This is a genomic window from Micromonospora sp. NPDC048868 (assembly GCF_043198195.1).
Lineage (GTDB): Bacteria > Actinomycetota > Actinomycetes > Mycobacteriales > Micromonosporaceae > Micromonospora > Micromonospora reichwaldensis.
The window spans coordinates 1-114689 of record NZ_JBICUN010000013.1 but is presented as its reverse complement, the minus strand read 5'-3'; the positions used below and the strand labels follow the sequence as shown (position 1 = coordinate 114689).

At 72.7% G+C, this 114689-nt stretch carries 96 protein-coding genes and 1 pseudogene (1 of these 97 running past the window's edge); 53 read left to right on the top strand and 44 right to left on the bottom strand.

Features of this window, described 5'->3' with window-relative positions:
• The 3 genes in view from ACGFNF_RS20845 to ACGFNF_RS20835 are tightly spaced (each overlapping or abutting the next) and all read right to left on the bottom strand, a layout consistent with a single transcriptional unit that may run on beyond the window.
• Positions 1-37, bottom strand: partial view of a pyridoxal-dependent decarboxylase, exosortase A system-associated gene (locus ACGFNF_RS20845; protein WP_151452350.1) — the start only. 1181 nt of this gene lie to the left of the window's left edge; only the first 37 of its 1218 coding nucleotides appear in the window; its start codon is at positions 35-37; its stop codon lies off the left edge, out of view.
• Positions 34-1623: an acyl-CoA ligase (AMP-forming), exosortase A system-associated gene (locus tag ACGFNF_RS20840; RefSeq protein WP_393169943.1), complete on the bottom strand. Its 1590-nt coding sequence runs from the start codon at positions 1621-1623 to the stop codon at positions 34-36. Before ACGFNF_RS20840 ends, ACGFNF_RS20845 begins: the two co-directional genes overlap by 4 nt.
• Complete coding sequence (locus ACGFNF_RS20835; RefSeq protein WP_132234315.1) at positions 1616-1870, bottom strand: phosphopantetheine-binding protein; 255 nt, start codon at positions 1868-1870, stop codon at positions 1616-1618. The genes ACGFNF_RS20840 and ACGFNF_RS20835 overlap by 8 nt, the downstream gene beginning before the upstream one ends.
• A gap of 340 nt (positions 1871-2210) precedes the next feature.
• On the opposite strand from ACGFNF_RS20835, the gene ACGFNF_RS20830 reads away from it, so the two are divergent.
• Positions 2211-3290, top strand: a complete 1080-nt coding sequence (locus tag ACGFNF_RS20830; protein ID WP_393169941.1) for a hypothetical protein — start codon at positions 2211-2213, stop codon at positions 3288-3290.
• A 28-nt stretch (positions 3291-3318) separates the two neighbouring features.
• Here ACGFNF_RS20830 and ACGFNF_RS20825 read toward each other — a convergent pair whose 3' ends face one another.
• Positions 3319-5184: a condensation domain-containing protein gene (locus tag ACGFNF_RS20825; RefSeq protein ID WP_393169939.1), complete on the bottom strand. Its 1866-nt coding sequence runs from the start codon at positions 5182-5184 to the stop codon at positions 3319-3321.
• A gap of 432 nt (positions 5185-5616) precedes the next feature.
• Between ACGFNF_RS20825 and ACGFNF_RS20820 the strand changes: the two genes are divergently transcribed.
• The 9 genes from ACGFNF_RS20820 to ACGFNF_RS20780 are packed head-to-tail and all read left to right on the top strand — an operon-like array spanning position 5617 to position 13675.
• Complete coding sequence (locus ACGFNF_RS20820) at positions 5617-5883, top strand: acyl carrier protein (protein WP_132234309.1); 267 nt, start codon at positions 5617-5619, stop codon at positions 5881-5883.
• A 28-nt stretch (positions 5884-5911) separates the two neighbouring features.
• The gene (locus ACGFNF_RS20815) at positions 5912-6520 is read left to right on the top strand and encodes an acyl-CoA dehydrogenase family protein (RefSeq protein WP_393169937.1); all 609 of its coding nucleotides are present in this window, start codon (positions 5912-5914) and stop codon (positions 6518-6520) included.
• Positions 6517-7647: an acyl-CoA dehydrogenase family protein gene (locus ACGFNF_RS20810; protein WP_393169935.1), complete on the top strand. Its 1131-nt coding sequence runs from the start codon at positions 6517-6519 to the stop codon at positions 7645-7647. The genes ACGFNF_RS20815 and ACGFNF_RS20810 overlap by 4 nt, the downstream gene beginning before the upstream one ends.
• Positions 7644-8162, top strand: coding sequence for a hypothetical protein (locus tag ACGFNF_RS20805; RefSeq protein WP_393169933.1), 519 nt, complete (start codon positions 7644-7646; stop codon positions 8160-8162). Before ACGFNF_RS20810 ends, ACGFNF_RS20805 begins: the two co-directional genes overlap by 4 nt.
• Positions 8159-8620: a hypothetical protein gene (locus ACGFNF_RS20800; RefSeq protein WP_393169931.1), complete on the top strand. Its 462-nt coding sequence runs from the start codon at positions 8159-8161 to the stop codon at positions 8618-8620. Before ACGFNF_RS20805 ends, ACGFNF_RS20800 begins: the two co-directional genes overlap by 4 nt.
• Positions 8613-9062, top strand: a complete 450-nt coding sequence (locus ACGFNF_RS20795) for a GNAT family N-acetyltransferase (protein WP_151452342.1) — start codon at positions 8613-8615, stop codon at positions 9060-9062. The genes ACGFNF_RS20800 and ACGFNF_RS20795 overlap by 8 nt, the downstream gene beginning before the upstream one ends.
• Positions 9050-9634 carry a hypothetical protein gene (locus tag ACGFNF_RS20790; RefSeq protein ID WP_132234288.1) on the top strand — a complete coding sequence of 195 codons (585 nt, stop codon included), beginning with the start codon at positions 9050-9052 and terminating at the stop codon, positions 9632-9634. The genes ACGFNF_RS20795 and ACGFNF_RS20790 overlap by 13 nt, the downstream gene beginning before the upstream one ends.
• Positions 9631-12867 carry a S41 family peptidase gene (locus ACGFNF_RS20785; RefSeq protein WP_393169929.1) on the top strand — a complete coding sequence of 1079 codons (3237 nt, stop codon included), beginning with the start codon at positions 9631-9633 and terminating at the stop codon, positions 12865-12867. The genes ACGFNF_RS20790 and ACGFNF_RS20785 overlap by 4 nt, the downstream gene beginning before the upstream one ends.
• 4 nt (positions 12868-12871) lie before the next feature.
• Positions 12872-13675 (top strand): 4'-phosphopantetheinyl transferase family protein, encoded by an 804-nt coding sequence (locus ACGFNF_RS20780; RefSeq protein ID WP_393169927.1) that lies wholly within the window; start codon positions 12872-12874, stop codon positions 13673-13675.
• Positions 13676-13688: 13 nt separating this feature from the next.
• Here the strand turns inward: ACGFNF_RS20780 and ACGFNF_RS20775 are convergent, their stop codons facing one another.
• Positions 13689-14957 carry a hypothetical protein gene (locus ACGFNF_RS20775; protein WP_393169925.1) on the bottom strand — a complete coding sequence of 423 codons (1269 nt, stop codon included), beginning with the start codon at positions 14955-14957 and terminating at the stop codon, positions 13689-13691.
• Positions 14958-14967: 10 nt separating this feature from the next.
• On the opposite strand from ACGFNF_RS20775, the gene ACGFNF_RS20770 reads away from it, so the two are divergent.
• From ACGFNF_RS20770 to ACGFNF_RS20750, 5 genes are read left to right on the top strand one after another with little or no spacing between them, the layout of a single operon-like run.
• Positions 14968-15183: a hypothetical protein gene (locus ACGFNF_RS20770; protein WP_393169923.1), complete on the top strand. Its 216-nt coding sequence runs from the start codon at positions 14968-14970 to the stop codon at positions 15181-15183.
• Positions 15177-16193, top strand: coding sequence for an NAD-dependent epimerase/dehydratase family protein (locus tag ACGFNF_RS20765; RefSeq protein WP_393169921.1), 1017 nt, complete (start codon positions 15177-15179; stop codon positions 16191-16193). Before ACGFNF_RS20770 ends, ACGFNF_RS20765 begins: the two co-directional genes overlap by 7 nt.
• Positions 16194-16204: 11 nt before the next feature.
• Positions 16205-17173 (top strand): UbiA prenyltransferase family protein, encoded by a 969-nt coding sequence (locus tag ACGFNF_RS20760; RefSeq protein ID WP_393169919.1) that lies wholly within the window; start codon positions 16205-16207, stop codon positions 17171-17173.
• Positions 17170-18174, top strand: a complete 1005-nt coding sequence (locus ACGFNF_RS20755; protein WP_393169917.1) for a glycosyltransferase family 2 protein — start codon at positions 17170-17172, stop codon at positions 18172-18174. Before ACGFNF_RS20760 ends, ACGFNF_RS20755 begins: the two co-directional genes overlap by 4 nt.
• Positions 18171-19286, top strand: coding sequence for an endonuclease/exonuclease/phosphatase family protein (locus ACGFNF_RS20750; RefSeq protein WP_393169915.1), 1116 nt, complete (start codon positions 18171-18173; stop codon positions 19284-19286). Before ACGFNF_RS20755 ends, ACGFNF_RS20750 begins: the two co-directional genes overlap by 4 nt.
• Positions 19287-19381: 95 nt before the next feature.
• On the opposite strand, the gene ACGFNF_RS20745 is transcribed toward ACGFNF_RS20750, so the two are convergent.
• The 3 genes from ACGFNF_RS20745 to ACGFNF_RS20735 all read right to left on the bottom strand — a co-directional run bounded on the left by ACGFNF_RS20745 (position 19382) and on the right by ACGFNF_RS20735 (position 22622).
• Complete coding sequence (locus ACGFNF_RS20745) at positions 19382-19963, bottom strand: hypothetical protein (protein WP_393169913.1); 582 nt, start codon at positions 19961-19963, stop codon at positions 19382-19384.
• A 363-nt stretch (positions 19964-20326) separates the two neighbouring features.
• A complete protein-coding gene (locus ACGFNF_RS20740) occupies positions 20327-21451 on the bottom strand; it encodes a hypothetical protein (protein ID WP_393169911.1) in 1125 nt (374 codons plus the stop codon).
• 34 nt (positions 21452-21485) lie between these two features.
• Positions 21486-22622: a hypothetical protein gene (locus ACGFNF_RS20735; RefSeq protein ID WP_393169909.1), complete on the bottom strand. Its 1137-nt coding sequence runs from the start codon at positions 22620-22622 to the stop codon at positions 21486-21488.
• Positions 22623-22914: 292 nt separating this feature from the next.
• On the opposite strand from ACGFNF_RS20735, the gene ACGFNF_RS20730 reads away from it, so the two are divergent.
• Both ACGFNF_RS20730 and ACGFNF_RS20725 read left to right on the top strand, forming a co-directional pair.
• Entirely contained in the window at positions 22915-24138 is a 1224-nt protein-coding gene (locus ACGFNF_RS20730) for a cytochrome P450 (protein WP_393169907.1), read from the top strand.
• A complete protein-coding gene (locus tag ACGFNF_RS20725; protein WP_357579853.1) occupies positions 24135-24365 on the top strand; it encodes a ferredoxin in 231 nt (76 codons plus the stop codon). Before ACGFNF_RS20730 ends, ACGFNF_RS20725 begins: the two co-directional genes overlap by 4 nt.
• 110 nt (positions 24366-24475) lie before the next feature.
• Here ACGFNF_RS20725 and ACGFNF_RS20720 read toward each other — a convergent pair whose 3' ends face one another.
• Entirely contained in the window at positions 24476-27004 is a 2529-nt protein-coding gene (locus tag ACGFNF_RS20720; protein ID WP_393169905.1) for a LuxR C-terminal-related transcriptional regulator, read from the bottom strand.
• Between the two features lie 695 nt (positions 27005-27699).
• On the opposite strand from ACGFNF_RS20720, the gene ACGFNF_RS20715 reads away from it, so the two are divergent.
• Positions 27700-30330: a lantibiotic dehydratase gene (locus tag ACGFNF_RS20715; protein ID WP_393169903.1), complete on the top strand. Its 2631-nt coding sequence runs from the start codon at positions 27700-27702 to the stop codon at positions 30328-30330.
• Positions 30331-30399: 69 nt separating this feature from the next.
• Positions 30400-32100 carry a thiopeptide-type bacteriocin biosynthesis protein gene (locus ACGFNF_RS20710; RefSeq protein WP_393169901.1) on the top strand — a complete coding sequence of 567 codons (1701 nt, stop codon included), beginning with the start codon at positions 30400-30402 and terminating at the stop codon, positions 32098-32100.
• Positions 32101-32161: 61 nt separating this feature from the next.
• Here the strand turns inward: ACGFNF_RS20710 and ACGFNF_RS20705 are convergent, their stop codons facing one another.
• The 4 genes from ACGFNF_RS20705 to ACGFNF_RS20690 all read right to left on the bottom strand — a co-directional run bounded on the left by ACGFNF_RS20705 (position 32162) and on the right by ACGFNF_RS20690 (position 36758).
• A complete protein-coding gene (locus ACGFNF_RS20705) occupies positions 32162-34108 on the bottom strand; it encodes a TOMM precursor leader peptide-binding protein (RefSeq protein WP_393169899.1) in 1947 nt (648 codons plus the stop codon).
• Complete coding sequence (locus tag ACGFNF_RS20700) at positions 34098-35786, bottom strand: hypothetical protein (RefSeq protein WP_393169897.1); 1689 nt, start codon at positions 35784-35786, stop codon at positions 34098-34100. The genes ACGFNF_RS20705 and ACGFNF_RS20700 overlap by 11 nt, the downstream gene beginning before the upstream one ends.
• Before the next feature lie 127 nt (positions 35787-35913).
• On the bottom strand, positions 35914-36087 hold the full coding sequence (locus ACGFNF_RS20695; RefSeq protein WP_132234202.1) for a thiazolylpeptide-type bacteriocin: 174 nt from the start codon (positions 36085-36087) through the stop codon (positions 35914-35916).
• Between the two features lie 356 nt (positions 36088-36443).
• Complete coding sequence (locus tag ACGFNF_RS20690) at positions 36444-36758, bottom strand: hypothetical protein (protein WP_357580554.1); 315 nt, start codon at positions 36756-36758, stop codon at positions 36444-36446.
• Positions 36759-37194: 436 nt separating this feature from the next.
• On the opposite strand from ACGFNF_RS20690, the gene ACGFNF_RS20685 reads away from it, so the two are divergent.
• A complete protein-coding gene (locus ACGFNF_RS20685; RefSeq protein ID WP_393170013.1) occupies positions 37195-38280 on the top strand; it encodes a serine hydrolase domain-containing protein in 1086 nt (361 codons plus the stop codon).
• 103 nt (positions 38281-38383) lie between these two features.
• On the opposite strand, the gene ACGFNF_RS20680 is transcribed toward ACGFNF_RS20685, so the two are convergent.
• Positions 38384-39508 (bottom strand): hypothetical protein, encoded by a 1125-nt coding sequence (locus ACGFNF_RS20680; RefSeq protein WP_393169894.1) that lies wholly within the window; start codon positions 39506-39508, stop codon positions 38384-38386.
• Positions 39509-39656: 148 nt separating this feature from the next.
• Between ACGFNF_RS20680 and ACGFNF_RS20675 the strand changes: the two genes are divergently transcribed.
• Positions 39657-40205 carry a hypothetical protein gene (locus ACGFNF_RS20675; RefSeq protein ID WP_393169892.1) on the top strand — a complete coding sequence of 183 codons (549 nt, stop codon included), beginning with the start codon at positions 39657-39659 and terminating at the stop codon, positions 40203-40205.
• Between the two features lie 268 nt (positions 40206-40473).
• On the opposite strand, the gene ACGFNF_RS20670 is transcribed toward ACGFNF_RS20675, so the two are convergent.
• The 5 genes from ACGFNF_RS20670 to ACGFNF_RS20650 form a co-directional block, all read right to left on the bottom strand.
• Positions 40474-40869 carry a hypothetical protein gene (locus tag ACGFNF_RS20670; RefSeq protein WP_393169890.1) on the bottom strand — a complete coding sequence of 132 codons (396 nt, stop codon included), beginning with the start codon at positions 40867-40869 and terminating at the stop codon, positions 40474-40476.
• 31 nt (positions 40870-40900) lie between these two features.
• Positions 40901-42910, bottom strand: a complete 2010-nt coding sequence (locus ACGFNF_RS20665; protein WP_393169888.1) for a hypothetical protein — start codon at positions 42908-42910, stop codon at positions 40901-40903.
• 311 nt (positions 42911-43221) lie between these two features.
• Entirely contained in the window at positions 43222-44088 is an 867-nt protein-coding gene (locus ACGFNF_RS20660) for an alpha/beta fold hydrolase (RefSeq protein WP_393169886.1), read from the bottom strand.
• 139 nt (positions 44089-44227) lie between these two features.
• Complete coding sequence (locus ACGFNF_RS20655) at positions 44228-45490, bottom strand: DUF6357 family protein (RefSeq protein ID WP_393169884.1); 1263 nt, start codon at positions 45488-45490, stop codon at positions 44228-44230.
• 26 nt (positions 45491-45516) lie between these two features.
• The gene (locus tag ACGFNF_RS20650; RefSeq protein ID WP_393169882.1) at positions 45517-46170 is read right to left on the bottom strand and encodes a hypothetical protein; all 654 of its coding nucleotides are present in this window, start codon (positions 46168-46170) and stop codon (positions 45517-45519) included.
• Positions 46171-46603: 433 nt separating this feature from the next.
• On the opposite strand from ACGFNF_RS20650, the gene ACGFNF_RS20645 reads away from it, so the two are divergent.
• Complete coding sequence (locus tag ACGFNF_RS20645; protein WP_393169880.1) at positions 46604-49789, top strand: penicillin acylase family protein; 3186 nt, start codon at positions 46604-46606, stop codon at positions 49787-49789.
• Here the strand turns inward: ACGFNF_RS20645 and ACGFNF_RS20640 are convergent.
• Entirely contained in the window at positions 49731-52892 is a 3162-nt protein-coding gene (locus ACGFNF_RS20640) for a hypothetical protein (RefSeq protein ID WP_393169878.1), read from the bottom strand. The genes ACGFNF_RS20645 and ACGFNF_RS20640 overlap by 59 nt on opposite strands.
• Before the next feature lie 164 nt (positions 52893-53056).
• Between ACGFNF_RS20640 and ACGFNF_RS20635 the strand changes: the two genes are divergently transcribed.
• Positions 53057-53455 carry an MmcQ/YjbR family DNA-binding protein gene (locus ACGFNF_RS20635; protein WP_393169876.1) on the top strand — a complete coding sequence of 133 codons (399 nt, stop codon included), beginning with the start codon at positions 53057-53059 and terminating at the stop codon, positions 53453-53455.
• A gap of 15 nt (positions 53456-53470) precedes the next feature.
• On the opposite strand, the gene ACGFNF_RS20630 is transcribed toward ACGFNF_RS20635, so the two are convergent.
• The 4 genes and pseudogenes from ACGFNF_RS20630 to ACGFNF_RS20615 form a co-directional block, all read right to left on the bottom strand.
• Positions 53471-53818, bottom strand: a complete 348-nt coding sequence (locus ACGFNF_RS20630) for a transcriptional regulator (protein ID WP_151453008.1) — start codon at positions 53816-53818, stop codon at positions 53471-53473.
• Positions 53815-54540, bottom strand: a complete 726-nt coding sequence (locus ACGFNF_RS20625; protein WP_393169873.1) for a hypothetical protein — start codon at positions 54538-54540, stop codon at positions 53815-53817. Before ACGFNF_RS20625 ends, ACGFNF_RS20630 begins: the two co-directional genes overlap by 4 nt.
• Before the next feature lie 181 nt (positions 54541-54721).
• Positions 54722-54880: pseudogene (locus tag ACGFNF_RS20620) on the bottom strand (IS701 family transposase); the annotation flags it as partial.
• 64 nt (positions 54881-54944) lie between these two features.
• The gene (locus ACGFNF_RS20615) at positions 54945-56369 is read right to left on the bottom strand and encodes a cellulase family glycosylhydrolase (RefSeq protein WP_393170011.1); all 1425 of its coding nucleotides are present in this window, start codon (positions 56367-56369) and stop codon (positions 54945-54947) included.
• Between the two features lie 788 nt (positions 56370-57157).
• Between ACGFNF_RS20615 and ACGFNF_RS20610 the strand changes: the two genes are divergently transcribed.
• Positions 57158-57763, top strand: coding sequence for an ArsC/Spx/MgsR family protein (locus ACGFNF_RS20610; RefSeq protein ID WP_393169871.1), 606 nt, complete (start codon positions 57158-57160; stop codon positions 57761-57763).
• A 74-nt stretch (positions 57764-57837) separates the two neighbouring features.
• Complete coding sequence (locus ACGFNF_RS20605; protein ID WP_357579752.1) at positions 57838-59508, top strand: right-handed parallel beta-helix repeat-containing protein; 1671 nt, start codon at positions 57838-57840, stop codon at positions 59506-59508.
• Positions 59509-59518: 10 nt separating this feature from the next.
• Here ACGFNF_RS20605 and ACGFNF_RS20600 read toward each other — a convergent pair whose 3' ends face one another.
• The gene (locus tag ACGFNF_RS20600; RefSeq protein WP_091630004.1) at positions 59519-59701 is read right to left on the bottom strand and encodes a hypothetical protein; all 183 of its coding nucleotides are present in this window, start codon (positions 59699-59701) and stop codon (positions 59519-59521) included.
• Positions 59702-59720: 19 nt separating this feature from the next.
• On the opposite strand from ACGFNF_RS20600, the gene ACGFNF_RS20595 reads away from it, so the two are divergent.
• From ACGFNF_RS20595 to pulA, 5 genes are all read left to right on the top strand, one after another.
• Positions 59721-60509: a hypothetical protein gene (locus ACGFNF_RS20595; protein WP_357579750.1), complete on the top strand. Its 789-nt coding sequence runs from the start codon at positions 59721-59723 to the stop codon at positions 60507-60509.
• Between the two features lie 37 nt (positions 60510-60546).
• Positions 60547-60936 carry a hypothetical protein gene (locus ACGFNF_RS20590; protein WP_327029026.1) on the top strand — a complete coding sequence of 130 codons (390 nt, stop codon included), beginning with the start codon at positions 60547-60549 and terminating at the stop codon, positions 60934-60936.
• 134 nt (positions 60937-61070) lie between these two features.
• A complete protein-coding gene (locus tag ACGFNF_RS20585) occupies positions 61071-61763 on the top strand; it encodes a cellulose binding domain-containing protein (RefSeq protein WP_357579749.1) in 693 nt (230 codons plus the stop codon).
• A gap of 35 nt (positions 61764-61798) precedes the next feature.
• On the top strand, positions 61799-62287 hold the full coding sequence (locus tag ACGFNF_RS20580) for a GNAT family protein (protein WP_357579748.1): 489 nt from the start codon (positions 61799-61801) through the stop codon (positions 62285-62287).
• 136 nt (positions 62288-62423) lie between these two features.
• A complete protein-coding gene (gene pulA, locus ACGFNF_RS20575; protein WP_393169868.1) occupies positions 62424-67916 on the top strand; it encodes a pullulanase-type alpha-1,6-glucosidase in 5493 nt (1830 codons plus the stop codon).
• A gap of 99 nt (positions 67917-68015) precedes the next feature.
• On the opposite strand, the gene ACGFNF_RS20570 is transcribed toward pulA, so the two are convergent.
• The 4 genes from ACGFNF_RS20570 to ACGFNF_RS20555 form a co-directional block, all read right to left on the bottom strand.
• Positions 68016-69662 (bottom strand): hypothetical protein, encoded by a 1647-nt coding sequence (locus tag ACGFNF_RS20570; protein WP_357579746.1) that lies wholly within the window; start codon positions 69660-69662, stop codon positions 68016-68018.
• A 363-nt stretch (positions 69663-70025) separates the two neighbouring features.
• Complete coding sequence (locus ACGFNF_RS20565; RefSeq protein WP_357579745.1) at positions 70026-71714, bottom strand: right-handed parallel beta-helix repeat-containing protein; 1689 nt, start codon at positions 71712-71714, stop codon at positions 70026-70028.
• Positions 71715-72169: 455 nt separating this feature from the next.
• Positions 72170-74170: a hypothetical protein gene (locus ACGFNF_RS20560; protein WP_357579744.1), complete on the bottom strand. Its 2001-nt coding sequence runs from the start codon at positions 74168-74170 to the stop codon at positions 72170-72172.
• 272 nt (positions 74171-74442) lie between these two features.
• Entirely contained in the window at positions 74443-75924 is a 1482-nt protein-coding gene (locus ACGFNF_RS20555) for an aminopeptidase P family protein (RefSeq protein WP_357579743.1), read from the bottom strand.
• A 204-nt stretch (positions 75925-76128) separates the two neighbouring features.
• Here ACGFNF_RS20555 and asnB point away from each other — a divergent pair, with 204 nt between their 5' ends.
• Positions 76129-78090 carry an asparagine synthase (glutamine-hydrolyzing) gene (gene asnB, locus ACGFNF_RS20550; protein ID WP_132238715.1) on the top strand — a complete coding sequence of 654 codons (1962 nt, stop codon included), beginning with the start codon at positions 76129-76131 and terminating at the stop codon, positions 78088-78090.
• A gap of 161 nt (positions 78091-78251) precedes the next feature.
• Here asnB and ACGFNF_RS20545 read toward each other — a convergent pair whose 3' ends face one another.
• Together ACGFNF_RS20545 and ACGFNF_RS20540 are read right to left on the bottom strand one after the other, a co-directional pair.
• Entirely contained in the window at positions 78252-79370 is a 1119-nt protein-coding gene (locus ACGFNF_RS20545; RefSeq protein WP_393169865.1) for a lytic polysaccharide monooxygenase, read from the bottom strand.
• A gap of 276 nt (positions 79371-79646) precedes the next feature.
• A complete protein-coding gene (locus tag ACGFNF_RS20540) occupies positions 79647-80021 on the bottom strand; it encodes a nuclear transport factor 2 family protein (protein WP_357579740.1) in 375 nt (124 codons plus the stop codon).
• 65 nt (positions 80022-80086) lie between these two features.
• Between ACGFNF_RS20540 and ACGFNF_RS20535 the strand changes: the two genes are divergently transcribed.
• Entirely contained in the window at positions 80087-81022 is a 936-nt protein-coding gene (locus ACGFNF_RS20535; RefSeq protein WP_393169863.1) for a PfkB family carbohydrate kinase, read from the top strand.
• Between the two features lie 117 nt (positions 81023-81139).
• Here ACGFNF_RS20535 and ACGFNF_RS20530 read toward each other — a convergent pair whose 3' ends face one another.
• The gene (locus ACGFNF_RS20530; protein ID WP_393169861.1) at positions 81140-81967 is read right to left on the bottom strand and encodes an MBL fold metallo-hydrolase; all 828 of its coding nucleotides are present in this window, start codon (positions 81965-81967) and stop codon (positions 81140-81142) included.
• Positions 81964-82368 (bottom strand): thioesterase family protein, encoded by a 405-nt coding sequence (locus ACGFNF_RS20525; protein ID WP_151457646.1) that lies wholly within the window; start codon positions 82366-82368, stop codon positions 81964-81966. Before ACGFNF_RS20525 ends, ACGFNF_RS20530 begins: the two co-directional genes overlap by 4 nt.
• 188 nt (positions 82369-82556) lie before the next feature.
• Between ACGFNF_RS20525 and ACGFNF_RS20520 the strand changes: the two genes are divergently transcribed.
• Positions 82557-83591, top strand: a complete 1035-nt coding sequence (locus ACGFNF_RS20520) for a phosphatase PAP2 family protein (RefSeq protein ID WP_393169859.1) — start codon at positions 82557-82559, stop codon at positions 83589-83591.
• Positions 83592-83606: 15 nt separating this feature from the next.
• On the opposite strand, the gene ACGFNF_RS20515 is transcribed toward ACGFNF_RS20520, so the two are convergent.
• From ACGFNF_RS20515 to ACGFNF_RS20505, 3 genes are read right to left on the bottom strand one after another with little or no spacing between them, the layout of a single operon-like run.
• Positions 83607-85112 carry a PH domain-containing protein gene (locus ACGFNF_RS20515; protein ID WP_393169857.1) on the bottom strand — a complete coding sequence of 502 codons (1506 nt, stop codon included), beginning with the start codon at positions 85110-85112 and terminating at the stop codon, positions 83607-83609.
• Entirely contained in the window at positions 85109-85657 is a 549-nt protein-coding gene (locus ACGFNF_RS20510; RefSeq protein WP_393169855.1) for a PH domain-containing protein, read from the bottom strand. Before ACGFNF_RS20510 ends, ACGFNF_RS20515 begins: the two co-directional genes overlap by 4 nt.
• Positions 85658-85670: 13 nt before the next feature.
• Complete coding sequence (locus ACGFNF_RS20505; protein WP_357579735.1) at positions 85671-85901, bottom strand: hypothetical protein; 231 nt, start codon at positions 85899-85901, stop codon at positions 85671-85673.
• Positions 85902-86179: 278 nt separating this feature from the next.
• Between ACGFNF_RS20505 and ACGFNF_RS20500 the strand changes: the two genes are divergently transcribed.
• The 7 genes from ACGFNF_RS20500 to ACGFNF_RS20470 all read left to right on the top strand — a co-directional run bounded on the left by ACGFNF_RS20500 (position 86180) and on the right by ACGFNF_RS20470 (position 94238).
• Positions 86180-87292, top strand: a complete 1113-nt coding sequence (locus ACGFNF_RS20500) for a MoxR family ATPase (RefSeq protein ID WP_132238733.1) — start codon at positions 86180-86182, stop codon at positions 87290-87292.
• Entirely contained in the window at positions 87271-88275 is a 1005-nt protein-coding gene (locus ACGFNF_RS20495; RefSeq protein ID WP_357579734.1) for a DUF58 domain-containing protein, read from the top strand. Before ACGFNF_RS20500 ends, ACGFNF_RS20495 begins: the two co-directional genes overlap by 22 nt.
• On the top strand, positions 88272-89222 hold the full coding sequence (locus ACGFNF_RS20490) for a VWA domain-containing protein (RefSeq protein WP_132238736.1): 951 nt from the start codon (positions 88272-88274) through the stop codon (positions 89220-89222). Before ACGFNF_RS20495 ends, ACGFNF_RS20490 begins: the two co-directional genes overlap by 4 nt.
• A 654-nt stretch (positions 89223-89876) precedes the next feature.
• The gene (gene fabG / locus ACGFNF_RS20485; protein WP_151457585.1) at positions 89877-90581 is read left to right on the top strand and encodes a 3-oxoacyl-ACP reductase FabG; all 705 of its coding nucleotides are present in this window, start codon (positions 89877-89879) and stop codon (positions 90579-90581) included.
• Between the two features lie 35 nt (positions 90582-90616).
• Positions 90617-91384, top strand: a complete 768-nt coding sequence (fabI, locus tag ACGFNF_RS20480; protein WP_151457584.1) for an enoyl-ACP reductase FabI — start codon at positions 90617-90619, stop codon at positions 91382-91384.
• A 113-nt stretch (positions 91385-91497) separates the two neighbouring features.
• Complete coding sequence (locus ACGFNF_RS20475) at positions 91498-92547, top strand: ferrochelatase (protein WP_393169851.1); 1050 nt, start codon at positions 91498-91500, stop codon at positions 92545-92547.
• 134 nt (positions 92548-92681) lie between these two features.
• On the top strand, positions 92682-94238 hold the full coding sequence (locus tag ACGFNF_RS20470) for a serine/threonine-protein kinase (protein ID WP_393169849.1): 1557 nt from the start codon (positions 92682-92684) through the stop codon (positions 94236-94238).
• Between the two features lie 67 nt (positions 94239-94305).
• Here the strand turns inward: ACGFNF_RS20470 and ACGFNF_RS20465 are convergent, their stop codons facing one another.
• Positions 94306-95100 carry a hypothetical protein gene (locus tag ACGFNF_RS20465; RefSeq protein WP_132238744.1) on the bottom strand — a complete coding sequence of 265 codons (795 nt, stop codon included), beginning with the start codon at positions 95098-95100 and terminating at the stop codon, positions 94306-94308.
• A 222-nt stretch (positions 95101-95322) separates the two neighbouring features.
• On the opposite strand from ACGFNF_RS20465, the gene ACGFNF_RS20460 reads away from it, so the two are divergent.
• Positions 95323-96132, top strand: a complete 810-nt coding sequence (locus tag ACGFNF_RS20460) for a DUF3097 domain-containing protein (RefSeq protein ID WP_132238746.1) — start codon at positions 95323-95325, stop codon at positions 96130-96132.
• Between the two features lie 43 nt (positions 96133-96175).
• Here ACGFNF_RS20460 and ACGFNF_RS20455 read toward each other — a convergent pair whose 3' ends face one another.
• On the bottom strand, positions 96176-97492 hold the full coding sequence (locus ACGFNF_RS20455) for a serine hydrolase domain-containing protein (RefSeq protein ID WP_393169847.1): 1317 nt from the start codon (positions 97490-97492) through the stop codon (positions 96176-96178).
• Between the two features lie 111 nt (positions 97493-97603).
• On the opposite strand from ACGFNF_RS20455, the gene ACGFNF_RS20450 reads away from it, so the two are divergent.
• The 4 genes from ACGFNF_RS20450 (at position 97604) to ACGFNF_RS20435 (ending at position 102536) form a co-directional block, all read left to right on the top strand.
• Positions 97604-98077 (top strand): NfeD family protein, encoded by a 474-nt coding sequence (locus ACGFNF_RS20450; protein WP_393169845.1) that lies wholly within the window; start codon positions 97604-97606, stop codon positions 98075-98077.
• A gap of 4 nt (positions 98078-98081) precedes the next feature.
• A complete protein-coding gene (locus tag ACGFNF_RS20445; protein WP_357580091.1) occupies positions 98082-99188 on the top strand; it encodes an SPFH domain-containing protein in 1107 nt (368 codons plus the stop codon).
• A 148-nt stretch (positions 99189-99336) separates the two neighbouring features.
• The gene (locus ACGFNF_RS20440; protein WP_393169843.1) at positions 99337-100137 is read left to right on the top strand and encodes a hypothetical protein; all 801 of its coding nucleotides are present in this window, start codon (positions 99337-99339) and stop codon (positions 100135-100137) included.
• A 182-nt stretch (positions 100138-100319) separates the two neighbouring features.
• Entirely contained in the window at positions 100320-102536 is a 2217-nt protein-coding gene (locus ACGFNF_RS20435) for a transglycosylase domain-containing protein (RefSeq protein WP_393169841.1), read from the top strand.
• A gap of 555 nt (positions 102537-103091) precedes the next feature.
• Here ACGFNF_RS20435 and ACGFNF_RS20430 read toward each other — a convergent pair.
• A complete protein-coding gene (locus ACGFNF_RS20430) occupies positions 103092-103700 on the bottom strand; it encodes a dTMP kinase (RefSeq protein ID WP_393169839.1) in 609 nt (202 codons plus the stop codon).
• A gap of 142 nt (positions 103701-103842) precedes the next feature.
• Here ACGFNF_RS20430 and ACGFNF_RS20425 point away from each other — a divergent pair, with 142 nt between their 5' ends.
• Positions 103843-104406, top strand: a complete 564-nt coding sequence (locus ACGFNF_RS20425; RefSeq protein WP_393169837.1) for a dihydrofolate reductase family protein — start codon at positions 103843-103845, stop codon at positions 104404-104406.
• A gap of 98 nt (positions 104407-104504) precedes the next feature.
• On the opposite strand, the gene ACGFNF_RS20420 is transcribed toward ACGFNF_RS20425, so the two are convergent.
• Positions 104505-106376: a thiamine pyrophosphate-requiring protein gene (locus ACGFNF_RS20420; protein ID WP_393170009.1), complete on the bottom strand. Its 1872-nt coding sequence runs from the start codon at positions 106374-106376 to the stop codon at positions 104505-104507.
• Positions 106377-106458: 82 nt separating this feature from the next.
• On the opposite strand from ACGFNF_RS20420, the gene ACGFNF_RS20415 reads away from it, so the two are divergent.
• The 4 genes from ACGFNF_RS20415 to argG all read left to right on the top strand — a co-directional run bounded on the left by ACGFNF_RS20415 (position 106459) and on the right by argG (position 110302).
• Positions 106459-107328 (top strand): TrmH family RNA methyltransferase, encoded by an 870-nt coding sequence (locus ACGFNF_RS20415; protein ID WP_393170007.1) that lies wholly within the window; start codon positions 106459-106461, stop codon positions 107326-107328.
• Between the two features lie 192 nt (positions 107329-107520).
• Positions 107521-108321 (top strand): LLM class flavin-dependent oxidoreductase, encoded by an 801-nt coding sequence (locus tag ACGFNF_RS20410; protein ID WP_393169835.1) that lies wholly within the window; start codon positions 107521-107523, stop codon positions 108319-108321.
• Positions 108318-108743: a nucleoside deaminase gene (locus tag ACGFNF_RS20405; RefSeq protein WP_393169833.1), complete on the top strand. Its 426-nt coding sequence runs from the start codon at positions 108318-108320 to the stop codon at positions 108741-108743. Before ACGFNF_RS20410 ends, ACGFNF_RS20405 begins: the two co-directional genes overlap by 4 nt.
• 107 nt (positions 108744-108850) lie before the next feature.
• Entirely contained in the window at positions 108851-110302 is a 1452-nt protein-coding gene (argG, locus tag ACGFNF_RS20400; RefSeq protein ID WP_132238770.1) for an argininosuccinate synthase, read from the top strand.
• 101 nt (positions 110303-110403) lie between these two features.
• Here argG and ACGFNF_RS20395 read toward each other — a convergent pair whose 3' ends face one another.
• The gene (locus ACGFNF_RS20395) at positions 110404-111402 is read right to left on the bottom strand and encodes a zinc-binding alcohol dehydrogenase family protein (protein ID WP_393169831.1); all 999 of its coding nucleotides are present in this window, start codon (positions 111400-111402) and stop codon (positions 110404-110406) included.
• A gap of 86 nt (positions 111403-111488) precedes the next feature.
• Here ACGFNF_RS20395 and ACGFNF_RS20390 point away from each other — a divergent pair, with 86 nt between their 5' ends.
• Positions 111489-111911: a MarR family transcriptional regulator gene (locus ACGFNF_RS20390; RefSeq protein WP_357580099.1), complete on the top strand. Its 423-nt coding sequence runs from the start codon at positions 111489-111491 to the stop codon at positions 111909-111911.
• 114 nt (positions 111912-112025) lie between these two features.
• Here ACGFNF_RS20390 and ACGFNF_RS20385 read toward each other — a convergent pair whose 3' ends face one another.
• The 3 genes from ACGFNF_RS20385 to ACGFNF_RS20375 form a co-directional block, all read right to left on the bottom strand.
• Entirely contained in the window at positions 112026-112598 is a 573-nt protein-coding gene (locus tag ACGFNF_RS20385; protein ID WP_393169829.1) for a DUF6892 domain-containing protein, read from the bottom strand.
• A 292-nt stretch (positions 112599-112890) separates the two neighbouring features.
• Positions 112891-113079: a DUF397 domain-containing protein gene (locus tag ACGFNF_RS20380; protein WP_393169827.1), complete on the bottom strand. Its 189-nt coding sequence runs from the start codon at positions 113077-113079 to the stop codon at positions 112891-112893.
• Positions 113066-113872, bottom strand: coding sequence for a helix-turn-helix transcriptional regulator (locus tag ACGFNF_RS20375; protein ID WP_393169825.1), 807 nt, complete (start codon positions 113870-113872; stop codon positions 113066-113068). The genes ACGFNF_RS20380 and ACGFNF_RS20375 overlap by 14 nt, the downstream gene beginning before the upstream one ends.
• A gap of 333 nt (positions 113873-114205) precedes the next feature.
• On the opposite strand from ACGFNF_RS20375, the gene ACGFNF_RS20370 reads away from it, so the two are divergent.
• Together ACGFNF_RS20370 and ACGFNF_RS20365 are read left to right on the top strand one after the other, a co-directional pair.
• Complete coding sequence (locus ACGFNF_RS20370) at positions 114206-114385, top strand: hypothetical protein (RefSeq protein WP_121400767.1); 180 nt, start codon at positions 114206-114208, stop codon at positions 114383-114385.
• The gene (locus ACGFNF_RS20365; RefSeq protein ID WP_393169823.1) at positions 114385-114645 is read left to right on the top strand and encodes a flavin reductase; all 261 of its coding nucleotides are present in this window, start codon (positions 114385-114387) and stop codon (positions 114643-114645) included. Before ACGFNF_RS20370 ends, ACGFNF_RS20365 begins: the two co-directional genes overlap by 1 nt.
• Positions 114646-114689 lie beyond the last annotated feature (44 nt).

Genomic DNA, 114689 nt, shown 5'->3' with positions numbered 1-114689 from the left:
GGCCGCCGGTGGCGGTGAACCCGACCGGCGCGCTCACGAGCCGGCCTCCACCAGTCGGCGCAGCTCGACCCGGTCGAACTTCCCGTTGACCGAGCGGGGCAGCTGCGGCAGTACGACGGTCCGTTGCGGCAACATGTACGTCGGCAGGTCGTGCGCCAGCGACTTGCGCAGCACCTCGGTGTCGCAGTCGCCGCCGACGACCAGCACCACCTCGTGCCCGAGCCGTTCGTCGCCGACGCCCAGCGCCACCGCCTCGCGCACCAGCCCGGTCGCGTAGGCGGCCTCTTCGATCTCGGTGGGGCTGACCCGGTAGCCGGAGGTCTTGATCATGTCGTCGGTACGTCCGACGAAGTACAGGAAGCCCTCGGCGTCGCGGTAGACGGTGTCACCGGACCAGACCGCGATCTCCGGACGGATCGCCGGATCGGCGCCGGGGGCCGGCCGGAAGCGCAGCGTGGTGCGTGCCGGGTCGTTCCAGTAACCCTGGGCCACCAGGGCGCCCCGGTGCACCAGCTCACCGTGTTCGCCCGGCGCGCAGTTCGTGCCGTCCGGCCGCACCACCAGGATCTCGGCGTTGCCGATCGCCTTGCCGATCGAGTCCGGTCGACGGTCCACCTCGTCGGGGTCGAGGTATGTGGAGCGGAAGGCCTCGGTCAGCCCGTACATCAGGTAGGGCCGCGCGTTCGGCAGCAGCGCGCGCAGCCGGGTCAGGGTGGCCAGCGGCATCCGGCCACCGGTGTTGGCGAAGTAGCGCAGCCCGGCACCGGCCTCCGCCGGCCAGTCCAGCGCCGCCAGCTGCATCCACAGCGGAGGTACGCAGGTCAGCGCGGTCACCCGGTGCCGGGCGCAGAGCCGCACCACGTCCCGCGGTACCAGGTAGTTGGTCAGCACCACGTGCGCGCCGACGATGAACGAGGTGGTCAGCTGGCTGAAGCCGGCGTCGAAGCTGAGCGGCAGTACCGCCAGCACCGTGTCGTCGGCGGTGTGCCCGAGGTAGCCGGCGACGCTCGCCGCGCCGGCCAGCACGTTACGGTGCGACAGCACCACCCCCTTCGGGCCGCCGGTGCTGCCCGAGGTGTAGAAGATGGCCGCGATGTCGGTGTCGATCACCACCGCGCCGTCCGGTACCCGGTCGGCGGCGGTCGCGGCCAGCCGCTGCCAGTCGGTGATCCGCCAGCGCCCGGCTGGCCCGGGGACGGCGTCGGCGCCGACGAGCACGATGTCGGTGACCGAGGTGCTCTCGCTCAGCGCGGCGCGTACGGTCTCGAACCGCTCGGCCGTCGTGATCACCATGCGGGCCGTGCAATCGGCCGTGACGTGCGCCAGGTGCCGCGCCTTGAACAGCGGGTTGACCGGGACGAACACCGCGCCGGCCGCCGAGATCGCCAGCATCGCGACGACGGTCTCGATCCGCTTCTCGGCGTACACGGCGATCCGGTCACCGCGGCGTACTCCCAGCTCGTGCAGTCCGCGGGCGACCCGGGCGACCCGGTCGGTCAGCTCGCGGTAGTCGATCGTCTCCGACCTGAAGGTGACTGCGGGCCGGTCCGCCGCGCCGTATCGGGTCAGCTGGTCGACGCGGACCAGTGGAGTGCCGGGAGCGGCGGGGACCAGCTCACTCACCGGTGACCGTCTCGACGGTGACGAACTCGGCGACCGTCGTCCACAGCGACCCGACCGTCGCGAACGTCTCCTCGGTCAGCCGCTCGTCGGGCATTTCCAGGCCGTACCGGTCTTCCAGGTCGGCCAGCAGCTGCACCACGCCCATCGAGTCGAGGCCGAGGGCCGTGAGGTCGTCGGTCGGGGCCAGCTCGCCGCCCTCGGCGTACGGAAGGTGGGGGAGCAGCGTCTCCTGGAATGAGCGAGGCATGTCCGCGTTCGTCACCGTGGTCCCTCTCGATCGCTAAGCGTCGTCGCGACGCGTCGGCCGGCCACCTGCCTGGACCGGATGGCGGGCCCGGCCCGCCGACGGAGGAACCTCATCACGGCGCTCTCTCAACCTGCCATCGTCCGGCTCTTGGTCCGGCTGTCGTCGTGGGTCGTCCGGTCGCCCCGGTGGTGCCGGTGATAGCGGGATGAGAGCGACGGTGCCGCACGGCCGGGTCGCGCGGTGCGCGAGTGAGGTTGGCGTGATTGTCGCTGCTGTCACCGTGGAGCCCGCGGCGGTGAACCGTCGGCGGAACTCGGGAAACATGACCGGGAGGCAGCGGATGTCGACAGAGGCTCTGTCGCGGATCAGTTGGACGCCCCGCTTCGGCGGACGCCTTGTCGAGGACGACGGCATCGACGCCCAGGATCGCGTGAACGCGCAATGCATCGAAGTGTATCACTATATAGTGCGACACGGCGCGATCGTGCCGTCCGGGTTCGACCGGGTGGCGGTGGAACTCGGCTGGACCGGACCCGAAGTGGTCTCGACGATCATGCAGCTCGTCGAGCTGCGCCTGTTGCGTACCGACGGCGCGGTCGGCGGCCGGTTGGTCCCGGTCGACCCGCAGTATGCCGCCACCCTGCTGGTCTCACCGATCGAACGCGCGATCTACCAGCAGCGGGAGCTGGCCGACCAGCTGCGCGAGCGGATCGACTCGATCGCCGGCGCAAGGGACTCCGCCGTGGTGCCCGGCGGCTCGATCGACCGGCTCGAAGGCGTGGCGGAGCTGCGCGGCCTGCTCAAGCAGGCCGCTGACGTGTGCCGCGACGAACTCGTCGTGCTGCGGCCGAGCCACGACGACGACGAGGTGCTCGACCGGCTCCTCGAGGCCTGTCACGGCGTGCTCGACCGGGGCGTCTCCGTCCGGATCATCTCGCCGCACCGAAGCCGGGCCGGTTTCGCCTCCCGGGCCAAGTCCCGGCGGCTGATCGACGGCGGCGCGGCGATCCGGACCATCAGCCAGGTCCCGCAGGCCTCGGTGGTCTTCGACCGCTCGCTCGCGGTGGTGTTCGGGACGTCCGCCGACGGACTGCTGCCCACGGGGCACCGGGTCCGCGACGAGAACGTGGTGCGGTACCTCATCGAGATGTTCGACCAGCTCTGGGAGGGCGCGGCACCGCTGGCCGCGGACGAGGCCGGCTACGCCGACGAGGTCGCCGACGACCTGCAACGCTCGATCGCGCTGCTGATGGCCCAGGGCCTCACCGACGAGGCGGTGGCCCGCCGGCTCGGGATGTCGGTGCGCACCTGCCGCCGACACATCGCCGCGCTGCTGCGCAGTCTCGGCTCGGTCAGCCGCTTCCAGGCCGGCGTGCAGGTGGCCACCCGCTTCGCCACCGGGTCCCCGCTCGGCACCTGATGCCCGCCGGGCCGGCGCGGGGACCGGCTCAGCCCACCCGGGTCAGCCGGGCTGCCAGCGTCCGCAACGGCCGGGCGCTGGCCAGCTGATCCGGCGAGATCCCGACCCAGCCCCGTTCGCGCAGCGCGGACAGGGTGCGGGGCACCCGCAGAGCCCGGCCGCCGGCGGCCGTGTAGCTGTCCGAGCCGTCCACGGCGGCCAGCTCGTTGACCAGGGCGACCACCTCGGTGAGCAGCTCCTCGGCGGGCCCGGGCGACCGGCCGCCGACCGTCGTCGCCGGGCGATCGAGGTCGACGTGCGCGTCGGTGTCGACGTCCCCGGCGTCGACGAGCTCCAACCGGTCCGGGCAACGCACCGCCGGCCGGTCGTACATCGTGCCGAGGACATGCGTGCGCAGCTCGGCCGGGGTGAGCGGAGCCCGGGTCCGTACCCGGGCGACCAGCTCGCCCGTGCGCACCTGCACCCGCGCGTCGACCACCGCGGGATGCGAGCGCAGCGCGGCCCGGGTCGCCTCGACGCACACCGCGTCCGACCCGACCCGGACCAGTTCGCGGTGGGCCGGCGGGGCGAACCCCAGCTCCCGGGCCGCCTCGCTGACCCGCAGGTCCACCGAGGGGTCGCGGTGCGCCTCGATCAGCCGGACATGACCGCGCAGGAACCGCTCCACCGCCTCGGCGGGCAGCACCGCCGACTGGGCGTGCAGGGCCACCGTCACCCCGTCGCGCCACTCGTAGATTCCGAGGTAGCTGTCCGAACCGGCCTGCGCCCAGGCCGCCGGCGGGGTGTTCCAGGCGAACCGGTCCCGGCGAGCCCCGCAGGAGCGCGGGGCGTAACTCAGGAAGTTCACCTCCGAGGCGATCCGCACCGGCTGGCCGCGCCGGAAGCTCTCGGCCGCGATCAGCTCGGCGATCTCGTCGTACGGCACGTAGGCGTGCCGCTGCGCCTGCTCCACCCGGTCCGCCGTGCGGCGCAGCAACTCGCTGAACGGCGGATCGTCGGCCAGCTGCACGGAAACCACCGTCGGGGAGAACATGCACGTCATCACAGACATGTGCTGGCTGGCCTCACGGTGGCTGGTGAGCCAGCTGAACGGGACCGACGCCTCGCCGGTGTAGCCGGCGGTGAGCATCGCGTAGCAGGCCAGGTGGACGGCCGACGGCCAGCAGCCGTGCCGCGCCGCGATGTCCCGGCACGCCGCCAGCAGCCCCGGTGAGGTGATCGACGCGCTGAACGCGGTGCCCGGCCCGGGCGCGGTGGACCGCCGGGAGGCGAAGACGTCCGCCGGCAGCCGCTCGATCTCCCGGCGCCAGTGCGCCAGCTCGGCGGCGTTCGCCGCGGCGTCGCGGTTCGACTCCTGCCGGGCGAGGTCCACCGGCTGGTGCGCCACCGGCGGCAACACCGCCCGGCGGCGGGCGGTGATCGCGGCGAGCATCGCCTCGAACTCGCGACGGAAGGTGTTCAGACTCCAGTCGTCGAAGGCGATGTGGTTGAGCACCACCACGAGGCGCCGGGGCCGGCCACCGGTGGTGACCACGCAGGCCCGGATCGGCCAGTCCCGGGTCAGGTCGAAGTCGGCGACGGTCAGTTCCGCGACCACCGCGGCCGGGGCCGGGGTGCCGTCCGACTCGGTCGACACCAGCCGTACCGGCAGTGGCGCGGGCGGTTGGACCCGCTGCTGCGGCCAACCGGCCGGATCGGCCAGGATGACGGTGCGCAGCGCCTCGTGCCGGCGGACCAGGTGGTTGATCGCGGCGCGCAAGTCGGCGACCGAGATGCCCTCCGGCAGCGGGCAGTTGGCGACGATGTGTGCGTCGTGCCGGGCCCCGGCGGGTACGTGCTGGTACCGGAGCCAGTGGTAGCGCTGGCCCCAGCAGAGATTCGCGCTCTTCTCCACAGAATCTGACTCCTCTTCCCGCGTTCGTCCGCCCATATGATCGGGTCGCCGGAAATGTTTCGGCTAGTCAGTGCCGGTGACAATAATTGACGGCAAAGAGCTGCCATCGGGCGGCGGCGGGCAGTTTCTCCGGCGCTATTGACACCGGGTGGCCTGGTCGGCAAATCTCTGCGTACCGATCCAACAGGCTCGGGAGACTGGTTCAGCAAAACCCGGATAAGGAGTGATTACCATGGCGAAGACCGCTGCCAAGGCCGCTGCCAAGGCTGCCGCGAAGGCCGCTGCGAAGGCCGCTGCGAAGGCTGCCGCGAAGGCCGCTGCGAAGAACTCCCTCTAAGTCTCAGAGGGTTCGGTGGCATGGCCGGTGAGCTGCTTGAAGGTGGCTTCGCCGGCCATGCACCATCAATCCGAACAAGGGAAGGATCAGGGTCAATGGAACGTTCGGAGATCATCGAGCACCTGCGGATCTCGCTGTCGGTAGTGCTCAACCGGGAACTGCCCGAGCTCTCCGCCGAGACGCAGATCCTTGAGGACCTGGAAATCGACTCGATTCGCTTCATTGAGCTGATAATGAGCCTTGAGGACACCCTCCAGCTCGACGTCGATCCCGAATCGCTGGAGCCGGAGGTGTTCCAGTCGGTCGGTTCCTTCGCCGACTACATCCAGACCCGCCTGCAACAGGTGGACGTCGCCCGTTAGCCGTTCGCGGCAGGCACAGGAGGACCGCATGCGGGACATGATCGACGAGTGCGAGCAGACGGCGTACTCCGCCGGGCTGGCCGCCGGGCTGGCCGTGGCGCTCGCCGCGGCGCCGGGCATCACGCCGCCGGGCCGGGTCGCCGCCGTTCCCACCGCCGCCCTGCCCGCCGGTTGGGCGACCACGCCCGCCTCGACGGTCGGGCATCGGATGGCCGGTCAGGAGGGCATCAGCTTCGCCACCACCGACGACCACCCCGGCCTCGCCGACGGGCAGCTCACCCAGTTCTGCGCGCACCTGGGCGCGGTCCGGTTGGGCGTCACCCGACGGTTGCTGGAATGGGCCGTGGAGTACCTCTCCGGCCGGACGGTCGGCGGGGAGCCCACCATTCGCAAACAGCTGGTGCTGGGCGTACTGGCGGACGTGCAGACCGCCGTCGAGGCGGCCCGCCGGTCCTTGCGGGTCTCCGGCACGGTCCCGGCCGCGGTGCTCGACGTGCACGACCGGGTGACCACCCTGGACTGGGAGGCCGCCAAGCTGCTGGGCGCCAGCGGATACGTCGCCGGCACCCCCACCCGCGGCGCGTACGTGGCCCAACTGACCGCGAACTGCTGGCTCCCCCGGGAAGGTGTCTCATGATCGAGCTGGATCCGCCACTGCGCGCCCTACGGGACCAGTGCCGGGACGCGGCGACGGACCTGCGCTCGCGGGCCCTGTCGGTCGACGTCGACCCGGAGGACATGACCGGGCACCTGGACTCGCCGGCGTTGGCGATGGTCCGGGCGGCCAGCACCCCCAAACGCTTCCAGGACCCGTCCGGCTGGCAGGGCGAGTACACCGACAGCTGCCTGTCCCGCGCGGTGGCCAGCCTCGAGCTGGCCTGCGGTGACGCCGGCCTGCTGACCGCCAACACCGGCCCGGCGCTCGCCGGCATCGCCGTGGACGCGCTCGGCAGCGAGGCCCAGCAGCAGTTCTTCTACGAGTCCATCGCCGACGGCCGGACCTGGACCTTCTTCGCGATGACCGAGGACGCCCGCGGCAGCGACGCGACCGCGATGGAGACCCGCCTCGACGCGGACCCCGACGGCGACTACCGCCTCTTCGGCGCCAAGCGGTACGTCGGCAACGGCTCCCGGGGTGCGACCGGGGTGGTGTTCGCCCGGACCGGCCGCTCCCCGCTGTCGATCAGGGCGGCCATCCTGAGCTGCCCGACCCCCGGCTTCGCCGGCCACGCGCTGGAGATGACCGGGCTGCGCGGCGCGCGGATCAGCGAGCTTTCCTTCGACGGGGTGCACGTGCCGCGCGAGATGCTGCTCGGCGCCCACCTGCCGGCGTCCCGCCGTGGGATCTGGGGCGCGAGCCGGACCTTCAACGTGATGCGGATCCAGATCGCCGCGATGGCGCTCGGGGTGGCCTTCGCCGCCCGCGACTACGTCTGCGAACAGCGGCCGGGCTGGTCCGGGCACGAGCTGACCACCGCCCGGCTTGCGGCGGCGCGGGCCCTGCTCTACGACGCCGCGAACGAGGTCGACCTTTCGCCGGACGACCGTCGGACGCCGTCGATCGCCAAGCTGCACGCCACCGACCTGGCCGTCCACGTCACCGGCTGGGCGGCGAACGCGCTCGGCCCGGGCTCCCTGCTGCTGCACCCGCTGCTCGAGAAGTGGTGCCGTGACGTGCGCGCCTTCGAGTTCATGGACGGCACCAGCAACATCCTGCGCCTGCACATCACGCACGGCATCGCCACCCGGAGGCCGACGTCATGACGTTGACCGCGACCCCGCTGGACGGGGTACGCACACCGCGCTGGTCCACCCGGGCCTTCGCCGAGGCGGACCGCGACCAGGTGCTGGGGATGTTCACCGAGCCGGACTTCTACTTCCGCACGGCCCAACCGGACACCCGCGGTGAGTGGGAACTGCTCGATCTGCTCGGCACCGAGACCGAGGTGCTGCTCGCCGACGGTGAGCCGGTGGGCCTGTCCGCCACCGAAGCGGTCGGCGCCGAGCACGGCTGCCACTACCAACTGCACCTGCGGCTGCGTTCCGGCGCCCCGCTGAGCTGGTGGTGCCAGGCGTACGACGAGGCGGTGCGGGCGCTGCGCTGGCGGCGCGAGGTAATCCGGATCTCCGTCCTGGTGGGCGAGTACGACCAGGCCGGGCTCGAGGCGGCCCGGGCGGCCGGGCTGACCGAGGAGGGCACCCTCGCCGACGTGGTCGTGCACGAGGGACGCCGGTACGGGTACGTCTTCTTCTCGCAGATCTGGGTGCCGACATCATGACACTGCGCGGGTACCGCAGTACCGACCTACCGCTGCTGACCGGGCCGTGGCTCGCCGGCGAACTGCTCGGCATGCCGCTGGAGCAGGCACCGACGATGGTGGTGCCGGCGGCGGTCGAGGCGCCGAAGGACAACACCGTGGAGCTGTGCGTGCTGCCGGGAGCGGCCTTCGTCCGCTTCGCCGAGCTGGACTGGGTGCACCGCCGTGCCCGGTTGGAGATCGGCGTGCAGCCGGGCGCAGAGGACCTGGTCCCGGCGCTGCTCAAGACCGCCGTCTCGCACGGCTTCCGGGTGCTCAACCTGCACCGGCTGTACGGCTGGGTGACCCCGGCGGCAGCCGCGCCGGTGGACCTGTTGCAGGACGCCGGGTTCATCGGCGAGGCGACGGTCCCGGCCGGCCGGTGGTTCGCCGGCAGCCACGTCGACCGGCAGATCTGGGGAGCGGTACGCCATGACTGAGATCCAGCGACTCGACACCGCAGCCGCCGCCTCGGCGCTGGCGGCGGTACCCGGGGCGGCCCGGGGTTTCCTCGGCGTCGACCCGGTCACGCAGAACCACGCCCTGCTGGTCCGCGAGCTGACCCGGCTGGGCGCGCAGGTCTTCCGGACCGGTGACACGCTGCTGGGCTACCTGCCCAACGAGGAACAGCCACGCCAGGCGTACGTGGCGAGCACCTCGCCCGATCCCGAGCCGCTACGCGGTTTCCTCGACTTCCTCGGCAACTACCAGCGGTGCACCTCGTTCGTTGCCCTGGTGCCGGCGGACAGCCCGCCGGTGCTGGCGTTGCACGACTGTGGATTCACCCGGGTCGGCACCTTGCGCGAGCACCGCTACCAGTCCGGCGCCTACCAGGATGTGTCGGTGTACTTCGTCCGTGGGGAGGACACGTGCCGTTCGTGACGGTCAGGCATCTCACCGAGGCCGACATCCCCATCCGGACCGCGCTGATGCGTGAGTCGCGGTTCCAGGCGAACCTCACCGACTACGCGGTCGTCACCGGCGACGACGCGCTGGAGCACCGCCAGCGGGTGGGTATCACCGAGGAACACGACATCAAGCGGCACTTCACCCTCTGCGGCCCGCGCGAGCAGGTGGTGGGGTTCGCCTGGATCACCACCATCGACTGGCGCAGCCAGTGCTGCGAGCTGTCGTTCGGGATCCTGCCCCGGTTCCGGGGGGCCTTCGGCGCCGCGGCGGTGGCCGCCGCGCACACCTTCCTGCGGACCGAGCTGAACATGCGGGTCGTGGTGAACCAGGTGCTCGAACACAACACCATGCTGCTGTCCTCGGAGAACCTGGCCGCGCAGCGCCGGGTGCGCTGCGCCTACGACTCGTACACGGTGGGGCAGTGGCGCACCGCCTGCTACTGGTCGGAGAACCAGCAGGACGCGCAGGCGCAGCGGTCCCAGGTCGAGGACCGCCGCGCCGCGGTCGCCGAGCGGATCCGCGCGATGACCCAGCGCGCCCGGTGAACACCGATGGCGCGACCGGAGGCTACCTGCGGTTCCCCACCGTCGCCGACGACACCGTGGTGTTCACCGCCGAGGACGACCTGTGGCGAGTGCCGGTCGCGGGTGGACCGGCGAGCCGGCTGACCGCCGGCGGCGCCGAGTACGCCCACCCCCGGTTGTCCCCGGACGGCAAGCTGGTGGCGTTCGTCGGCTCGGACGACGGACCGAGCGAGGTCTACCTGCTGCCGCTGGCCGGCGGCCCGGCCCGCCGGCTCACCTTCCAGGCGGCCCGGTGCGTGGTGGTCGGCTGGCACCCGCACCACGACGAGATCATTTACGCCAGCACCGCCGAGCAGCCGACCGGCTTCGGCTACCGGCTCTTCGCCGTCGGGGTCGACGGCGGGCCGACCCGGCTGCTCGACCACGGCGGGGCCAGCACCCTCTCGTACGGCCCCGGCGGCGCGCTGGTGATCGGGCGCAACCTCGCCGACCCGGCCCGCCGCAAGCGGTACACCGGGGGCGCCGCCGGTGAACTCTGGGTCGATCACGACGGCAGCGGCTCCTTCACCCGGCTGGCGCTGCCCGGCAACGTGGCCAACCCGTGCTGGGTCGGTGACCGGATCTTTCTGATCAGCGACCACGAGGGCACCGGCAACGTCTACTCGTGCCGGCCGGACGGCAGCGCGCTGACCCGGCACACCGGACACCGCGACTTCTACGCCCGTGGTCTGAGCACCGACGGACAGCGGCTCGTCTACCACGCCGGTGCCCGGCTGTACGCGTTGGACGCCCCTGGTGACGCGCCCCGGCAGCTCGACGTCTCACTTGCGAGCTCGCGCCGCCAGCAGGCCCGGCGGATCGTCTCGGCCGCCGAGTTCCTCGACAGCGCCCGCCTCAGCCCGGACGGCACCAACCTGGCCCTCGTCGCGCGGGGCAAGGCGTTCACCATGGCGCACTGGTCCGGCCCGGTGCGCCGACACGGCACCGCCGAGGGGACGCGGCACCGGTTGCTGAGCTGGTTGGCCGACGGCCGCCGGCTGGTCGCGGTCGCCGCCGACGACCGACCGGACGAGCGGCTGGTGCTCTTCCCGGCCGAGGGCGGGACAGCCTCGGTGGAGATCCCGCTCACCGACATCGGCTGCGTCACCGAGCTGGTCGCCTCGTCGGCGTCCGGCCAGGTGGCCTTCGCCACCAACCGCCAGCAGCTGTGGCTGCTGGACACCGACAGCGTGCTGCCGACACCGCGGTTGCTGGACAGCAGTGCGTTCGAGCGGATCGAGGACCTGGCCTGGTCGCCGGATGGCCGGTGGCTCGCCTACACGTTCCCGGACACGCCGCGCACCTCGGCGATCAAGCTGGCGGAGGTGGCGCTGCGGCGCTCGTTCCAGGTCACCCGACCGGTGCTGCGCGACAGCCGGCCGGCGTTCGACCCGGCCGGGCGCTACCTCTACTTCCTTGGCCAGCGCGACCTCACCCCTGAGCACGACCAGGTGCGCTTCGACGTCGGCTTCCCCTTCGGCAACCGGCCGTACCTGGTGACGTTGCGGGCCACCGAGGCGTCGCCGTTCGTGCCGCGGCCCGTCGACGGTGCGCAGCGGGGCACCGAGGCCGGAGCCGGACCGCCGTTCGTCGAGATAGACCTCACCGACATCGATCGCCGGGTCGTCGGGTTCCCGGTGCCGGAGGGGCGGTACGCCGGCATCGTCGGACTGCCCGACCGGGTGCTCCTGCACACCGTGCCGGTCACCGCGCCGGATCCGGTCAAGCCGGACGCTGCCCCGGTCGGCATGGTCACCGTGGTCGACCTGCAGACCGCGGAGGTCACCGAGGAGCAGTTGCTCGGGGTCGACGACATCAGCGCCAGCCCGGACGGCGGCACGCTGCTCTGCCAGGTGCGTGACCGGCTGCGGGTGCTCGCCGCCGAGGAGGCGGAGGACGCCGACGACGACCCGTACGCCCGGTGCGCCCCGCCGACCTGGAAGAACGGCTGGATCGACCTGACCCGGCTGCGGGTGTCGATCCGGCCGGCCGCGGAGTGGCGGCAGATGTACCGCGAGACCTGGCGGCTGCAGCGGGAGAGCTTCTGGCACGCCGAGATGTCCGGGCTGGACTGGGACGGGCTGTACCAGCGCTACCTGCCCCTGGTGGATCTGGTCGGGTGCCGCTCGGAGCTCTCCGACCTGCTCTGGGAACTGCAGGGCGAGCTGGCCACCTCGCACGCCTACGAACACGGTGGTGACTACCGCCGGCCTGTCGAGCAGGCGCAGGGGTTTCTCGGCGTGGACTGGAGCGCCACCGCCAGCGGGGTCGGCGACCCGCCGGCACAGTGGCGCATTGAGCGCATCCTGCGCGGTGACCCGTGGAACCCCGATGCCACCTCGCCGTGCAACCGGCCCGGTGTCGACCTGCGCCCGGGTGACGCGGTGGTGGCCATCGACGGGCAACCCGTCGGCCCGGCCGGGCCGGGGGAACTGCTGGTCGGCCAGGCCGACCGAGAGGTCGAGCTGACGGTGCTGCGCGACGGCGCCGCCCCGCGCCGGGTGTGCGTGCGGGCGATCCGGGCCGAGGGCCGGGCCCGCTACCGTGACTGGGTGGAGGGCAACCGCGCCCTGGTCGCATCCACCTCGCGGGGCCGGCTCGGCTACCTGCACGTGCCGGACATGTTCCGGACCGGCTACGCCGACTTCATCCGGGGCTTCCTCTCCGAGCTCGACCGGGACGGGCTGGTGGTGGACGTGCGCTTCAACGGCGGCGGACAGGTCTCGCCGTTGCTGCTCGACCGGCTCGCCCGGCGCCGTGGTGGCGCCGAACACGGGCGCTGGAGCGGCGCCACCCCGTACCCGGTCGAGTCGCCGCGCGGCCCGATGGCGGTGCTCATCAACGAGCACACCGGATCGGACGGGGAGATCTTCAGCCACATGTTCCGGCAGCTCGGCCTGGGGACGCTGATCGGGAACCGGACCTGGGGCGGCACCATCGCCACCTGGCCACGCCACGAGTTGGTCGACGGCACGGTCACCACGCAACCGGAGTTCTGTTACGTCTTCGACGGCATCGGTGCCGGCCTGGAGAACCACGGCGTCGAGCCGGACGTCGTCGTGCCGGACCCGCCGCAGGGCGTGCTGGCCGGGGCCGACCCCCAGCTCGCCGCCGCCGTCGCGCATCTGCTGGCCGGCCTCGGGCAGCCGGCGCCGGCCCGGCCGACCGCGCGACCGCTGGTGGCGCTGTCGACCCGCTCCAGGTCGGTCGGGTGACCCAGTGACGGTTGGAGACCTCGGCGCACCGCCGGCGACCGCCGTGCTGCCCGCCGCGCCGGACGGCCCGCCGCCCGCTACCGTCCCGGGCCCGCCGAACGTGCCCGCAGCCGGACAGCCGCACACCTGGTGGGTGCCGGTCCGGCCGGGTGGCGGCCGCGTCGACCTGCTCGACCCGGCCGAGCGCCTCCGGGCCGAGGGCCTGCTCGGCTCGCCGGCGCGGGACGTCTTCGTGACCTCCCGCGCGGCCCAGCGTCGGTTGGGCACCCGCTATCTCGGCGTACCGCCGGCCCAGGTGCGCATCGACCGCGACTGCCAGTACTGCGCGGGGACGCACGGCCGGCCCAGGTTCGCTGATTCCCAGGTCGACTACTCCGTCTCGCACACCGAGGAGTGGGTGCTGCTGGCGGTGGCCGGAGTCGGCCTGATCGGGGTGGACGTCGAGCGGTCGAGCACGGACCGGGACACCGACGGTCTCGCCGCGGTCGCGCTGACCGCCAATGAACGGGCGCTGTTCGCCCGGGTGCCCCCCGTCGATCGGCCCGGCTGGTTCCTGACCGCCTGGACGCGCAAGGAAGCGGCGATGAAGTTGACGGGATTCGGGCTGCGGGCACCGCCCGGCCAGCTGGACGTGAGCGGGCCGACGGTCATCGTGGGCAGCATTCCCGGCTGGCCGCGCATCCCTGTCCACCTGCACGACCTGCCTGCCCCGGCCGGTCACGCGGCGGCGCTTGCCAGCACCGTTCCGGTCCGCGCGGTGCGGTCCTTCCCGGTGGCCGGCGAGCGTGCTTTCCGGGCCACGGCATGACGACGCGTGCCGGTCAGCCCCACCAGGTGAGCATGAGTCGCATTGGCTGCTGCCGGGACCAGTAGAAGACGTAGGGGTACCGGGTGCCGGTAAACCTGTTCGGCAGGGCGACGGCATCTCCGCAGCTGGGGTCGAGTCCGGCGGCGTCGGTGCCGGCTTGCAGCGACCACACCCGTTGCGTCCCGGTCCACCAGTTGGTGCGCAGCGGGCCGCCCTCCAGGTCGCACAAGACGTAGGGTCGCTGCTGGGTGTCCCAGCCGTCCTGCACGGCGATTGTGCCGGCGTGCCGGACGTAGGTGGTGCCCGAGCTGGAATGGGTGGACCACGTCCACGCGTCGTTGTACCAGGTGAGCTCCAGCACCTGACCGTTGACGCCGATGAACGCCTCGGGCCGGGATGCGGCGTTGGGGCCGTTCTGGACAGCGACCAGACCCACATCGTGGGCGTTGTAGCTGGGCTGCGGTGAACCGTGGCCATACCAGCGCCAGGTCAGGCCGTCGAAGCCGTGGCGCCAGAGGTTACCCTGCACGTCCAGCACGAACACCTGGGGCAGGTCGGGTTGGGTAGGCGACAGCCGCAGGTTGACCGCACCGACCGGGTCGGCGAAGCGGTGCAGGGTCACCCCCGCCGGGACACCCTGATCCGTCCAGGTCCATTGCCCGGTGTTGTTCTTCCGGCTCCACCAGAGATGCCCGTCGGCGCCGATCACGTAGATGTACGGGACCGCCTGACTGCCGGGAGCGGTCTGTACGGCGACCGCACCGACCGGCGCGCTGACCGTGGTGCCGCCGGGCGTGCCGATGTCGGTCCAGGCCCAGCGGCTGCCGTCCCACCAGTTACCCCACAGGTGACCATCGTCGGTGTAGACGAAGACGTAGGCACGCTCGATAGACGTGGCCTGGTCCAGGAATTTGATGACACCGACCGCGAGCCGGCCGAGCCGGCCGTCGTAGCGGTCCTGGCGGGCCAGGTCGAAGGCGACCGGCAGGCCGTCAGGCACCAGCGCCGGCCCGAGCTCCGACAGGTGGTACGGGTACGACATGGGCTGGCCCGGGATGGGGGCGGCGGCGCACTGCGCGCCCCAGCCGCAGAAGATCGGCTCGGTCCACCAGCCGGCCCGGGGCATGGCCGCGGCGGCGGGCGCGAAGCCGCGCTCCACCAGGTCCGTCCGGTACGTCGCCAGGCCCTGCCACGGGTCGGCCGCCGGCCGGAGCACGACGGTGGGGCTCTCGAACGACCCGTCGACGCACGTGTGCCCGTCGTAGTCAGACCCCAGGTTCAAGGCCAAGCTGGTGACCTGCGCCGTCGTCAACGCGCTCTACCGGGACCACGACATCTTCACCTACTACACGCTCAACGGACTGAACCCGCTGGTCATCGGCCCGTCGCTGGTCACCGACCCGGCCGACGCGCAGCGCGCCGTCGACGCCCTCGGCGAGGTGCTGGCCCAGGGACTGAACCGGCTGGTCACCCGGTTCGTCGCGCAGAAGGTGGGATCGCTGTGGTGATCGCGATCACCGGCGCGGCGGGCATGCTGGGCTCCCGGCTGGTCGACCGCCTCGGCGCCGAAGGCCACCACGTACGCGGTGTCGACCTGCGGCCGGAGAACGGGGTCACCCACGTCGGGGACGTCCGCGACTCCCGCCTGCTGGACCGCGCCTTCGCCGACGCCACCGTCGTCATCCACTGCGCGGCGGCGCTGCCCAGCTACCCGGCCGACCAGATCCGCTCCGTCACCGTCGAGGGCACGCGCGCCGTGTTCGCCGCTGCGGAGCGGGCCGCGGTGGCCCGGGTCGTGCACATCTCGTCGACCGCCGTCTACGGGCTGCCGACGCGGGTGCCCACCCCGGAGGAACACCCGCACGCGCCGGTGGACACCTACAGCGCGGCCAAGGCGGCGGCCGAGGAGATCGCCGTCCGGCACCGCGCCGGCCTGCCGGTGGCGGTGCTGCGACCCAAGACCTTCCTCGGCCCCGGCCGGATGGGACTCTTCTCGATGCTCTTCGAGTGGGCCGAGGAGGGCCGCAACTTTCCGGTCCTCGGCCGCGGCGACGTGCGGATCCAGATGTTCGCCGTCGACGACCTCGTCGACGCGGTGGTGACCGTCCTGCACGCCCCCGACGAGGTCGCCAACGACACGTACAACCTGGCCGCCGAGCGCTTCGGCACCCTCCGGGAGGACTTCCAGGCGGTCCTGGACGCCGCCGGCCACGGCCGGCGGGTGGTCTCGCTGCCGGCCCGGCCGGCGCTCGCCGCGCTCAGCCTGCTGGAACGCAGCCGGCTCTCGCCGGTCTACGGCCGACTGCTGCACAAGCTGATGGCCGACTCGTACGTCAGCATCGACAAGGCCCGACAGCGGCTGGGCTTCCAGCCGAAGCTGTCCAACCAGGACGCCATCCTGCGCACCTTCGAGTGGTGGCGGACCGAGCGGCACCGTGAGCGCCCGGCGCGGGACGGGCGGACCAGCCGTGATCCCTGGCGGCAGGGCGCCCTCGCCGCCGCGAAGATCTTCTTCTGACAGGGGCCATGATGACCGCCGTCGAAAGCGTGGTGGAGCCGGTCGCCCCGGTCGCCACCGGACCTGTCGCGCGCGTGCCCACGCTGCTGCGACACCTCGTGGCGCTGGCCCGGCCGGGCCACGCCGTCAAGAACCTGCTCGCCGTCCCGCTGGCTCTGACCGACACGCCGGTCTGGACGGCGACCGCGCTGTGGCGGTGCGTCTGGGCGGTGGCCGCGTTCACGCTCGCCTCATCGGTGATCTACGTCGTCAACGACATCGCCGACCACCGCCTGGACCGGGCGCACCCCGCAAAGCGGCGTCGGCCGATCGCCGCCGGCCACGTCTCCGTACCGGTGGCCGGTGCGTACGCGGTCGTCCTCGCCGTGCTGCTGGCCACGCTGACCGTCAACGGGCCGGCGATGACGTGGTGGCCGCTGGTCGCGTACCTCGCGCTGAGCACCGCGTACAGCAGGTGGCTCAAGCACGTGCCGCTGCTGGACGTCTGCGTGGTCTCGGCCGGCTTCGTGCTGCGCGTCATGCAGGGCTACGCCGCGACCGGCGCGACCGCCTCCAGTCTCCTGCTCACCGCGGTGTTCAGCGGCTGCCTGGTGCTCGTCCTCGGCAAGCGCCGGCACGAGCTGGCCGCCCTCGGCACGCCGCACCGGCCCGCGCTTGTCGGCTACAACCTGCTGCTCGCCGACCACCTGCTCGGTCTCACCGCCTCCCTGGCCGGCACCGCCTTCCTGCTCTACCTGCACGTCGACGCGCCGATCGACGCCTACCCGCCCGTCGCGCTGGCGGTCGTCGTACCGCTGGGACTGCTCGCCGCGTTCCGCTACCTGCAGGCGGTGCTCGTGCTGCGCGGCGGCGGCGACCCGATCCGGATGCTGCTGCGCGACCGGATGATCGTCGGTTGCGCCGTACTCGCTGGCGCCACGCTGGCCCTGGCACAGATCACCGCCCGCTATCCCCACCTGCTGACCTGGACGGACAGATGAGCCATCCCCTGGTGTCGGTCATCGTGCCGAACTACAACTACGCCCGCGCGCTGCATCTCTGCCTCGACTCCCTGCGGGCACAGACGTATCCGCATCTGGAGATCATCGTGGTCGACGACTGCAGCACCGACGACTCGGTCGCGGTCGCCGAGGCCCACGGCGCGCGGGTCGTGCGTACGCCACGCAACGGCGGGCCGGCCGCGGCCCGCAACCTCGGCGCGGCGACCGCGGCGGGCGAGATCCTGTTCTTCATCGACTCCGACGTGGCGGCCAATCCCGACGCGGTGGCCAACGCGGTCGAGCTGCTGGCCGCCGACTTGACGATCGGGGCGGTCTGCGGCAACTACGACCCGGTGCCGCTGATCCGTGACAGCCTCCTGGAGGAGTACCGCTGCCTCCAACAGTCCTACTGGCTCATCGCGGACGAGGGACCGATCATGACGCTCTACACCGCGCTGCTGGCCGTGCCGGCGCGGGTGTTCACCGAGATCGGGCCGTTCAACCCCCGGCTGCGGGAGACTGAGAACGCCGACTACGGGATGCGGCTCGCGCAGCGCTACCGGATCCTGCTCTCCCCGCGGGTGCGCGGCGTGCACGACCACGACCACGAGCTGGGGGTGCTGGTGCGCAAGGTGTTCACCCGCACGGCGCTGCACATCCCGATGTACGCCCGCAAACCGGAGTTCCCCGGCGGGCTGAGCAGCGGCCCCCGGGCCTGGGTCAGCATCGCTGCCCCGCTGGCACTGCTCACCGCCGCCCTGCCCCTGCTGCTCGGCCCGGCCTACCTGCTGGTGCCGCTGGCCGGGATGTACGGCTTCGTGCTGCGCCGGCGTGGCCTGCCGTCCCTGCTCGGCTTCGCCGGCCTGCACTTCCTGGTCAACGTCACGATCACCGCCGGGGTGGCGACCGGCGCGGCGCAATGGCTGCTGTCGCGCACGTTCCGGCAGCTCTACGACGCCTCGTTCCCGGTCGAGGGCACCCCCCGGTGGGAATCGGCGTGACGACGGCCGCGCCGGTGACCGCCGTTGGCACCGAGCCGACGCCGCCCGCCACCGCGCGGCCGCGGCGCTGGCCGGCGGCGGTCCTGGCCACCGCCGGCGCGCTCTGGCTCGCGTTCACCGTCGCGCACCTGGCGCTCAGCGGGCGCTGGTGGCTCTGGCTCGCGGTGGACGCCGTGCCGCCGCTCTTCTTTCTCCTGGCGCCCCTGGTGCTGGGGGCCGGCGCGGCGGCGGTCCGGCGGCGGCGCCGCACGGTGGCGCTGCTCGCCGCCGCCGCGTTGCTGCTCGGCGCGGGGCAGAGCGGCGTCAACGTCCGCCGATGGCAGGGCGGGGACGGTCCGGCCCCGCCCGACGCCCTGCGCGTGTTCGTCTGGAACACCGGCTACTGGGACGAGGGGGGCGAGACCGAGGCGCTGTACCGGTCGCTGCGCGACGCGGACGCCGACCTCTACCTGTTGCAGGAATACTGGTACGAGAAGAGCGCCGGACCGACGCCGGCCACGCTCGACCGGCTGCGCACCGAGTTCCCCGGCTTCCAGGTCGTGGTCGTCGGCGAGCTGGTCACCGTCTCCCGGCTGCCGGTGCTGCGGCAGGTGCCGCTGGAGCCGGTCGGCCTGCCGCCGGCGGTGGCGGGAGCCGGCGACCAGTGGCGCTACAAGACCCTCCGCACCGACCTGGACCTCGGCGGTGGCCGCGTGCTGTCGGCGTACAACCTGCATCTGCCCGTGCAGCTCTCGCCTGAGCACGGCCCGTTCGACGGCGACTTCTACCGGGTGCTGCGTGAGCAGCACGCCCAGCGGGAACCGCAGTGGCGGGCGCTGGCCCGTGACGTGGGGTCCAACCCCCATCCGGTGCTGCTCGCCGGGGACCTGAACACCAGCCCGGCGATGGGTGACCTGCGCAAGCTGCCCGACGGCCTGCGCGACGCCGGTCACGCGATGCCGTCGCTCTACCCGGCGAGCTGGGCGGAATCCGCCGGCTGGCCGCGGTGGTGGCGGCTCGACTGGGCGCTCGCCTCGCCGGCGGTGCGGGTGCACTCCTACCGCTTCGGCGACGCGGGCGGCGTCTCCGACCACCGTCCGCAGGAGCTGCTGGTGTCGCTGGGCGACGGCTGACGCGTCGCGTCCGGTCGTACCGGCCCGTGCGCAGGCACCCGCCGGCCGGGATCGCTCGTCGGGCCCGGCCGCCGGTTCCGGTCCTCCTGGCGCGGTCAGAGCCCGGCCGCGGCGTCGTACCGGCGACGCAGGTCTGCCATTTCCGGCCCGGTCAGCGCCTCCTCGCGCGCCTGCTCGACGTACTTCTGCGGGAACATCTCGCGCAGCCGGTCGACGAACGCGACGTCGGCGCTCGGCTCGACCGCCCGAATGCCGGGGGGCTCGACGGACATGTCCATGATCACTGGACCGACGAGCTTGACGGCCCAGTCCCACGGACGCTTCTGCTCGGCGATCCCGCAGAGGCGGAAGCCGTAGACCGTTCGCACGTCGGCGAGGGCGGTGGCTTCCGCCGGCTCGTGACCGTAGACGCGGACTCCGCAGATCACCGCCGGTTTCGCCCTGCCCTCGGTGGCGGCGTGCGGTGCGTCATGTCCAGCGTGGTGGTGTTGCCCCGGGTCCACCTGTTCGAGCGTGCTCCGCATTCGGGCCATGATCCGTGTCCGCAGATCCGTCGGCTCGGCTTCCGATCCGGCCGAGTTGGTCAGTACGACCGCGCCGGCCGTCAAGGTCAGGATCGCCGCCACCCACACGAATCGATTTCGGTACCATCCCGCGAAGCTCTGCCGGGAGAACATGCTCACCTCTTGTCTGATCGCCGTTTCCGGTGCGTTGACAGACGGCCCGGATGCCTCCGGCGGGTCGGATCTCGGGCGTCGGCTGTCGTGGGACACGTACGGCGGGCGATTGCCCAGGGGGGTGCCCGTCGTACGTGGAGACGGCCCGGCGAGGCGGCGCGCGCGGGCCGGTGAGACCGGCGCGCTACCGGCGTTGCTGCTCCCGTGCTGCCGTTCCCAGCGCGGTTGCCCCCGCGCTGCGGCGATGTGAGCCATTGCAACACGACCCGGACCGCTCCGGCAACATCGACGATGCTCATCGTCGTGGCGGGTACCGCAGGTGAGCAGACACGTTGTCCCGGCTCGGGCTGGCGAGGGGTCCGGTCAGGGTGGGTCGAACCGGCCCTGACACGCCGCAGCCGTGGGCATCCGGTGGCACGGGACCAAGTTAGGAGGATTCAACACCGGAAAGGTGGCGGAACTCCGGATCCAGTACTGCTCCGGGTGCCGGGGCCGGGCCTCCACGACGAACGGCTTCTCCCCGTCGCGGAGAATCAGCTTCCCGCCACCCTGCGGCGTGGAGTCGTGGTAAGTCGCCTCGATCTCCCAACTACAGGACTTTTCCCCGGTGACCGCCTCCACACGCAGCCCGCCGGGGGACATGCCACCACCCAGGTCGATCTTTCGGCGACTGAAGTACGGCCGTCCCTGCTCCTCGACGTCATCGGCGATGTACGGGATCGGATCCTCTTCGGTCAGATCGAAGAGCATCCCTTCGTAAGCGGCACCGCCCTCCGGGGCGACGTCGATCACCGCCTTGGCCGTCGAGGGCTGGCAGGAGACGTTGACCGCGTGCATGTCGATGATCGAGAGCTGGGTCGTCCGGTCACTGATGATGTTCATGGTGAAGACCGCCGCGTCACTGGTGGACGGGTCTGTGAAGCCACCCGGCAAGCCCCCGATCATCGACGGAAAGGGAAGCAGACGTCCACCCAATGAACGGAGGAAGCGCCAGATCTCCACGTCGGACCCGAGCGACTCCAGCTTCACCTGCTCCGGCTGGGTCAACGGCCGGTCGAGGACGATCCGCCAGAACTCGGGGATGGTGCGGTCGTACTTCACCGAAGCGACGAAGGGTGTCTTGGCCTGGTCGTGCCGCTGGCCGGCGTCCAGGTCCGTCCCGACCCGTGAATCCGCGGTCTCCCGGTTGAAGAAGTGGGTGACGACCAGAGTCGCCAGTAGGGACACGATGGCCACCGCGATCATGATGAGTAGAAACTTCGGCTTCTCCGGCGGCGGAAGATCCTTCATGCCGGGCGCGATCTGCTCCCCGGCGTGGGTGAGGAGTGAACGACCTTTCGGTGGCGCCGGTTCCGTAGCCGGTGGCTCCGGTTCCGCTGCCGCGGGTGGTGGCGCAGCGGTGGTCTTCTCGCCGTCCTTGTCTGCTTCCGGTATCGGCGGTTCTGGTGCCATGTCCTTCTCCTGACCATCGTCGTCGCTCATGAGCACGGGTGGCGTGTGACCTGTCGTTCCTCCTGTCCGGTCACTGAGGCGGTGTCGCGATCGCCGTCACCGCGGGGTGAACGACCCGCTGCTCAGGCCCCGAGAACCAGGTCAACGCGGTGGCGCTCTGACCGTCGGTCGCCGGCGCCAGGCTGGCGAAGACCAGCCCGGACCTGGTGCGTACCGACTGCGTCGGCAGTTGGCCCCTTACCCGGCTCCAGGAGCTGTTCGCCTCCAGACGCCACAGGATCGGGGCGCCGTGGGCCCAGACGGATGCCTCCCCGCAGGACCAACCGATCGTGGTGGCGTACAGCAGGCCGTCCTCCCACCAGAGGTCGACCACCCGGGAACCCCGACCATCCACGCCGAACGGGGTGGGGCCCTCCGCCGCATCGAGGCCGGGGGTCTCCTGCCTGCGTCCGGTGGCCGGATCCAGGACGGTGACGGTCGCGTTCTCCCGGCAGGCGTCGAAGTGACCGCCCTCGACGAAGGCCATTCGGGCTCCGCCGTAGGCGGTTGTGGCGGCGGCGGTCCCGCGGGAGACGGCGATGTTTCCCTTCGTCGTGCCGATCCGCTTGACCTGCCCGTCCGAGGAGGCGAGCAGCAACTGCTCCGGTCCACCGTAGGCCGCCGTGGTATCGAGATCGGCGCCAGCGAAGAGGGCCACCTCCGGCAGGCCGGCCAGGGCGGTGAGCTGCTGACTGAACCGCACCGGGGCGTCCAGCGGTTCAGGTGTGCCGTCGCGCCCCCGGGGCAACGCCAGCCGGTGGATCCTCCGCTTTGCGTCCACGACGAGGACCTCGTCCGTACCGACGGAGATGGCGCTTGAGCAGCCGACACAGGGGAGGGAGAAGCTGGTCGCGGTCGTGCGGTCGATGACCGCGACCGTCGCCTCGTCCGTGCCTGCGGCGGTCACTGCGAAGACGTACCGTCCGCTACTGGTCCAGCCCGGTGCCGTGCGGTACCCGGAAAAGTCGCCCTCGATCCGACTCACCAGCCGACCGTCGACCAGCAGGGCCAGCTCGTCGGCGGCGAGATAGGCCAGGGTGGATGGCTTCGAGGGCTCCGCAGGCGCGCTGGACGATCCGTCGAGCGGGTCGGCCAGCGGCGCGGGATCCCGGATGAGGTGATGGATCAGAAGCCCGAGCAGCACGGCCGAGAGAACGGTTGCGGCCATCACCACAGACTGCACCCGGGACATACGCATCGACGGACGACCCTCCACCTGACGTCGTACCTCGAGCTTAGGCCGCGGCTGTGACGGTCGCACTCCCCTCTGTCATCGCCCGTCGCGGCTGCTGATCCGGCGCGACGCCGCCGGCCGGTCGCCCGAGCCCGGGTCGGCCGGCCCGGCGGGACGGTCGCGGGCGCCGCACCGGTCGGGGCGACGGGGATTGTGTCGGCCTTCGCCGGTAGGTAACGTAGCGCATCGATATGGCTACCCGCTGCTATCGTCGGAGGTGGTCCATGTGACACGTGCCGTGGAGGCGGAACTGCCCCTCTGGCCGCCGGTCAATCCGACCCGAGGCCCGTTCACCCCGTTGGACGAAACCGAACGAGACCGCTACGTCGGCCCGGTGCGGCGGGTGCGGCTGCCCACCGGGGCTTCCGCCTGGCTGGTCACCCGGCACGCCGACGTCCGCCAACTGCTGCGCCACCCCGCTTTCAGCTCCGACTTCCGCCGCCCCGGCTTTCCGTTGCTGCGCCCGCTGCCGCCGCAGGCGGCCGAGGACGGCAGGGGCTCGTTCATCCAGATGGACGGTGGCGAGCACTCCCGCCTGCGGAGGATGCTCACCGCCGAGTTCATGATCAAAAATGTCCGCCGGATCGAGCCGTTGATCCAACGCACCGTCGACGAGGCGCTCGACGTCCTGGCTGCCGCCGGGCCTCCGGCCGACCTGGTGTCGTCCTTCGCCCTGCCGCTGCCGTCCATGGTGATCTGTCACCTGCTCGGCGTCCCCTATGCCGACCACGACTTCTTCCAGACCCGCAGCCGCACCCTGCTCGACCGCGAGATGCCGCCGGCGCGGGTCCAGCGCGACTTCGAGGAGCTGCGTGACTACATCCGGGCGCTCGTCGACGCCAAGCGGGCCCGGCCCGATGGGACGGACGACCTGCTCAGCCGGCTGATCCGGGAACGGGTCGAGCCGGGGGAGCTCGATGTGGACGAACTGGTCGGGATGGCGTTGCTGCTGCTCATCGCCGGCCACGAGACCACCGCCAACATGATCGGGCTGAGCGTCCTGCGGCTGACCCGGGATCCGGGGCAGTACGCGATCCTGCGTGACGAGCCCGACCGGGCGGCGGAGCTGGTGGAGGAGTTGCTGCGTTACCTGAGCATCGTGCGGTCCGGCCTGCTCCGGGTGGCCACCGAGGACGTCACGATCGGTGGTCGGCTGATCCGGGCCGGTGAGGGCGCGGTCGTGGTGATCTCCCTGGCCAACCGGGACGCCGACGTCTTCGACGAGCCCGACCGGTTCGATCCGTACCGGCAGGCGCACCAGCAGGTGGCCTTCGGGTTCGGGGTGCACCAGTGCATCGGGCAGCCGCTTGCCCGGGCCGAGCTACGTATCGCGCTGGTGGCGCTGGCTCGCCGTTTTCCCGGCCTTCAGGTGACGGCCGCGCCCGAGGAGTTGAGCACCCGGGACAGCTCGGTCGTCTTCGGACTCGACGCTCTGCCGGTGACCTGGTGACCGCCGGCGGCCGGCCCGTCGGCGACGAGGCGACGGTGCGGGTGGAGGTCGACCGGGACGCCTGCTGCGGGTCGGGCAACTGCGTGCTCGCCGCGCCGGAGGTCTTCGCGCAGGACGACTCCGACGGGCTGGTGCTGCTGCGGGCCGCCGCGCCGCCGGCGGGAAGCGGCGAGCGGGTCCGTCGCGCCGCCGATCTCTGCCCGGCCGGGGCCATCCGGGTCGTCTGAGGCCACCGGAGCCTGCGCTCGTCGACCTCCGGGAGCGCCGGCCCCGGGGGCGTCCGTCACCCTTGCCAGGCGTACGCCGGGCGACGCTGACGGCCGATGCTCCGCTCACCTCACCGAGGTTCCCCGGCGGGCGTCGTCGGGTGCGACCGGAGCATCGCCCGGGCCAGGCTCGCCCGGTTCGACACGCCGAGCTTGCGGTAGATCCGGCCCAGGTGGGTGTCGACCGTACGGACGCTCAGGAAGAGCCCGTGTGCGACCTCCACGCTTGTCATACCGCGGCTCACCAGATCGGCGATCTGCCGTTCACGCTCGGTCAGCACGGCCAGCGGGTCGCCACCCCTGGTTGACGCGTCGGGGACGAGACGGCTCTGCTGTCGGCGAACCCGATCGACCAGACGGGCCGAACCGCACTGTTCGGCGAGCGCGGCGGCCCGTCCGAGCCAGGCGCGGGCATCGTCGGTGCGGCCGGCGTCGACCAGTACGGTTCCCGCCGCCGCCATCGTCCGGCACAGGTCCAGGTCCAGTCCGCGACCGGCGAAGCATTCGACTGCCTGCTCCGCGTCGGCCAGCGCCGGGCTGGTTTCCCCGCGTGCGGCGTACAGCCGCATGCGGGCGCGCATCAGGAAGCCCTGACGGCTGACGGAGAGGTTGCGCACCGAGGCCTCGGCCAGGTCGACCCACCGGCTCGCGTCACGCGTGTCACCCATCCGGAGCGCGGCCATGGACAGCGCCTCGTACCACCGGGACCGGTTCGGCGGGGCGATCCGTGGCATCTCCGGGCCGCCGAGAGCGTCGAGCATCAACCGACGCCCGCGTTCCGGCTCCGCCACCTTGATCAGCAGGTCCGCCAGGAGGCAGGGCACGATCGCATCCTCGGCCGGCCCCTGGTCCCGGATCAGGGCGAGGGCCTGATCACCCAGGGCGATCACCGCGGCGGCCTCCCGGTCGGAGTCCTGCCAGTACCGTACGAGCGCGAGAAGCGCGGCGACCGAAGCCCGGGCCGTCGACGTGCCTTCCGGTTCGAGCAGTTCCGCAGCCTCCTCCAGGGTGCGGCCGGCCCGGTCGAGTAGTCCACGTTGCAACTCCACCGCCCCCAGCGAGGTCAGGATGGCGGGAAGGATGAACCGTTGCCCGGTTCGGCGGGCCTCCTCGGCACCCCGGGACAGGTGCCGTTGCGCCTCGGTGAACCGGTGCAGGGCGTCCTCCGTCGCGCCCACCAGGTAGAGGGCCGGCAGGTTGGTGACGACGCTGCTGTCCGGCGTGGTGTCCACCAGATCGGCCGCGATGTCGGCGGCCCGGTCTGCGGCGTCGCTGTCCGCGGCGAGCAGGTGCGCCATCGCCATCTGGGCGACGGCGGCCGCCTCCCCGAGCCGGTCCCCGTGCTGCCGGGCGATGGTGGCGGCCTCGCGGGCGTTCAGGCGGGCGGCTTCCTGATCGAGCCGGTCGAGGGCGAGTGCCGCCAGTTCCGTGTGCATGGCCACGGCCGTGGAGGGAGCGGAGGGATGGGTGCCCCGCAGCGCGGCCAGCCCCTCCCGGATCAGAACCGACGCCTCGGCGTGCCGGCCCTGGATCCGGCGTACCCGGACGGCGACTGCCATGGTCGAGGAGAAGTCCCCGCCAGGTATGCGGATCGCCCGGGGTAGGAAGGTGTGCACCAGTTGCTGCACGTCGCATCGACCGCCGCGCAGCAACTGGGCCCGCAGGGCCAGCACCTGCGCCTCGTACCAGCGGTCGTCGCCCTCGGGCAGCAGTTGCAGCGCGGCCTCCAACCACTCCAGGGCGTCGGCCGGTGCGTCGTGCATGGTGCTCCGCGCCGCGTCGATCAGAACGGGCAACTGCTCAGGACGGCCCGTGTCGAGGGCCCGGGCGATGTGGTGGGCGCGCTGGGTGACCGGAGCGCCGCGAGCCAGCAGTTCGGTCTCCACGCGCCGGTGGGCGGCGAGGCGTTGGCTGGGGCCGATCTGCGCGTAGACGAACCGACGGACGACGTCGTGCCGGAACGCGAAGCGCGGCAGCAACTGCACCGGGCGCATCAGGTCCAGCTCGGTGAGGGTGTCCAGGGCGGACAGTGTCTCCGTGACGTCCAGTCCGGCCACCGCGGCGAGCAGTTCCGCCGAACCGGGGGTACGCAGCACGGCGGCTGCCTGGGCGACCCGCAGTTCGCGGTCGGCGAGCTCGGCCAGCTCGCCGAGCAGGATCAGGTGCGCGTCGGTCATGGCCTGCGCGTCTGCGGCGGCCAGCAGTTGCAGGTAGAGCGGGTTGCCGTCACCCTCGGCGTGCAGCCGGGTCAGGTCCGGCCGGTCACCGAGCAGCTCGCGGGTCTGGCCGAGGTCCAGTGGACCCAGTCGGTGCTGGGTGAGCTGGCCGCGTGCGGCCGCCCGGGACAGCACCGCCGCCGCCCCACGGGACAGTTGTCGGTCCCGGTAGGCGAGGACCAGCAGCACCGGCGCGGTGGTGGTCAGTTCGATCAGCAGCTGCATCTGGTCCCGGTGCGCCGTGTCGAGCAGGTGCACGTCGTCGAGCAGGACAAGGGTGGGTTCCGCTCCCACCACGACCGGCGGACCGGTGCCCGTCCGGCCGGTGGCGGCGACCACCGTGAGGGTGTGCGCCCTGCCCTGCGCCGCGAGGGCGGAGATCAACGTGGTCTTGCCGATTCCCGGTTCTCCGGCGAGGGCGACGGCTGCGCCGGTTCCCGCGTGCAGGTCGTCGAGCTGACGACGGAGTGCGGCGAATTCCGTCCGGGGCAGCGGGTGACCGGTCGTGCGACCGGCTTTCCGTCGAGTCCTTACGAGCCGGTCGGCCGGGCTGGGCGTCATCGGACGGTGTCGCGGAACGGCCGCTGGCTGTGGCTGCGGGTGCGCGACCGCAACCCCAGTGTGATCAGAGAAGGCCGTTTACCTGGCATTAGGGATCCTTAGGGGGAAGATCCTCTTTGGGGATGTCGAGTACACAAGGCGGACGCTTCATAGTCAACAGCCCCCCGCACTCTTCGAACCGGCCAGATCTCGAGTTGATCGATCCAGGTGCAGTTTCCCGGCGGAGGAAGGATTGCCGTCGATCTGGCCCTGGGGTAGAAAGACGGCGGGCCGTTGATTTCAGCCGGGCGACGAGCGTGCCCGCCGCCGTCCAGAGCCGGTCGGGGCCGATAGAGCCGCGGTCTGCCACCCGGCACCATCCGGAGAAGTACGCAGCCAGCTACGCAGCCGGCACCTGCCACCGAGTACGTAACCGGATCCGTAGTTGTGCGGACGCCTCCCACGGCCACGGCTGCGAGTGTCGGCGGACACGCCGTCACCGTCCTCCACCGGGAAGCGGTCAGGGGAGAGGAGACAGGATGATCGGGACCACGGTCGGCGGGACGCCGGCGCCGGGCGTACGCCGGGTCGGGCCCGTCACCCGAGCGCCCGAGGTCACCGTGGCGCCGTACGCGATGGTGCGGGTCGCCGGTGTCACCCTCCCGGAACCGTCGGCCGTGACCGAGGAGTTCCGGGCCGTCGCCGCCCGCCTGCTGGAGCTGACCGCACGCGCCGAGCGAATGGCCGCGGCGCTCGCCGACGTGCTGCACGAGCAGGTCGTCCGGGCCGCTTCCGACCAGCGTCGGGTGCTGCTGGCCCTGCGCCGTGACGTGCACAACGGGCGCAGCCCGTCGGCGGCGTCGCGTACCCGGCTGGCCGGCTGGACCGACGACCTGCCCGGCCTGGCGTCCTGGCTCGGCCTCCGCGACGACATCGACCGGCACACCGCGGAGCTCGACGCCCTTCTCGCGCCGGCGCTCGCCGCCGACCGGGTCGCCCTGGCCGAGCTCTGCCGCGCCGAGGAGCTGTCCCGGGCCGTCGCGCTGACCAGCGTGGACCTGCTGCGGGCGCTGCGCCGGGCGGCCGAGCAGGGCCCGGCACCCGACGACCGGGCCCGCAAGTCGGAGGCCACCGTGCTCCGGTACGCGCTGCGGGCGGCCACCAGGACCGTGCCGCTGTCCTGGTTCACCCGCGTGGGCTGGGGCCGCTGGGACGGGCCGGTGCCGGACCCGACCGGCTCCCCGGAGGTGGTGGCGGTCGCCAACGCCGACCGGGCCACTCTGTCCGCCCTCGTCCACGCTGTGCTCCGGCACCCCGACCGTCGCGGCGATCTGCCCCACACGCTGGCGCCCGGCCTGTGGGTGGACGGGACGGTGATCCGGCTGCGTCGGCAGGCACAGGCCCCCGACGCGCCACCCGGGGTGCAACGCGAGGAGGCGCTGACGCTGCCGCTGACCCGGGCGCTGCGGCACCTGCTGGATCTGCTGGAGCCCGGCGGGGTGGCGACGCCGCATCAGCTCGCGACGGAACTGGCCACCCGGCTGCCCCGTCCGGCGCCGCAGGCGTCCGCGGCCGCTCGGGCGTACCTGCACGCGCTCGTCGAACAGGGCGTGCTCCGCCCCGCGTACCCGGTGGACCCGCAGGCCGTCGACGGCCTCGCTGCCGTCGCCGACTGGCTGGCCGGGATCGGCCTGGCCGACGTGGCCGTGTCGCTGCGGGAGATCGATGCCAGGACCACCGCGTTCGCCGGTCTCGACGCGACCGAACGGCCGGCGGCCCTGGCCGGGCTACGCTCCCGCTGGGACGCGGCCTTCGCCCTGCTCGGCGCGGACCGCACGGGTCGTCCGCAACCCCTCACCGAGGACGTGACCCTGGTCCGTCCGGTGGGCCTCGGCCGGGCCCACGGCCGGGACCACCGGGGCACCCTCGCCGCGCTGACCCCGCTCTTCGAACTGTTCGACCAGCACGCGGTGGTCCGCCGCCTGGCCCGGGACCGCTTCGTCGCCCGCTACGGCGTGGGCGGCCGCTGCGGGTCGCCGACGGAGTTCGCCGAGGAGTACGGTGCGGTCTGGCAGGCGACGCACCTGGTCGGCGTCGACGGCACCCTGGACCCGAAGCTCGACCTCGCCCCCGGTGACGAGCTGCGCGAACTGGCCCGGCTCCGGGCCGACCTGGTGGCCGCCGTCACGACCGACGACGACGGGAACCTGACCGTCCCCGACGGGCTGCCCGACGACGTCGCCTCCAGGCTGCCCCGTTGGCTCACCAGCCGACCCGGCTCGTACGCGGTCTTCGGACAGTCCTGCCACGACGGCGCGTCGTTCTGTGTCAATCACGTCTACGGCGGCTGGGGCCGGTTCACCAGCCGCTTCCTGCGGCAGCTCCCCCCGGAGGCCGAAACGGCCGTCGCCGCCCAGCTCCGGCGCCACCTCGGCGCCCGGGTGGCCCAGCTCCGTCCGGTCAACGGGTTCAATGGCAACCTGCATCCGCTGCTCGTCGGCGACGAGATCGCCGACGACCGCCGCCACGGAACCCTGGTCCCGGACGACCTGCACCTGGTCCACGACGTCGCCACCGATCAGGTCCGCCTGGTGGTCACCGCCACCGGTGAACCATTGGACGTGGTCTATCTCGGGTTCCTGGTGCCGGTGATGCTGCCGGAGCGCCTGACCAGCATGCTCACCGACGTGGGCACGGGATCGGTGGGACTGGGCGGGGCCATGGCGGCCCGACAGCTCCGCCGCACCCCGGTCGGCCCGGTCTGGTGCCGGCCCCGGCTGCGGTACCGGGAGGTGGTCCTCTCCCGGGCGGACTGGAGCCTCTCCGCGGACATCGTCGCCGCCTGGCGGGCCGAGCTGGACGCCCGGCCCGCCGAGGTGGGACGTACCGCCGTGCGCTGGCGACACCTGCTCGGCCTGCCCGAGCACGTGTTCGTCAGCGCCGCCGCCGTCGGGGGCGCGAAGGGGCTGACCGCATTCATGTCCTACCTGGAACAGCCCCGTTCCCAGTACGTCGACCTCGCAAGCCCGCTACACCTGCGTTGCCTGTCCCGGACCCTGGCCCGCTACCCGAACGGCGTCGTCCTGGAGGAGGCCCTGCCCGCCCCCCGTCCCGGGCAGCCGGCGACGGAGGTCGTGATCGAGCTGTACCGTGCGGGCACCGATGGGTGAGCCCCGGTCGACGGCCGCCGCCGACCTCGTCCTGCCGCGCCGGCTTCCGACCTGTCCGGAGGAGTTCCCATGCCCGTGACCGCCGCCCCCGTCCACCCTGGGCAGGGCTCCTTCCACAGCCTGCACTGCTATCTGCACTGGAGTGCGGAACACGTCGACGATTTCATCACCGGCACACTCACACCGCTCATGGAGGGACTGCGCCGGGACGGGACGATCGCCGACTGGTTCTTCATCCGCTACTTCGACGACGGTCCACACCTGAGGGTGCGGGCGCGGGGCGCCGAGGCGCACGAGCACCGCCGGTGGCAGGAGCAGTTGGTGGCCGCTGCCCGGGCCGCCGGCCATCCGCTGCTCGACCTCGGCACCGTCAGCCGTACGGGGTGGCCGGGGCACGCACAGGCCCGGCAGGTCGACTACGAGCCGGAGACCGAGCGGTACGGCGGCCCGGCCGCGCTGCCGGTGGCGGAGACGGTGTTCGGCACCTCCAGCCGGATCGCCGCCGAGGTGGTCGCGCGTACGCCGGGACCCGGCCAGCGGATGGTGGCGGCCACCGACCTGGTCCTCGCCACCCTGATCGCCCTCGACCTGGACATGCTCGCCGCGGCCCGATGGCTGCGCCGCAGCGCGACCGCCTGGCGGTGGCACCCGGAGAGCACCACGCTGACGGCGGGCACTGTGCAGGGGCCGGCGCTCGCCGCAGCCACCACGCAGGCCCGCTCGGTGGTACGGCGCTGGCACGAGATCACCGCCTCCGCGGCGGACGGCTCCCGGATCCGGGACCGTTGGGCCGCCCAGGTGCGCGCCGCCCGCGCCCAGCTGGAGAGCTCTGCCGGCGGCGGCGACCAGTGGGCCGGGGTGTGGGCGTCCCAACTGCACATGCTGCTCAACCGGTTGGGCATCCTGCCCGACGAGGAGCGATCCCTCTACCACTTCCTCGCCGCCGCCTTGCTGGCCCCGGACGGCCCCACCGACTTCTTCGCCGACGGCACCGCCAGCCCCGACCGGCGGTACCTGGCGGCCAGCAGCTACGCCCCGGGCCGCATCGAGTGGCAGCGGCCGCGGACGTCGGACCGGACGCGGCACGGCGCGCGGCGGCGGTCCGGTCCGCCTTTGGCCCTTCCTCCCGCCGCACCCGTGACGGCCGCGCTCGGCGACGCGCTCACCGCACGGACCAGCGGACGCGGTACGCTCTGCGGCCCGCTGGACGCCGCGCACCTGGCCACTCTGCTGTGGACCGCCAGCGGGGCGAGTGATCGGGCCGACGGGCCCGGGATGCGCCGACCCTACCCGAGCGCCGGCGCCAAGTACGCGGTCCGGCTGCGCCTGCTGGCCCGGGACGTGGCCGGCGTCCCGGCCCACCAGTACGACGTGGACGCCGAGTCCCGGCTCCTGCTGCCCATCGGCCCGGTGCCCACCGACGCCGAGCTGGCCACCGCGTCGATGTGGTTCAAGGCCGGACCGGCGACGCAGTCGGCGGACAGCCCGGCCAGCCAGGAACGGATCGATCTGTCGGTGCTGCCGGCGCTGCTCGGGGTCTACGTCGACCTGCCCGTGCTGCGGGCCACCTACGGCCTCCGGGCGCTGCGCTTCGGCATGCTCGAGGCCGGTCACCTGGCCCAGAACCTGGCCCTCACGGCGGCGGCGACGGGACTCGGGCTGGGCATGGTCGGTGGGTTCTACGACGACATCGCCCACGAACTGCTCCTCCTCGACGGGGTCGACGAGGTCCTCGCCTACCTGCTCCCGGTCGGCCGGCCCGCCGGGTGACCCCTGGCGGTCGGGCCCGCACGTCGGGCCCGACCCCCTGGCCGGGCCCGGGAGGGGACGGTCACGGGAAGGGATGCGGGTGCAGTGCCAGGTCCTCGTAGCGGGGCCGCCCGGGCAGGCGGCCCAGCGCCGCCGGCACAGTCAGCAGCCGGGGCAGCCCCCGCGTCCGCCGGTTCAGGTGACCGAACGTCATCGGCAGGGTGCCGGGGACAACCACCTTGGCAGCATGCAACCCGAGGGCCTGCCGCAGCTCGGGGATGCTCTGGTCGACGACGATCGTTTCCACCCCGGCCCGGTGGTGCAGGTCCGCGCAGAGCGCGCCGAACAGGGCCGCGAGGTCCTCGACGGGACGGGGCAGTACCGGCCACACCTCCCGCCAGGCCCGGGCCCGCCCGGCCCCGAGCAGGAACTCGTAGCGCGGCCGTGCTTCCGGCAGGCAGTGCAGCATCATGTGGTCGTCCATCTGGCGGACCAACGCGGCATCGTCGAGCATCGGCAGTAGCCGGTCGCGGTCCGCCCGCGCCGAATCCCCCTGCCACGTGTCGCGCACCTCGTGGAGGTTGACGACCAGCTCCACCACGGCTGAGTGGATCGCCGAGAGGGGATCCAGGTGGGCGCCGGCCGCGAAGAACGCCGTCGGCGCCCCCACGGCGGGCATCCGGTGGTGCGCCAGCGCGACGACCGCAGGCACGGCCAGGTCGGTGGTCGCGTCGAACAACCGTAGGTCGTAGTCGAGCAGGTCCAGATTGTCGGCGAGGTGCCCGACCAGGTCGAGTTCGTCGGGAAGCGCGACCTCCACCAGCGGGGTACGGGCGTACCAGGCCATCAGGAAGGCGTCCCGTTCGATCACCTCGAACAGGCCGTGCAGGGCCGCCTCCTCCAGGCTGTTGCCGAGACCGCAGCCGTTGGAGGACTCCGACAGGAAGGTCGCCGACGGGCGCTGCCCGAGGCCACCCCAGTACGCCGCGTGCTCCGGCACCGCCACGGACGTCGCCCGACTGGGCGACCACCCCGGCACCCACCACGTCGGCACGTCGGCGGCGTACGGGACGTGGTGGGCGCTGGGCAGGTCGGGCAGACCGAGGGCCGCGGGATCGACGGCGCGCTCCGGTCCCAGCTCCGCGAAGGACGACCACTGCCGGGCGGCGGGCCCGTGGGGGGCGTACCCGGCCAGTCGTTCCACGGCTTCGAAGAGCGCCAACCGATCGGCCTCCGCGGCGGTCGTCGCCCGGCCGAAGCCCGCCACGGTGACCGCCGGACCGGCGACCACCGCCCTGGTGACCGGCAGCCCGTACTCCTCGTGCCGGTGCAGCTTGACGACGTGGCCCAGCCGTGGCTCCAGCAGCGCCCGGCGAAGTCCCGCCAGGTCGGTCGCCGGGTTCGGCCGGCGTAGCCGCACCGGGTCGGCCGGCGGCTGACCGCTGCCGGTGAGCGGCGTCCCAGGTGGAGCCGGGGGCTGCCGGCTGAGGCATCCTTCGCAGCGAATCCCCACCGGCGCCACCGGATGGGCGGACACGCTCCCGTCGGGCGCGACGACCCAGAGCCGCGCGGCGGCGGACTGCGGCTCGGCCAACGCCGACCGGACCACCGCGGCGAGCACGGGCAGCAGGGCCGGCGCCGGCCGACCGCCGAGCCGCAGCTCGGCATCGCCGTGCGGTGTCCGGCCGCCCGGCGCCGCCAGCCTGGCGGCCTCCAGGCAGCGCAGGCAGGTGGCACTGTCGGCGCCGACCAGCGGACCCACCAGCGCCGTACCGCCGTCGAACCGGACGGGCAGGACGGTGCCGCCGGCCCCGGTGTACCGGTCGGCCAGCCGGCTCAGCAACGCCGGACTCCACCGGGTCGACACCACCACCGCCGGGCCGGAGCCGGCCCACCCGTCGTCCTCGGCCAGCACCGGGTACGGCGACCCCGCCCCCCTCAGCGCCTCGGCGAGCTGGCCGGCCAGGTCGGGGTCCGGCTGCCCGGGTCCGTCCCGGTCGTCCCCGGGCCACCGGGGGTCACCGGTCATCGCCGGCCCGCAGGACGACGAGCCCGACCGTACGCAGGGCGGTGGCCAGCGGAGCCGGCGGCGTCACCACGATCGGCTCCGCGGGGGCGCCGACGAGGGTCCGCAGTGACCGCCGGAGGGCGGCCTCCCGTTCGGACCCGTCGGGCATGGGCGCGGCCGAGCGGCTCACCCGTGGCGACGCTCCACAGGGGCCGTGCGAGTACGGCGGACCGGGCCGGTGTGCACGCCAGCCGACCGTGGCGACGGCGGCGAGAGCGGCGAAGGCGACGGCGTCGTGGGCCGTGGCCTCGATCGCCCAGCCGAGTTCCATCCACCCATCGGGGTCCGTCGTGTCCGGGCCGCCCACGACGGCCAGCTGCGCCCCGGGGGCGAGCCGGCGGACGTGCACGGTCGCCGGGACGCCGAGGCGGCGGGTCAGCGTACGCCACCAGCGGCGGGCTGCCGGCGCGTCGAACGCCGACGGGGGGACAGCCTCGCCTGACGTGATGCCGGCCGAGGTCACCGACCGGCGGGCGAGGCGGCGCAGCAGCACTCCCTCGGCATGGCTGCGGTCCACCCCGCAGGCCAGCACGGCGGTCCCTGCGGTGGACACGCTGAGCAGCTCCACCGCTGCCAGCGTGGCGTGCAACCTCGCCGTGGAGGTGTCCGGACCGTGCCCGGTGACGGGCGTCCCACCGGCCGGGCCGGGAACACCGCCGACCCGGCACCGGGCCAGTCCCACCGGCAGTTGTGGCAGGTCGTCGAGCTCCACCGGCGGCAACACACCGAGTTCCGGGTCCGTGAGGGAGGCGGGTAGGCCCGCGTGGACGGCGTCGTCCCGCCGGTCGGGGGCGTCGACCGCCGGTGACCGTACGCCGGGCGGCCACGGGTGGGCGGTGGCGCGCAGCGGGTCGCGCCGCACGACGAGCGCCGTCGGCGCGGCCGGGTCGGCCAGCTCGGCGAGCGCGCCGAGGAGCCGGTGCGCGGCGCAGGCGCCGGCCACCACGGAAACCGGGTCGCCAGGGGCCGTCGCCGCGCTGCCAAGCCCGAGCCGCTCGGCGATCAGGCCGGACTGGGCCCGCAGCTGCGGGCCCGGGCCGACGGGGGTGACGTAGCCGACCGTGGCGCTGGCCCCGGTCACCACGGCACGCCCGTCGCTGGCGGCGAGGGTGACGCGTCCGGCGTCGCGCGGTGCGTCGATGCGGGTCGCTGCCCGCCGGACCCGGGCTCCGGCGGCGGTCAACGCCTCGATGGCGGCGGTGGCAGCGGGGCCCGCTCCCGTGACGGTCACCGATTGCCGGCCGATGCCGGTCCAGGACGCGGCGGGGTCGGTGGCGACCGAGGCCAGCCAGGTGGCGACGGCGGGTGGCGGCACCGGAGCCGGTCCGCAGGCGTCGGCGGGGGCATGGGCATGCCCGGTGCCGGCCCAGTGCTCCGGCACCCGGACCAGCAGGTCGTGCTCCCGGAGCAGGTCGGCCAGCCGGTACAGGGCGAGGGCGACGGGCGGGCGTGGCGACAGGTCACGCAGGTCGGCTGTGGTCCGGCCGGACGCGAGGCGCCGGGTGAGCAGTTGCCAGAGCCGCCACAGCTGTGGCGCGCCGTCCAGGGTGAGGCTGGTGTCCCAGGACCGTAGGTGCAGCCCGCCGTCGATCCGGGTCGCCTGCACGGTGGGGCGGAGCTGCCAGGAACTGGTCGACATCTGCTCGCCTCACCGGTTGGGGAACGGCTGGGTCGTCGGAAGGAGTCCAGGGTTGGAGGGCGACTGTCGCCGGGCCCGGCGACAGTCGCCTCGTCACTCAGGCAGCGCGGTTCGCGCTCCGCGGCGGCTACAGCATCGGCTCGTCCGGACTGATGGAGCAGGAGCAGGACGCCAGGCACGCGCTGATCCGGGACGCCCCGGTCTCGGGGATCGCGACGGTGTCGCGCATGACCGTCACGGTCAGGCCGCTGAGGTCGAGATCGTCGAGCTCGAACTCGTCGTCTTCTCGTTCGATCGGCATGTGGTCACCTCCCTTCGAGGTGGGATGAGGCCCGGGCACGCCGGGATGGCAGAGATTCTTCCGGCGGCCGGTGCGGGGCGTCGTCAGTAGTTTTGCCGACATCACTACTTACCCACGCTCGGGGCCACCGCTGCGTGCCCGGCCGGGGTCCTCGCCCCTGGGCGACCCCTCGGTGGGTTACGTGTCATCCCGCGCACGACGCCCGGACCTTCATGGTGGGGCCTGTCCCGCCAATCGTGCTGGGCCGAAGCAGGCCCGCCGCCGTAGGACGGCAGACGAGCGGTGACCACCCGGCAGCGGTGGCGGCAGGCCCACGACCTGCTCGACGGCGAAAGCTGTGGCCCGTCGGTTCCGCTTCAGGCGCAGCCGCGGTACTGCAACGCACCGTCCTTCATGTAGGCCCAGAGTGCCAGGCCGTTCCAGTAGTCGTAGGTGAGTGTCCAGCCGTTGGCGGTGTTGCCGGTGGGGCCGGTGACGACCTGTCCGTAGCGGCGGGTGCCGTACAGGGTCGACTCGTTGGGGGCGGTGTACATGCCCGCGTAGTCCCAGACGACGGTGAAGCTGCTCGTCGTGCAGGCCGCCTGCGCCGTCCCGGCCGGCACGAGGGCCGTCAGTGCGGTCGCCGCGAGGCAGGCCGCCGTCGTGTGCAGTAGCAGTCGTCGCACGGTCACCGCGTCATCCTATCGATGGTTGTGGACGAATGTACTTCGACTGTGCCTTCAGCAGGCCGCTCTGTCGACGGACAGCTTCGGCGGTCGCACGGACCGGCACCGTGTCGGGCATCGGCGTCGGTGCACTCCGTCGCTGGTCGGACGGATTCTCCCGCGTGGGTCGGAGCCCGGGTCATTCCCGGTGGGGAGGCCAGTATGGATCCGCAGACTGACGTTTCCGGTTCGAGGCCGGTGGCACCATGAGCAGCAGTCACGTCACACGGGAGGCGACATGCACCTGTCACGCCGCAGTTTCCTGCTGGCCACCACCGGTACGGCGCTCGCGACGCCCCTGCTGGCCGGTGCCGGCCCGGCAGTCGCGGCCGGCCGTCCGCCCGCCGGGTCGCTGCCGGACGCGGCGCTCACCGCCGACCTGCGCGCGATCACCGAGGCCGGCATGCCCGGTGTGTTCGCCGAGGCGCGCGACGGACGGGACCGGTGGCGGGGCGCCAGCGGGGTGGCCGACGTGACGACCGGTCGACCGGTGCTGTCCGGGTTCCAGCACCGGGTCGGCAGCATCACCAAGACCTTCGTGGCCGCGACGCTGCTGCAACTGGTCGGCGAGCGCCGGATCGCGCTGGACGCCCCGATCGGCCGGTACCTTCCGGAGTTCGCGGTCGCCGGGGTGACCGTCCGGATGCTGCTCGACCACACCAGCGGGATCAGCGACTACGACCACGTCATCTTCGCCACCCCGGAGGACATCGAGCGGCACCGGTCCACCACGTTCACGCCGCGTCAACTCGTCCAGGCCGGCCTCGGTCAGCCGCCGACCGGGGAACCGGGCGCGGCCTTCTCCTACTCGAACACCAACTACATCCTGGCCGGGCTGATCATCGAGCGGGTCACCCGCCGGTCCGCCACCGACGAGGTGCACCGGCGGATCCTCCGGCCGCTCGGGCTGCGGCAGACGTACTTCCCCGGCGTGCGTCCCCGGATCGCCGGCCCGCACAGCAGGGGCTACGTCCCGTGGTACGAGGGCGAGCTGCGCGATTTCAGCGTCAGCAACATGTCCTGGGCCTGGACGGCCGGGGCGCTCGTCTCGACCATGGCCGACCTGAACACCTTCTTCCGGGCGCTGCTCGGTGGCCGGCTGCTCCGCCCAGCCCAACTGGCCGCGATGAAGACCACCGTGCCGTTCGACCCGGCTCAGCCGGAGGCCGCCGGCTACGGGCTCGGCCTCTACCGGATGACCTGGCCCACCGGCGACGTCTGGGGGCACGACGGCCTGGTCTTCGGGCACAGCGCCATCTCGCTGCACACTCCGAACGGTCGGCGGCAGGTGAGCCTCGCCCAGAACGTGACGCACTACGCGCTGCCCGGCACGCCGGACCCGATCGGCGAGGCGGTCGGCAGGTTCCTGAACACGGCACTGGTCGGTGAGAGCGCCGTCGCGGCGCGGACCGCCACCGTCGCCCGGGTGCCGGCGGTCGTCCCGGCGCCGGGCGCACCGACCCTGGTCAGGCCAATGCCGCAGCGCTGACGCTGTCGCCCGGCAGCCGCGACCGGACCCCGTACTCCGGTCGCGGCTCCCGGGCGGCTGCCCCGTCGACCCGCTCGGCGTCCGGCTCGCCCGCGTGACCGGTTCAGCAGGTCATGTCGATCTCCAAAACCGCGACCTCGTGCCGGTCGACCAGCAGCACGATGGTCTGTGGTTCCTCCTGGAAGTCCTCGTCGTCGGGTGGCCAGGTCGTCGGCAGCAGGCCGGCGTATCCGATGTGGACGTCGGCACCCATCCGGGCCAGGACGAGATCGATCAGGTCGTCGCCCAGGAACGTCGCAAGGTGATCGGCCGGCAGCTCCGGGAACTCGTCGATGCCATCCCAGCTCCCGTCGAACAGCTCGCTCAGGTGCATGCGTACCAGATTGCGGAGACCGGCACGCAGGTCGGCAGCCGGTACGGGCCGGAACGCCTCCTCGTCGTGTTCGTCCGCGTCCTCGCGGTTCTCGACCCACCAGCGGGCTGCGGCGGCCACCGGATCGCCGTCCCCGGGGTCGAGCCGGCCGATCCGGAACCGGAAGGTGACCGGGCTGTTGTTGTTGACCCAGAGCAGGTCGCTCAGCAACGTCATGATGCAGGCCAGCCGGGTCCGCAGGGCGGCGTCGGCGCCATCGGAGTCGGTGCCCGGCGGCTGTCGAACTTCCGGAGCCGGATGCAGCGAGACCCGCAGGGTGCTGCCGTCGAAGTCGCGGTGCAGCAGGTGCAGCGGCGCCGGCCGGTCCGGCTCGTCCGGCCGCTCGCTGCCGGTGGTCAGCCGGAGCAGATCGGCGTACGGGCCGGCCAGCTCGTCGGCGAGGAACCGCACCAGCACTTCCGCGCGCCGGTCGGGCGTCCCCACCACGGCCGAGATCAGGCTGACGAGTTCGGTCGCCACCTCCTCGTCGGTGCGCACCGGCTCGTACGGCCGTCCCGGCCCGACCGACACCCGACTGGTCAGCACCGTCGCGCCGGTGACCTCCGGAAGACCGGCGGCGTCCGCGATCTCCGTCAACGGCGGCGGCTCCGGCCACTGCTGATCCCGGCGGGACCTGGTCCGGCCGGACACCACCGTCGACGACCAGCCGGCAGCCTGCTCCGGCGACCACATCGCCAGCAGCCACACCGCCGCCACGCGTACCCAGTGCTGGTTCGTCAGCCGACGGCCGTCCTCCCGCCCGACCGGGTCGGGCTGTCGGTACCAGGAGTCGGTGTAGGCCGTGGTGCGTTCCACTGCGGCAACCCTTCCGCGTCGGGGAGGTGCGAAGGTAACAGGCGACGGTGACAGTTCCGTCCACAGTGCGGGGACGGGCGCCGTGGTCCGCTTGCGGCCGATGGCGTCACGGCCGGAACTGTCGGTCGGGGCTCCTAGGATCACGGCCATGTCGGCTGCCTTCACCGCGCTGTGGACCCAGGACGTCTGCCGGGAGCTGCGCAGGCACCGGGTCGGCGAGCGGCCTCCGGTGGCGTTCAGCGGGGTGCACCAGTCCCTGCCCAGTTGGACCAGCGTCAAGGTCGGCGACTCCGTCTTCGCGCTGCACGTCAACCGTTGCGTGCTGCACGTGGTGAGCCGCCTCCGCGTCGTCGACAAGCAGCGGCGCGACTGCTGCGGCAGCGCCCCGGTGACCTGGCAGGATCCGGCCCATCCGGGCCACGACGCCTGGGCGATGCTCGGTGCGGACGGGTGCGGAGCGGTCCCGGTGCATGTCGAGGCCACCCCGATCCGCTTCGACGTCACCGTTCCCGGTGACCTGCTCGGCACGCTGACCTGGCGCAACCGGCGCGGTGACCAGCGCACCCTGAAGTACGTCGTCGACGGCCGTCTCGAACGCTCCGTCAGCCTCCAGGGCGTCTACCGCCTGACCGACGAGTCCGCCGCCGCACTGGGCGCTCTGCTCGACAGCTCGCCAGCCCCGAGCCGATCGGCATAGCCGCCCCACACGGCCCGGTCAGTCAACGACAAGTTGTCGCCGCCGCAGCGCTGCCTCCGCGTCGTGACATCGGTCCCGACACGCAGCCACGCTGGGAGATCGCAACCTGTCCAGGCCCGACCCTGGCGCCCGGTCTCCGGGCCGGGCGAGGACCACAACGGCGCCGAGCGCCCTCCCGGTCAGATGCTCGGAGAGCTTGTGCACCGCCAGCTGACGGGACCGGATGCCGATGGGAGGGCGTCGCTGGCAGACGCCGATTGTCGGCGGGCTACAGGTTGTTTATCCGGGCCAGCAGCTCTGCCTCGGTCAGGTCTTCCAGGACCGCGTCCTGCTTGCGGGCCAGGACCGCCAGCAGCTTCTCCCTCTCCAGCTTCTTGGCCGCCGCCGCCTTCGCCGCCTGATCCTCCGTGAGGCGGACGGCGATGACGTGCTTGACGACCTCCAGCTTGGCCTCCAAGGTTGCCTTGGCCGGATTGGCCTCGGTGGCCACGAACGACTCGGTGTCGACGGCCTTGAGCTCGGCGTTGACCGCCTTGGCCACATCATCGAGGCTGAAGCCGGACCTGGAGGTCAGCGGAAGCTCCCACAGCTGTTCCGTGGTCAGCAGTCCCTTGGCCGACGGATAGCGGAACTTCTCCCGTGTGGCCTTCTCGAAAATGGTCACGGCAGCCTCTCTGGAATATCTGGGTAGGGAATCAGAACTGGATGCTGATGAGGCGGCGCCGCCCGCCGGTCATGGTCACCTTGGCGACCACAGAGCTGCGGACCGTGGAGCTGAAGCCGAGTCCGGAAAGCTGATCCGGAGACGGCTCGCACCTGGTGCGGTCGCCGAGAACCTCGAACACCTTGCGGTGCGGTTGCAGGTCGCTGCGGAGGAACTCGTTGTAGATCCCCCGTGTCGGCTGGTCGTTCTCGCACCCCTTCAGGATGAAGAAGTAGTGCCGGTTGCCGACCTCGTTGTCGTCGAAGTAGTTCGGCGAGTACATGATGGTGGACACCGGTACGAACTGTTCGGTGGCAATGCCCCACAACTCCTTGCCCGCACTGCCCGCCTGCACGTCCTTACCCGGCCGGAAAGCGGTGATCACCCCGCCGGCAACCGTCATCCGGCCCACCTCGACGGTCTCCTTGTGGCCGACCGCGCGCTCGTGGCGGTAATGCTCGATCTTCCCGTTGCTCTCGGTCTCGATCACGAAGCCGACCTGGGCGCTGTCCCGCTTGCGGTACTGGTTCACCTCGATCCGGTACTCACCGTCGGGGACACGGTCGGCCCAGGTGACGTTCTCCACCGGCTCGCGGGAGAGCGTCCCGCCGGCGTTCATGTCGACGTCCAGCTTGTTGCGCTTCTCCTGGTACCAGATGTGGTCGCCGTTGGGTTCGTACACGTGCAGGTCCAGGTCGTCGTGGTTGAACCAGGACAGGCTCACCCGCAGCTTGCCGGTGACGTTGCCGCCGGCCCGCTTGACCTTTTCCCTGATCGAGTCGGTGACGTTGCCGCCGTACGACCAGCCGAAATCGTTGTCCCACTTGAACAACCGCGGAGCAGCCGGGCACCTGCCGGTGGTGAGGCTGACGAGGTGCGGCTCGTGGGTGTTGGCAACCCACAGGTCGATGGTGGCGGTGCCGGGCAGGATGTCCTTCATGAAGGAGACCACGGGAATCTCCTCCGGCTTGGCGTCGCGAAGGAGCACACCTGACGACCGGGTGGTGGCCGCCTGCATGAGCAGCCCTTCGATGCCGTCCTTCATCCGTGCCTGGGTGTCGTTGTCGACCCACAGCACATTGGTGACCGACACGTCGGACAGCCGGGCGAACCGTCGCTGCAACGACTCCTCGATACCCAGCTCGGCAATGGTCCTCATGGCGGCCTTGACCATGCCCGGGGTGATCAACGCCGTGGGGCGCTGGTAATTCTGCGGCGCCACCTTCGCCTCGAACGACCGGACCGCCTGCTCCAGGTCGACGCCCGCGGAGAGATCCTGGACGAGGGTGCCGATCACCGTGTTGCGGAACCGGGCCGCCGGGTTCATGGCGTTGGCGAAGACGAAGGCACGTCGATCGGTCGCCTGGGTCCACTGGTTCTGCAGCGAGCGGAACTCGGTCACCGCCCTGCGATGCTCCGCGCCGCGGTAGAGGGCGTTGTCGTCGACGAGGTCGACGACGGTGTCCAGAGCGTGCCGGGTCAGCTCGGCCAGGCCACGCTGGAAGACCTGCACCGCGGCGTCAAAGTTGCCCTGTGCCGCGCCGACGTCCTCGATGCGATGCCGCTTCTCCACCCGGCCGTGCAGGTGGTGCCACACCTCGACCTGGCCGTCGCGCAGCGTTCGGGTGGTCTTCGTCCCGTACTGCGCCTGAGTGGACCGGAAGATGGTGGACAACGGCAGCGAAAGAACGAACTCGTCCAGAGCGGCGGCGACGACGGAGAAGACCGGGTCGGATGCCGACACGCCGGACCAGACGGTACGGACTCGCCCGTCGTGGATCTCGACGACGTTGCCGAAGTGCTTGATGAAACCGCGGCAGGTCGAGCAGTCGTACTCGGATCGCTCACGGAACCGCAGATTGGTGCCGGCGGGGAAGGAATCGAGAAAGGTGAGCCAGAGTGAGTCCCGGTCGAGACCGTCGCCGACGGCGTACAACTCACCCCTGGACATCGTGGACAGACGCGAACTCACATCCGTCACGAACTGCTGGAAATCGCCCACCGTTCATCCCCCTTGATCGCCGGAGATCCTACGCAGCGAACGCCAACCGGAGAAACGCGTTTCTGGCTGTCCGCATGGTCGCAGACGGGCGCCGGTGGCCGGCGGTCAGTCGACCGGAGCGCGTACGGCGGCGGGGTCCTTCTCAGGCACGCCAGGCTCGCACCGAGGGACCGTGTGAACGCGCGCTCGATCAGGTGCTCGCTCATGCCGCAATCCGCGCGTCACGTCAAGTGAGCGGGGCGGTACGCCGGCAGCGCCCGGGACTGCCGAATCGAAGTGATCCGAGCTGTCGCTGATGTCTCGGTGGTTCGTCAGGAACGCTTGCGGGTCTGCGTCGCGACCGCCGTCCGGAACGCCGCGGTGAACTGGTCCGGTGCTTCCAGCCAGGGATGGTGGCCCGCGTTCGGGATGAGGGCGACCTCGCACGCGAGGTGGGCTCCGAGCCGTCGCAGGGCCTCGGCGGGGCGGCTGTCGTCGGCCCCGCCGATGATCACAGTGCCGACGGGAAGGCGTTCACGGAGTTCGTCGACGTGTGATTCGAGCGGGTCCGCCTTCTTCGCGGCGTTGAGCTGGCTGTTCATCACGTAGTTGACGGGCCGCAGCGCGTGGGCCGACGCCAGTGCCCAGTCCCAGGCCCGATTCCGGTCGGCGTGGTCGGTGAACCACGACAGGGTGAGGTATTCGATCTCTTCGGCGTCAGTCCGCGAGGCGTTCGCTTCGAGGTCGTCGAGCCTGTCTTGCTGCGCCTCGCTGCGTCGAGCCCGCTGCGCCGCCCGGTCCGCATCGCGCCAGGGATCCAGGAAGGGCCCGGCGATCTGGATCAATCCCGCGACGCGCTCGGGATGCGCCAGCGTGAAGTAGCAGGCCAGGTTGGTCCCGAACGAGTGCCCCACCAGAACGGCCCGGTCACGCCCCCACGCATCGAGTAACAACGCCAAGTCTCGAACGTGGCGGGCAATCGTATGCTCTCCCTCCCAGCCTGATCCTCCCGTGCCTCGCTGGTCGTAGCGATGGATCGGGCACAGGTCTTCGACCATGCCGGCGACCGGGCCGAGATAGTCGGGCAGTCCCGGCCCTCCGTGCAGCATGACCAAGGGAATGTCTGCGTGGTCCGGGGAGCCGGTGGTCCACGTGCGCAGCTGTGCACCGTCATCCAGCTCGATCACCGCTGTAGACATGGACGAAGGGTACGCACGTCGACTCTCCGCTGCCGCTGTCTACTCGGGACAGGGGCCTGGGATGCCCCGCGAACGTCGAGGCACCCCCGGCCGAACCGCTGGACCTTGACGCTGCGGTCGTCACGGGTTCCCTCTGGGACTACCGGGCGTCGCGCCGACGACGCGCGCGCTCGAACTCGGCGACATCCGACATCCAGGGACCGTGCTGTTCGAGTGCGGCGCAGCCGCCGCGGACGAAGGCGCTCACCAGGTTGCGGTACCCGCCGATCCCGTCGACCAGGCTGTACTCGACCTGGTACTGCGGATCCGACCCGGATTCCCCGTGTCGCACCGTCGTGATCCGGGCGATGGAGTCCGCGTAGAAGTGCAGCTGGATCCCCTCGCCCATCTCCTCGTCCTCGATGGTGAACACTTCGTTGTCCCCGGCAGAGCGATCGGCGACGAACTCCCAGAACTCGGCGGAGGCGGTGCGAGGACCGTCCCGTAGCCACTTCTTCTCGCCGCCCTTGTCATCGGTGAACGACAGGGCCGTCTTCCTCGCACTCTCCCCGCGGTCGGCGTGGTCGTCGGCAGCCTCCTCGTCGTCATCCACTGGGGTGCGCCGAGCGCGGTCCGCGGCCTCCGAGCACATCAGAAAGCTCACCGTCCGCACCGCGTCATCGACGAGTTCGGGGTACGCGCGGCGCACGGCCGCGTCGACCGTCGCCGCCATCCGGTCCCAGTCGCGCTTGTCCGTGGCCCGGTGTCCCCGCCGCGGATCGAGGCCGATCCGCATCCCGGCGCATGCCTGCTCCGCGGTGGCGATCACACGCGTGACCTGGGGGAGCAGTGCGGGGTCGACGGCTTCGGGTATCCGCCTTGGAATCGTCGCGCCATGCAGATACTGGCCCGTGTACCGGAGAATCGCGGCGTCGAGTGGCCCGAGGACCGCTCCGCGCTCGGCGCGACGGCGGTTGGCGTGATACTCCTGGGCACGTTTCTCGTCCGACCCATCCGTCGCCGCGCGCATCGCCTCGCAGACCTGGCCGCGCTCAAGTAGCTCGATGTCGGCGCCGTGGGCGACGAGTCGGCTCCTGTCCCACGGGATGCGCTGGAACAGCGCGTCGACGTCCGCGGGCGAGGAGAGCAGGACCGGGTCCAGGAGCGCGACGGCGGCGTCCTCGTCGAGCCGGCCCCGAGTTCCGGCGGCGTCACACAGCGGAAGGACCGCACTCCACAGCAGCAGGTGTCTGGCCAGGTCCTCCCGGATCACCGCGAGATGGGCCTCGGAGATCGGGAACGTGAACGTGCGAGGCTCATGGTTGGCGTCGGCCCCGGCGCCGAGCATCAGCTTCAGCTCGCCGTCCTCGCGGACCACGTTCGGGATCCAGCCGCTGCTACGCGTGAAAACGACGTCTCTCACCGCTGAGGCCTCGCCGCGCCGCCTGTTCACGACCACCGTGCAGCTTCGACGTCGAGGCGCGGGTCGGTGCGCACCCAGACCTCACCCCCGGCGGCCCCGGCCGGGGCGTCGACTCGTTCGAGACCGAGGAACTCGATCAACTGGAGCAGTTCGGCTCGTTCGGCCCGGTCGTCGTCGACACCGTGCGAGTCGAAGAAGACGTAGTACGTGTCGCTCGGGTCGACGATTCCCGAATCTGCCCAGATCCGGGCGACTTCTTCGATCGCCGCTGCTTCCGTCGTGATCGTGGCGGCGCGGGCGGCCCCGCGGATCTCCGGTGACGCGTCGAGGTCGGAGAGGTCGGAGAACCACTGGCCGAAGCGGTCGAGGCCGGCGTATCCGTTCTCGAAGAACAGCATCGCGCTCGGGAGGTAGCGGTTGGGCCGGTCGACCTGGAGGTGTTCCGACCGAGGTTGGTCCGCGTCCCTGGTCCGGGAGATCACCCCCAGCCGGGGCATGAGTACCAGACTCTGCCCCGCCGGTTCGTCCTTGATGGTGTAGGTGTCAGACTCGCGGCCCCGGAAGAACGCAGAGAACGCTACGTAAGCCTCCTGAGGGTCACCCACCGAAGCGTGTTGATCGTTGCCATCACCCACGGAGAAGACGAACTGCTTCGGTCCGGGATTGTAGGGGCGGGCCATCTGCGTCCTCCGGTCACGTGTGGCAGCTCCACCACCGTAGTGGATCAAAGCGGAACTGCCTGCGGCCCTGGTCACAGGCGTGCGGTGCGCGCTGGCCCTGCGCGAGCGACCAGCCGCCCACGGGCAAGGCCGGCGCCATCACCTGGTGCGCCCCGGTGGGGGGTGGTGCGCCGGCGAGGAGGCGCGGTGGAGGGTGGGGACGGCGCCGCCCCCGCTGTCACGTCCGGGGAGCGGCGCCGTCGGGGCGAAACGTCGGCATTGGCGGTTGGTGAACGACTGCTACCCCGGGCGGCGGTCGGCCGCGATCATTGCCCGGAGATAGATGTGAGCCAATCTCACCTCCGGGTGGAACGCCCGGGCGCGGAGGACGAGACGACGGCACGGCAGCCGGGCGTACCGAAGGCCCGACTCCGCGTCCCCCGGAGGAAGACTCATGCCCCGTCCCCCACTCCGCGCCCGGCTCGCGGCGCTCACCGCCGCCGCCCTGACCGCGAGCGTCCTGACCGTCACCCCGCCGTCACCGGCGCTGGCCGCCAGCACGTTCGCCGCCAACGACTACTGCCTCGGCCAGTGCGCCGACATCCTGCCGCCCGGGCAGAACGGCAACGCCACGCTGGCCGCCATCCTGGCCCACCAGGCGCTCGGCACCCGCCCCGCGCACTCCAGCGACCAGCTCGACGAGTACGCGAACCTGGTCTACAACTACGCCGGGCTGACCGACGAGCAGATCGCCCACTTCTTCAACGACGCCTCCTTCGGCGTCCCCGCCGCCCAGGTCGAGAGCACCGTCTCGCCGCGCGCCGACGTCACCATCGTGCGGGACAAGGCCACCGGCGTCCCGCACATCACCGGCACCACCCGCGCCGGCACCATGTTCGGCGCCGGCTACGCCGGGGCCCAGGACCGGCTCTGGGTGATGGACCTGCTGCGGCACGTCGGCCGCGGCAAGGTCACCTCGTTCGCCGGCGGCGCCCCCGGCAACCGGGAGCTGGAGCAGAGCGTCTGGGCCAACTCGCCCTACACGGAGGCGGACCTCCAGGCCCAGGTCAACGCGCTGCGCACCAAGGGCGCCCGGGGCCAGCAGCTCTACACCGACGTGGTCGACTACATCGCCGGCATCAACGCCTACATCGACAAGTCGATCGCCGACGACAACTACCCCGGCGAGTACGTGCTCGCCGGCGCCGGCAAACCCAAGCACTTCACCATGACCGACCTGATCGCCACCGCTGGCGTGATCGGCGGCCTCTTCGGCGGGGGCGGCGGCAGCGAGATCCAGTCCGCGCTGGTCCGGGTGGCCGCCCGGGCCAAGTACGGCGCCACCGAGGGCGACCGGGTGTGGGCGGCGTTCCGGTCGCAGAACGACCCGGAGACCGTGCTCACCCTGCACGACGGGCAGAGCTTCCCGTACGGCGCGGCGCCGCCCGGCGCGACCAGCGCGGTGCTCCCCGACGCCGGCACGGTGGTCGCCGAGCCCCTCGCCTACGACCAGACCGGCGGGGCCGCCGCGCGCACCGGCGCCAGCACCGCCACCCAGGACCTGGTCGGCGGCCTGGCCAACCTGCGCGCGCACGGCATGTCCAACGCGGTCGTGGTCTCCGGACGGCACACCACCACCGGCAACCCGGTCGCCGTGTTCGGCCCGCAGACCGGCTACTTCGCCCCGCAACTGCTGATGCTCCAGGAGTTGCAGGGGCCGGGCATCAGCGCGCGTGGCGCCGCGTTCGCCGGCCTGAACCTCTACGTGCTGCTCGGCCGCGGCCAGGACTACGCGTGGAGCGCCACCTCCGCCTCGCAGGACCTCACCGACACCTACGCGGTGCCGCTGTGCACCACCGACGGCAGCGCGCCGACGCTGCGCAGCAACCGCTACCTCTACCACGGGCAGTGCCTCGCCATGGAGGCGCTGGAGCAGCGCAACTCCTGGTCGCCGACGTTGGCCGACTCCACCCCGGCCGGGTCCTACACGCTGCGCGCGCTGCGCACCAGGTACGGGCTGGTCGCCTACCGGGGGCTGGTGAACGGGCAGCCGACCGCGTTCACCAAGCTGCGCTCCACCTACCGGCACGAGGCCGACTCGGCGATCGGCTTCCAGGCCTTCAACGACCCGTCGGCGATGGGCAGCGCGGGGGCGTTCCAGACGTCCGCCGCGAGCGTCGGGTACGCGTTCAACTGGTTCTACGTCAACTCCACCGAGGCGGCGTACTTCAACTCCGGCTCGAACCCGGTCCGCCCGGCCACCGTCGACCCGAACCTGCCGGCGAAGGCCGAACCCGCGTACGAGTGGGTCGGCTGGAACCCGGACACCAACGACGCCACCTACATTCCGCTCTCGGCCCACCCGCAGTCGGTCAACCAGGACTACTACGTGAGCTGGAACAACAAGCAGGCGCGGGACTTCGGGGCGGCGGACGGCAACTTCAGCTTCGGCTCCGTACACCGGGGTCAGTTGCTCGACGGCCCGGTGCGCGCGGCGATCGCCCAGCGCAAGCTCGGCCGCGCCGACGTCGTCAAGATCATGGCGGACGCGGCGGTGACCGACCTGCGCGGCCAGCAGGTCCTCGGCGACCTGCTGCGGGTGCTGGACAGCGCGCCGGTCGCCGACCCGGCGCTTGCCGACGCGATCGGCAAGCTGCGGGCCTGGCAGCAGGCCGGTGCCCGGCGGGTGGAGACCACGCCCGGCTCCAAGGTCTACCAGCACGCCGACGCCATCCGGATCTTCGACGCGTGGTGGCCGCTGCTCGCCTCGGCGCAGTTCCGCCCCGGCCTCGGGCCGGACCTCTACGCCGCGCTGGTGGACGCCATCGAGGTCAACGAGGCGCCCTCGGGCGGCCAGAACGGTGGGCGCGACGGCGCCGCGAGCTGGGCGTTGCAGGGTCAGGCGCACAAGGGCTCGGCGTTCCAGTACGGCTGGTGGGGCTACGTCGACAAGGACGTGCGCACCGTGCTCGGCGACCCGGTGGCCGGCGGCCTCGGGCGGGCGTACTGCGGCGGCGGCAATCTGGCCGCGTGCCGGACGACGCTGCTCGGCGCGCTCGGACCGGCGGCGGCCGTGCCGGCCACCACCGTCTACCCGGGCGACAAGTCCTGCTCCGCCGGCGACCAGTGGTGCGCCGACTCGATCGCCCACTCCGGGCTCGGCGGCATCACCCACCCGGTGATCGCCTGGCAGAACCGCCCCACCTACCAGCAGGTCGTCTCGTTCCCGGCCCGCCGGGGCGACGACGTCACCAACCTGGCCCAGGGTCGCCCGGCCACCGCGTCGAGCACCCAGTTCCTGACCAGCCACACGCCGGACAAGGCGGTCGACGGCAGTCTGAGCAGCCGCTGGGCCAGCAGCTACAACGACAACCAGTGGCTCCGGGTCGACCTCGGCGCGGCCCGCACCGTCAGCCGGGCGGTGCTGCGCTGGGAGTCCGCGTACGGCACGTCGTACCGGATCGAGGTCTCCGGCGACGGCAGCTCCTGGACGCCGGTGTTCGCCACCACCACCGGCAACGGCGGCGTCGACAACGCCACCTTCGCCCCGGTCGCCGCCCGCTACGTGCGGGTGTACGGGCTCAAGCGGGCCACCTCGTACGGGTTCTCGCTGCACGAGTTCGAGGTCTACGGCCGGTGACGCCGACGGCCGGCCGGCGGGAGCCCCCCGCCGGCCGGCCGAGCGACAGGAGCAGACCGGCGACGGCGAGAGCGGCTCCGGCGGCGGCGGTGTACGCGGGAAGTTGGGCGGGGATGCCCAGGTGGACGGTGATGCCGAGGATGCGGGACAGGCCCCAGGGCAGCAGCGCGAGCTGGTCGTTCCACACCGTCAGCGCGCGTTCCAGGCCCACCACCGAGACCAGGGCGGACAACACGCCGAGGGGCACGCCCGCGGCGGTGAGGGTCAGCCCGACAGCGCTTCGGCGGCGCAGGCCGTACCGGTCCCGCAGGACCACGGCGGCGGCCACGAACAGCCAGCAGAACGCCGCGAACGCGACGGTGACGTACGCCGCGCGCAAACCCGGCGCGGTCCAGAAGGCGAACCAGTACCCGCCCGGTCCGCGCCCGGCGAGCGCGGCCAGCAGCAGCACGCTGCGCAGCAGCGCGACGCCGCCGACCACGGCCCACAGGTGGAACGGGTCCCGCCGGCCGGCGACGAGGCGTACGACGAGGGCGAACAGCGCCCACCCACCGAGGGTGACCAGCAGGTGCGCCGGCGCGGCGAACCAGGTCAGCACGAGCCGGCTCGCCACCAGCAGCACGGCCGGGACCAGCCACACCAGCACCCGGTCCGCCCGCGCCCCGGGCGTCGGCAGCGCGGCGACCCGCCACGGCCGGAGCGCGCCGAGCAGCAACCCGCGCGCGGCGGCCGCGCCGAACCCGCGCCCGCGCAGGCCGAGCAGCACCACGAGCAGGATCGACCCGAGCAACGCCCGGGCCGCCCAGGCCATCGCCGGGTCCCGGTCGGCGCGCCGCGCCCCGAGGTCGGCGGCGGTGAAGTTGTACGCGGGCAGGTCCAGGTCGGCGCCGTAGCGCTGCCGGTGCGCGTCGCGTGCGTCGTGGTACGCCGCCGTGGCCAGCCGCCAGTCGTGGCGGGCGGCGGGGGAGCCGGTGTCCAGCCACTGCGCGTGCCGCAGCACCATGGCCCGGTACGCGCCAAGCGTCTCGAACAGGTCGACCTGGTAGTCGAGCGTCGCGGTGAAGCGCCCGCGCAGTTCGGCGTCGCGCCAGGTCGCCGGGTCGGTCGCGGCAACCAGGTCGCGCATGCGCCGGGCCAGCGCGACGGCCTGCGTGCCCTCCTCGATCGCCTCGTCGACGCGGCCGCCGGTCACCGCGTAGATGCTGTCGAGCGCGGCGGAGTCGCCGGTCGGGATGTCCCACTCGAAGATCCACATCATAGGCGGCGGTTCCAGCCCGAGCGCCCGCACCGACCGGTCGGCGTACGGGCCGATGTAGAGGCCCCTGGTGACCGCCTGTCGGGACAGCGCCATGGCCTGCCCGATCGCGGCGACGGTGGCCGGGTCGCCGGAGAACGTGCGGTACGCCCAGTCTGCCGTGACCTGCGCCGGGTCGGCGTGCGGGTCCCAGGCCAGGCGGCCGACGGCGTACGTGTTGAGGTCGTAGAGCTGCCAGAAGCCGGCGCGCAGGTGCAGCGACATGGGCCCGGCGCGCAGCGGTCCGCCGTCCTGGGTCCAGTTCCAGACGCCCTCGACGTGCGGGTTGGCGGCGAGGAACGCGCGCAGCGCCTGGCGGTGCAGCGGGCCGAGGTCGTTGGGCAGCGAGCCGAACGCCTCGAACTCGCGCCGGGCCTGGAACTCCACGATGCGGCGATGCTTGCCGCTCAGCAGGGTGGTGTTCAGCGGCAGGTGGCTGTAGAAGTCGCCCAGGGTGTACTTGGTGGACACGACCAGGTGCGGGTCGTCGAGCCCGCCGAGCACCCGCGCGTACGACTCCGGGTTGGTGTGCAGGTCGCCGACGGCGCCGACGCCCACCGTCCAGGTGCGGAAGATGATCTCCCTGCCGGCCGCGCCCGCGGTGTCCAGCAGCGCCCGCAGCATCGCGCGCACGGACGTCTCCGTGGTGACCGCGAGCCTTGACGAGTAGTCCCAGCCGGTCCCGGCGTACACCTCGCCGCCCTCGCCGACGCGGACCATCAGGCCGTCGACGAACGGCATGCTCTCGAACAGCTCGGCCAGGCCGGCCTGGTAGACCGCCCACAGCCGAGCATCGGCCACGTCGAGGCCGCCGACGGTCCGCGTCAGGTATGCCTCCAGCGGGGGCGACACCGCGAGCATGTCGGTCAGCAGGAAGACCCGTACGCCCATGTCCTCGGCGTACCGGAAGACGGGGCCGAACGCCGCGACCATCGCCCGCGCGCGGTCGACGTGCGGGTCGCCGGGCGGGTAGACCGCGCGCCCGTCGCCGACCTTCGCGAACGTGACGTACTCCAGGAAGCCGGGCACGACGATCCCGTTGAATCCCTGCGCCACCGAGTGGTCGACGAACTGCCGGAACTGCGCGTCGATGCGGGCCACCGCGTCGGCGTCCACCCACGGCGCGCCAGGCAGCACCGCCGACCCGACCACGTCGGTGTTCAGGCCGTAGTCGTCGCCGGCGGCGAAGGCGGCCGGGTCGGGCTCGCGCCCCACCGAGCCCGCGTCGGTCAGCCGCAGGCCGAGCCGGGGGACGACCACCCGACCCGCGTCCGCCGCGGGGAGCGCCTCGGCGCCGGAGCGGATCCGGTCGGCCAGCCGGTACATCCCCGCTGCCACGCCCGCGACGTCGCCGCCCTGGACGGCCAACTCGGCGCCGTGCACGTCGAGCCGGTACGACTCGGGCGCCCCGCCGAGGGTGGCCAGCACGCCCGCCCGCAGCGTGGTCACCGCCGACAGGTCCGGGACCGTGCCGGTGCCCGGCGCGGCCGTCGCGGACCTGGCCGGACGCGGCGCGGCCGGGGCGAGCACCGGCCGGGGCAGGCCGCGGGAGACGACCGCGTCGGCCACGGCGGCCGCGGCCTTCCTGACGCGCGGCTCATCGGGCACGACGAGGGACGCCAACGGCGGGACCGGCGCGGGCGTCCGCGCCGGCGCGGCGACGGCCTCCTCGCGCGGCACGGCGGCGGGGGAGTGGCTCAGCCCCAGCACGTCGCCGATCCCCCAGGCCGTGGCCGCGCCGAGCGCCAACAGGACGGCCGCGGCGACGAGCAGCGGGTACGGCCTGCGGGCCCGAGCAACGTGAGCCATGCGCGCATGGTAGTGGCCCACCGGCCACGTTCTCGACGTACGGAAAGCGCTCCCTCGGTAGCCAGCGACCTGTGGGGCCAGCGCGATCGTCACGAAGCGGGTCGTCCGGCAGATGGGCAACGGCGGGGGCGCCGTGGCCGCCCGGGATGTGCTTACCTTCTGACATGCCGCATCCCATCATGTTCGACGAGGCAGATCCGCTTCTGGACCGGCTGCGGACGCTCGCCCTGGCCTTTCCCGACGCGGCCGAGAAGATCTCCCACGGGCGTCCCGCCTTCTACACCACCAAGGTCTTCGCCTACTACGGGGGAACGGTGAAGGTCGACGGCGTCCATCAACAGCACGAACAGTCGGTGATCGTGCTGGTCGACCCCGACGAGCGCGCGGCGCTGCTGGCGGAAGACCGTTGCTTCGTGCCGGCCTACCTGGGTGCCTACGGGTGGATCGGGGTGGACCTGACCGGTGACACCGGCTGGGACGAGGTCGGCGAGCTGCTCGACGCCAGCTACCGGCGTACGGCCGGGGCCCGCAGGATCGCGCTGCTCGACTCCCGACGGCCCTGAGCACCCCGCAGTTGCTTACTTGCCCTCTGTGGTCGTTTCGACACGGGCGATCAGCACCTTCAGGCGGCCGATCTCCTCGGCGAGGGCGGTCTTGCCCTCGGGGGTGAGGGTGATCCAGGTGCGGCCACGCTTGCCCTCGTAGCCCTTCTCGATGTCGATCAGGCCGGCCGTCTCCAACACCGTCAGGTGCTTGGAGAGGTTGCCGGCGGTCAGGTCGAGCTGGGTGCGCAGGTAGCCGAACTCGACGCGCCGTGCCTCGTGCGCGATGGCGAGGATGCCCAGTCGCACCCGCTGGTGCACGACCTCGTTGAGGCCGGTGACCGGGTGGTCGGACGGGTCCGGGGTGTCGGCCTCGGCAGTCACCGCTGCCTCCGGCGGGCCTGTGAAAAGCCGATCCCGCCTGCCAGGAGCACGGCGCCGGTGACGAGCTGGGGTGACGTCATCGACAGCCGGAGCTGGCTGTCCGCCCCCGACACGAACGACGGGATCATCCAATCGGGCAGCCCCATGCCCTCGGTCGTCGGCAACACCAGCAGCACCAGCGCCAGGTAGCCCAGGGTGAACAGCAGCAGCGCGACGTTGCGTTCCAGGCGGGCCAGCACCAGCAGCGCGAGCCCGATCAGACCCCACGGTGCGATCAGCCGGTCCAGCACGATCCACCAGAACGGCACCGGGCCGCCCCCGAAAGGCGGGTGGCTCGGGAAATAGGCGGCCGCCGCCGTGTACGCGGCCGTGAGCACGACGGCTGTCGCGGCACCGGTGATCGCGTACGGCAGCACGCGGGCACCCAGCCCTCGCGCCCGGGCGGCCCGCACGTAGCTGACCGCGATCGCCGTATAGGCGAGCAGTAGCGCGGGCGGCCAGTAGTAGAGCATGCCCCGGCGCGCGAACGAGCAGCCGTCGCCGTCGCACTGCACCTTCATGAAGAGCCAGTCGAACGGGGCGGCCACGAGGGTCACCGCGGCCAGCACCAGCAGTGCGACCCAGGTCAGGCGCTGGTCGCGGCGTACGCGGCCGGCCAGGTCGCGCACGTCGGAGAGGAGGCGGTGAGGGTCATCGCCGGCGGACAACGAGTCAGTGGTCATGGAAACAGGTTTCCACAGCAAACCTGTTTGCGCCAGCCCCCTGCTTGGCGTCGCACAGAACTTGGCGCGATCACCCACCGCGAGAGCCTGGGCCCCATGACAGACCTCGACGTCCGCTCGTGCCGACCGGCACGAAGCTGCTCGGGCGGGTCAGGCAGGCGGCCTTGGTGGCCGCCGGATCGGCCTGTGGCATCGGGCAGAACCGGCGAATCGGAAGACTCAGCCCGCGCAGATACCGCAGACTGGTCGTCCGCTGGCCCGACCGTCGCAGCCCCGCGAAGTCCCCTGCCGCGAAGTCCTTCGACCGCGCCCGCACCACGGCGAGTTCCCGCTCATCCAAGCGCCGCAGCCGGACATCGCCACGATGTCCGTGCAAGCGACACGCCCGGAGACCGGACCAGGCACTACTGGAAGGTGTCGGGGGTACGGATACGGTCGCGGATCCAGGCGCCGGCCGGCTTGAGGCGGCTGGTGCCGCCGAACTGGCCGCTGCCGCAGGTGCCGGTGGTGAAGACCGCGCCGGAACGGAAGTCGTCGGAGAAGTTCCAGTTGGTCCAGCTGATCTTCTTGCTGGCCATCAGGTCGAGGTAGCGCTGGGCCATGGCGAAGTCGTTCGGGCCGTCACCGGAGTAGTCCTGGGTGCCGAACTCGGTGACGAAGAGCGGCAGCCGGTCGGCGGCCCGGGCGAAGGTGTCGTAGTACGCGTTGCCGTGCGAGGCGGCGTAGAAGTGGAAGACGTACATCAGGTTGCCGCCGGCGACCGGGTTCGCCGCGATCGTGTCCACCCCGCCGCCGCTGCCGGAGACGCCGAGGGAGGACCAGTCGGGGGTGCCCACCAGCACCACGGCCTCCGGGTCTCGGCTGCGGATGACCGGAATGACCTGGTCGGCGTAGCTCTTGATGGCGCTCCACGCCACGCCGTTGGGCTCGTTGGCGATCTCGTAGAGCACGTTGACCTTGTCCTTGTGCCGGTCGGCGATCTCGGCGAAGAAGGTGCGCGCCCGGGTCAGGTTGTGGTTCGGGTCGCCGGGGCTGAGCATGTGCCAGTCGACGACGGCGTACATGCCCCGGGCGGTGGCCAGCTCGATGTACTGGTGGACCATGTCGGTGAAGCGGCGCGGGTCGGTCTCGTACCCGCCCTCCTGGATGTACATCGAGATGCGCAACACGTCGGCGTTCCACTCCCTGGCGAGCACGTCCAGAGAGGTCGGGGTGGCGCAGTTCGCGTACCACTGGATGCCGTGCGTGCTCATGCCGCGCAACTGGATCGCCCGGCCGTCGCGGTTGCAGAGCTGGCGACCGCAGACCCGGAGCTGGCCGTTGGCCGCGACCGGCGAGACGCCGGTCGGCGGCGGCGTCGTGGGCGGCGCGGTCGTCGGCGGGGGAGTGGTCGGCGGCGCGCTGGTCGGGGGTGCGGTGGTGGGCGGCGGGGTGGTGGGTGGCGTCGTGCCGCCGGCGCAGGGCTGGCCGTTGAGCGTGCAGCCGGTCGGGGTGCCGGTGCCGGTGGCGACGAAGCCGAAGGTGACGGAGGCGCCCGGGGCGACCGTGCCGTTCCAGGACCGGTTGGTGAAGGTGTGGCGCTGGCCGCTGCTGGTCAGCAGCGCGTCCCAGTACGTTCCGACTGTGGTGCCGGCGGGCAGGTCGAACTCCAGCCGCCACGAGGTGATCGTGCTGCTGCCGGAGTTCGTGATCCGGTAGCTGCCCTCCCAGCCGGAGCCCCAGTCGTTTACCTTGGTGAAGCTCGCGGTCGGTGCCGCTGCCGCGCCGGCGGTGCCGGTCAGAGCCAGTGGTGCCAGCGCCACCGCCGCCAGCAGGCCGGCGGCCAGGATCGTTCTGCCGCGAAGTCGCACGGGGCACCTCCGGTGGTCGGGAGGGAATCTAGTGTCATCGAACTATAAAGATAGTTAATTATTAATGCAATGAGATCCAACCCCGGTGAATCGGCAGTCCTGGCCACGGGACTCTAGGGTGTGCTGCTCTCCCGATCTCACTGCGACATCGGCCGATGGTGCGGTGGGGGGGGGGGGGGGCGCGGGGGCGGCGCGGGGGGCCCCCCCCCCCCCCCCCCGGCCGGCCCCCCCCCCCGCCCGCGGCCGGGCGGGGGGGGGGGGGGGGGGGGGGGGGGGGGGCCCGGGGGGCCCGGGCGGGGGGGGGGGGGGTTGCCCCGGGGGGGGGGCCGGGGGGGCCCACACCCCGTCGGTGCCTACTCTCGCGTCCGTCCCGCGAGCCGGACACCCGCCCCCGAGCCGAACGGTCATCCCGGGGTGACCTGTGCCTTGTCGGCCGGAACCCCCGCCGACAAGCGCAAGCGCCAGGTGCGAGCGCGACGTGATCAGGACGCCATGGACGTCATCCGGCCGCTGTGAGGTCCATGGCGTCCTGATCACGTGTTTCGGCAGCGATGTCCGGTTCGGGGTCGGCGTCCGGCAGGGTGGCCGGTGGAGATCTTGGTAGAAGACGGCCCCTGAAGGGGCGGTTTCTTGCCAAGATCTCCGGGAGAGCCCGCCGTGGGCTATGTCCGTCCTGATCACGTCGGCTGAGCGCGTGGGCGGCGGTGCGTGGACGGTCGCGGGAGCGGGACGGGCTCGTAGGTGACGTCGGCGGGACGCTTGCGACGATGACGGGCATGGAGATCTGGAACAACCCGTCCTGCTCGAAGTGCGCCGCCGCCCGTACCGCTCTCGACGGGGCCGGGGTCGGCTACGCGCTGCGCCCGTACCTGGACCGGCCGCCGAGCGCGGCGGAGCTGGCCGAGGTGCTGCGCCGGCTCGACGCGCGCCCCTGGGACGTCTGCCGCACCCAGGAGCCCGCCGCGGTGGCCCTCGGCATGGCCGACTGGCCCAGGGACGAGGCGGCCGAGCCGCGCTGGATCGAGGCGATGGTGGCCGCCCCCGAGCTGATCCAGCGGCCCCTGCTGCTGCTCGACGACGGGAGCGCGCTCGTGGGCCGTACCGCCGAGGCGCTGGCGGAGGCACTGCGCCGCACCAGCGCGACGCCCGGCACCGGCGCGGAGCCGAGCCTCGCGACGGCCGGCACCGCCGCGACGCCTGGCACCGCCGCGACGCCTGGCACCGCCGCGCCGCCGGGCGCCGCCGCGACGGCCGGCACCGCCGTGACGGCCGGCAGCGGCGTGACGGCCGGCACCGCCGCGACGCCCGGCAGCGGCGCGGAGCCCGGCCCGGCGGCTACCGCGCCGGCGGAACCGCCGCACCCGGCCGGGTAGCGCGTTTCCGGGCGGGTGCGGCGGGAATGCGCCGCTCGCGGGCGAACGACCGGACGCCGCAGAGGAGGGGTCGGATGCCGCACCAGGGCCTGTCCACCGCCGCGAAGCGGCTCACCCCCGTCGCCGGCGCGCCCCTGTGGTGCGACGCGCGGGAGTTCGGGCTGCGCGGCGACGGCGTGACGAACGACCAGCCGGCGCTGTCGGCGCTTGTCGACCGCCTCGGCGAGGGCTACGCCGCCGACGGGCGGGCCCGGGTCATCCACTGCCCGCCGGGGATCTACTCGATCCGGGACGCCGGGACGGTCTGGCGCAGCGGCGTGTCGCTGATCGGCGCGGGCCCGGGGGCGACGCGGTTCCTGCTCAGCAACGAGGGGAACCGGGCGGACCCCACGCCGTTGGCCTTCTGGACCACCGTGCAGCACGGCGCGAGCCGCGACCGGCACATCGCCGACTGCACCTTCGCGGACTTCGAGATCGACGGCTCCGGCGTGGCGATGGTCGAGTACAACTACCTCGCCAAGGGGCTCGGCCTCCAGTACGTGGTGCGCGGCGTCTTCCGCAACCTCTACATCCACCACACCGGTGCCACCGGGCTCGGCTGCGACTTCCTCCAGGACAGCCTGATCGACGGGGTGGTCGTGGTCGGTTGCGGCCGGCTGGACAACGGCGAGGAGATGGGCGGCGCGGGCATCGGCGTCGGCATCGGCGGCTGGGGCGACGTGGAGCGCCTCACGATCGCCAACTGCACCGCCGTCGGCAACGGCACCAACGGGATCTTCCTCGAACTCCAGAAGGACTACTGGACGCCGCCGCGCGGCTACCGCATCATCGGCTGCCACAGCCAGGCGAACCGCTTCGGCATCTCCGACTGGGGCGCCGACGGCCTGATCGTCTCCGCCTGCACGCTGACCGGCAACCTGGAGGCGGGCTTCGACGTCTCCGGCAACGGCACGGCCGGCGTGTCCGGCCGGGGCGGCATCATCAGCGACTGCGTCGTCGACCGCAACGTCCGCGACGGGATCAGCATGGGCAACACGCCCGGCCCGTACACCGTGCGCGGGAACCGGATCAGCGCCAACGGCGAGTACGGCTACCACGAGCACGACCTGGGGCACGGCTACCGGGGCGCGGCGGCGGGCGTGGTCGTCGACGGCAACGACTTCTCAGACAACGGCCTGGACGCGATCCGGATCGACCGGCCGATGACCGACGCGGTGGTGGTGAACAACCGGATCCGCAACAACGGCCGCCGGTGCGCCCCGGCCGCCACCGGCGCGGGCGAGTCGGTGCGCTACCACCACCGATCCGTCACCGACCTGGCGGCGCACTGGCCGCACGACGGGCACCGGGGCAAGGTGGTGCGGGTCGGGTCACGCATGGCGGTGGTGGTGTCCAACACCGACACCGACCTCACCCTCGCCGAGGTGCGGGCGGATTCCCCCACCGGCTGGAACGAGGACACGCCGCCGCCCGGGGCGGCGTACGAGCTGCCGGCGGCCCCGCCGATCCGGGCCGGCATCACCGTCAACGCGCCGTTCGACTCCGCCACGGTGCGCGGCAACCGGATCTGGGACCACCGCGACGAGCAGACCCAGAGCTACGGGCTCTGGATCACCCCGGCCGGCAGCTGCGTGTCCTGCCGGATCGAGGACAACGACCTCGCCGGCAACGCCGTCGGGGCGGTGCGGCTCGACACCCCGCCGGTCGGCGGGCGCTGGGACCGCAACCACCACGAGGTGGACTGACGCCGCAGGCTCAGCGCGCGTCGTCGGCGGGGGCCGTCGCCTCCGCGTGCCGGTCGCGCAGCCGGGCCCGGATCTCCTCCGGGGTGTACGCCCGGCGCCGCCGTTCCGCCCGGGCGATGACCACGCCCGACGCCGCGACGCCGGCCAGGCCGGCCAGCCCGAGGACCTTCCACCACCGCATCCGTTGCCGCATCGGCCTAGGGTAGACCCCCATGAGCATCAGCCTGGACGAGGCCGTGGACCTGACCCGTACCGGCGACGTGTGGGTGTTCCGGGGGCGCAGCGTGCCGGACCGGGCCATCCAGTTGACCACCAACAGCCCGGTCAACCACGTCGGCATGGCGGTCGTGCTGGACGACATGCCGCCCCTGATGTGGCACGCCGAGCTGGGCAGATCGCTGCCCGACTTGTGGACGGGCACCCACCAGCGCGGCGTGCAGCTGCACGACCTGCGGGACGCGGTCTGCGTCTGGGCCAACCGGTACGGCCAGCGGGCCTGGCTGCGCCAGCTCGACCCGCCGGCCGACGCGGAGATGGAGAAGGCGGTGCTGCGCACCGTCGCGCGCCTGGACGGCACCCCGTTCCCGTCCACCGCCCAGCTCGCCTGGCGCTGGCTGCGGGGCCGGGTCCCGGCGGTGCGGCTGCCGGCGCTGCCGGGCCGGGCGGGGGACCACGAGGCCACGCCGGCGCCCGACCGCACCGGGGCGACCGCGCCCGACCGCACCGGGGCGACCGCGCCCGACCGCGCCGGGGCGACCGCGCCCGACCGCGCCGGGGCGACCGCGCCCGACCGTGCCGGCATCGCCGTGCGCGACCGTGCACTGGAGACGGCCTACTGCGCGGAGGTGGTCGCGGTGACCTACGAGGCGATGGGGCTGCTGCCCGCCGGGCGGCGTCCCAACTGGTACGACCCGGGCCGGTTCTGGAGCGGCGACGACCTCGGACTCGCGGGCGGCGCCCGGCTCGGGGCGGAGATCGAGGTGCGCATCCCGCCGCGCTGAGGTTTGGCCCGCCGTCCGGCCGGCAATTGCTCTCCCTGTGAGAGCCCCCACCGATCTGGACACGCTGACCGACTTCTTCGACCGGTACGGCGTGGCGCTGACCACCGGCGACGTGCCCGCCATCGCCGGCTGTTACGCCCTGCCCGGGATGGTGGTGGCCGACACGTACAGCTTCTCGTTCACCTCGCCGGCGGCGGTGGCACTGTCCTTCGTGGGCGCGGCCCCCGACTACCAGGAGCGTGAGCTGGTCGCGGCGCACGCGACCATCGAGGACGTGCTTCCGGTGTCGGCGCTGCTGACCATGGTCGCCGTGGAGTGGGAGTTCCTGGACAGCCAGGGCCGGGCGGTCCCCGGCGAGCGCTACCGCTACCTGCTGCGCTCCACCGACGACGGCCCGCTCATCTGCACGGTGCTGCGGACCGCCTGAGCGCCGGCCGGACCCGCGGCATCCTCCGACGGGCGGCGACCCGCCCACGCGGCGCCGTACGCAACGCGCGCACACGGTCGCACCATGTCGCCACGGACCGCTACGCTGCCCCGGAGGACCGCGGGAGGAGAAGCATGTCCGGCACGCGCCGAACATCGAGCAAGTCCTACGGCACGACGGCCATCGCGTCCTCGCCGTGGATCGTGGTGTCCGTCGGCGTCGCGGTGATGGTGGTCCTGCTGGCCATCGCGCTCGGCGCCTACCGGGGGCGCGGCCCCGCGTTCGACGCGCAGCCCGCCCCGCCGCTGCCGACCGTCGGCCTGGTCGACCCGGAGCCGTCGGCGGCCAGCCCGACGGTCACGCGCTCGCCGCGGGCGACGGCCACGCAGTCCGGCCGCTCCACCAGCCGGCCCACCCCGACCCGGTCCACGCCCGCCCGCAGCAGCGCTCCGCCGTCGCCGACCCCCAGCGGGAGCGAGGAGACGGCGCTGGTCGCGCCGCCATCGCCGTCGGTGTCCCCGCTGACGGGCCGGTACCGGGTGGTCGAGTCGTACGCGGACGGGTTCGTCGGGGAGGTGCTGGTCGGCAACACCTCGTCGGCCGGCCGGGAGTGGACGACGCGGCTGACCTTCCCGGGAGCGCGGCTGGGCAGCGCCTGGATCGAGGGCGCGCCACAGGGGACGGCGCAGCGGATCGACGACGGCTTCACCTACCGCAGCGGCGGCGACCTGCCCGGGGGCGCGTCGGTCACGCTGCGCTTCTATGTCCAGGGCACGCAGAGCCGCCCGACGAGCTGCACGGTCGACGGCGTCTCCTGCCGCCTCTGAGTTACGCCCCGCCGTCGGTCACCTGGGGAGCCGCCATGGCGCTCACCCTCCGCCCGCTCGCGCTCGACGACACCGACGCCGTGCACGACTGGGCGCGTCTGCCCGAGTCGTGCCGCTACCAGGCGTGGGGGCCCAACACCTACGAGCAGACGCAGGCGTACGTGCGGGCCGCCGTGGCGGCGTCCCCGGACCGGCTGGTGTTCGGGGTGCTCGTCGACGGCGAGGTCGTGGGCAGCGCCGAGCTGAAGCTGCACGGCCCGAGCACCGGCGAGATCGCGTACGCCGTCCATCCACGGCGGTGGGGGCAGGGCATCGCCACGGCCACGGCGCGGGAACTTTTGCGACTGGGCTTCGACCGGCACGGGCGCCACCGCATCTTCGCCACGTGCGACCCGCGCAACCTCGCCTCGGCGGCGGTGCTGCGCAGGATCGGCATGCGGTACGAGGGCCGGATGCGTGGCACCGCCCTCATCCGCGACGGCTGGCGCGACTCGGACCTGTACGCCGTCCTCGCCGACGACTGATCCCCGGGCAGAGGGTCGCCGCGGAGGGCCGCCCTTGCAAGCGGGCTGTCGTGTTACGACTTTGTTTGCAAGGTATTGCAGAACGTTTCGGCAAGAGCTAGCGTGCGGGCCAGCCAGCGACCAGAGGAAGGCGTCGATGAAACCCCCGCCGATACCGCGCAAGGCCCTGCTCGCCCTCGTCTCCCTGCTCACCCTCGCCCTCGTCGGCACCCCGCTGGCCGTGCGCCAGATGGGTTCCGACGCCCCCGACGACACCGGCCCGCTGGTCACCACCGGCGCCGCGCAGTGGCGCACCGAACCCTCGGCGGAGGCGCTGCTCGCCGCCGGAAGCCGCCAGGCCCGCGCCGAGCAGTTCTACTTCGTCCTGCCGGACCGGTTCGCCAACGGTGACCGGCGCAACGACGCCGGGGGCCTCACCGGGGGCCGCCTCTCCACCGGCCTCGACCCGAAGGACAAGGGCTTCTACCACGGCGGCGACCTCAAGGGCGTCATGGACCGGCTCGACTACATCGAGGGGCTCGGCACCACGGCCATCTGGCTCGCGCCCATCTTCAAGAACCGCCCGGTGCAGGGCTCCGGAGCCGACGCCTCCGCCGGATACCACGGCTACTGGATCACCGACTTCACCCAGGTCGACCCGCACTTCGGCACCAACGAGGACCTGAAGCGGCTGGTGGGGCTCGCCCACAAGCGCGGGATCAAGGTCTATCTCGACGTCATCGTCAACCACACCGCCGACGTCATCCAGTACGCCGAGGACCGGCGCACCTACGTGGACAAGGCCACCTCCCCGTACACCGACGCGCAGGGGCGTCCCTTCGAGGACCGCAACTACGCCGACGGCAGCCGGGGCTTCCCGAAGGTGGACGGCACGTCGTTCCCGTACACCCCGACGTTCGAGACCCCGGCCGACGCGAAGGTCAAGGTCCCGGCGTGGCTGAACGACCCGACGATGTACCACAACCGGGGCGACTCCACATTCGCCGGGGAGAACAGCGAGTACGGCGACTTCCACGGCCTCGACGACCTGTGGACCGAGCGTCCCGAGGTGGTGCGCGGCCTGACCAAGATCCACTCCGACTGGATCGCGTCCACCGGCGTCGACGGCTTCCGGCTGGACACGGTGAAGCACGCCAACCTCGACTTCTGGCCGCAGTTCAGCCAGGGCGTCGAGCGTGCCGCCGCGCGCGCCGGCAAGAAGGACTTCTTCATGTTCGGCGAGGTCTACAGCGCCGACCCGGAGATCACCTCGACGTACGTGCGGCGCGGCGGCCTGCCGGCCACCCTCGACTTCGCCTTCCAGGAGGCGGCGCGCGGCTACACCGCCGGCGACGGCTCCGCGAAGGCGCTCGCCGACGTGTACGCCCGCGACGACCTCTACCGCGCCCGGGACACCGACGCGCGCCGGCTGACCACCTTCCTCGGCAACCACGACATGGGCCGGATCGGCTCGTTCATCGCCGGCGGCGGCACCGACCCGGGCACCCACCTGCGCCGCGACCGGCTCGCCCACGAGCTGATGTTCCTGACCCGTGGCCAGCCGGTCGTCTACTCCGGCGACGAGCAGGGCTTCACGGGGCCGGGCGGCGACAAGGACGCCCGGCAGGACATGTTCGCCTCGAAGACGCCCGACTACCTCGACGACGACCTGATCGGCACCGACCGGACCCACGCCAGCGACCAGTTCGACCGCGCCCATCCGCTCTACCGGGCCATCGCGGAGCTGGGCGCGTTGCGCCAGGCGCACCCGGCGCTGCGCGACGGCGTGCAGGTCGGCCGGTACGCCGCCGACGGCCCCGGCGTCTTCGCGTTCTCCCGGATCGACCCGAAGCAGCGCACCGAGTACGTCGTCGCGGTGAACAACGCCGCGACCGCGCAGACTGTCACCGTGGACACGTGGTCGGCCGGTGCCACCTTCACCGGTGTGTACGGCGCGTCGGCCGCCCCGGTCGCCGGCGCGGACGGCAAGCTCACGCTGACCGTGCCGCCGCTGTCGGCCGTGGTGCACCGCGCCGGCACGCCGATCGCGTCGCCCGACGCCGCGCCGAAGATCACGATCACCGCCCCGGCGCCCGGCGCGCCCGTCGCCACGAAGGCCGCCGTCACCGCCCAGGTCACCGGCGACCGGTTGGCCGCCGTCACCGTCGCCGCCCGGGTCGCCGGCGGCAGGTGGACGCTGCTCGGCAGCGCCGAGACGGCCCCGTACACCGTGCACCACGACCTGACCGGGCTGGCCGGCGGCACGAAGATCGAGTACAAGGCGGTCGTCCGCGACGGGAAGGGCCGCACCGCGACCGCCCGGTCCACCGCGACCGTGGGGACGCCGGCGCAGTCCGCCTCCCGCGACTGGGCCGTGGTGCACTACCAGCGCCCGGCCGGCGGCTACGACGACTGGGGCCTGTACGCCTGGGGCGACATCGACCCCGCGTACGCGACCGAGTGGCCCAAGGGGCAGCCGTTCGCCGGCGAGGACTCCTACGGCCGGTTCGCCTGGGTGAAGCTCAAGCCGGGCGCGAAGTCGGTCGGCTTCGTCGTGGTCGACAAGTCCGGGAAGAAGGACGTGGAACAGGATCGGACGATCGACGTGACGAAGGCCGGCGAGGTCTGGGTCAAGCAGGGCGACCCGGCGACCTACCCGAGCCGGCAGGCCGCCACCGGCGAACCCGACCCGCCGGTGGCCGACGGCACCGCCCTCATCCACTACCGCCGCGCCGACGGCAAATACGACGGCTGGGGCCTGCACCTGTGGGACGGCGCCGCCAACCCGACGGACTGGGCCACGCCGCTCGCCCCGGCCCGGATCGACGCCTTCGGCGCGGTCTTCCGGGTGCCGCTGGCCGCCGGGGCGACCGGGCTGAGCTACATCGTCCACAAGGGTGACGAGAAGGATCTGCCGACCGACCAGCGGCTCGACTTCGCCGACGCCGGACGCGAGGTGTGGCTGCTCGCCGGCACGCCCGGCCGGCTGCTGCCGTCCACCGCGTCCGCCGCCGGCCCGGACGTCGACATCACGAAGCAGAAGGCGCACTGGATCGACCGCTCGACCGTCGCCTGGCAGGCCGGGCCCACCGACGGCAGGACGTACGCCCTGGTCGCCGCCCCGGCCGGCGGGGTCACCGTCGCCGACGGCGAGCTGGTCGGGACGTACCGCACGCTGTCGTTGACCGCCCAGCGCAACGGGCTCACCGAGGCCCAGCGCGCGGACTTCCCGCACCTGTGGGCGCACGGTGCCTTCACGCTCGACCGGCGGGACCTGGCGAAGGTCCCGGCGGCCCTGCGCGGGCAGCTCCTGGTGACCGAGCGGGACGCGGCGGGCACCCTGCTCGCCGTGACCGGCGTGCAGATCCCCGGCGTGCTCGACGACGTCTACGCCCGGGCCACCGACGCGCGGCTCGGGCCGACGTTCGCCGGCGGGGTGCCGACGCTGGCCGTCTGGGCGCCCACCGCCCGCACGGTCTCGCTCCAGCTCTTCGACTCGCCGACCGCGACGCCGCGGACCGTCGCGATGCGCCGCGACGACCGCACCGGCGTCTGGTCCGTGCGTGGCGCCCGCGACTGGACCGGCAGGTACTACCGGTACCAGGTCCAGGCGTGGCAGCCGGCGACGCAGAAGGTGGTCGACGCCGCCGTGACCGACCCGTACTCGCTGGCGCTGGCGCCGGACTCCACGCACAGCCAGATCGTGGACCTCGCCGACCCGGCGCTCGCGCCGGCCGGATGGGCGTCGCTGCGCAAGCCGGCGGCGGTGCCGTCGACGAAGGTGCAGATCTCCGAGCTGTCGGTGCGGGACTTCTCCATCGCCGACGGCACCGTGCCGGCCGAGCGGCGGGGCACGTACCTCGCCTTCACCGACCCGGGCACCGCCGGCATGAAGCACCTGAAGGCGCTCGGCGACGCCGGGGTGACCCACCTGCACCTGCTGCCCGCGTTCGACTTCGCCACGATCCCCGAGCGCCGCGCCGACCAGCGGCAGCCGGCCTGCGACCTGGCCGCGCTGCCGCCGGACTCCGAGCAGCAGCAGAAGTGCGTCGCGGCGGTGGCGGACACCGACGGCTACAACTGGGGGTACGACCCGCTGCACTACACCGTCCCGGAGGGCGGCTACGCCGTCGACCCGGCCGGGGCGAAGCGCACCACCGAGTTCCGGCGGATGGTGGCCGGCGTCAACGGCGCCGGACTGCGCGTGGTGATGGACGTCGTCTACAACCACACCTCGGCGGCGGGCGCCGACCCGAAGTCGGTGCTCGACCAGATCGTGCCCGGCTACTACCACCGGTTGCTGGACGACGGCGCCGTCGCCAACTCGACCTGCTGCGCCAACACCGCCCCCGAGCACGCCATGATGGGCAAGCTCGTCGTGGACTCGCTGGTCACCTGGGCCCGGGCGTACAAGGTGGACGGCTTCCGGTTCGACCTGATGGGCCACCACCCGAAGGCGAACATCCTGGCCGTGCGCAAGGCGCTCGACGAGCTGACCGTCGGCCGCGACGGCGTGGACGGGAAGAACATCCTGCTCTACGGCGAGGGCTGGAACTTCGGCGAGGTCGCCGACGACGCCCGGTTCACCCAGGCCACCCAGGCCAACATGGCCGGCACCGGGATCGGCACGTTCAACGACCGGCTGCGCGACGCCGTACGCGGCGGCGGGCCGTTCGACGCCAACCCGCGCGTGCAGGGCTTCGCCTCCGGCCTGTTCACCGACCCCAACGGCGACGACGTGAACGGTTCCACGGCCGAGCAGCGGGCCCGGCTGCTGCGCCAGCACGACCTGATCAAGGTGGGGCTCACCGGCAACCTGCGCGGCTACCGCTTCACCGACTCGTCGGGCCGGCAGGTGACCGGCGCGCAGGTCGACTACAACGGCTCGCCCGCCGGCTACACCGCCGCGCCGGGGGAGGCGGTCACCTACGTCGACGCGCACGACAACGAGATCCTGTACGACGCGCTGGCGTACAAGCTGCCGCGGGACACCTCGGCGGCGGACCGGGCCCGGATGCAGGTGCTGGCGCTGGGCACGGTGGTGATGGGCCAGGGGCCCGGGTTCGTCACCACGGGCACCGAGCGGCTGCGCTCGAAGTCGCTGGACCGCAACTCGTACAACTCGGGGGACTGGTTCAACCAGATCCGCTGGGACTGCGCCCAGGGCAACGGGTTCGGCGCCGGCCTGCCGCCCGAGCAGGACAACCGGGACAAGTGGCCGTACGCCAAGCCGCTGCTGGCCGACCCGGCGCTGGTGCCGGACTGCGCGGCGATCGACCTGGCCGACGCCCGCTACGCCGAGCTGCTGAGGATCCGGGCCTCCTCGCCGGTCTTCGGGCTGACCACGGCGGAGCAGGTGCAGAAGCGGGTCGCCTTCCCGCTCTCCGGCGCGGAGGAGACCCCCGGCGTGCTCACCATGACGCTGGACGGCCGGGGCCTCGACGGGCGGTGGAAGTCGGTCACGGTGGTCTTCAACGCCACGCCGGAGACGGCGCGGCAGCGGCTGACCGGGCTGCGCGGGGCGGACGTGGCGCTGCACCCGGTGCTGTGGGCCTCGGCGGACGAGTCGCTGCGGACGGCCTCCTTCGACCGGGCCAGCGGCACGTTCACCGTGCCGGCCCGAAGCGTGGCGGTCTTCGTGCAGCAGTAGCCCGCGACGTGGTCCGGCCCCCTTCCGCGACGCGGAAGGGGGCCGGTTCCTGTTCGGTGTCCCGAGCGGCCGGAGGGCCGCCCCGTCAGCCGAGGGCGATCAGCCGAAGCAGTTCTCCACGGGGGAGGGGCTGCCCAGGCAGTTCGTCGGCTTGTTGCCCTTGATCGCGGACTTGTCGTCCACGTTCACCTCGCCGCCGAAGTTGAACACCCCGCCCGGCCGGAACCTGGAGACGTTGTCCGCCACCTTCGTGTCGTGCAGGTTGACCCGGCCGAAGACGTTGAAGATGCCGCCGCCGATGCCGATCGGCCCGACGGCCTGGTTCCCGACGATCTCGCTGTCGCGGAACGTGACCTCGCTGGCGAGGTTGAACACGCCGCCGCCGAAGAAGGCCGCGAAGTTCTCCTTGACCTCGGTCTTCTCCGCCGTGACGTGGGCGCCGAAGGCCAGGGCCAGGCCGCCGCCGACACCGGCGGTGGTGTTCTTGGCGATCGTCACCTTGTGCAGGTGCAGCTGGCTGTCGTCCGCTGCGGCGATGCCGCCGCCCGCGATCAGCGCGGTGTTGTCGAGGATCCTGGAGTACTTGATGGTGGTGTTGCCCTCGATGTCGAGCAGGCCACCGCCGAAACCGATCGTGTGGTTGTTGCTGATGTCGGTCTTGTCGATCCAGACGGTCCCGCCGTCGACGTCGTCGCGGAAGATGCCCGGGGCGCCGTTGGCGATGCCGCCGCCGCCGATCCCGGCCTTGTTGTACTTGACGTGGGACTCCTCGACCTTGAGCACCCCGGCGTTCAGGATGCCGCCGCCGAAGAAGAAGGCGGTGTTGTTGGCGACCGTGGTGTGACGCAGGCTGGTCTTGCCGAAGTTGGCGATGCCGCCGCCGCTGCCGCCGGCCTGGTTCTCGACGATGTGGCTCTTCTCGATGTCGGCGGAGCCGCCCGGCTGCACCAGGATGCCGGCGCCGTCGTTGGCCTCCGGCTCCTCCAGCACGCTGGCGCCAGCCTTGGCCGCCGCGGCCTTCGCCGCCGCGGCACCCTTCGGCTCGGCCTGGAGCAGCGGCAGGTACGGCTTGCCGGCCTTGGCCGCCTCGGTGGCCTCGACCGAGTTCGAGTACCGCGACCACACCGTCTCCGCCGAGACCGTCTCCGCCTTCTCCCGCTCGAGGGTCTGGCCGTTCTTGATGGTCAGGCCCTTGAGGGTGAGGTGGCCGCCGCTGCCGACGTTGAAGATGCGGAACTGCTCGGCGGTGGCGTCCCGCACGATCTTGGTGTCGTGGCCCTTGAGCGTGATGGGCTGCTCGATCACCGGCAGGCCGTTGCCGTAGTGGTCGTGCCGGGTCAAGGTGTACGTGCAGTCCTTGGCCAGCTCGAACACGCCGCCGTGGTTGGCGTTGGCGTACACGATCGCCTGGATCAGCTTGTCGGAGTCGCAGGGCACCTCCTTCCCGCGCTCCTTGTGGTCCCGGTCCTTGTGGTCCCGGTCCCGACCTTCTCCGCCTTCGCGGCCCTCCTCGCCCTCGCGGCCCTCCTTCTCGCGGTCCGCGTCCTGGTCGCCGTCCATGCTGACCTGAGCGGTGGCCCACTTCAGGCCGTCCGCACCTACCGCGCCGGCGCCGGTGGCCACGCCCACGGCGGCGAGGCTGACCACGCCGGTCAACCCGGCCACACCACTGGCGAGCCAGAGCTTGCGGCGACGCTTGGGCGCCGCCGGCTGCTCGGAGTCGTTGTTCGTTAGGTAGTTGGACATCGGAGCTCTCTGCCCTCTCCTCGTACCAGACAGGGTCGCAGCGCCACAGGCGAGCGTCCCCTGCTACAAATCGGTTGTAGCTCCCGAACTAGACAATATGAGAATCTTCCTCGTCTCGCGGGCATATGCGAAAGAACCCCGCATTAGGTCCGGGGTGCCCTCTGGCCGGTGCGGACGGTCCGCGCCGGCCCATCCACCGCAGCGACGTCGGTAGGGGAGTCCGCAGGAAAACGGGTGCTCTCGGCGCGGAACAGCCCGTTCGGCGGAAGAACGGCCACGAGGGCCGGGAGCGAGAGGGCTCCTCCGGCCGCCGGGGCGGCTCGTGGAGGAGCCCTCTCTCTATGTGGTGTCGCTCTCGGGTGTTCAGGCGAAGCAGCGGTCGGGGATGACCGTGCTGCCCTTGCAGTTCGTCGGCCGGTTGTCCTTCACGGCGGACTTCCGGTCGATCAGGACGCCGTCGTTGTTGGTGAAGATGCCACCCGGCGGCGCGGTGGCGACGTTGTGGACCACCTTCGTGCTGATCAACTTCGTCCGGCCGAAGTCGTTCAGGATGCCGCCGCCCACCCCGTACTCGCCGACCGCCTGGTTGCCCAGCACCTCGCTGTCGCGCAGGGTGACGGTGCCCTCGTCGTTGTACAGACCCCCGCCGCCCCCACCTGCGGCGACGTTCTCCTTGATCACGCTGTGCTCGATCACGGCGTTGCTGCCTCCGCCGACGCCGACGCCGCCGGCCTCTCCGTCCGCGTAGTTCCTGGCGACCACGACCTTCTCCAGGGACAGCCTGCCGTCGCTGAAGGTGACCAGCCCGCCCGCGTCCGTGCCGGCGGTGTTGTCCGTGATCTCGCTCTGCGTGAGCACGATGTCGCCCCTGTTGTCGAAGACGCCACCGCCGATGGACGAGGTCCGGTTGTGGCTGATGGTGCTCTTCCACACCCAGACGGTGCCGCCGCCCACCGTCGTGCCGTTCGGGGTCGTGCCGTTGGCGATGCCGCCGCCGCCCAGCCGGGCGCTGTTCTTCGACACCTTGGACTCCTCGACCCGCAGCACCCCGACGTTGAAGATGCCGCCGCCGAAGCCGCTGGCGCTGTTCTCCTCGACCGAGGTGTGGCGCAGGTTGGTGGTGCCGAAGTTGGCGATGCCGCCGCCGTTCCAGCCGGCGTGGTTCTGCACGATCCTGCTGTGCTCCAGGTCGGCGCGACCGCCCCGCTGGACCAGGATGCCCGCCCCGTCGGCGCCGGCGGGCGCGGCCGTCGCGGTGCCGTCCGGCCGGGCCGTCGGAGCGGCCGGCAGTTCGGCGGCGGCGGTGGCCGGGCCCTTGGGTGCCGTCATCGCCGGTCCACGGGCCGGTTCCGCCGCGGCCGCCGCAACCTCCGTCGGCTTCGCGCGCCCGAACGAGCTGACCGGTGCCGGGACGGTCTTCGCGGCGACGGTCTGCCCGCCCTTGACGGTCACGTCCTTCAGCGTCAGGTGACCGCCACTACCGACGTTCAGGATCCGGAAGCGCTCGGCCTCGGCCGCCCTGACGATCGCGGTGCCCTCGCCCTTGAGGACGATCGACTCCTTGATCACGGGCAGGCCGTTGCCGTACTCGCTGCGCGTCAGCTCGTACGTGCAGTGCCTGGCGAGCTTCAGCGTCGCGCCGTCGGTCCGGTTGGCGTGGATGATCGCCTGGATCAGCTTGTCGGTGTCGCAGGGCACCTCCGTCACCCGACCGTCGTGCCCGCGGTCCTTGTCGCCGCTCCAGTCACCACCCGACCAGGCGTTCCCGCCCTCGGCGGCGGGGTTGCCGCCGGCCTCGTCGTCGGCCTTGCCAGCGTCCTCGTCGGTCCTGCCGGCGTCGCTGACGTTCTGCTTCGGGGCCGACGCCTGGGCGTCGGAGAGCCGCTCGGAGTCGCCGGACTTGTCGTCGCGGGCGGCCAGGCCGCCCAGCGCCGCCAGGCCGACGACGCCGGTCAGTCCGGCCACCCCGGCAGCCAGCCAGAGTTTGCGCCGCCCTCGCATCGGTGTGCCCACGGGCGGGCCACCGTCAGGTCTCGTTACGTCATCGGACATCAGAGCCTTCCGCCCTTTCCTGCTCTCACGGGGACCGCACCACACAAGACGGCGCGATAAGCCACAAATGGGTTGCAGCCTCTGTAGACCACCGTATGAGAACGATTCTCGCGATGGTGCGTTATCCGAGTAATCCACACATTCGCCTCACGTCGGCTGTCGCTCCGCAGCGGGCCGCTACCGGGCAGGGGCACCACCTGGGCAGCACAAACACCCGCAGGGACAGCTGACCGGCGCTCGCCGGCTCGACGAATTGCCCCAGTGAAGGCGCCCCCGCCTGCTGGCCGGCGACCGGCGCCACCAGGAGGGCGCCCGCGCGTGAAGTTCCGGTGCGGCCCGGCCACCACCAGGACAAGGTCGTACGCGAAGTTCCGGCGCGGCCCGGGGCAGGCCGTCGTGACGACCCTTCCCGGGCGGCGCCGGAACGCGCTGCGCAGCGCCGACTGTCCGCCCGATCAGCCGAAGCAGTTCGGAACCGGGGTCGGGCTGCCCTCGCAGTTCGTGGGCTTGTTCCGGATGATCACCGTCTCGTCGTCGACGGTGACTCCGTCGTTGTCCGAGGAGACGCCTCCCGGCGCGAGGAGCGACGAGTTCTCGGTGATCCGTGACCTGATCACGGAGATCCTTCCGCCCTGGTTGTAGACCCCGCCCGCGACCTGCAGGTCCACGGCGACCCGGTTCCGGTCGACCTCGCTGTGGAAGATCACCACCTGGCCGCTGTCGTTGGCGACACCGCCGCCGTTGCCCCGGGTCACGTTCTCGTTGACCTTGCTGTTCGAGATCGACAGTCCGCCGAAGACCGCGGCGAGGTTGGCGATGCCGCCGCCGTCGCCGTCGGCGGTGTTGCCACGGACGGTGCTGTGCTGCACGTACATCGTCCCCGCGTTGCGGATACCGCCGCCGCTCGCACCGCTCTGGTTGCCGAACACGTGGCTGCGCTTGACGGTCGTGGCGACGTTGGGGTTGCCGCCGCTCTGGATGCCGCCGCCCGAGCCCTCGGCGATGTTGTGCGAGATCGTGGTGTCGGTGACGACGGCGGAGGCGACGTTCTCCAGTCCGCCGCCGGTGTCGCCGCTCTGGTTGTGGCTCACCCGGACGCCCTCGAGGAAGAGCTGACCGACGTTGCGGATCCCGCCGCCGCTGCCCACGGCGGTGTTGTCGGTGACCTCGCTGCCGTGCCTGCCCTCCTCGCGGTCGTCGCCCCTGTCGTCCTTCTCGTTGTCCCGGCCGGGACCGCCCGCGTCCCGGGCGGCCGAGGCGCCGCCAGCGGCCCCCGCCGTGGTCCCGTCCCCGACGACCGCCTTGCCGTCGGCGTCCAGGCCGGCCGGGGCTTTGGTGTCGGTGCCGTCGGGGTTGAGGCCGCCGGGAGCTTTGGTGTCGGTGCCGCCGGGGGCCTTCGTGTCGGTGCCGCCGGGGGCCTTCGTGTCGGTGCCGTCGGTGTCCAGGCCGGCAGGGGCCTTCGTGTCGGTGCCGTCGGTGTCCAGGCCGGCGGGGGCCTTCGTGTCCGTGCCCGCGGGATCCGTGGGCCCGGCGGGGGCTTCGGCGCCGGTGCTCGGGGCGGTGCGCCCGTCGGCCGACGGGGCGGTCCCGTCGGTGCCGCTGAGGTCGCCCGGGGTGGTGTCGTGGTGCCCCGTGCCGGCCGCGTTCTTCTCTCCGTCGGTGTGCTCCTCGCCCTTGCCGTCCGGGCCGGTGGCACGCGTGGACAGGATCCGGGTGACGCCGAAGTTCGTGACACCACCGCCGGCGCTGCTGCTCTGGTTTCCGGTGATGCGGCTGTCGAAGATGGTCGCCCTGCCGCCGGCCTGCACCAGGAGGCCACCGCCGCCCAGCCCGGGCTGGGCGAACCCGCCCTTGACCGTGAGGTCGTGCAGGGTCAGGTCGCCGCCGACCCCCACGTTGAAGATCCGGAAGGCGGCGGCGTTCGTGGCGCGCAGGACTGTGGCGTTCTCGCCCTCGATCGTGACCGGTCGGACGATCTCTGGCAGGCCGTTCCCCTCCCGGCTCAGCGTCAGCAGGTACGTGCAGTCACGCGCGAGCTTGAGCGTCCCACCGTGACCGGCGTTCACCCGGTTGAGTTCGACGATCAGTCTGTCGGTGTCGCAGGGCACGTCCGTGACGTCCTGCTCCTTGTCGTTGCGTCCCTTCTCGGCCGGTCCCTTGCCGGCCGCTCCGGGGTCCTGTCCGCCGGGATTCATGCCGGCGGCCGCAGCGTCGACCCGGTCGTCCGGGCCCAGCGGTGCCTCAGCCTGCGCGGCCGCCCCGGTGAGCTGCCGGCCGGCCACGTTCCCGAGGCCGCCCGTCGCGGATGCGCCCGGCAGCGTGACCACCCCGCTGGCAGCCAGGCCGACCGCGCCGGTCAGGCCGGCCACTCCGGTGGCGACCCACAGGACGCGCCGCTTGCGGCGACGCCCCGTCGGGCCCCCTGCCCCGGTTGCTTCGGACTGATTGGTTGACATGTGCTCTCACCCACATCTTTCGTATCCAACGGGCACGTACCGCCGCAGGAGGCGTAAGCAGCCCTGAATCGGTTAGACAGGTTCGGTGTCAACATAAGTGAGCTGTCTTCGCGATGAGGATGAAAGTGAAAGTCCTGCGCTTTCGGGGCGTTATGCGGACGGATCCCGCCGGCAGTGCCGTGCGGCGACATCGCCGCCGCCGGTGGCCGGACGGCGAACAGCCCGGCCGCGACGGGGGTCGCGCCGGGCTGCGGCGAGGATGCGGGGTGCGGTCAGTCCGGCAGTCGCGGACCCGCCTCGCGCTGCTCGGCCAGCCAGGTCTCCACCTCGCCGGCGGCGCGCGGCAGCCCGGCGGAGAGGTTCACCGCGCCGGTCGCGGTGACCAGGATGTCGTCCTCGATCCGGATGCCGATCCCGCGCAGCTCCTCGGGAACCAGCTCGTCCTCCGGCTGGAAGTAGAGCCCGGGCTCGACGGTGAGCACGTAGCCCTCGCCCAGCGTGCCGTCCCGGTACTTCTCCTTGCGGGCGTTCGCGCAGTCGTGCACGTCGATGCCGAGCATGTGGCTGGTGCCGTGCAGCGTCCAGCGCCGGTAGACCGTCGACCGTTCGTCCATGGCCTCGTCGACGCCCACCGGCAGCAGACCCAGGTCGGACAGCGCCTGGGCGAGCACCCGCATCGACGCCAGGTGGACCTCCCGGAACGCCACCCCGGGGCGGATGGCGTCGATGCCGGCCTGCTGCGCGGCGTGCACGGCGTCGTAGACCTGGCGCTGGAGCGGGCTGAACCGGCCGTCGACCGGCAGCACCCGCGTGACGTCGGCGGTGTAGAGGTTGCGGTTCTCCACGCCCATGTCCATCAGCAGCAGCTCGCCCGGCCGGGTGGCGCCGTGGTTGTGCACCCAGTGCAGGATCGTGGCGTGCTCGCCCGCGCCGACGATCGAGCCGTAGCCGACGTCGTTGCCGTCGTACCGGGCGCGCAGCGCGAAGATCCCCTCCAGCAGCCGCTCCGACACGCCCCGGTCCGCCGGCAGCGCCCGGGCCACGTCCTCGAACCCCCGGACGGTGGCGTCGACCGCGTCCTGGAGCTGGGCGATCTCCCACTCGTCCTTGACCAGCTTCAGCTCCGAGATGGCGATCGCCAGCTCCCGGTCGCGGGCCGGCTGGCCCTCGGCGCGGTGGCCGTCGTACGGGCGCACGGCCGTGTCCACCCGTGGGTCGAAGCCGCGCAGCACCCGGGTACGCCCCGGCGCCAGGTCGGCCAGCGTCGCGTCCAGCTCGGTCAGGTCCGCCGTGGGCAGGCCCAGCTCGGCCGACTTCTCGGCCAGGGTGTGCCGCCGGCCCACCCACAGCTCGCCGTGCCGGCTGCGGAAGAACTCGTCGGTCAGCCGCGACGACCGGGGCCGCATGTAGAGGGTGGCGTCGTGGCCCGACCCGTTCGGCCGCAGCACGAGCACCCCGTCCGGGTCGTGGTCACCGGTGAGGTAGACGAAGTCGCTGCCCGGCCGGAAGGGGTGGTCGGTGTCGTTGGCACGTACCTTCTCGCCGCCGGTGGGGATCACCAGGGTCTCGCCCGGGAAGGCCGCCGAGAGCGCGGCCCGGCGCTTGGCGTGGTGGGGCACCTCGGGCCGCGGGCCGACCGGCAGGGTGGTGTCCCGCCAGCCCTGCCGCATGAACGCCAGGAACGCCTCGGGGAAGTCCGGGTCGTGCGACCCGGTGCCGTCCGCCGGCCTGCTGTCGGTGCGTCCCTCGGTCATGCTCCGCCCCCTCCGCATCCCCATCGTCGCAGGTCAGACGGTACCGCGCGGCGCGGCAGCCGGATCGCGCCGGGACGGGCGGCGGCCGGCGAGCCGGGCGGTGGGCGATCCGGAGCGCGCGGAACGCGCGGGCCGGGCAGCCTCGCGGCGTGGAGCCCAGCGGTGCCGCGACGCCCGCTCGGGCCGCGTGGAAAGATGGCGACCATGTGCGGACTCCTGGCCTTCTTCAGCGCGCGCGGCGACGCCGCCGCCCACCGCGACAACATCGCCGGGGCGTTGGAATGCCTGCACCACCGCGGACCGGACGAGACCGGTGTCGAGGTGGTCGGCGACGCCTCCGGCCGGTACGCGGACGGCGTGTTCGCGCACAAGCGGCTGGCGATCATCGACGTGGCCTCCAGCCAAGAGCCCCTGTCCTACGCGAACGGGCGCTACCTGCTCACCTTCAACGGCGAGATCTACAACTACATCGAGCTGCGCGAGGAGCTGATCCGCAGCTTCGGCGCGCAGTTCGCCACCGCCGGTGACGGAGAGGTGATCGTCGCCGGCTACCACTACTGGGGCGAGCAGGTGCTCACCCGGCTGCGCGGCATGTTCGCCTTCGTCATCTGGGACCGGCAGGAGCGCCGCGCGTTCGGCGGCCGGGACTACTTCGGGATCAAGCCGCTGCACTACCTGGAGACCGCCGACGGCCTCTACCTGGCCTCGGAGAAGAAGGCGCTGCTGCCCTTCGCGCACTCCAACTACCAGGGCGACGCCGGCATCGACACGGCCAACCTGAGCCACTACCTGACCCTGCAGTACGTGCCCGAGCCCGGCACCCTGCACAAGGGCATCAGCCGGATCGGCTCGGGTGAATACCTGACCTGGACCCCGGGCGGGCGGATCGACGTGCGCCGGTGGTACCGGCCGGTGTTCCGGCCCACCCCTGTCGACGACGAGCAGCGGCTCTACCACGAGATCCGGGAGACGCTGCGGGAGAGCGTCCGGATGCACATGCGCTCCGACGTGCCGGTCGGCTCGTTCCTCTCCAGCGGCATCGACTCGACCGCGGTGGTCGCCCTGGCCCGGGAGTTCAACCCGAACATCCTGACCTTCACCGTCGGCTACGACGTCCCGGGCTACTCGGAGATCGACGTCGCCCAGGACTCGGCCCGCCACCTCGACGTGACGACCATCCCGACCAAGATCGGGCCGTACGACATGATCGAGGCGCTGCCGAAGATCGTCTGGCACCTGGACGACCCGGTGGCCGACCCGGCCCTGGTGCCCCTCTACTTCGTGGCGAAGAAGGCCGCCGAGCACGTCACCGTGGTGCTCTCCGGCGAGGGCGCCGACGAGTTCTTCGGCGGCTACACCATCTACCGCGAGCCGCTGTCGTTGAGCTCGGTCAACGGGCTGCCCGACGGGGTGCAGAAGGGGCTGCGGGCGGTCTCCAAGGCCATCCCGCAGGGCGTGAAGGGCAAGAGCTTCCTGGAGCGCGGCACCACCCCGATCGAGCAGCGCTACTACGGCAACGCCCGGATGTTCACCGAGGAGGAGAAGCAGCACCTGCTGCGCCGCTACGACCCCTCGGTCCGCTACACCGACGTCACCGCGCCCATCTACGCCGAGTGCACCGAGCTCGACGACGTCACCAAGATGCAGTACGTCGACCTCTACACCTGGCTGCGCGGCGACATCCTGGTCAAGGCCGACCGGATCTCGATGGCGCACTCGCTGGAGGTGCGGGTCCCCTTCCTGGACCGGGCGGTCTTCGACGTGGCGTCCAGGATCCCGGTGGACCTCAAGCTCCCGCCCCGCTCCGACGCCACCAAGTACGCGATGCGCCAGGCGCTGCAGGGCGTGGTGCCGCCGGCCATCGTCAACCGCAAGAAGCTCGGCTTCCCGACCCCCACCCGGGTCTGGCTGCGCGGCGAGATGTACGAGTGGGCCCGGCACGTGCTGTCCACCTCGGGCGCCGGTGACCTGCTCGACCTGTCGTACGCGATGCGGCTGCTGGAGGAGCACAAGCGGGAGGAGGCCGACCACTCCCGCAAGGTGTGGACGGTGCTCATTTTCTGCATCTGGCACGCCATCTTCGTCGCCAAGACCCTCGACCCGGGCATCCAGCGCAACCAGTCCGCCCTGCTCACCAAGCCCGTGGTCGGCTCGATGGTCCGCTGACCCGGCCACTGCAACCCGCGCCCCGCGCCCTGGCCGTCGGCCACACGCGCCTGGCCGGCGGCCGCGCCGTCGATCAAGAGGTTTGCGTCCCCGGACTCGTTCCCGGGGACGCAAACCTCTTGATCACTTCAGGGGCCGAACCTCGGGGCCGGGTCGGGGTCTCAGCGGCCGGAGCAGGTGACCGTGGGCAGGGTGTTGGTGCCGTTGGTGGTGGCGACGAAGCCGAAGGTCGTGGTGCCCTCCGGGGCTATCGTGCCGTTGTAGGGCGCGTTGGTCACGGTGACCGACGAGCCGGATCCGCTCAGCGTGCCGCTCCAGAGGCTGTTGATGGTCTGCCCGCTGGGCCACGTCCAGTTGGCCGTCCAGCCCGACCAGGTCGACGAGCTGTGGTTCATGATCGTGACCTCGCCCTGGAAGCCGCCGTTCCAGGTGCCGACCACCTTGAAGATCGGCATGCAGTCCCCGCCGTGCGGCGGGGGCGTGGTCGGGTTCGGCGGCGGCGTGGTCGGGTTGGGCGGCGGGGTCGTCGGGTTGGGCGGGGGAGTGGTCGGGTTGGGCGGCGGCGTGCCGCCCGGGCCGACGCCGGTGACCGCGCCGTTGCCGCCGTCGAAGGTGACGTCCGAGCAGCCGAAGAAGTTCTCCTGGCTGTCGGAGCGCACCCAGCGCGAGTAGATGAGGTGCCGGCCGCTCTTGTTGGTGGGCAGGTTGCCGCTGAAGTAGTAGTGCCCGTCGTTGGTGCCGCTCGATCCGCGCTGCGGCGGGTTGGTCACCGTCAGGAACGGCTCCTCCAGGTCGCTCCAGGCCAGCGGCCGGCCCGGGCTCCAGCTGTCCTTCGTGACGTAGAAGTAGAACGTGCCCGGGTGGTGGGCCCAGTTGCTGTAGCGGAACTCCATCCGGGCCCCGGCCGTCAGGTGGGTCAGCGGCCAGTCGGTGCGGGCCAGGTCGTAGCCGGCGAAGCCCGGGTTGCCGCCGCTGCACAGCTTGCCGTCCGGGATGAAGCCGACGGTCCGGCCTGCGGCGTCGGAGCGCAGCACGCTGAACCAGTTGTAGAGCGAGTTGGCCCCGCTCTGCGCCACGGCGGCGGAGCACGCCGGGTTGTTCGGCTTGATCTCGCCGGTGGACGAGAGGCCGTCCTTCCAACAGAGGAAGGTGCGGCTGCCGGGGGCCATCGGGGTGCCGTGCGCGGCGGCGGGGTCGGGCCCCGCCGTCAGGACGACGGCGCCGGCGAGAAGGGTCGCGGCCGCGGTGAGCAACGCGGCCATACGCGATCGGTGGGACACGGGGGTTCTCCTCACTCGTGGGACGGGGGAGTCCCACGGGCAACGCGCGGGGTGGCAGCACCGGCCGCCCCGCTGCGACGCGGGCAAGACGGTCGCGGCGGACGTGCCCCGGCGCGGATGGCCGGCGTACGTGCGCCGTCGGCGGCCCGACTCGCGGGCCGGTGCCCTCGCGTGGTTGTGAACCCGGCGCCGGCGGCGCGGCAGCCCCCGCACCGCCCGGCAAGCGCCATCCCACCACGGGACGGTGACGAGGCGCAATAGCCGTTGCTCGATGTGTCAGTAGCGCTCGACGAGGTGTTCCCGGCCGGGCGGCGGCTCGTAGGGCTCCGGCCAGAACTCGGTGACCTCGCGGACGAGACCGGCTTCGTCGAGATCGAGGAAGCTCGCGGCGGGAACCTCCTCGCCCGCGAGGACACAGGTGATCCAGGCGGCGGCGTGCCGACCCGAGGCCACCGCCCGGGTCACCGTGAGGTGCCAGTCGCCGGGGTACTCCTGGTTGAGGCGCAGGAACGACTCCCGGCCCACGACCCGTTCGCGGGTCTGCGGCAGGTGGTAGACCACGTCGTCGGCGAGCAGCCGGCCGAAGGCCGCCCAGTCCCTCGCCTCCAAGGTTGCCCAGTAGGCCGATACCGTGGCTTCAGCGCTCGTCATGGCGCGTACTGTGCCAGCCTGGTACGACAAGATCGCTCGGCACGCGGCGTGGACGGAGGACCGCAATGGGATACGCGGTGGTGCTCGGCGAGGCACTGGTCGACCTGCTCGACACCGAGCGCGACGGCGAGCCGGTCTACCGGCAGGCCGTCGGCGGTGGGCCGCTGAACGTGGCGGTCGCCGTCGCCCAGCTCGGCGGCGCGGTGCAGTTCGTCGGGTCGCTCGGCGACGACGTCCTGGCCGGGCGGATCCGCGACTTCCTGACCGGCGCGGGCGTCGGCCTGGCCGGTGCGGTCACCGTTGCCGCCCCGACCGCGCTGGCGGTGGCCACCTTCGCCGGCCCGGAGCCCGACTTCCGGTTCTACGGCGAGCCGCCCTCCTACGGCCTGCTCGGCCCCGACGACCTCGACGCCGACCTGGTGGCGGGAGCCGACGTCCTCTACTGCGGGTCGATCGTGCTGCTCCAGCCGCCGGCGCTGGCCGCCGCGCGCCGGGCCTGGGGGCTGGCGTCCGGGCTGCGGGTCTTCGACCCCAACGTCCGTCCCCGGCTGCTCGACGGGCCGACCGCGCTGGCCGGGCTGCGCGAGGTGGTGGCCGAGTTCGCCGCCGGCGCCCACCTGGTCAAGCTCAGCGCCGCCGACGCGAAGCTGCTCTACCCGGGCGAACCCGAGGAGGGCGTGGCGGCCTACCTGCGGGAACTCGGCGCGGGCACCGTGGTGGTCACCCTCGGGGCCGCCGGCGCGGTGGTCGCCGCCGCCGGCGCCGATCCGGTACGCGTACCCGCGCCGAAGGTCGCCGCGGTGGACGCCACCGGCGCGGGCGACTCGGTGATGGGCGCGCTCGTCGCGGAGTTGCTGGCCGGCGGCGAGCCCACCGATCCGACGGGCTGGCACGAGCGGGTGGCGTTCGCGCTGCGGGTCGCCGGCCTGGTCTGCGAGTCACCCGGCGGCGCGACCGCCATGCCCACCCGCGCGCAGGTTGACGCCCGCTTCACCCGCTAGGCCGGCGGCCGGGCCCGCAGGGCCCGGACGGACCAGTCGGGGGCCGGCGCCAGGCTCTCGGGTGCCGGCCAGCCGTGACCACGGAGAGCAGCCGCAGGTGACGCAAGGCGGTCGCCGTCAGGCGGTGCCGTCGAGTTCGGCGTAGCCGCGGCGGGCGGCGTGCAGGGCGGGACGGGCGCCGAAGGGCGCCTCGGCGGCGACGCGCTCCGGCGGGGCGCCGCCGGTGTGACCGGCGCGGATGAGCCAGGCCAGCTCGACGAGCTGGGCGTGCTGCGCGCGCACGAACGCCGCGTCGACCGGCTCGCCGTGCCCCGGCACGACCACCGTGGCCGGGGTGGTCGTCCGCAGCAGCTCGGCCACCGTGTCGGGCCACTGCAACGGGTACGACTCCTCGAAGGCCGGCGGGCCGCTCTGCTCCACCAGGTCCCCGGCGACCAGCACGTCGACGTCGGGCACGTGCACCACCAGGTCACCGGCGGTGTGCCCGCGACCGGGGTGGCGCAGCACCACCCGCCGGCCGCCCACGTCGAGCACGGTCTCGCCGTGCACGGTGTGCGTCGGCGCCAGCAGCTCCGTGCCGGCCACCTCGGCGGCAAGCGCGGGGTGCGTGTCGCGCAGTTCCGCGTACGCCTCCCGGCGCAGCCGGTCCGGCTCGCGCATCGCCTCGGCGGCCAGCTCGTGGGCGTACACCGGGCGGGGCGGGTCGGCGGCGAGGGTGGCGTTGCCGAAGCAGTGGTCGAAGTGGTGGTGGGTGTTGACAAGCGTCCACGGATGGGGGGTGACCGCCCGGGCGGCGGCGGCCAGCTCGGCGGCCTGCCCGGCGGTGGAGAGCGTGTCGACCAGCAGGGCGGCCCCGTCGCCGACGACGAGCGTGACGTTGACGTGCAGCAGCGGCTCGCGCAGCACGTGCACCCCGTCGGCGACCCGCGCGAAGCGGGCGGTCACGACGACCGCGCGGCGCGTTCCACGAAGCGCTGCCGGTCGACCAGCACCCGCTCCACCCGGCCCTCGGCGACCGTCTCGTCGCCGTCGCTGACGCTGACCTCGAAGTACAACCGCCGCCCCTCGACCGCGGTCAGCCGGGCCTGCGCCACCACCGTGCGCCCTACCGGGGTGGCCGCCCGGTGGTCGAGCTCGACCCGGGTGCCGACGGTGGTCGACCCGCCGGGCATCCGGGCGGCGGTGGCCGCCACCGTGGCGGCCTCGGCGAGGGCGAGCACCCGGGGCGTGCCCAGGACGGGCACGTCTCCGGAGCCGACCGCCTGGGCGGTGTCGGTGTCGGCGACGGTCAACTCCACCCGGGCGGTGAGGCCCGGGGTCAGCGCGGGCTCCGGCTGCTCCTGCATGGCCAAAGCCTAGACGAGGCGGCGGCGGGCGGCGGGGCGTGCGCGTCGGTCGCCCCCACCGGCGCACACCGCCCCTGGGCGACGCGGAACCGGCGTACCCGGCCGCCGGTTCCGCCGCGCCCGGGAGGACGGCGCGGCCGGGTGGTCGGCGTGGGTCGATGCCGCCCGCGCCGCTAACCTTGACCGCGATGTCTGTCGCGACCGACCCCCAGCCCCCCGCCCGGACCGAGCCCCCCGCCGCACCCGACGGCGGGCGTCGTCGCGTGGTCGCGATGACACTCTGGGGGATCGCCTTCGTCGCCGGCTGGCTCGGCATCGGCCTGCCGACCGACCCGGCGTACGCGTTCCTGTGGATCTGGGCGGGGACGATCGCCTGGAACAGCAGCCGGCCGTGGCGCAGCCACCTGCGCTTCGCGCGAGACTGGGTGCCGGTGGTGCTGCTGCTCGCCGTCTACAACCTGTCCCGGGGCTTCGCCGACAACGGCGCCACCCCGCACGCGTACGAGCTGATCGTCGCCGACCGGGTGATGTTCGGCTGGGCGACGGGCGGGCAGGTGCCGACGACCTGGCTCCAGGAGCACCTCTACCGGCCCGAGGTGCACTGGTGGGACGTCGCCGTCAGCTGGGTCTACTTCTCCCACTTCGTGGTGGCGCTGGCCGCTGCGGCGGTGCTCTGGCTGCGGGACCGGGGGCGGTGGGCGGCCTTCATGCGCCGCTGGGGCTTCCTGTGCGCCACCGGCCTGGTCACCTACTTCCTCTACCCGGCCGCCCCGCCCTGGTGGGCGGCGCAGAACGGGCTGCTGGAGGAGGTCGCCCGGATCTCCACGCGCGGCTGGAAGGCGTTCGGCATGCACGGCGCCGGCAACCTGCTCAACGCCGGGCAGATCGCCTCCAACCCGGTGGCCGCGATGCCGTCGCTGCACACCGCGTTCGCGCTCTTCGTGGTGCTGTTCTTCCTGCGGCAGACCCGCCGCCGCTGGTGGCCGCTGCTGCTGGCGTACCCGCTGGCGATGACGTTCACCCTGGTCTACTCGGGCGAGCACTACGTCATCGACGTGCTGGTCGGCTGGGCGTACGTCGGGATGACCTTCCTCGCGGTCGGCCTGGCCGAGCGCTGGTGGGCGGCCCGCAAGGCCCGCCGGGCCCCGGCGACGGAGTCCGACGCCGCGCCGGCCGATCCGCCGGCCGCCGCCGAGCCGCCGCCGGTGACGGCGGCCCACTGACCGCCCCGGGCGGGGTCAGCCCGCCCGGCGGGCCGCGCGCGAGCGGGCCGTCAGCTCCGCCGCCAGGGCCCACGCCTCGGCGAGGTCCCGGTCGCGGGCGGCCGCGCCGGCGCCGCCGGCGGTGTCGGCGTGCACCGTCGCCAGCCGCAGCCGCCGCTGCGCCGGCCCCTGCACGACCCGCACGCTCTGGATCCGGGCGTACGGCACGAGCGCCAACTGCCGGGTGAGCAGGCCGGAGCGGACGGCGAAGACCCGGTCGTCGAGCCCGGCGCCGAGCACGCCCCGGCTCAGCGGGTTGAGCCAGCGGGCCCGCGTCGGCGGCGGGCTCAACGGCAGCGCGGCCAGCCGCACCCCGGGCAGCACCTCGGTCACGATCGCCTCGCCGGTCGCCAGGTCACCGACGGGGAGCAGCCGGTCCGGCCGGTTGCGCTCGTCGGCCTCGCCGGCGGAGTAGCCGGCCACCTCCAGGCGCAGCCGCAGCCAGCCCTTGACCCGCCACAGCAGCGGCCAGGTCACCCCGACGGCCTGCACCCGGTCGAGCGGCACGGTCTGCGCGCGGGTCTCCAGCAGGCCGTTGCGGATCCGCAGCGTGCCCTCGTCCCGGGCGAGCCGGAAGTTCCAGTCGTCGAGCACCCGCCGCACCGGTTGCAGCAGCACGCCGGCCATGGCGGTGAGGGTGCTCGCCACCGCGACGAACGACCAGGAGTCCTCGGAGAGGAACTGCGCCACCACGAACGCGACGCCGAACGGGATCATGAACGCCTGCGGGGTCAGCAGCTGGCTGACCAGCAGGTCGTTGTTGGCCACGGCGTGCAGCGGCCGGCCGGGCGGTGGTGCCGGCGTCCCCGCCGGTCCCGCGGCCACTCCCGCCGGCGGCGCGCTCGGCTCGACCGCGATCCGTCCGGCGAGGGCGAGCAGCCGCTGGCGCAGCGCGCTCGCCTCGGCGACGCTCAGGTAGGCCAGCGGCGCCTCCGTCTTGCCCCCGCCCACCACCTCCAGCCGCAGCTCGGCCAGGCCGGTGAGCTGGGCGAGCAGCGGGCGGACCACCTCGACGGCCTGGAGCCGCTCCAGCGGGATCGCCCGGGTGCGCCGCCAGAGGAGGCCCTCGTGCACCCGCAGCTCGCGGCCCACCACGTGGTAGCCGGTGTGGTACCAGCTCACCACGGCCAGCACGGTGGCGCCCAGGGCCAGCACCACCGCCATCAGCGCGAACCAGCCGAAGCCGACCCGCGACAGCGTCGACCACGACAGGCCGGCGATCACCACGACCAGGGACTTGGCGCCGTGCAGGGCGGGACTGAGCGGGTGCAGCCGCTGCCGCGGCTCGGCGCCCTCGGGCGCCCCGGCGGACCAGACCGGCCCCGGCGGCACGGGCCCGGGCGCCGGGGGCGCGGAACTGGACCCGGCGTCGCGCCATGCCGCCTCCGGGGGCACATCGGGTCCGGGCGGCTCCGGCGGGACGCCCGGCTCCGCCGGGGACGGTCCGGCGTGGTCCGTGCCCCGGGCGGCCGGGTCGCTCACAGGCCCTCCGCCCGGTCCTCGCCCAGCGCGGTGAGCCGGTCGCGCAGCCGGGACGCCTCCGCCGGGCGCAGCCCGGGCACCCGGGCGTCGCTCGCCGCGGCGGCCGTGTGCAACTGCACGGTGGCGAGCTCGAACGCGCGCTCCAGCGGCCCCGCGCTGACGTCGACGAACTGCATCCGCGAGTACGGCACGATGGAGAGCCGCCGCACCAGCAGCCCGTGCCGGACCAGCAGGTCGTCCTCCCGCTCCGCGTAGCCCCAGGCCCGTACGGCGCGGACGATCGTCACGCCCCGCAGGACGCCGAACAGCAGTACCACGCCGAGTGCCGCGCCGAGGAAGCCACTGCCGCTGAACGCCCAGCCGACGCCCAGCCCGAGGGCGAGGACGATCAGCACCAGCGCCAGGCGGATCAGCTCCACCCAGATCAGGTCGGACGAGATCGGCTGCCAGCGGACGGTGTCCGGCCACGGCTCCAGGGGGCCCGCCGGCGGTAGGGGTGGCGCCGGCGGCGGGCCGGCGGACCCGTCACTGCTCACCGGGGGCATCCGTTGTGCGCGCTCACCCTTCGAGCGTAGGCGATCCGGGCGCCGGTACGACCTCCCGGAGGAAGCCACGGGCGTCGAGGAAGTCGCCGAGGGTGGCGCGGTGCGCGGTGCACGCGAGCCAGGTCTTGCGCCGGTCGGTGTCGTGCAGCCGGGGATTGTTCCACCTCAGCGCCCAGTGGGCGGGGGCACGACAGCCGCGGGACGAGCAGACCAGCGGCTCGTCGGCGGGAAGGGGGCTGCTCATCCCGGCCAGTCTAGGGGCGGTGGCGGCACCGGAAGTTTGAGCGCCGGGCGGCCACGGGGGGAGCCGCCCGGCGACGGGTGAATGGTACACGCGCGGGGCCCGTCCCTGTCCACCCGTGAGCGGCGATTTCGTACCGCCCGACGGCGTGGCGGGCCCGCGACCCGGCATCGGGGACGCGGCGGCGAGAATCGGCTTCTCCCCACCTCGGCACTCAGCCGGGCATGCGAGTCTTGATACGCACCACGCCGCGCGACAACCGATCATGCTGTGGAGGACCGGTGGCCCAGCCGACCACGCCCGACGCCCCGACGCCGAACGGGACGGGCCCGGAGACACCCGAGCCGGTGACCACGCCGGCCGAGGACGCGACCCTGCTCGAGCGGGCGCTGTTCGAGATCAAACGGGTGATCGTCGGGCAGGACCGGATGGTGGAGCGGATGTTCGTCGCGCTGCTCGCGCGGGGCCACTGCCTGCTGGAGGGCGTGCCGGGGGTGGCGAAGACCCTCGCGGTGGAGACCCTCGCGAGGGTGGTCGGCGGCTCCTTCGCCCGGGTGCAGTTCACCCCCGACCTGGTGCCCGCCGACATCATGGGCACCCGCATCTACCGCCAGTCGAGCGAGAAGTTCGACGTCGAGCTGGGTCCGGTGTTCGTCAACTTCCTGCTCGCCGACGAGATCAACCGGGCGCCGGCCAAGGTGCAGTCGGCCTTGCTGGAGGTGATGAGCGAGCGCCAGGTCTCCATCGGCGGCGAGAGCCACCGGGTGCCCGACCCGTTCCTGGTGATGGCGACGCAGAACCCGATCGAGCAGGAGGGGGTCTATCCGCTGCCCGAGGCCCAGCGGGACCGCTTCCTCATGAAGATCGTCGTCGGCTACCCGACCGACGCCGAGGAGCGGGAGATCGTCTACCGGATGGGGGTCGCCCCGCCGCAGCCGGCGCCGGTCTTCACCACCCCCGACCTGATCGCCCTGCAACGCAAGGCGGACCAGGTCTTCGTGCACAACGCCCTGGTCGACTACGCGGTCCGGCTGGTGCTGGCCACCCGCGCCCCGGCGGAGCACGGGATGCCGGACGTCGCCCAGCTCATCCAGTACGGCGCCAGCCCGCGCGCCTCGCTCGGCCTGGTCCGGGCCACCCGCGCGCTGGCGCTGCTGCGCGGCCGCGACTACGCCCTGCCGCAGGACGTGCAGGACATCGCACCGGACATCCTGCGCCACCGGCTCGTGCTCAGCTACGACGCGCTCGCCGACGACGTGCCCGCCGACCACGTGGTGCACCGGGTGATGTCCACCATCCCGCTGCCCTCGGTCGCGCCCCGGCAGCAGGCCACACCCGCACCCATGCCGACCTCCGCGCCGCCCGGCGCCGGTTGGCCCGGGCAGCGCCCGTGACCTCACCCGCCCGTCGGCCTGCCGACGTCCCCTCCGACCGCACCGAGGCCGTCCTGTCGCGGCTGCAACTGATGGTCACCCGCAAGCTCGACGGCCTGCTCCAGGGCGACTACGCCGGCCTGCTGCCCGGGCCGGGCAGCGAGGCGGGGGAGTCCCGGGAGTACCGCCCCGGCGACGACGTACGCCGGATGGACTGGCCGGTCACCGCCCGCACGACGATGCCGCACGTCCGGCGTACGGTGGCCGACCGGGAGCTGGAGACGTGGCTGGCGGTGGACCTCTCGGCGAGCCTGGACTTCGGCACCGGCCGGTGGCTCAAGCGCGACGTCGTGGTGGCCGCCGCGGCGGCGCTGGCCCACCTGACCGTCCGGGGTGGCAACCGGATCGGCGCGGTGATCGGCAGCGGCGGCGGCACGAGCGCGCCGGCCCGCCGGTGGCGCGCCGCGCCGCCGGTCGCCGGCCCGGACGTCTACACCCGGCTGCCCGCGCGCTCCGGCCGCAAGGAGGCCCACGCCCTGCTGCGGGCCATCGCCGGCACGGAGATCCGCCCCGGTCGCAGTGACCTGGGCACGCTTGTCGACATGCTCAACCGGCCGCCCCGGCGCCGGGGCGTGGCGGTGGTCATCTCCGACTTCCTCGCCCCGCCGCAGCGGTGGTCCCGGCCGCTGCGTAAGCTGCGCGTCCGGCACGACGTGGTGGCGATCGAGGTGGTCGATCCCCGGGAGCTGGAGCTGCCCGACGTCGGGGTGCTGCCGGTGGTCGACCCGGAGACCGGCGAGCTGCACGAGGTGCAGACCGCCGACCCGCGGCTGCGCCACCGCTACGCCGAGGCGGCGGCCGCCCAGCGGGCGGAGATCTCCGCGGCGCTGCGCGGCGCCGGCGCGGCCCACCTGCGACTGCGTACGGACCGAGACTGGCTGCTCGACATGGTGCGTTTCGTTGCCGCGCAGCGGCACGCGCGCACCAGGGGGACGACACGATGATCCGCTTTCTGCAACCGTGGTGGCTGCTGGCCGTGCTGCCGGTGCTCGCCCTCGCCGCGCTCTACGTCTGGCGGCAGCTACACCGCCGGGCGTACGCGATGCGGTTCACCAACGTGGACCTGCTGCGCACCCTGGCGCCGAAGGGGCTGGGCTGGCGCCGCCACGTGCCGGCGACGGCGTTCCTGCTCTGCCTGCTGGTGCTGGCGACCGCGCTGGCCCGGCCGTCGGTCGACACCCGGGAGCCGCTGGAGCGGGCCACCGTGATGCTCGCCATCGACGTGTCGCTGTCCATGCAGGCCGACGACGTGGCGCCGAACCGGCTGGAGGCGGCCCAGGAGGCGGCCAAGCAGTTCGTCGGCGAGCTGCCGGAGAGCTACAACCTGGGGCTGGTCTCGTTCGCCAAGTCGGCGAACGTGCTGGTGCCACCGGGCAAGGACCGGGACGCGGTGACCAGCGCGATCGACGGGCTGGTGCTGGCCGAGGCGACGGCGACGGGCGAGGCGGTCTTCACCTGCCTGGAGGCGATCCGGTCGGTGCCGGCCGACGGCGCGGCGGGGATCCCGCCGGCCCGCATCGTGCTGCTCTCCGACGGGTACCGCACCTCGGGCCGGTCGGTGGAGGAGGCGGCCGCCGCCGCGCAGGCGGCGAACGTGCCGGTCTCCACCATCGCCTTCGGCACCGACTCCGGGCAGGTGGACATCGGCGGCCAGCTGCAACGGGTGCCGGTGGACCGGCTGGCCCTGGCCGACCTGGCCGAGGCCACCGAGGGCTACTTCTACGAGGCGGCGTCGGTGAGCGAGCTGAAGCAGGTCTACCAGGACATGGGCAGCTCGATCGGGTTCCGCACGGAACCCCGCGAGGTCACCCAGTGGTACGCGGGGGTGGCCCTGCTGCTGGCACTCTGCGCGGGGGCCCTCAACCTGCTGTGGTCCTCGCGGATGCTCTGACACGCGGGTCCGGCGGCCGCCGCGTCCCGGCGGTCGGTGCCCGTCGCCGGTGTCAGTGCGCGGCGCCGCCGGCGAGGACGAAGACGACGGCCACCCAGACGGCGGCGAGGGTGAAGCCCAGCGGGGCGACGTAGCGGCTCATGGACGGCTCCGGGCGGCGACTGGACGGTCCGCGCGTGCGGGGGCGGACCGCAGAGGGGTGGGTCGGGACGCGCACACGAAGTCGTGACCGGGCGGCTCCCGGCGCGGCGCGGCCGACCGGCGCGGGGCCGGTGACCGGGCGGGGCGGGGAGCGGAGCTGGGTCAGCTCACCTGCTGAGTCGTGGCTCAGCGGGGCTGACGTTCGGCCCGGCCACGACTGGGAGGATCGCTATCTCGCACAGCGATCACCTCCTGCGGTCGGCGGGGCCCGGAAGCGGACCGCACGGCCCGCAAACGCGGATCATCGTACACCCGCGGGTCGCCGTCGCCGCACTCGGCCGAGCGGCCGGACGGGCCTCGGCCGAGGGGGCCCGCCGCGTCGCCGGCGGGGCGGGGCAGGGGCCGGTGCCGGGCGACGCCGCGCCGGCCCGGACGTGCACGCCGTTAGCGCTTACCTGCCGGTAACGCCTAGGCTCCGACCGACCGGGAGATCACTGAACTACAGGGGGAACCGTGGCCCGTACCGTCCTGGTGACCGGCGGCAACCGGGGGATCGGCCTGGCCATCGCGCAGGCCTTCGCGAAGCAGGGCGACCGGGTGGCGGTGACCCACCGCAGCGGCGAGCCACCCGAGGGGCTGTTCGGGGTCCGCTGCGACGTGACCGACTCCGCGTCGGTCGACGCGGCGTTCACCGCCATCGAGGCCGAACTGGGGCCGGTGGAGGTGCTCGTCGCCAACGCCGGGATCACCGACGACACGCTGCTGCTGCGCATGTCGGAGGAGCAGTTCACCCGCGTGCTGGACACCAACCTGACGGGCGCGTTCCGGTGCGCCAAGCGCGCCTCGGGCAAGATGCTGCGCGCCAAGTGGGGCCGGATGATCTTCATCTCCTCGGTGGTCGGCCTCTACGGCGGCCCCGGCCAGGTCAACTACGCGGCGAGCAAGGCCGGCCTGGTGGGCGTGGCCCGCTCGATCACCCGCGAGCTGGGCAGCCGCAACATCACGGCGAACGTCGTCGCGCCCGGCTACGTGGAGACCGACATGACCGCCGGCCTGCCCGAGGACCGCAGGACCGAGTACCGCAAGGCCATCCCCGCCAACCGGTTCGCCCAGCCGGACGAGATCGCGGGCGTGGTCACCTGGCTGGCCGGCGACGCCGCCGGCTACGTCTCCGGCGCCGTCATCCCGGTCGACGGCGGCCTCGGCATGGGCCACTGACAAGCGGTCACTGAGAACTACGGAGGAATCCCTGCATGTCCGGACTGCTCGCCGGTAAGCGGCTGCTGGTCACCGGCGTCATCACCGACGCCTCGATCGCCTTCTCGGTGGCGAAGCTCGCCCAGGAGAACGGGGCGCAGGTCGTGCTCACCGGCTACGGCCGGCTCTCCCTCGTGGAACGGATCGCCAGGCGACTGCCCGAGCCCGCCCCGGTGATCGAGCTGGACGTCACCGACGCCGACCATCTCGCCGGGCTCGGCGACCGCGTGCGCGAGCACGTCGACGGCCTGGACGGGGTGGTGCACTCGATCGGCTTCGCCCCGCAGAGCTGCCTCGGCGGCGGCTTCCTCGACGCCCCCTGGGAGGACGTGGCGACCGCGCTGCACGTCTCCACGTACTCCTACAAGTCGCTGGCCATGGCGGCGCTGCCGCTGATGTCCGCCGGCGGCGCGGTGGTCGGCCTGACCTTCGACGCCACGAAGGCGTGGCCCGTCTACGACTGGATGGGCGTGGCCAAGGCCGGGCTGGAGTCCGCCTCCCGCTACCTGGCGCTGCACCTGGGCAAGCAGGGCATCCGCAGCAACCTGGTCGCCGCCGGGCCACTGCGCACCATCGCCGCCAAGTCGATCCCCGGCTTCGATCAGTTCGAGGAGGCCTGGGCCGAGCGCGCGCCGCTGGGTTGGAGCCTCACCGACCAGGAGCCGGCGGCGCGGGCCTGCCTGGCGCTGCTGTCCGACTGGTTCCCGGCCACCACCGGCGAGATCGTGCACGTCGACGGCGGCTACCACGCCATCGGCGCCTGACGTGTGAGGAAGGGCCCCCTGCAATCGCAATCCGCATAGCAGGGGGCCCTTCCTCACACCCCGGACCAGGGGGGCGCGCCCGGCGGGGACGGCCACCGGGAAGAATGGGAGCCATGGCGTACGACGCGGTGGTCCTGGTGTCCTTCGGCGGACCGGAACGGCCCGAGGACGTGATGCCGTTCCTGCAGAACGTGACCCGGGGGCGGGGCGTGCCGCCGGAGCGGCTGGCGGAGGTCGCCGAGCACTACCAGCACTTCGGTGGCGTGTCGCCGATCAACGAACAGTGCCGGGAGCTGCTCGCGGCGGTCCGGGAGGACTTCGCCGCCAACGGCGTCGACCTGCCGGTCTACTGGGGCAACCGGAACTGGGACCCGATGCTCGCCGACACCGTGGCGCAGATGCGCGACGACGGCGTCACCCACGCCCTGGCGTTCGTGACCAGCGCCTTTGGCGGCTACTCCTCCTGCCGGCAGTACCAGGAGGACATCGCCGCCGCCCGTGCGGCGGTCGGGCCCGACGCCCCGCTGATCGACAAGCTCCGCCAGTTCTGGGACCACCCCGGCTTCGTCGAGCCGCACGCCGACGCGGTACGGGCGGCGCTCCGCCGCCTCGACCCGGCGAAGCGCGACGGCACAAGGCTGGTGTTCACCGCGCACTCGGTCCCGAACTCGATGGCCGCGAACGCCGGCCCGCACGGCGGCCGGTACGAGGCGCAGCTCGCCGAGGTCGCCCGGCTGGTCCACGCCGCGGCCGCCCCGGACCTGCCCTGGGACCTGGTCTGGCAGAGCCGCTCCGGCCCCCCGCAGGTGCCGTGGCTGGAGCCGGACGTCAACGACCACCTGCGTACGCTGGCCGAGGCCGGCACCACCGGCGTGGTGGTCAGCCCGATCGGGTTCGTCTCCGACCACCTGGAGGTGGTGTGGGACCTGGACACCGAGGCGCGGGAAACGGCCAGGCAGCTCGGGCTGGACTTCGCCCGGGCCGCCACCCCCGGCACCGACCCCCGGTTCGTGGCGATGGTCCGCGAGCTGGTGCGCGAGCGTACCGACCCGGACGGGACCGGCCTGCGCCGCCGCCTCGGCGAGCTGCCCATGTGGGACACCTGCCCCACGGTCTGCTGCGTCCCGGCGCGCCGCCCGACCACCGCCGCCGGGCACGGGTGACCCGACGACAGCGAGCGTCAGCTGCGCCACCCGGCCCGGGATCTCCCTCCGGGCGAAGCCGCTGACTGCCGCTGCCGCCGTCTCCGCCACTGTCGACGTTAATCGATGGGCGCGTCGCCGCTATCGTTCCGGACGTGGCGGAGGAGCGGCGTACCCTGGCGGCCGGTCGATACGTCCTGCGGACCGAGCCGGTCGGCAGCGGCGGCATGGGGGTGGTGTGGCGGGCTGCGGACACCCTGCTGGACCGCGAGGTGGCCGTGAAGGAGTTGCGGCTGCCCGAGGGCCTGAACGAGTCCGAACGCCTGGCGCTCCGGGAGCGGGCGATCATCGAGGCGCGGGCGGCCGGGCGGCTGAACCACCCCGGCATCGTGACCATCCACGACGTCCTGCTCGAGGATGGTTGCCCCTGGATCGTGATGGGCCTGGTCGATGGCCCCTCTCTGCACGCCGTGGTGTGCGAGGACGGGCCACTGGACCCACGGCGGACCGCGGAGATCGGCGCAGGTCTGCTCGCGGCCCTGAGGGTCGCCCACGACGCCGGCATCCTGCATCGTGACATCAAGCCACAGAACGTCCTGTTGGACCGGGACGGCCGCGCCGTGATCACGGACTTCGGGATCGCCGCGGTCGTCGGCGCCACCCGGGGGCTCACCGGGACCGGCTCGGTGATGGGCACGTTGGGCTACGTACCGCCGGAGCGGCTGACCGGTCGGGGCGCCGAGCCAGCGTCGGATCTGTGGTCGCTCGGCGCGACGCTGTACTTCGCCGTCGAGGGCCGGCCCGCGTACGACATGGACGATCCGGCGGAACTGATCGCTGCCGTGCTGAGCCGTGACCCTGCGCCGGCTGAACGCGCGGGTCCGCTGAACCCGACGCTGCTCGGCCTGATGGCGCGCCGCCCGGACGAACGTCTGTCTGCCGAGCTGGCCGCAGAGCATCTGCGGAAGGTGGCCGCCGGCGCCACGGCCGACAACCGGCCGATGATCCGTGCGAACCCGCGGACCGCGAGGCTGAGCGGGTCGTTGCCGCCTGCGAAGAGCGGTGCGCGCGCCCGCCGGGTTTCGCGCGCGCGGATCGCCGGGATGAGCGGCATCGCCGTGCTCCTGTCAGCCGCCCTGTTGTCGGCGGGCTACGCGCTCGCGCTGGCCCGGGTGGGCGACGGGGAGGCCGCCGGGGGCGGGGCGAACGGCAGCCCGTCGGTCATGGTGCCCCCGTCGTCCGGATCGCCGTCGGCCAGAGAATTCACGGCGTCGCCGAACGCGTGCCTGTACCTGACCGATCACCCCCAGGTGGTCGCGCCGTTGGTCCCCGAGGCGAAGTTGTGGGCGATGCACAAGTCCACGAACAGTTGTGCCTGGGAGCCCACCCAGAAACTCGACGGGGAGATCACCCGGCTCAGCGTGGAGGACCCCCTGCTTCCCGCGAACCTGGGGGACTGCCCCACGCAGGGCGAGCGGCTTCCCGGCCTCGGCGACGAGGGCTATGTCTCGGAGGAGACGGACCTTGACGCGTACGGCTGGCACGAGCGCGACGTGCGGGTCTACTTCCGCGTCAGCAACCTCGGGGTGTGCGTGAAGTACCGGACGGCCTCCCGGGCGTCGATGCCGCCCTCCGCCAAGGCCGAGGTGACCGAGTTCGCGCGCGTGCTGGACCGGTGGGCAGCCCAGGCCCTCGACGAGCGTGGCACCTGAGTGCCGGCGACGTCAGGGGCGCAACCGGTGCCGGCGACGTCAGAGGCGCGATTGACTGCGGGCGGCGTCAGGGGCGCAGCGGGGCGTTGCAGGCGGCGACCAGGGCCTGCCGGCAGGCGGTGGTCAGCGGGCGCAGCGCGGCGTCGCGCTGCTGGGCCTCGTAGTTGTTGATCGCGCCGCCCGGCGCCGCGTGCCCGGCCAGCGCGAGCACCCGGTCGAGCACGGCGGCCCGGGCGAAGAGCCGCCGGGCCCGCGGGTCGAACCCGGGCGGCAGGTCGGTGGCGCCGTCGGGCCGGCGCAGCGCCTCCAGCGCCCCGGCCAGCTCGGGCCGCCACTGCGCGACGTCGAGCCGGGTCAGCGCGGCGGTCGTGTCGGCCAGGGCCACCGCCAGCTCCGCCTCGGCCTCGGCCGCGCCGGGCAACGCGAGGGAGGCGGCCGGGGCGTCGGCCGGCAGCGGGTAGACCCGCCAGAGGACCGTCTCGAAGGTGTCGCCGGAACCGGACGTGTGCGTGCGCACGTGCGGGATGAGCCCGAGGCCCCCGGCGACGACCGCCTCGCCGGCGACCAGCGCCGCGCCGGCGAAGTCGCCCGGCCCGGGCAGCCCGCGGGGGTCGCCGGGCGCGGGCAGCACGAGCCGGATCTCGTCGGGCGAGAGCTTCGCGAGGGTGGGTAGCGCCTGGGGCAGGGGTACGTCGGTCCAGGTGCCGGGCGCGTCGGCGACCAGGTGCTCCTCGTCGCCGGCGATGGCGTCGGCGACCTCGTCGAAGGGCACCAGCCCGGCGCGCCACGCGCGCACCCAGGCCACGAACCGGCTGGACCGGCGCGGTGTGAGAGTGGCCGCGCCCGCTGCGGGGGTGGACATGCCGAAAGGGTACGTGGTCACCGCCGCCCCTGTCTCGACTGCCGCTCCGACTGTCCGCCGCCCCGCTGATCATGCATCCCCCGTCCCGTCGATCATGGAGTTGTGGTGGGTGGATCGTCGACCTCTGCCCCTTTCGCGGGGCACCACAACTGCATGATCGCCGCGGCGGGGGCGGCGGCGTGTCGGGTGCGGGGGGCGGGGCGGAAGGTTAGCTTGATCGGCATGGGGCGGTACGCGGACGATGTGCTGGCGGGGGACTGGCGGCGGCGGAAGGTCACGCCCGAGGTGGACGCCGAACCGGACCTCGTGGTCGAGGACGCCGACTCCGGCTTCTGCGGGGCGGTGGTCGGCTTCGAGGCCGGCGCGGTGGTGCTGGAGGACCGGCACGGACGCCGGCGCAACTTCCCGCTGCTGCCGGCGGCGTTCCTGCTCGACGGGCGGCCGGTGACGCTGCGCCGGCCGACCCGCGCCCCGGTGCCGGCCGCCCGCCGCCGTACCGCCTCCGGCTCGATCGCCGTGGACGGCGTACGCGCCCAGGTCGCCAGGGCCAGCCGGATCTGGGTGGAGGGCATCCACGACGCCGCCCTGGTCGAGCGGATCTGGGGCGACGACCTGCGCATCGAGGGCGTGGTGGTGGAGCCGCTGGACGGCATCGACGCGCTCGACGCCGAGGTGCGCGACTTCGCCCCGGGCCCCGGCCGGCGCCTCGGCGTGCTCGTCGACCACCTGGTCGCCGGCTCCAAGGAGAGCCGGATCGTCGCGAAGGTGACCTCCCCGCACGTGCTGGTCACCGGGCACCCGTACGTCGACGTGTGGCAGGCGGTCAAGCCGGCGGCGCTGGGCATCCGGGCGTGGCCGGTGGTGCCGCCGGGACGCCCGTGGAAGGAGGGCGTCTGCGCCGCGCTCGGGGTGGCCGAGCCGGCGGACATGTGGCGCCACATCCTGTCCCGGGTCGACAGCTTCGCCGACGTGGAGACCCCGCTGATCAACGCGATGGAACGCCTGATCGACTTCGTCACCGAGCCGGCCTGAGCCCGGTCGCCGACGGGCCGGGCCCGCCGGCGACCGTCGACCCTCAGGGCTCCTGGTCGGGGGTGCGGGTGAAGACGAAGGTGGCGATGTCGAGGGCCACCACCCGCCCCGCCTCGTCGCGCAGCACCGTGAGGATCTCGCCGTTCTCGGGGCCGGAGCGACCCCGCCAACGGTCCGGACCCTCCGGGACGAACACGCTGACCCGCTCGCCGCGCACGTACACGACCAGCTCGCCCCTGGCCGCGTCCCAGGTGAGGTCGAGCGACGTCCCCATCCACCACCAACGGCCGCCCACCTCGTCGACCTCGGCGGGCGGGGGAGCGGCGGCCGGCAGCCAGGGCTTCGGAAGGGCCGGCTCGGCGTCCAGCACGGTGGTGAGGACCTGTAGCGCGAGCCCGCCGATCCCGCCGGTGCGGAAGCCGTACGAGTTGGCGAAGCCGACCACGCCGGTGCGCGACGGACGGTGCACCGCCAGGGCGGCCACGTAGCCGGGCATCGAGCCGCCGTGCCCGACGTACACCCGCTCGCCCTGCCGGTAGAGCTCCAGCCCGAGGCCGTGCCCGCCGGTCCACGAGTCGACGTCGCTGATCGACACGGGGACGCACATCTCGGCCAGCGTCTCCGCCGCCAGCACCTGCGGCGCGGGGTCGGCCAGGAACGCCGCCCACCGGGTCAGGTCCTCGACCGTGGACCAGAGCTGCCCGGCCGGGGCCATCGCCCCGGTGTCGGTACGCGGCTCCTCCCGCAGCGTGCCGTGCCAGGGGTGCACCACGTAGCCGCGGGCGAACGGCTCGGTGGCCGCGTACGTGGTGCGGCGCATGCCGAGCGGCTCCAGCACGCGCTGGCGCAGCAACTCCGCCCACGGGGTGCCGGTGAGCCGCTCCAGCACGCCGCCGAGCAGCCCGTACGCCAGGTTGGAGTAGTGGTAGACCCGGTGCGGGGGATAGGCGATCTTCTCGGCGCTCACCCCGGCCAGCAGGGTCGACAGGTTCCCGACCTCGGCGCGCTCCCACCACTGCCCGTCCGGCTCGCGGCGCAGGCCGCTGGCGTGGCCGAGCAGTTGCCGCAGGGTGAGCGTGCCCACACCGGTGCCGGGCAGGTGCTTCTCCAGCGGGTCGTCCAGGGCCAGCCGGCCGGCGTCGCGCTCCTGCATGACCAGGGTCGCGGTCATCGTCTTGCTGATCGACCCGAGGCGGTACTGGAGGTCGGCGTCGGGGCGCGGGTGCTCGCCGGCCGCGGCGAGGTGGGTCAGCGCGCCGTCCCGTACCACGCCGACCACCAGTGACGGCGTACGGCCGGCGGACTGTGCCCCGGCGACGAGGGCATCGACCTGGCGGGTGGTCTCGGGCAACAGGGACACGGGCTCTCCTCGGGGGATTCCGGTGCCGTCGGGGTGGGCCGCCGGCGTGCCGCCGAGCTTACTGATCTTCGCGGGTGGGCTCCACGTGCTTTGACGTGTCACGATCGGGGGGTGGACGCCGTGTTCTGGATCGTGCTGGGTGTCGTGCTGGCGGTCGCTGAGATCTTCACGACGACGCTTTTTCTGATCATGTTCGCGGTCGGGGCCCTGGCCGCCGCGGGAGCGGCGGCGCTCGGCGCCCCGGTCGAGGTGCAGGCGATCGTCTTCGCCGGCGTGTCGGCGCTGACGGTGCTGGGTGTGCGGCCGACGCTGCGCAGGCACCGCCGCTCGGCGCTGGAGAGCGGCGAGCAGCCCTTCGGCGTGGAGGCGATCGAGGGCAGCACGGCGCTGGTGCTGGAGCAGGTCGACGCCGGGCAGGGCATGGTGAAGATCGACGGCGAGCTGTGGCAGGCCCGCTCCTACGACGCGAGCCAGCACTTCGCCCCGGGCGACCGGGTGCAGGTGATCCAGGTGCGGGGCGCCACCGCCATGGTGTGGCGGGACGACGTTTCTCCTTCCGGGGAGCTACCCGAAGCGAAAAGGTGAGTACATGGAACTTGTGATCCCGGTCCTACTGATGGCCATCGCTCTGATCGGGGTGATCACCCTGGCCAAGGCGGTACGGATCGTGCCGCAGCAGCGCCAGGACGTCGTGGAGCGGCTCGGCAAGTACAAGCGCACCCTCAACCCGGGGCTGAACATCCTGGTCCCGTTCGTCGACGCGGTGCGTACGAAGGTCGACCTGCGGGAGCAGGTGGTCAGCTTCCCGCCCCAGCCGGTGATCACCTCCGACAACCTGGTCGTCTCGATCGACACGGTGCTCTACTTCAAGGTCGTCGACTCGGTCCGGGCCACGTACGAGATCTCGAACTTCCTCCAGGCCATCGAGCAGCTCACCGTCACCACGCTGCGTAACGTGATCGGGTCGCTGGACCTGGAGCGGGCGCTGACCAGCCGCGACCAGATCAACCGGCACCTGTCCGGCGTGCTGGACGAGACCACCGGGCGGTGGGGCATCAAGGTCACCCGGGTGGAGCTCAAGGCGATCGAGCCGCCGGCGAGCATCCGCGACTCGATGGAGAAGCAGATGCGCGCCGAGCGCGACCGCCGGGCGGCGATCCTGAACGCCGAGGGGCACAAGCAGTCGCAGATCCTCACGGCCGAGGGTGAGAAGCAGTCCGCGGTGCTGCGCGCCGACGGTGACCGGCAGGCCCGGATCCTCCAGGCCGAGGGTCAGGCGAAGGCGATCAAGACGGTGTTCGACGCGATCCACCAGGCGAACCCGAGCCAGAAGGTGCTCGCCTACCAGTACCTCCAGGCTCTGCCGCAGATCGCCAACGGCACCGCGAACAAGGTCTGGATCGTGCCGGCCGAGCTGACCAAGGCGCTGGAGGGCATGGGCGGCGCGCTCGGCGGGCTGAGCCGGATGGTCGGCGACGAGCCGGCGCCGGAGGCGGCCGGCAGCGCGGGCGAGGTGGAGCGCGAGGCGGCCGAGGCCGCGCAGGCCGCGGCCGCCGCCGCGCAGCAGATCCACGACGAGGTACGCGTCGCCGAGGCGCAGGCCACGGGCGGCCAGCCGCAGGGGCTGCCGGCACCGGAGCCGGTCTCCCCGGCGAGCCTGCTCAACGACCCGGCCGACCAGCGCGAACGGGCCTGACCGGGTCCGGGCGCGACCGCCCGGAAATGCGAGAACCACTCATGGGGCGCTCCGTCGCCTGCCACCATCGGTCCTAGGACGGGCGGTGAGCAGGCATCGGGGCGCCCCGGCGCGTCCCGCACCGCTCGTCGGACGAGCGAGGTGACGCATGAAGGATCCGGCGAAGCGGGTACGCTCCTCGGCCCCGGTGCCCGGTGCGCACGATCCCACCGGGCCGCTCGGCAGCCGGCGTACCGGCGGGGGGTTCGGGGTGCTGCCCTTCGTCGAGCCGACGCCGGTCGGGCCGGCCACGAACGCCACCTGGGCCTGGTCGCTGCGCCGGCTCGCGCGGGGCGCGGTGTGGCTGCTCCCCGCGTACGCCATCCTCTACGCCGTCGTGGCGATGGCCAGCGACGGCGGGGTGGGCAACGACCCGTACCCGGCCGACGGCCGGCCGCTCTACCTGGTGGGCTGGGTGGCGGCGGTGTGGCTCGGGCTGCTCGCCCTGCTGGCGCTGACCGGGCTGCTGGCGGCGACCCGCAGCCGCCGGGCGGCCGTCGCCGGCCTGCTCGTATCCATCGCCGGAACGGTGCTCATGCTCCCCTTCGCGGGGCTGGCGGAGCAGACCCCCGTCTTCGGCACCACCGCGCGCATGCTCGTGCTCGTCGGCGCCACCTGCTACAGCCTCGGCTGGCTGCTGACCGGCTGGTCGGTGGCCCGGTCCGGCTCGTTCAGCATCGGTGACGGCGTGATGCTGATGATCGCCGCCCCGCTGCTGGGCGTCGGCGGCGCGCTGATCGGCTCGTTGCAGACCTTCGGCGCGATCTTCGTGCTGGTCGCCGGCATCGGCATCGGCTACCGCTCCGGCCGCCTGGTGCCCCGGGACATCGCCCGTGACGCCGCCAGCGCGAGCCTCGCCACCGCCGCCGCCCCGGCCACCCCCGGCCCGAACGGGCCTCTGCCCACCTGACCCGTCGTACCGGCCCCGGCGGGCGCCGAACCCGGTGGGCGTCGGGGCGGGTGGTGGTCACGGGGTTCGCGGTGGCCGAGGGGGCGGTGGGATGGGAAGTCGCTGGTCACGGGCGGTGAAATTGCTGACAACCGGGCCCCGGGGGTGGTCGGTTGGCCCGTTACGTGGCAATCCTGGGGACCATGGCCCCACCCCGCCCGCCGCTGTCGCGGCTGTTCACCGTGCTGCTCGCCGGCGTGCTCGCCGGCCTCGTCCTGGCGGTCGCCGCGCTGCCGGGAAACCTGCTGCTCGGGTTCGCCGCCAAGGCCGCGGTCGGGTCGTACGCGGGGCTGCCCGAGGCGCTGCGCACCCCGGCCACGCCGCAGCGGTCCTACCTCTACGCCAACGACGGCAAAACGCTGATCACCACGTTCTACGACGTCAACCGCACCGACGTGCCGCTCGACGAGATCGCCCCGGTGATGCGGCAGGCGATCGTGGCGGCCGAGGACCGGCGCTTCTACGACCACGGCGGCGCCGACCTGCGCGGGCTGCTGCGGGCCGTGGTGTCGAACGTCTCCGGCGGCGGCCAGCAGGGCGGCTCCACGCTGACCATGCAGTACGTCCGCAACGTGCTCAAGACCGACCCCGGCCGCACCGCCGAGGAGCGCGCCGCGGCCACCGAGCAGACCGTCGGGCGCAAGATCCAGGAGATCCGGTACGCCTCGGCGCTGGAACAGCGCCTGAGCAAGGACGAGATCCTCAACCGCTACCTGAACATCGCGTACTTCGGCTCCGGGGCGTACGGCATCGCGGCGGCCAGCCAGCGCTACTTCGCCAAGTCCCCCGCGGAGCTGACCCTCGGTGAGGCGGCCCTGCTCGCCGGCCTGGTGCAGTCGCCGGAGGCGTACAGCCCGATCGACGGCGACGCGGACGCCGCGCTGGAGCGGCGCGGCTACGTGCTGGACTCGATGGTCGCCACCGGCGCGATCAGTGCCGACGAGGCCGCGCGGGCCAGGACCGAGAAGCTGACGCTGCGCCCCACGGCCCAGCCCAACGGCTGCACCGCCGTGGCCGAGGGCCACGACGACTGGGGCTTCTTCTGCGACTACCTGCGGCAGTGGTGGCTCGCGCAGCCGGAGTTCGGCGCGACCGTCGAGGACCGCGAGCAGGCCCTGCGCCGCGGCGGCTACACCGTGGTGACCTCGCTGGACCCGAAGATCCAGGCCACCGCGCAGAAGCAGGCCACAAGCGTCTACTCCTACGACAACAAGCGCGCCCTGCCGATCGCCGCCGTCGAACCGGGCACCGGCCGGGTGCTGGCGATGGCGGTCAACCGGCACTACAGCCTCGACGCGAACCCGGACGGGCAGGCCAACCACCCCAACACCGTCAACCCGCTGATCTCCGGCGGCGACAGCGTGGCCGGCTACCAGGCCGGCTCGACGTTCAAGCTCTTCACCATGCTCGCCGCGCTGGAGGCCGGCAAGCCGCTGTCCACCGGCTTCGACGCGCCGAGCCGGCTGCCCACCCGGTACGCCGCCGAGGGCGAGGGCAGCTGCGACGGCCGGTGGTGCCCGGCCAACGCCAACCCGGAGTGGATGGACGGCTACCGGATGATGTGGGACGGCTTCGGCCGCTCGGTGAACACGTACTTCGTGTGGCTGGCCGAGCAGGTCGGGCAGGAGAAGGTGGTCGAGATGGCGAAGCGCCTCGGCATCACCTTCCGGGCCGACGCCGACGCCACCTTCGCCGAGAACGACGCCGCCGACTGGGGCTCCTTCACCCTGGGCGTCACCGCCACCACCCCGCTCGACCTGGCGAACGCGTACGCCACGGTGGCCGCCGAGGGCACGTACTGCGCGCCGCTGCCGGTGGTCTCGGTGACCGCCGCCGACGGCGAGAAGGTGCCGGTCGGCGACCCGTCCTGCCGCCGGGTGCTCGACGCCGACGTGGCCCGGGCCGCCACCGACGCCGCCCGCTGCCCGGTCGGCCAGCAGTCCACGCTCGCGCAGTGCAACGGGGGCACGGCCACCTCGGTGAACCGGATCCTCGACGGCCGGCCGGTGGCCGGCAAGACCGGCAGCTCGGAGAAGAACGCCACCGAGACCTTCGTCGGCTTCACCCCGCAGGTGGCGGTCGCGGGCATCGCCGCCAACCCGGACGACCCGACCGACTCGGTGGGCGCTGCCGTGCAGGCGCGGGTGATCGACGCGGTCGCCCGGGTCATCGGCACCGCCGTCGCCGGTGAGCCGGAGAAGAAGTTCGCCGCCCCCAGCCGCGAGCTGGTCGGCGACCCGCGCCGCCCGGTGGAGCGTCCGCCGGTCGAACAGCGCCGCCCGTCCGAGGAGCGGCGGCCGTCGCCCCAGGACGATCAGCGCCTGTCCGACCTGCGTCGCTGGCTGGAGCGCCGCGGCTGACCGCCGGGCCACGGCGTCGCCGCGAACCTGGCGCCGCCACCGTGCCGCTGCTGGCCGGCCGGCTGCCCTGCTTCGGGTGGCTGCCTGCTTCGGCCGCCCGCTCCGCGCTCAGGTGACGTCGGGCTGCACGCCTCCCCGGGTCCACCTGGCGTGCCCTGTCGAGCTGCCCCACCCATAGGACCGCCCGGCGGACAGATCCGGGCTGAACGGGCCCGGTGGTCTGGACGGGGGCGCTGGGCTGGATGGGCCCGGTGGGCTAGATGGGGCGCAGGCTGGACGGGGGCAGCTGGGCTGGATGGGCCCGGTGGTCTGGATGGGGCGCTGGGCTGGACGGGCCCGGTGGTTTGGACGGGCTGGGTGGGCCGGGTCTCTGCGGGCTGCCCCATCTGTGCGGGCAGCTCGACAGGGCACGGCCGGGGATACCCGCCCCCGGGCTGTCCGCCGCCGCCTACTGCGCCAGCAGGGACGCCGACATCGGTCCCGGTCCCGGTCCCGGTCCCGGTCCCGGTCCCGATGTCGATGTCGGTCGGCCGGCCGTCCGCCGGGGACCGGAGGTCAGCGGGAACGGGCGAGAGCGGCCCGGACCACCTGGTCGAGGGCGGCGCCGACGTCGACCGGGTCGCTGTCCGCGTCGATGACGGTGAACGAGTCGAACTCCGGCAGCCCCCGGTAGCCGGTGTCCAGGGACCGCAGGTGGGTCAACTCCTCGGTGTCGATGCCCCGGGCAAGCACCCGTCGTTGCGCCCGTTCGGGCGAGACCGCCAGGAAGCAGACCAGATCCGGTCGCGGGAAGATCGCGTACGCCAGCCGGACCAACCGGCCGCCCCGGTCGCCGCGGGCCCGCATCACCACGTACTGGCACCAGGACCAGCGGTCCATGACCGCCGTCCTGCCGGTCAGCCGGGCGGCCAGCACCGCCCGGGCGATGGCGAGCCAGCGTACGGTCGCCTCGATGGTCACGTAGCCGGTGCGGCCGAACAGGTGCGGCCCGTCGCGGCGGCCCAGCGCCTGCGCGAGCCGGTTCCAGAGGGGCCGGCCGCCAGCGTTCTCGAAGTAGCTGGCCGGCACCCCGGCCGCCCGCAGCCGGGCGGCCAGCGCCTTTGCCTGGGTGGTCTTGCCGGCCCCGTCGACGCCGATCAGAGCAATGATCATCGGACGGCGCATGAGCGGCACGGTAGCCGCCCCGGACAAGCCCCAGGAAAAATTTTGCGAAGGTGGTGCCGGGCTGTCGGATCCGGCCAGGCCGTTCCGACCACCTGGCGAGAGCGCCCACGAGAGGGCGTCAGGGGTCACGAGGAGCAGCGCCATGCGGAAGATCGTCTACGGGGTGCACCAGTCGCTCGACGGGTTCATCGAGGGGCCGAACGGCGAGTTCGACTGGCCGGAGATGGGCCCGGAGCTGTCCGCGTTCTCGCTGGAGCAGTGCGACCGGGCCGGCGCGTTCGTCTACGGCCGCCGGGTCTGGGAGTTCATGGCCGCCTACTGGCCGCAGGCGGAGTCGATCTCCGATCACCCGCACGACCTCGCGTTCGTGCCGATCTGGCGGCGGACGCCGAAGGTGGTCCTTTCGCGCACGCTCACCGAGGCCGATCACGGTGCCCGGGTGGTCGGCGGCGGGGACCTCGCCAGGGAGGTGACCGCGCTCAAGGATCAGCCGGGCGGTGACCTGCTGCTCAACGGTGGCGCCGAGGCCGCCGCCGCGCTGACCGACCTCGGCCTGATCGACGAGTACCAGATCTTCGTGCACCCGGTGGTGCTGGGCGGCGGCAAGCCGGTCTTCGCCGCGACCGAGCGGATGAAGTTCCGCCTGGCGGAGTCGCGGACCTTCGACGGCAGGTCGGTGCTGCTGCGGTACCACCGGGCCGGCTGACGCCCGGCCGCGCTGGCCCGTCCGGGTCGCACAGCGCTGGCCCGTCAAGGGGCGCACCGCGCCGTCCCGGTCAGTCCCGGCGGCGCCGGGCCTGCCGGTCAGCCCCGCCCGCGTCCCGGGCGGAGGGTGGCGACCGCCGTGGGCAGGCCCCGCCGGATGATGCCCGCCCAGTCGGTGTCGCCGCGCAGCACGGCCGCGGCGGTGTTGCGGGCCTGCTCGGCGGTGAAGTGCGGCGGCAGCATCAGCTCGGCCGGGTCGACCAGCGCGTTGACGACCACGGGCCGGTCCGCGCCCAGCGCCCGCTCCCAGACGCCCGGCACCTGCTCCGGCGCGTCGACCAGCTCGCCGTGCAGGCCCAGTACCTCCGCCCACCGGTGGTAGCCGATGTCGGGCAGCTGCTGGCTGTCCGGGAACATCGGCGTGCCCTCGCTGGAGCGCTGCTCCCAGCTGACGAAGGCCAGGTCCCGGTTGTTGAGCACGAGCACCACGAAGCGGGGGTCCGACCAGCTCCGCCAGTACTTGGCCACCGTGATCAGCTCGTTGACCCCGTTCATCTGCATCGCGCCGTCGCCGATCAGGGCCACCAGCGGGCGGTCCGGGTGGGCGAACTTGGCGGCCAGCGCGTACGGCATCGCGCCGCCCATCGAGAGCAGGGTGCCGGAGAGGCTGGCCAGCATGCCGGGGCGGACCTGGAGGTGCCGGGCGTACCAGGCGGTCGTGGTGCCGCAGTCGACCGAGATCATCACGTCGTCGGGGAGCCGGTCGCTGAGGGTCGCGAAGAGCAGCTGCGGGTTGACCGGGTCGGCGGCCTGCCCGGCCAGTTCCCGCTGCGTACGGCGCCAGGCGGTGGTGGCCTTGCCGATCGTCGCCCGCCAGCGGGTCGGTCCCGGGCCGGGGCCGAGCTCGCGCAGCAGGGCCCGCAGGGTGGGGGCGGCGTCGCCGGTCAGGTTCACCTCGGTCGGGTACCGCAGCCCCAGCTGGGTGCCGTCCCGGTCGATCTGCACCGCCCGCGCCTGCCCCTGCGGCGGGTAGAACTCCGAGTACGGCATGTTGCTGCCCACGATCAGCAGCCGGTCGCACTCGTTCATCAGCTGCCAACTGGGCCGGGTGCCGAGCAGGCCGATCGCGCCGGTCACCCACGGCTCCCGGTGGTCGACCGCGGCGAACCCGAGCAGCGCCGCCGCCACCCCCGCGCCGAGCCGGTCGGCGACCGCGCGGACCTCGTCCACCGCGCCGAGCGCGCCCTGCCCGACCATCATGGCGACCCGCTCGCCGCCGCCCAGCACCTCGGCGGCCCGGCGCAGCTCCGCCTCCGGCGGCACCGTCGGGCCGCTGCTGGGCACGTCGCTGGTGCGGTAGTAGCCGTGGGCGTGCGGTGGCTCCGGCACGGCCGGCGCGTCCTGGATGTCGGACGGCAGCACCAGCGCGGTGACGGTACGCCGGGCCAGCGCCGTGCGGCAGGCCCGGTCGACCAGGTGGCGGACCTGGCTGGGGTGGTCGAGCTGGGCCAGGAAGGCGGCCGCGACGTCCTTGTAGAGGGCGAGCAGGTCCACCTCCTGGTAGTAGCCGCCGCCCTCGGCGGTGAGCGCGGTGTGGCCGACGAGGGCGACCACCGGCTGGTGGTCCAGCTTGGCGTCGTACAGGCCGTTGAGCAGGTGGATCGCGCCGGGGCCGCTGGTCACCAGCGCGCAGCCGAGCGGCCCGCCGCCGTACTTGACGTGCGCCGACGCCGCGAAGCCGGCGGTCTCCTCGTGGCGGACCTGGACGAACTGCGCCCGGTCCCGGGTGCGTTGCAGCGCCGAGGTCAGGCCGTTGATGCCGTCGCCGGGATAGCCGAAGTAGCGGCGGACGCCCCAGCCGGCCAACCGGTGCACGATGTGGTCCGCGACGGTGGCGTCGCGGGGCAGCGGACCCAGGTCGACGCGCCACCCGTCCGGCTGGTCGATGCGGGCCGGTCCCGGCGTGCCCATGGGACGTGCGTTCACCTGACTGTCCTTCCGTCGCTTCGCCGCTCCGGCCCGCCATTCCCGTCTTTACCGGGACAAAACGCCACTGGAGACCCCGGCGTCGGGCGGCCCGGGGCGGCTGCGGCGCGTCCGGCAGAATCGGCGGGTGCCCATCCACCCGATCACCGACCCCGACGACGACCGGATCGCCGACTACCGCGCGCTGACCGACGTCGAGCTGCGTACCCGCTGGGAACCGCCGCACGGCCTGTTCATCGCCGAGGGCGAGCTGGTGCTGCGCCGAGCGCTGCGCGCCGGCTATCCGGCCCGGTCGTACCTGGTGGACGCCAAGCGGGTCGACCAGCTCGCCGACCTGGACACCGGCGACGCCCCCGTCTACGCCGCCACGCAGGACGTGCTGCAACGGGCCACGGGGTTCCATGTGCACCGGGGCGTGCTGGCGTCGTTCCGGCGCAAGCCGCTGCCGCCCGCCGCCGAGGTGCTGGCCGCCGCGCGGCGGGTGGTGATCCTCGAGGACGTGAACAACCACACGAACCTGGGGGCCATCTTCAGGGCGGTGGCCGCGCTCGGCGTGGACGCCGTGCTGCTCTCGCCGACCTGCGCCGACCCGCTCTACCGGCGCAGCGTACGGGTCAGCATGGGTGAGGTCTTCGCCATCCCGTACGCGAAGCTGGAGCCCTGGCCGGACGCGCTCGGCGACGTCCGCGCGGCCGGCTTCACGGTGCTGGCGATGACCCCGGCGCCGGACGCGGTGCCGATCCAGCGGCTCGACGCGGCGCAGCGGGCCCGCGCGGCGCTGCTCATGGGGGCCGAGGGCGCCGGCCTGACCCGGGCGGCGATGGACGGCAGCGACGTCCGGGTGGTGATCCCGATGCGCCGCGGCGTCGACTCGCTCAACGTGGCCGCCGCCACCGCGGTGGCCTGCTGGGAACTGGGCCGCGACGACCCCGCCTAGTGCTCCGCTTCAGCCGCGGAATCGACAGCGTCAAGATTCTCGGCCATCGGGCCATCTTGCCGATGGATCCATGGCAAAAGCCAGCAAAGGCAGGAAACGCGGTGTTCACACACGGAACCCACCCCGGCTAGCGTGGAACCCGTGCAAATTGGCGTCAACGTACCGAACTTTGCCCCGGGTACCGACCCCGACATGCTGCGACGGTGGGCGCAGACGGTCGAGGGCCTCGGCTTCGACCTGCTGATGGTCTCCGATCACATCGCGGTGACCCCGGACGTGGCCGAGCAGTATCCGGCGCCGTTCTACGAGCCGTTCACCACGCTGTCCTGGCTGGCCGGGGTGACCCGCCGGGTCCGGCTGGGCACCACGGTGCTCATCGTCCCGTACCGGCACCCGCTGCTCACCGCCCGGATGGCGGCGAACCTCAACCGGCTCAGCGGCGGCCGGCTCGTCCTCGGCGTCGGCGTCGGCTGGGCCCGGCAGGAGTTCGAGGCGCTCGGCGTGCCGTTCCGGCGGCGCGGCGCGCTGACCGATGAGTACCTGCACGTCATGCGCGACGCCTGGCGGAACACCGACGACTACGACACGACCCCGATCCCGATCTGGGTCGGCGGCAACAGCGACGCCGGCATTCGTCGCGCGGTACTGCTCGGTGACGCCTGGCACCCGCTGCGGGTCACGCCCGGATGGCTGGCGGACGCAGCGGGGCGGCTGAAGGCCACCGCCGACGAACTGGGCCGGCCGGTGCCCGCGTTGATGCCACGCATCGGACTCCGGGAGACCCGAGAAGTGGTCACCGCCCCGGACCGGCTCGCCGGTGTCGGCACCATCGAGCAGATCATCGCTGACATCGACCAGATCCGTCTGCTCGGGGCGGAAACGGTGGTGCTCGACCCGTTCAACGGCGACCTGACCGAGATCCGCCAGCCCGAACGCGCCTGGCAGACCCTTGCGGCCGTGGCCGCGTACCACAACTCCCAGGAGGACCGATGACCCCTGACGACGAGAGATTTCTCCGCCGTGCGGTGGAACTCGCCAGCGAGGCCGGGGCATCCGGCGAACGGCCGTTCGGCTCGTTGCTTGTCGGTGCGGACGGCACCGTCCTGATCGAGGACCACAACACCGTGGTCTCCGACTCGGACATCACCGCCCACCCGGAACTGAAGCTGGCCCGCTGGGCCGCTCGGGAACTCGCTCCCGACGTGGCCGCCGGCACCACCATGTTCACCAGTTGCCAGCCCTGCCCGATGTGCGCGACCGCGATCGACCGGTCCGGCCTCGGCCGGGTGGTGTACGCCCTGTCCGCCGAACAGTTCGAGGAGGTCAAGCCGGTCACCGCGCCGCTGCCCCCGGTGCGGTACGAGGGGCCGGCGCTGTTCGACGAGGCGCGCCAGCCGATCGACAACTATTACTAGAGCGGGACCCTTGCGGCGGTGCGGGGCGTGCGGTGGGTCCCGCTGTCGTTGGTCATGTCCCCACCCTGTGTTTGCATGGCCATGCGGCCTAGTGCATAATCTTCCTTGTGTCCAAGGTTCTCACCTCCCTGCCCATCGGCGAACGTGTCGGCATCGCCTTCTCCGGCGGCCTCGACACCTCGGTCGCGGTGGCGTGGATGCGCGACAAGGGCGCCGTTCCCTGCGCCTACACCGCCGACATCGGCCAGTACGACGAGCCGGACATCGCCTCGGTGCCCGGTCGCGCGCTCAGCTACGGTGCCGAGGTCGCCCGCCTGGTCGACTGCCGCGCCGCCCTGGTCGAGGAGGGCCTGGCGGCGTTGACCTGCGGGGCCTTCCACATCCGCTCGGGCGGGCGGGCGTACTTCAACACCACCCCGCTGGGCCGGGCCGTCACCGGGACCCTGCTGGTCCGGGCGATGATCTCCGACGACGTCCAGATCTGGGGCGACGGCTCGACCTTCAAGGGCAACGACATCGAGCGGTTCTACCGCTACGGCCTGCTGGCCAACCCGCAGCTGCGCATCTACAAGCCGTGGCTCGACACCGACTTCGTCACCGAACTCGGTGGGCGCAAGGAGATGTCGGAGTGGCTGCTCGAACGCGGCCTGCCGTACCGGGACAGCACCGAGAAGGCGTACTCCACCGACGCCAACATCTGGGGCGCCACGCACGAGGCGAAGACCCTCGAACACCTCGACACCGGCATCGAGACGGTCAACCCGATCATGGGAGTCCGGTTCTGGGACCCGTCCGTGGAGATCCCGACCGAGGACGTCACGATCGGCTTCGACCAGGGCCGCCCGGTGACGATCAACGGCAAGGAGTTCGGCAGCCCCGTCGACCTGGTGCTGGAGGCCAACGCCATCGGCGGCCGGCACGGCATGGGCATGTCGGACCAGATCGAGAACCGGATCATCGAGGCCAAGAGCCGGGGCATCTACGAGGCGCCCGGCATGGCGCTGCTGCACGCCGCGTACGAGCGGCTGGTCAACGCCATCCACAACGAGGACACCCTGGCGAACTACCACAACGAGGGCCGCCGCCTCGGTCGGCTGATGTACGAGGGGCGCTGGCTGGACCCGCAGGCGCTGATGCTGCGCGAGTCGTTGCAGCGCTGGGTGGGCACGGCGGTCACCGGCGAGGTGACGTTGCGGCTGCGCCGGGGTGAGGACTACTCGATCCTCGACACCACCGGCCCGGCGTTCAGCTACCACCCCGACAAGCTGTCGATGGAGCGTACGGAGGACTCGGCCTTCGGCCCGTCGGACCGGATCGGCCAGCTCACCATGCGCAACCTGGACATCGCCGATTCGCGGGCGAAGCTGGAGCAGTACGCGACCCTCGGCATGGTCGGTGGCGCGGCCCCGCAGCGGATGGTCGGCGCCGCGCAGGCGGCCTCGACCGGGCTGATCGGCGCGATGCCGCAGGGCGGCGCGGAGGCCATCGCCTCCCGGGGCGTCCCCTCCGCCGCGGACGAGGCCCTCGACCGTGCCGCGATGGAGTTCGGCGTCGACTGAGCGACGCCTCTGGACATGATCGTCACGCGGCCCGGAAGTCCCTCACGTCGAGGGGCTTCCGGGCCGTGTCGCTCAGGGAGCCTCGGGCCGTCTGTCGCGTTCTATCCGACCTTGAGGGCCAGCTTCCCGACATAGTGATCGTTCAGGGCGCGGTGCGCATCCCCGGCTCGGGCCAACGGGAAGGTCCGGGCGACGTGGACCTCGAAGGAGCTCGCCTCGATGATCGCGTTCAGCCGATCGGTGGCGGTGCGGCTCCGGTCCCCGTCGTAGTGGGACACCGTCGCGCCCGGCGACGTCACCGGCGTGGGCAGGACACCGTTCGGCCAGGCGATCCGTCCCGACTTCCTGATCGCGCGCAGGGATCGTTCGGCGATCTCGCCTCCCACGGTGACCAGGGCCGCATCGAGCCCGCCCGGTGCGAACTCGAACGCCGCAGCCGACACGTCGTCTCGACGACCGTCGACGGCGTCGTCGGCGCCCAGCCGCCGGGCCAGGGCGACCCCGTCGTCACCAGAGGCCACGGCCAACACCCGGATGCCGCTGTGCCGCGCCAGCTGCACGGCCATGTGGCCGATACCCCCGCTGGCCCCGAAGACCATGAGAGTCTCGTCCGGCCGCAGCCCGAGCAGGTCGAGACCGCTCAGTGCGGTCAGGGCGTCCCAGGCCATCGCGCCGGCCTGTCCGGTCGGCAGCCGGTCGGGCACGCGAGCCACGAACTCCGCCTCGACGACGGCGTACTCGGCGTAGGAGCCGCCACGCGGCACCGGCATCGTCGCGGCGTAGACCCGCTCGCCCACGTCGAACCGGGTGACGTTGCGCCCGACCGCGGCCACCGTGCCGGCCGCGTCCCAGCCGAGGACGTAGGGGAAGGTCGAGGCGACGCCGAAGACGCCGTCGTATCCCCCCTCCCGCTCGCCCGCGTCCCAGGACCCGACGCCTGCGTACTCCACCCGGATCAGGACGTCGTCGTCGCCGACCTGCGGGAGCGGTATCCGGCGCGACGAGAGTTCGTCGACTCCGCCGAACCGGTCAAGGACGACCGCGGTCATCTGCGGCGCCACGATCGCGTCGCCCGCTGTGCGCTCGACTCTGCTCCCCATCGTCCCCCCTCGTTTACTTGAGTGCATCAAGGATCATTGGACCACAGCTATTTGAGCCAATCAACTAACTCGTCTAGGCTGGGGACATGGCGCTGCCGAACGGACCCGTGACTCCCTCGTCCGAGGCCGAGGCAGCCCTGTTCGACCTGGTCGACGTGTACGACCGCGCCTACGAGGCGGCAGCAGCCGAGCTGTCGCTCAGCCCCGCGCAGGCATGTGTGCTCGGGCGACTCGACGAGCGACGGGGCATGGGTGCCCTGGCCGAGGAGCTCGGCTGCGATGCCTCCAACATCACCCAGATCGTCGTGCGTCTCGAAGCGCTCGGCCTCGTGACCCGCGAACCGAACCCCCGGGACCGCCGCGCCCGGCTCGTCGCGAGAACCCCCCGGGGCGACGAGACCAACCGCCGGTTCGCCACGGCCTTCACCTTCGCTCGCACGGCGGTGGGACGACTCTCGCCCGACGAGCAGGACCAGTTGACGGCGCTGCTGCGCAAGGCACTGGGCTGACCCGTGCCTGCGCCCTGACCCGATCGAGCTGGATTCAACGGCTTCACGCGGGCGAGCCATGTCAAGCCCAGGACTCCCGGCCTCTGTGGGGCAACGGCCTCTGCTGCGGCGCGGTCAACGCTTGATCGTCGTTCCCCGGGCCTCCAGGCGGGTCAGGACGTCGGGGTCGTCGAGGTGCGCCAGCGAGACGTCCAGGGTGTGTAGCGCAGGCAGCGACTCCAGCGCCGCCGCTCCCGTGCACTTCCCGGTCAGTACCAGTTCCGACAGGGCCGGGTGACCGGTCAGCGGGGTCAGGTCCAACGGTTCTGGGTGATAGCCGTGGCCGTCCAGGTCCAGGGACCGCAGGCCGGACAGTGCGTGAATGCCCTCCAGCGACGTCACGTTGTAGTCGTCGGACTCGCCGCCGGTGTCGATGTCCAGGGTCTGTTCGATCAGCATGTAGATGTCGCTGCCGCCGTCGAACTGCAAGTCGGTGATCGCTGCGGCCTCGGCCGGCGGCACCGTGACGGCATGTAACAGCTTCAGTGACGCCTGTAGGCGCGGGCCTGGACCTGGGTAGCCGTCCTCCGGGCCATCGGGGCCGGTCGACTCGATGAGCGCCTTGAGGTCGTCGGCGGCGATCGCGTCGTCCAGCAGGGCGTCCAGGACGCCCAGGTGCAGGCCGAGGTCGGGGAAGATGAGGGTCATGATCCCGACCGTATCTCGTCACTGATCTGCCTCAGGACGCGGAGCGGGTCGTCGTTCGAGTCAGGCGGGGCTGGTGACCGTTCGGAGGCGGCCGGTGCGGTGGCAGTGGGCCAACCGTCGGGTCAGGACGACGACCATGACCCGCTGCGGCATCGCGGCTTGTGTTCGGGATGGTGCTCGTAGTCGCGAACAGTACGCCATCAGTGGGTGACCCACGACAGGGTGTGCTCCAAGATCCAGGGTCTGCTGCATCGAGGAACGGTCGGTGGGAGGCGCCCTCGGGCCGTTTCGGTCAGGCGCGCTTGGCGAGGCCGAGGAACGCCGTCCAGGCGGCCGGGGTGAAGGTGAGTGCCGCCCCCGCCGGGTCCTTGCTGTCGCGGACGGCGACGACGCCGGGCAGGTTGTCGGCGACCTCGACGCAGTTGCCGCCGCTCGACCCGCTGCGGGTGGACGTGCGCCACATGGCGTCACTGAGGTTCATGGTGCGCCTGCACTTCCTTCATCAGGTCGATGGACTGCCGGCGGGGCAGGGCCTCGGTGCGGACATTCTCCCACCGCGCCAGCAGGGCAGCCACCCCGTCCTCGTCGTCAACCACGGCCCCGCCGAGCTGATGTTCCAGGTGCCCGACCCACCCGCCGTCGGCAGAGCGGGCCAGGGCGAACGGGCCCGACGACCCGATGTGCAGTCCGGTGCTCCTCGGGACGAGGTGGATGTGGACGTGCGGCAGCTCGGCCACCTCGATCAGCCGGCCGACCTGCTCCACCATGATCCCGCTCAGCCCTTCGGCCGTCCGGCTCAGCACCGCTTCGTCGACGACCACCACGATCTGCGGCGGGTCCTGGCTGATCAGGATCTCCTGCCGGGCCAGCCGGGCGGCCAGCTTCCGCTCGACCTCGGCCTCCGAGAAGGTGTCGTTGAAGCGCAGCACGGCGCGGGCGTAGTTCTCCGTCTGGAGCAGGCCGGGAACCAGTGCCGTCTCGTACAGCCGGAGCTGCCTGGCGGCGCGCTCGGCCTCCAGCCACGGCCGGAACCACGAGGGTTCCCGGTCCCGCTCGGCGATCCGCAGCAGCGCCACGAGCAGGTCACCGGAGTGGAGCACCTCGTCCGCGCGGGCCAGGAACACCCGGTCGAGCGGGCGGGTGCCGGTCTCCACAGCGGACACCATAGACGCCGAATAGTGCACCATCCGGCCGAACTCCTCCTGGCTGAGGTTGGCGCTCATCCGCATCCGCCGCAGCTGGGTGCGAATCAGGTCGGCAGTCGGCTCCTCCACAGTTCCTCCACACAGGTCGCCTGAGGTCCACTCGGGATCCCGGCCCGGCGTACCGCTGTCGAAGCGTGGCCACGACCGGGCCGAATGCCTTCCGACGGTAGTCGCGTGCTCACCAGACTGTCACGCAGGCGCACCCGCTCGGCGCCCGGAGGGCTCGGGCGGGTGCGCCCCGGCCGTCCGCTTCCGGGCGGCCCGTCCCTGCCGACGGAGGCCGATGTGTGTGTTTCTAGGGGCCGACGGCGAACGCCTCTCGTAGCGGCGCACGTGGCCGGTTCGCCTGACTGGCGGTGCCGGGGGTGCACGGAGCCCTGGCCCTGCCCCGAGCTGCGGGCGATGCCGGATCCCGCGTCGCGGGACCTGCTGCCGGTGATCTCGGCCCTGCTCACCACCGCTATTCGCGATCTCCGCGGCCGCCCGGGCGGCCCCGACCCGATCGACGTGGTACGCCGGTTCCTGTGGTGGCTGCCGTTGAGCCACGACGAGGCCCGCGCCATCGCCCTGCGGATGCGCTGATGGCGTACCGGAGAGTTCCGCACCTGCCGATGCGCCCGCTCTGGCGGTGCCGCAACTGCGGCGCGGAGTGGCCCTGTCCGCCAGGTCGGCTCGGACTGCTGACGGAGTACCGGGGCGACCGCACCGGCCTGCTGTTCCACCTGGGCGGGCTGATGGCCGAGGCCCACGCCCAGCTCACCCAGCTCAACCCCGAGCGCCCTCTCGACCTGAGAGGGTGGTTCGGAAGGGCATGTCCGGTTGTGGGTTTGGCCGCGGGGTAGAGGTCCTGCCCGTGGGGCTATGCGGCTGGCGGTGGCGAGGCGAG

What these genes read in the sequence shown, in the direction of transcription:
- ACGFNF_RS20595 (WP_357579750.1), top strand. Translation starts at nt 59,721, where the DNA reads ATGAGCATCAGCCTGGACGAGGCCGTGGACCTGACCCGTACCGGCGAC.
- fabI (WP_151457584.1), top strand. Translation starts at nt 90,617, where the DNA reads ATGTCCGGACTGCTCGCCGGTAAGCGGCTGCTGGTCACCGGCGTCATC.
- ACGFNF_RS20390 (WP_357580099.1), top strand. Translation starts at nt 111,489, where the DNA reads ATGGCGCTGCCGAACGGACCCGTGACTCCCTCGTCCGAGGCCGAGGCA.
- ACGFNF_RS20570 (WP_357579746.1), bottom strand. Translation starts at nt 69,662, where the DNA reads ATGTCCAACTACCTAACGAACAACGACTCCGAGCAGCCGGCGGCGCCC.
- ACGFNF_RS20555 (WP_357579743.1), bottom strand. Translation starts at nt 75,924, where the DNA reads ATGACCGAGGGACGCACCGACAGCAGGCCGGCGGACGGCACCGGGTCG.
- ACGFNF_RS20490 (WP_132238736.1), top strand. Translation starts at nt 88,272, where the DNA reads ATGATCCGCTTTCTGCAACCGTGGTGGCTGCTGGCCGTGCTGCCGGTG.
- ACGFNF_RS20385 (WP_393169829.1), bottom strand. Translation starts at nt 112,598, where the DNA reads ATGACCCTCATCTTCCCCGACCTCGGCCTGCACCTGGGCGTCCTGGAC.
- ACGFNF_RS20815 (WP_393169937.1), top strand. Translation starts at nt 5,912, where the DNA reads ATGCGGGACATGATCGACGAGTGCGAGCAGACGGCGTACTCCGCCGGG.
- ACGFNF_RS20460 (WP_132238746.1), top strand. Translation starts at nt 95,323, where the DNA reads ATGGGGCGGTACGCGGACGATGTGCTGGCGGGGGACTGGCGGCGGCGG.
- ACGFNF_RS20520 (WP_393169859.1), top strand. Translation starts at nt 82,557, where the DNA reads ATGTCTGTCGCGACCGACCCCCAGCCCCCCGCCCGGACCGAGCCCCCC.
- ACGFNF_RS20755 (WP_393169917.1), top strand. Translation starts at nt 17,170, where the DNA reads ATGAGCCATCCCCTGGTGTCGGTCATCGTGCCGAACTACAACTACGCC.
- ACGFNF_RS20715 (WP_393169903.1), top strand. Translation starts at nt 27,700, where the DNA reads ATGATCGGGACCACGGTCGGCGGGACGCCGGCGCCGGGCGTACGCCGG.
- ACGFNF_RS20465 (WP_132238744.1), bottom strand. Translation starts at nt 95,100, where the DNA reads ATGTCCACCCCCGCAGCGGGCGCGGCCACTCTCACACCGCGCCGGTCC.
- ACGFNF_RS20525 (WP_151457646.1), bottom strand. Translation starts at nt 82,368, where the DNA reads ATGCAGGAGCAGCCGGAGCCCGCGCTGACCCCGGGCCTCACCGCCCGG.
- ACGFNF_RS20650 (WP_393169882.1), bottom strand. Translation starts at nt 46,170, where the DNA reads ATGGCCCGCCCCTACAATCCCGGACCGAAGCAGTTCGTCTTCTCCGTG.
- ACGFNF_RS20380 (WP_393169827.1), bottom strand. Translation starts at nt 113,079, where the DNA reads ATGAACCTCAGTGACGCCATGTGGCGCACGTCCACCCGCAGCGGGTCG.
- ACGFNF_RS20540 (WP_357579740.1), bottom strand. Translation starts at nt 80,021, where the DNA reads ATGACGAGCGCTGAAGCCACGGTATCGGCCTACTGGGCAACCTTGGAG.
- ACGFNF_RS20805 (WP_393169933.1), top strand. Translation starts at nt 7,644, where the DNA reads ATGACGTTGACCGCGACCCCGCTGGACGGGGTACGCACACCGCGCTGG.
- ACGFNF_RS20760 (WP_393169919.1), top strand. Translation starts at nt 16,205, where the DNA reads ATGACCGCCGTCGAAAGCGTGGTGGAGCCGGTCGCCCCGGTCGCCACC.
- ACGFNF_RS20745 (WP_393169913.1), bottom strand. Translation starts at nt 19,963, where the DNA reads ATGTTCTCCCGGCAGAGCTTCGCGGGATGGTACCGAAATCGATTCGTG.
- ACGFNF_RS20735 (WP_393169909.1), bottom strand. Translation starts at nt 22,622, where the DNA reads ATGGCCGCAACCGTTCTCTCGGCCGTGCTGCTCGGGCTTCTGATCCAT.
- ACGFNF_RS20705 (WP_393169899.1), bottom strand. Translation starts at nt 34,108, where the DNA reads ATGACCGGTGACCCCCGGTGGCCCGGGGACGACCGGGACGGACCCGGG.
- ACGFNF_RS20505 (WP_357579735.1), bottom strand. Translation starts at nt 85,901, where the DNA reads ATGAGCAGCCCCCTTCCCGCCGACGAGCCGCTGGTCTGCTCGTCCCGC.
- ACGFNF_RS20565 (WP_357579745.1), bottom strand. Translation starts at nt 71,714, where the DNA reads ATGTCCGATGACGTAACGAGACCTGACGGTGGCCCGCCCGTGGGCACA.
- ACGFNF_RS20510 (WP_393169855.1), bottom strand. Translation starts at nt 85,657, where the DNA reads ATGCCCCCGGTGAGCAGTGACGGGTCCGCCGGCCCGCCGCCGGCGCCA.
- ACGFNF_RS20605 (WP_357579752.1), top strand. Translation starts at nt 57,838, where the DNA reads ATGCCGCACCAGGGCCTGTCCACCGCCGCGAAGCGGCTCACCCCCGTC.
- ACGFNF_RS20800 (WP_393169931.1), top strand. Translation starts at nt 8,159, where the DNA reads ATGACACTGCGCGGGTACCGCAGTACCGACCTACCGCTGCTGACCGGG.
- ACGFNF_RS20600 (WP_091630004.1), bottom strand. Translation starts at nt 59,701, where the DNA reads ATGCGGCAACGGATGCGGTGGTGGAAGGTCCTCGGGCTGGCCGGCCTG.
- ACGFNF_RS20635 (WP_393169876.1), top strand. Translation starts at nt 53,057, where the DNA reads ATGCCGCATCCCATCATGTTCGACGAGGCAGATCCGCTTCTGGACCGG.
- ACGFNF_RS20835 (WP_132234315.1), bottom strand. Translation starts at nt 1,870, where the DNA reads ATGCCTCGCTCATTCCAGGAGACGCTGCTCCCCCACCTTCCGTACGCC.
- ACGFNF_RS20640 (WP_393169878.1), bottom strand. Translation starts at nt 52,892, where the DNA reads ATGGCTCACGTTGCTCGGGCCCGCAGGCCGTACCCGCTGCTCGTCGCC.
- ACGFNF_RS20475 (WP_393169851.1), top strand. Translation starts at nt 91,498, where the DNA reads ATGGCGTACGACGCGGTGGTCCTGGTGTCCTTCGGCGGACCGGAACGG.
- ACGFNF_RS20410 (WP_393169835.1), top strand. Translation starts at nt 107,521, where the DNA reads ATGCTGCGACGGTGGGCGCAGACGGTCGAGGGCCTCGGCTTCGACCTG.
- ACGFNF_RS20370 (WP_121400767.1), top strand. Translation starts at nt 114,206, where the DNA reads ATGCCGGATCCCGCGTCGCGGGACCTGCTGCCGGTGATCTCGGCCCTG.
- ACGFNF_RS20830 (WP_393169941.1), top strand. Translation starts at nt 2,211, where the DNA reads ATGTCGACAGAGGCTCTGTCGCGGATCAGTTGGACGCCCCGCTTCGGC.
- ACGFNF_RS20440 (WP_393169843.1), top strand. Translation starts at nt 99,337, where the DNA reads ATGAAGGATCCGGCGAAGCGGGTACGCTCCTCGGCCCCGGTGCCCGGT.
- ACGFNF_RS20430 (WP_393169839.1), bottom strand. Translation starts at nt 103,700, where the DNA reads ATGCGCCGTCCGATGATCATTGCTCTGATCGGCGTCGACGGGGCCGGC.
- ACGFNF_RS20820 (WP_132234309.1), top strand. Translation starts at nt 5,617, where the DNA reads ATGGAACGTTCGGAGATCATCGAGCACCTGCGGATCTCGCTGTCGGTA.
- ACGFNF_RS20795 (WP_151452342.1), top strand. Translation starts at nt 8,613, where the DNA reads ATGACTGAGATCCAGCGACTCGACACCGCAGCCGCCGCCTCGGCGCTG.
- ACGFNF_RS20560 (WP_357579744.1), bottom strand. Translation starts at nt 74,170, where the DNA reads ATGTCAACCAATCAGTCCGAAGCAACCGGGGCAGGGGGCCCGACGGGG.
- ACGFNF_RS20625 (WP_393169873.1), bottom strand. Translation starts at nt 54,540, where the DNA reads ATGACCACTGACTCGTTGTCCGCCGGCGATGACCCTCACCGCCTCCTC.
- ACGFNF_RS20445 (WP_357580091.1), top strand. Translation starts at nt 98,082, where the DNA reads ATGGAACTTGTGATCCCGGTCCTACTGATGGCCATCGCTCTGATCGGG.
- ACGFNF_RS20535 (WP_393169863.1), top strand. Translation starts at nt 80,087, where the DNA reads ATGGGATACGCGGTGGTGCTCGGCGAGGCACTGGTCGACCTGCTCGAC.
- ACGFNF_RS20810 (WP_393169935.1), top strand. Translation starts at nt 6,517, where the DNA reads ATGATCGAGCTGGATCCGCCACTGCGCGCCCTACGGGACCAGTGCCGG.
- ACGFNF_RS20420 (WP_393170009.1), bottom strand. Translation starts at nt 106,376, where the DNA reads ATGGGCACGCCGGGACCGGCCCGCATCGACCAGCCGGACGGGTGGCGC.
- ACGFNF_RS20645 (WP_393169880.1), top strand. Translation starts at nt 46,604, where the DNA reads ATGCCCCGTCCCCCACTCCGCGCCCGGCTCGCGGCGCTCACCGCCGCC.
- ACGFNF_RS20405 (WP_393169833.1), top strand. Translation starts at nt 108,318, where the DNA reads ATGACCCCTGACGACGAGAGATTTCTCCGCCGTGCGGTGGAACTCGCC.
- ACGFNF_RS20660 (WP_393169886.1), bottom strand. Translation starts at nt 44,088, where the DNA reads ATGTCTACAGCGGTGATCGAGCTGGATGACGGTGCACAGCTGCGCACG.
- ACGFNF_RS20425 (WP_393169837.1), top strand. Translation starts at nt 103,843, where the DNA reads ATGCGGAAGATCGTCTACGGGGTGCACCAGTCGCTCGACGGGTTCATC.
- ACGFNF_RS20585 (WP_357579749.1), top strand. Translation starts at nt 61,071, where the DNA reads ATGTCCGGCACGCGCCGAACATCGAGCAAGTCCTACGGCACGACGGCC.
- ACGFNF_RS20580 (WP_357579748.1), top strand. Translation starts at nt 61,799, where the DNA reads ATGGCGCTCACCCTCCGCCCGCTCGCGCTCGACGACACCGACGCCGTG.
- ACGFNF_RS20685 (WP_393170013.1), top strand. Translation starts at nt 37,195, where the DNA reads ATGCCCGGTGTGTTCGCCGAGGCGCGCGACGGACGGGACCGGTGGCGG.
- ACGFNF_RS20710 (WP_393169901.1), top strand. Translation starts at nt 30,400, where the DNA reads ATGCCCGTGACCGCCGCCCCCGTCCACCCTGGGCAGGGCTCCTTCCAC.
- ACGFNF_RS20435 (WP_393169841.1), top strand. Translation starts at nt 100,320, where the DNA reads ATGGCCCCACCCCGCCCGCCGCTGTCGCGGCTGTTCACCGTGCTGCTC.
- ACGFNF_RS20365 (WP_393169823.1), top strand. Translation starts at nt 114,385, where the DNA reads ATGGCGTACCGGAGAGTTCCGCACCTGCCGATGCGCCCGCTCTGGCGG.
- ACGFNF_RS20610 (WP_393169871.1), top strand. Translation starts at nt 57,158, where the DNA reads ATGACGGGCATGGAGATCTGGAACAACCCGTCCTGCTCGAAGTGCGCC.
- ACGFNF_RS20395 (WP_393169831.1), bottom strand. Translation starts at nt 111,402, where the DNA reads ATGGGGAGCAGAGTCGAGCGCACAGCGGGCGACGCGATCGTGGCGCCG.
- ACGFNF_RS20675 (WP_393169892.1), top strand. Translation starts at nt 39,657, where the DNA reads ATGTCGGCTGCCTTCACCGCGCTGTGGACCCAGGACGTCTGCCGGGAG.
- asnB (WP_132238715.1), top strand. Translation starts at nt 76,129, where the DNA reads ATGTGCGGACTCCTGGCCTTCTTCAGCGCGCGCGGCGACGCCGCCGCC.
- ACGFNF_RS20700 (WP_393169897.1), bottom strand. Translation starts at nt 35,786, where the DNA reads ATGTCGACCAGTTCCTGGCAGCTCCGCCCCACCGTGCAGGCGACCCGG.
- ACGFNF_RS20695 (WP_132234202.1), bottom strand. Translation starts at nt 36,087, where the DNA reads ATGCCGATCGAACGAGAAGACGACGAGTTCGAGCTCGACGATCTCGAC.
- pulA (WP_393169868.1), top strand. Translation starts at nt 62,424, where the DNA reads ATGAAACCCCCGCCGATACCGCGCAAGGCCCTGCTCGCCCTCGTCTCC.